Below are 92,296 nucleotides of genomic sequence, written 5' to 3' on the forward strand. Positions count from 1 at the left end.
TTAAAACGCCATCATTGCCAGTCAGGCTTTGTCCTGACTGAAGTGCTTTAATGGCATCGTCTATATTGAAGTCTTTGGTCTTGTATCATTTCCGTTTTGGATATATTAATGAAATGACACAGATTTCTAAACACTACCCGATTTCAAGCTCGCTTGCTTAATTGTTTCGTATGCTTTGAGATAGACCTCTTTATACTTGAGACTCCGCCATAAACGCTCAATAAAAACATTGTCCTGCCAGCGGCCTTTTCCATCCATGCTGATCTTGATATTGTTTTCCAGCAAATGGCTCGTGAACGCCTCACTGGTGAAATGACAACAACCTTGCTCAGAATTGAAAATATCCGGTCTCTCGTAATGTTTAAGTGCTTCGTCCAAAGCATCAAGACAAAACCGAGTATCCAATGTATAAGAAAGCCTCCACCACAGTACCTTGCGACTGTACCAATCCATTATAACAACCACGTAAAGGAGCCTTTAGCCATCGGGATATACGAAATGTCTGTACACTAGGCCAGACCTGCATATTTGACGTCAACGTTAAGCAATAAACTTTATTAAGCAATAAACTTTATGTTGCTTGTTTGCCTGCGTGGTTTTCGGCTTAGGATACAACGCCCAGAGACCCATTAATCGCATCAGGCACTGTACTTTCTTTCTATTCACCGTAAAACCTTTGCCAGCCAATCCCCCACAATACGCCTGCTGCCCATAAATGGATATTGAAAGTGAAGTTCATCAATGGCTCTCATGATATCCAATGTCTCTTGGGATTCGCCCACAGGCGAGTAATAAGCAGATGAACGACTGATAGCCAGCAGTTCGCACTGGCCTTTAAAGGGTAACATCTGTCCCTGGTCGAGTTTTGATTTCCGGTGCTCTCTAGTTAACGAGAGAGCACTTTGGCTAAAAAATCATTCTCCATGGTCGACAGACCAATCTTAGAGTGAAGCTTGTCCACTTCTTCAGAGTTCTCTTTGTCCTTACTGGCTTTACAGGAAAAAAGGGTTGGCAGCATTCTCTATCAATTCAGACTTCCAGACGGAGAGCTGGGTCGGATGGACATTATATTGCGCAACAAGCTCTGACACAGTCTTAGTTAGGATCTGCCAATTATCAGGTGTAAAAATAAAAAGCCCTGATCAGCAATACACTTTCCAAGGCTTCCAAAATATAAACTTGCAGCTCTTACTGCCAGCTTTTTCGTATTACCAGATTTTTACTCGTTTGCTTGCAGGTAGATATAGCTGATCTCCAGACTTTACATTAAACGCGCTATAGAACTCGGGAATATTTCGGACAACACCATTGACTCGATAAATAGCTGGCGAGTGAGTATCAGTTTTGATTTGTTGACGTAAGGCTTCGTCACGAGATTTACTCAACCATGCCTGAGCATAGCCCAGGAACACTCTTTGCACACCGGTGTAACCATCCATCACAGGTGACGCTTTCCCTTCTAAAGACATGTTATATGCTTTTAAGCTAATGCTTAAACCACCCAAGTCGCCGATGTTCTCTCCTAACGTGTATTCGCCATTAACATTAACGTCTGCAAAAGGTTTGAATGCATTGTATTGTCCTACTAACTCACTTGTTCGCCTTTTGAACTCTGCTTTGTCTTCATCAGTCCACCAATTTCTCATGACTCCATTTCCATCAAAGCGACTCCCGAGATCATCAAACCCATGGCCAATTTCGTGGCCGATAATGGCTCCAATCGCGCCATAGTTTACTGCGTCTTCAGCATTAATATCGTAGTAAGGAGGTTGTAATATTCCGGCAGGAAACACTATCTCATTTAATGGAGGGTTGTAGTATGCGTCTACCATTTGTGGAGTTATAGCCCATTCATGTTTTCTTACAGGACCGTTTAGTTTTTCAATTCGCTGACTATACGACATCAAATTTGCACGTCTCATGTTGCCAAACAAATCATCTCGTTCTACTTTAAGTGAAGAATAATCACGCCACTTATCTGGGTAACCAATTTTATAGGTAAACTTAGACAGCTTATCAAGCGCTTCAGCTTTCGTTTTGTCTGACATCCAATCAAGTTCTGTAATGCTCGCTTTATAGGCCTTCAGCAAGTTAGAGACTACGGTTTCCATCCCTTGTTTTGCTTCGGGCGAAAAATGCTTCTTCACAAAAACTTTACCGACCATTTCTCCCAACTTGCTATTGACAGTATTTACGCCCCTGCGCCATGTGGGTAACTGCTCTTCAACGCCATATAGTGTTTTGCTATAAAATTCGAAATTCTTATTGGAAAACTCCTCGCTGAGGAAGTCTGCCATATTTCGTACTACTCCCCACTTCAAGTAATCTTTCCATGTATCTAAAGAAGTATCTTTAATTATCTCATTCAGTGATTTCATATAGTCTAATTGAGTTATCACCACACTATCGATGTTTGGTACCCCTGCTTCTTTTAGATAGCCACTCCAGTCAAAGTCAGACATGATAGTATTGAGCTCAGAAGTAGGAATTTTGTTATACAAGGCAGCAATATTGCGCGTATCCTCTTTTTTCATATGAGCTTGAGCAATTCTTTCTTCCAATAAATAAAGAGCTTCTGCCGTTCTCTGTGGCTCCTCTATCCCCGCCAATGAAAGCATCTCATTCATGAACCTTTTATACTTGGTGCGTATAAGTTCCGGCTGTTCACCTTCAGAAAAATAAAATTCACGCTCCGGTAACCCCAATCCCGATTGCCATGTAAACATCATATAGCTATTAGGATCTTTAAAGTCTACCGATTGCTGCAGATAAAAAGGCAGTCCATATCCTAACTTGTTTACAGCAGCAAAGTGGACGGCTAGCTCATCTCGATTAGAAATAGTGTCTATTTTATCAAACTCCCACTTCAGTGGCTTTATGCCAAGTGAATTGCGTTTTTCCCAGTTAACGTATGAATGGTAAAAGTCTCCAACTTTTTGTTCATCACTTCCTTTGGCGAAATTGCCTGATGCTGAACTTTCAATGATAGCTTTTACTTTTTCGTCAGACTCTTCACGTAATTTGTCGCTGATACCGAATTTTGATTTGTCAGCTGGTATTTCATTACTTTTCAGCCAGGCACCATTAACAAAGGCATGGAAGTCATCTCCAGGCTTTACGCTATGATCCATATTGGCTGTAATTATCCCTGAGTGACGTTCAACCCGCTTGTGTGCTACTTTTTTTTCTTGGTTTGTTGGTGATTTAACAGATGTGATCTGATATTGACTGCAACCGCTTAATGCCAACAATGAGGCATAAGCAATGAAATTCTTTTTCACGAAAATTTTCCTTTAGTTTGTGATTATTATGATTTGGGCATGATGATCCATCATGTTAATGCCTACTACGAGATCAACACTCCAAACTCTTTAATAAAAAATAGGTTTATGACAACGCCAACAGGAGAGTACTGCACAAATGCAACGAGTGAATCCAAGTCAAACACGACAGTGTCTCATATCCAAGACGAACAAATGTCGACGAACGTAGTTACGAACTTAATAGGCTTCATATTCCTGAAGAATTGCAATTTCATCATCGCATATGTGTTTGCAAAATGCCAGATACATAATGGAAACAACTATCCTATAACGTCCTCCCCTATTTTAGGGTCAATAACGTATCTTATGAAAAACGAACTGATGTTAAACAATGAAACTAAACGAGGTTTTAAGAAATACTTAAGCGGTATTTACAATGATGCATAGGTCTCACGCGTGAGACCTATCTAAAGGCTATACTTTATTTAAAAATTCGACTATTTTATTAAACGTTTCTTCAACAGCTTTATGGTCATCCCAATCCAGTTCATCCCAGCAAATCCCTGTCTCTAACTCCGTTACATTCGACGTCAACAGCGTTTTAAGAGCGCTTACTGACTTAATCTTAACTTGAAAATATGATGACTTTTTCTTGGGTGGAGTGTTGTTAGTAGTCTCGCCATTTAGGTGTTTGGTGATACGTTCATTAATATTCTTTTTATCGATAGCATTTAATATGTTCTTATCAAACTCCAGCTTATAGTCCGACTCTATTTTTAGAATGAGCTTTTTCATCTGAATGAATGGAGTAGAACATCCGTCAGCGTATGCTTTTACAACTGCGGGATAACGGGTTAATACATTGTAGTTATCAAATGCCCCCATTGAAATCCCTAAAGTACTTGCTGTTTGCCTAACAGTCAGCGCCTTGTTCCCCATTCTTTTTCGCGTGTTGTTCAACGTTTCAATTTCAAGAAGTGCATCTTCAAACGCTTGTAGTTTTCCATACTGAGGTAAATCTTCTCTGCTCGCATTTTCTTGAAACTGTTTAGTTTTAGGCAGTACCGGGCATTTGTCATAGACCTTAAAATGTGCGGCACTATTTATACCGTTAGCAAAAACAAGCGCAAAGAAACGGCGGTGCCCCGTCAAGATTTGATAATCACCACTTTCTAAAGGATAAATAGTTGGGACTTGAATAATTTCTGACACTGCCACATTAGCAGCTAGCTCGGTGATCGACTCAATTGACTGGTTTGCTTTTTTCCACTCATTAGTACCATATTCAAAGCAATTTACGATACATCCTTTTCCGATAACTACTTTATCTTTGGCGTCATATCGTGTAATAAGCTGCTGCTTTGTCAATTTCCTTTCAAGCATTTGTAAAGCATGAAGATCTGACATCATGACAGCAGGGAAGAAACGAGGGTTAGTAGTATCAGGGTGAACTCTGCTTATAAAAACAGATTTATAATCATAAGGTTGTTCTATTAATAGTCGATCTGCATCTACAGCGTTAAGTGCAGCTGCTAAATTTTGTGCTAAAGAAACAGTATTCAATCGTTTGCCCGCGCATAGGTCTGCTCTGAATGACCTTCATTATAGTCAATTCAGAGTCAGAAACAATACACGGTGCAAATCAGTGAACTTTTTTTCCCGATATTGCGGACCACATTGCCATTTTCAAGTTGTTACAGCTTAGACTTTTAACAAACTGTTTAAATGCACTCTGCGGAGATATATGCATCCCATCAAATCCATCTTGACGACCTTGCTTGTAACCCTCGATAAAAATTTCGTTCATCAAGTCTACGTCGACAACTTCTTTATTATTCATAACATCCACTACTTTTAATCCTGTTTGCTGTTATTTTGTTTTTGTTTGACGCGACAAGCATCCTTATTAGGTTTTAGATTATATACACTGCCCGGCGCTTTTCAATTACAATTTTTTATAAAACATATTATTTTATAATCGTCAGTTAATAACAAAAACATAAATCAAGAAAACATTTTTATAAACAATACGTTAACAGAAAATAAATCAAAAAAGAAAATAATAAGCCGTTTTCAAACATCGATTACTTTATAAATTTTTATAACACCAACAACCGAGAGGAAGCGGTACACCAAAGAACTTAAATTAGATCCCGTGAGGCTGGTATTGGAGCAAGGTCACACCCGCACTGATGTGGCGAAGTTGCTGAAAATCAACTCTCAGATGTCGGACCGCTGGGTAAAGGAATACCAGGAAGACAATGATGGTCAGACGTTCAGATGCAACGGCAGTTTGACGCCTCTTCAGGCGTAGTTCAGAAAGCTGAAAGCGCCGGTTAAGCAGCTTGAGATGGAGAAGCGCATTTAAAGGAGGTGACGACGGTCTTCTTCGCCAACGAAACGAAATATAGATTTCGTTTATCGCCGAAAGGAAAAAGACCATGCCTATCGATCTGATGTGTCGATTGTTAGACATGGAGCGCAATGGTTTTTATCGCTATATGAAGAGTCAAACAAAACCCTAAGTCCGATGATGATTTGTACTGGTTAAATCATTTTGGCCACGGGTTTATAGCTATTCCAGGGCCGCCTTTCCGATTCATTAGATGTTAATCCACCATTATATGAATGCGGCCTCAGCCGACTGTAATAACCAAAAATATAGTCACCGATCCGTTGTTTGGCCTCGGTAAAGTTACGGTAGCCTGTTGTTGGTACTCTTTCTGTTTTTAGGCTCCTAAAGAACCGTTCCATAGGGCTGTTATCCCAACAGTTTGCACGCCGACTCATGCTTTGGGTTATTCTATAGCACCATATAAGTTGCCGGAACTTATGACTGGTATAGTGGCAGCCCTGGTCGCCGTGAAACATAACACGCCTAGGCTGGCCACGATATTCATATGCCATCGTCAGAGCCTGACAGGTTAAATTGCTATCTGGCGAATAACTCATTGCCCAACCAACTGGCTTACTAGCAAACAGATCAATCACAACTGCCAGATAAGCCCAGCGATGCCCCGTCCAGATAAAGCTTACATCACCGCACCATACCTTATTCGGTGCCGTTACAGCGAATAGTCTATCCAGCAGGTTCAGAATAGCGACATGCTCTTGCGTAGCTTTTCTATAAGCATGCTTTGGCAGCTGACAACTAACCAGTTTCAAAGTTTTCATCAACCGCCCTGCTCGATAACGAGACAACGTAATATCATGGGATTCATCGTTCGTAACAATATCCGCCACCGTTCTGGCTCCGACGGAGCCGTTACGCTGGCGATGCGCCTCTCGCACCAGACTGCGAAGCTTTATGACTTCTGGAGATGGGCGCTTGTCTAACTGTTGCCAATATGTAAATTTGCTTCGGTGGACATTCAGTACCTCACACAATCGACTAACAGAATGTTGGTTTTTACTGCTCTGACTCAGCCTCTCGATTAACGCGAGTGTTTCATGGAGTCCCACATCAACAGAGCGGAAGCCTTTTTTAAAATATCCTTTTTTTGCTCAAGTCGTTCGATCTGTTTCTTTAAATCACGTTTTAAGGTTGTTCATCTGTCATTGGAGAAGCATGCGGCGTCTTTCCTGCACGTTCTTCACGTAATTGTTTTACCCACTTTCCAATCGTGGAATAGCCAACGCCCATTGCTTCAGATGCTTCTTTATTACTGTAACCTTGGTCAACAACTAATTGTGCTATCTCAAGTCTGAATTAAGGACTGAAATTAAGGCCTTTCTTCTTTGCCATTTTGTCACCTAATTTTACTATGCTGCCATAATAGCAGCTCCAATGAGGTGGCCAAATTAACTATGCCACTACACACAGGACAGGGATGAAACATTGGATGGATTTAAAGTGTTTAAACATCTATCGGATCATTTAAGTCAACAAGGTATCGCTAACTTTAGGTTCGATGACAGAGGGGTTGGAGATAGTTCGGGGCACTTTCCCACATCGACATTGCAACATCATGTAAGCGATGTGAACGCTATCATTAAATATTTCAAACGATACGTCGGACACCCGTTTTCGGACTTTATTCTATTGGGTCACAGCCAGGGAGGCATCGTTAGCGCTCGGGTTGCCATTGATAATAAAGACATACGAAAAGTAATTTTGATGGGCGCTCCTGCAGTCCCCCTGATTGACCTAGTGCTTTATCAGTTAAGGCGGGACCGCGAAGAATCTTTCATTCCGTTACACATAGTAGAACGAGAGGTATCCGCCCATAATAAGTTGATGTTTAGCATTGCTAAAGCCAAGGATTTAAGCCCTGTTATGGAAGAGTTTGAATTAGCTACTTACGCAAGTTTGGAAGCCGAGAACCAACATCAAGCAGCCTCCAATAAGCAACGATTAAGTAAAGCGGTAGCCAGTAGTGCAAAAGAGTACAAAACAATATATGCACTGCCCTCACTCACTTCATTTTTGTATCACGACACATCAGAGGATTACCAAAAACTAAATGTGCCTGTGCTTAGTCTCTTTGGCGGAAAAGATCGGCAAGTCACCTTTGCCCAAAATAAAGATGTTATGGAAAAAGCATTACTGTTATCTGGTACCGACTATACATTTGTCACGTTCGATAACGCGAACCACTATTTTCAAAAAGCGAAAAACGGCGATAGATCAGAACAAGGAACATTAGAGAACAGGTTTATAGACGGCTTTTTGGAGTCAATTTCACAATGGATTATTGACTAGAAAAAGTTACCTATTTTATTTGTTGCGTTTCACTCAAGTGGTTTTCGAGAAATTCGGTTCTGGCTCTGACGCCTTTTCAGGCGTCAGATAACTAGTAAAATTAAAAGCTGTATCTAACTGTCACAGCGTGATGGTCCCCGGAATCTACCTTAACCAATACTTTCGCCCCATCTTTGATAGCGATAGGCGCTGTCATCTTGTTACCTCCCGCAGGGCTTAGTTCGCTTTCTTCTTTACCGTCAGCGCCCAACACCATGATAGTGCCAGTTAAGCTTTCAGCGTCGAAAGCTTCACCATGATCTTTGATATACAAGCTGACGCTTTTCGCTTCTCTAACCAGTTCAAACGCCAAGTCATGCTCAATTTTTACTACACCGCCATGCTCTGGCTCGGTACTACCGTGGCTAAGTGCAATTGGGGAAACGGCACTTAAACTGAAAGCAAGACCTAACATTATTAATAGTGATTTTTTCATATCAAACTCTCTAAATGTACGGCAGACTTAATAAGGCACTACCGTAAAACCTTTTATACCAATTCTTTTGACTTTCGATGCTGCCACGCCGCTGACGCTTTTTCGCCCCACGCTTTGTAAAGCAGCGGAGTGAGCAAAATATCTAAAATAGTTGAACTGATTAGCCCGGAAAAAATAACCACCGCTACCGGATGCAGAATTTCTTTACCCGGTTCATCTGCTGCCAGCAATATTGGAATAAGCGCAAAGGCCGTTACCATGGAGGTCATCAGTACTGGCGAAAGGCGTTCCTGCGCCCCGCGTACGATGAGCGCAGTATTAAAACTTTCGCCTTCAAAACGAATCAGATTCAAATAATGACTCACTTTAAGAATGCCATTGCGCGATGCTATGCCGGTTAGTGTAATGAAACCAACCACGAATGCGACCGACAAAGGGGTACTCGTTATCCACATTGCGAACACTGCCCCAACCAATGCCATAGGCAGACTACACATGATGATACTGGCAAGCACCCATGACTTATACCGCATGTACAACACCAGGTAAATGAGGGCAAAAGAAGCCAATGATAACCAAACAAGAAGTTGCATCGCTTGTTCCTGGGCCAGAAACTGACCCTCAATGGAAATGAACCCTTCCTGGTTAAGCTCGGTATTACCCGTAACTTCCCTGACCTGCTTCAGTAGCTCAGTAACATCCACATCATCACTGTTGGCGTAAATAACCAGTCGACGCCGCCCGTTCTCCCTTAAAACCTGATTGGGGCCGTCATCAAGGCTGATATCTGCAATAGCTGATACGGGTACAGGGCCTGCCGGAGTGGTAAGCACAGCATCTGCCAGCGAGGCAGGCGTACGTGCCCCATCATCTAACCGTAGTACCAGCGCATATCGCTTTACCCCATCGATGATATCTACCACTTCTTCACCGTCGGTAAGCATAGCTAAGCGGTGCAGGGCCTGACCTGGCGTCAAACCGTACTGAGACAACCTATCGTGCTTTAGTCGCACACTAAGCTGCGGTATCAGAACCTGCTTTTCTACGTTGATATCCACTAACCCAGGGATGGTCTCCAACTGTTTACGAATGTCTTCTGCAGTAATTCGTAGACCATCCAGATTATTGCCGAACACTTTGATAGCCAGTTGTGCTCTAACACCCGACAGCAAATGATCTAATCGGTGGGAAATGGGCTGGCCTACGGCCACCTGCGCGGGTAACACATTAAGCTTTTGCCGAACCTCTTCTATAACGGCTTCGCGCGCTCTTTCTGATGCTTTAAGATCAACGTCAATTTCGGAGGAGTGCACTCCTTGTGCGTGCTCATCCAATCTCGCTCGTCCAGTACGCCGCCCGACGCCTGTCACTTCTGGTACCGAAAGCAACAACGATTCGGCCAAACGCCCCATACGGTCTGACTCTTCCAGTGATGTACCAGGTTCAAATATAACGCCTATTACCAATGAGCCTTCATTAAACGACGGTAGGAATGCACGCGGAAAGTGGGTCGTAATCAGGGCGCTAAGCAGTGCCAGCACACCGGCAAGCGACAATAAAATTCGCCGTTTCGGTAGCGCCCAATGGAGCCAGTTTTCCTGCCACCCTTTCAGCGTAGTTACCAATCTACTGTCGTCTTGTTTTAGTAACTTCATACCGGGTAAAAGGTAGTAACAAAGCACTGGAGTGACCGTCATCGATACAAGTAACGACGACACAATAGCGACAATATAGGCCACCCCTAACGGAGAGAACAGCCGCCCTTCTATCCCCGGAAGGGCGAATAAAGGAACAAATACCAATACAACAATTGTGGTAGCGTAAACAATGCCTGAACGCACCTCCACGCTGGCTTTCCAGACCACATTGAACACGGAATCAGGAGAGGACGCACGGACATTTTGCTTCAGGCGTCGCAATATATTCTCGACATCTACCACTGAGTCATCCACCAGCTCACCGATGGCGATCGCCAGACCGCCCAGAGTCATGACATTAATTGTCTGCCCCAGTAACTGAAACACAACCACGGTGATACTCAAGGAAAGCGGGATCGCAATGAGTGATATCATCGTCGTGCGCGCAGACATCAAGAACATAAACAAAATAATGACGACCAGAATGGCGCCGTCCCGCAATGCTTCGGTAACGTTATCCACCGACGTTTGTATAAAATCGGCCTGCCGAAACAATACCTCCGGCGCAGCCACGCCTTCAGGAAGACCGGAGCGTAATTCATTCAGTGCGTTTTCGATTTCCTTAGTAAGGTGCACAGTGTCCGTGCCCGGTTGCTTTTGTATGTTGATGATAACCGCTGGTTGGCCGTTATATCCGCCATCGCCTCGTTTTACTGCCGCCGCAAACGTTACTGTGGCTACCTGTCCTAATTGCGTAGATACACCATTGTTCCAGTCAATCGCCAGCATGCGTAAATCAGCAAGTTCTAACGTTCTGCCCTGATGCCGAATCAGGTACTCTCGGTTGTTTAAATCAACGAAGCCGCCGCCCTGGTTTGTGGCAAAATCTTCCAGCGCGTTTCTTAGCTGGTTTATGGAAATATTAAGTGCTCGCATTTTATTGAGGTCGGGCGCCACTCTGACCTGTCGAACCTCACCACCAATGGGAATTACCTGCGAGATACCAGAAATCGACAGCAACCGGGGTCTTAATACAAAATCTGCGTATTCTCTGGCGCGCATGGGTCCAGAGCCGGAGGCTTCTTCAAGTGGCAGGGCAATTAGCATTATCTCGCCCATAATCGAAGATACTGGCCCCATCACCGGTGTAATACCCACGGGTAACTGGGCACTGGCCTGATCAAGCCGTTCTGCCACAAGTTGGCGGTTGCGATAAATATCGGTATTCCAATCAAACTCGACATACACTATCGACAAACCAATCCCTGATGTGGAGCGGATACGACTCACCCCAGTTACGCCATTAAGGATATTTTCGAGCGGGAATGTAACAAGTTGCTCAACTTCTTCAGGCGCCATTCCGCCAGCTTCGGTCAATATTGTTACCACAGGTTTGTTCAGATCGGGAAACACGTCTACCGGCAAATATTTACTTTGCCAGAATCCATACGCCATTGTTATTAATGCAATAGCTAAGACTAGCAGGCGATGATGCAAACTGCTTCGTACAAGCAAAGTAAACATAGCTGCTCCTATCGCGCCTGGTTTAGTAGCGATGCGCCGCTGATAACCACCCGGTTATCAGCACCCAATCCGGCGGTCACGACAATTTTACCGTTGCCCAGCATTTGATAACGCACGATTTGTGGCATAAAACGCTCAGCCGACACTTTAATCCAAACTATCGGTAAGTTTGCACTGTTTTTAACCAGCGCCTCGGCGGGCAAAACTAAGCCTTCCACATTTTTTTCAATGGCAGCAATAACGGTGACCGGCTGATCCAGCAATAAAGGGAAAGCAGCAGTTTGGTTACCCCTATATTCAAAATGAACGCTTGCCAGGCCGCCTGCGATACGCGGAGAATAGCCAATGTAGCGTAGTGTGGCGGCGCTGTGTTCAAGCAGTGTCGCCTGTGTTAGTGAGTCCAGCTTTGAGACAGCCGATGTTGTAGCGTCAATAACGCGTAAATGGGGGGCGACAATATCGAAAAGAGTAGTTCCCGCCTCTATCCACTGACCGTGTCTGACACCATTATTGATAATTGTTCCATCCATTGACGCCACCAGGGCTTCTGGCTTTTCAAGCCCTTGTTGCAGGGCTTGTTCCTGCTCGATGAGGTTTTTAAGGGTAGTCTGTAGTTGATCCAACTCTTGTTTAGAGGCCAATTCTGCCAATGATTTTAAACGCTCAACATCTCTTTTCGTTTGCGCAATTTGGTTACGCACCACTTTCAATTCGCTGGTTTGTGAGGCCAGTTCATAGGCGGTATCCTGATACCGCACATAGCCCAAAAGCTGCCCAGCAGAGACTGCTGTGCCTGTAGTAAGGACGCCCGACTCAGGCGCTTCAAAACGTCCATCACTACTGGGCTGGACTACCGCGTGTCCATCCGGATGAGATCTCACCACTCCCGCCATGCTAATGGTGTTTGAAACCTTCGCTTTTTTTACAATTCTGGTCGTGATTGCTAGCATCGACTGATGGGGCATAGACAGCATAACCGATCCGTCTGGCTGGCGTCCTAGCTGACCTGTCGCTTGATTATCGGGGGTAATGTGTTCTCCATCAGGGCCGTGGGCCCCCGGCGCAGCAAGTACTAACTGAATCGTCATAATGAACGGAGCCCCTGAAATCAATCTTCTCATCCTCGTCTCCCCCGCGTTAAATATCCGATACCGATACCTGCAATAAGCAGCGCCCCGCCGATCCCTGCGCTGGTCCAGGAAAATACATGATGATGATGATTGTCGTCGTTCGATTCAGATGAAGGGATTGCTGGCGTAAGTAACGTTGTGGCGAGGAGATCGCCACTCTCTTCGGTGAGAATAGTAACAATTATGTTATGCTCTCCCGGTTGATTTAGCTTGGAAACAAACGTTTTATCATTAAGTTGGTAGTGTTTGAGGGTATTGCTGTACACCGCATTCGCACTGATATCGCCTGATTCAAGCTCAATAGATGCATTCGCTACCGGTCTATTCGTGGCAAACTCATGTAAGTAAAGTTGTACCTTTCCAGGCCACACCTCCCCGAGTAATTCAAAAGACTCAGTAAAGCTTTCAAACTTTGGATTGTCAGTGTGCAGTTCCTCATTTTCCATATCCAAGTGCTCTCCGTTAGGGCCATGGGCACCCGGAGCAGAGAAAACAATACCAGAATGTGTGCATGCGATAGCTGCGACTAAGCAAATAAATAGATGAGAAAGTCCCAAACGGGGGTACTTCAACTTAAACATAGTGTATAAATCCAGATTTTTATTAAACGAAAGCACTTGCCTATCTCAGTAAACACGCGCACATAAAAACTTGAATTTACACTTTTGGGGGAGGGGGTATATCGTATAGGTAAGGCGGATCCCAAGCACTATCCCGAGTGCTGACGACTGAGCCCGGTAACGGTGCGGGAAGATTAATTAGTGCCAGGTCAAAAACAAAAACAGTATTACCGTCTTGATAGGAATTACTGTGCTCAAACGCCTCATCGCTATAACTGATTTCGAACTTTTCAGCGTTATAGTCAGCATGGCTATGGGGTTGGCCTACAACGTGAAATAGCTGATGTGAAGCTTCATCCACCCCATGACGTGCGTGCACCGACTTTACCAAGCCCAGTAACTGCGCACCCATAATCAGGATTAATAAAACAACATTAAGCTTTTTCAAAAGAGCCCTTCCACTATCAAGCTGAGTTGAAGAATATCATCGCCATTCCGGCAAAACAAGAACGCCCCTTTTGTGTAAAAGTTTTTAGCGTACATACGTTGTTGTAAACGGATACGCCAATCTTCTGCTTATAAGCTATAGCTACGCATGACACTTCCAGTAAAATTTACGCGCCCTCATCCCGAGGGAATAATCTTTTTTGCATAATTTCGTTTTGTGGAATAAGTTATTCCCATCATGTTCAAAAAAGCACCGCTATGCGTTTATCTTTTTTAACTACAGACTTTTTTCTTTTTTGTTCTACATCCCTTGCTCGCGCTTCGCGCGTCGATACGTTATCTGCACTTGAGGTAAGCTACCGCCTTGCACGCTTTAGTACCAATAGGCAAATCGGGCATTGATCAGCAAAACAGGTGAGACCCTCTGAAACCTGGGGTATGGGAGAAAATGTAGTGCTAACACACATCTGGTCGCCATTAAATGAAAAAACGGTCAGTTTTCCTCAGGCGTCGCAAGCTGCTTATCCTGCGGCTAGTAATGAATTGGTTTACCGTGGAAGTGGCCGCAAGCAAACTCCGCTAGACACCGCTGTGCAAAAGCTATTTATAGGACGCCCTGTCGCATGATTACGTCCGCATTAGGTTATGTAACCGCCCTAATAGTAATATGTGGAGTGCTCCGCTATTTGGATGAGCAACGAAAAGTCGTGTTGTTCAAATATGTTCCTTCTATAGTCTTAGTCTATTTTCTTATCATGCTTGCCTCTACATTCAACCTTTGGACATCGAACGAAGAAATAGACAGCACTTACAAACAGCTCAGAGGGGCCCTACTCCCTGCCATGATATTTTTGATGTTGCTACAAGCAGACCTGCGGCAAATCAAAAAACTGGGGCTAAAAATGGTAATCGCCTTCTTCTGCGCGTCGCTGACAATCGCCTTTGGCTTTGTGGTAGCGTTTGCCCTGTTTCATACGCAGCTACCGTCAGACGCCTGGAAAACTTTTGCTGCGCTGAGTGGCAGCTGGATGGGTGGCACAGGAAATATGGTGGCCGTGCAGTCGGCGCTGGAAATTCCTAACGAACGCATGGGATATACATTACTTATTGACTCCATTAACTATTCGATTTGGGTGATGCTTTTGCTTGCATTGGTGCCCTTGTCTACACATTTCGCCAAATGGACAAAAGCGGATACCGCGTTACTCAAAACGGTTGGCGAAAACTTACAGCAAGCTAACGCGACACAAACGCCTACTAGTACATCAAGCCTTTTTGTCTTGCTGGGGTGGAGCTTCTTATGCACGTCTATTGCCATTTCACTGGCAACTAAACTGCCTTCTAATGCCTATTTTGGTACATCCGCATGGGTTGTTATGCTGGTCACACTGTTTGGTATTGTAGCTGCCATGACGCCTCTATCCCGCTATGCGGCTGGACCTAAACTAGCTACGCTATTGCTATATCTGGTAGTTGCCCTTATTGCTTCGCGTGCTAACTTTAATCAACTTACCGATGCGCCGCTATACATATTGATTGGCTTTGTCATTTTAGGCGTCCATGGCGTATTAATGATAATTATTGCTAAGTTGCTTAAATTTGACCTTTTCACTTGCGGTATCGCTTCATTGGCAAATATTGGCGGTGTTGCATCCGCGCCCATCTTGGCGGCGGCCTACTCAAGAGCGCTTGTTCCGGTGGGCGTATTGATGGCCATGTTGGGGTATATTGTTGGCACGGCAGGTGGGCTCGCTATAGGGCGAGTATTATCAACGTTTTAATCACCAATGGGGCGTGCTTTTGAACATTTACAAACTAGTGACCATCGTTTTACTTTATTTATTCAGCAACTATGCACAAGCAGAGTGGGAGACGAATGTGCCCGGCATACAAGCTAAGCATCTGAACGCGCAGTACTGGATTAACAAACACGCCGCACCAGATAAACACATTATGGATAAGGCGGCTATCATCTCATTTAATCAGAAAATGCTGCGAGAAAACCCTTACGTGAACGACCCTCTGGCTTATCCTGATTCGCTTTCAGGTGATAAGCTAAAAGCAATGATAAAGCAAACCAGTCCTCGCTCTTCTTACCCTCGATTTTATCCTTCTGGTGAAGCTGTCACGGACGAGGACTGGACAAAGTTCATCGCCACACTGAACAATAAAGCCATTGCTGAATTCAATCCTGTCACTTTTGGGATCGCTATAAAACGTTCAGCCATGCGCACTTTTCCTACCAATCAACGCATTCTTAACGATGGGATGGACATTGATATCGATAGGTTTCAGGAAAGCGCAGTTTTTCCAGGAGAGCCGGTAGCCATATTGCACAGTAGTGCGGACAACAAATGGTGGTTAGTGAGAAACTACAACTACACCGCTTGGGTAGAAAAAACAGCTATAGCGAAGGCAGACAGGGCCAAAATTCGAGCTTTTACAAAAGCGACCAAAAGGCTAATCGTCACGGGCGCCAAAGTGTTCACTACTTTTGTCCCTGATAAACCAGATATCTCAAACCAGCTACTTGATATGGGGGTTTCCCTTCCGCTCTTAAGTCATAAGAATTTTGACAATGAATTATATTCGCAAAATACTGCGTATTCTCACATTGTTGAGTTTCCAACCCGAGATGCAAACGGTGAGCTTGTGCTTAAACCTGCGCTTATTGCGATGGCGCGTGACGTGTCTACTGATTATTTAGCCTTTACCCCCACGAACCTTCTGCAGCAAGCATTTAAATTTCTTGGCGAACGTTATGGGTGGGGGCACGATTACAACAGTCGGGACTGCACTGGTTTTCTTGGTGATGTATTTAAAACTTTTGGTCTAATCATGCCTCGAAACTCCTCACAACAAGGTAAGAGTGACTATGCTCATTTCTTACGTTTTGCAGAGGGTCTTGCTGAGACTGAGGATACCACAGCCCTTCTTTCCTCGTTAACATTAGGCGATATCATTTATTTGCCAGGTCACGTTACCTTAGTTATTGGCAATGAAAATGGAGAGCCCTTTATGATCCATGATGTGAAAGGGTTGGCGTACATGGACGAACAGGACTACGTTGAAAGTACACTCAACGGCGTTTCGGTTACACCACTCACTCCGCTATATTTGAATGCCGACACGCGATACATAGATCGTGTCTATCACATTAAACGCTTTGGTGCTGCGCATGAAAATAACCGGGATTGAGTTCGCGAACTTAGCGATACCATTAGTCACCCCTTTTAAGACCGCACTACGCGAGGTGACACACTGCAAAGACCTTATAGTAATGATTACAACTGAAGGAAATGCAGTGGGTATTGGTGCCGCGCCCTCAACCCCATTGATTACGGGCGATACCCACGCGTCCATTAAAGCGGCCATTGATCAGATTATTGCGCCAATGCTGATCGGTCGTTCACTGGATGAATTCAATGTTTTAATACAGATGGTAGCTAAAAGCCTGATCAACAACACCAGCGCGAAAGCCGCGGTAGATATTGCACTTCACGATCTTTGGGGCCAGTATCTTGGACAGCCCCTTTATAAACTGTTGGGCGGGAATAACCCACGTTTAAAATCGGACATCACTATCAGTCTGAATAGCACAGAGGTAATGCTTAACGACTGTGAAAAAGCACTTTCGCAAGGGTTTACCGAGTTAAAGCTGAAGGTCGGCAACGCCGGCTTAGAGGAGTTTAATCGCATTCTTTGCATCTCGCAGAAAGTCGGCGATCGTGCTTTACTGCGACTAGACGTAAACCAAGCTTGGACGGCTAAACAAACTCTGGACATCTTAGCGAAACTCAAACAGCACCATGTGGTTTTAGAGTTAGTCGAACAACCAGTGCATTACATCGATTTAGCGGGTATGGCGCAAGTTTGCGCAGCTAGCCCCTACCCCATCATGGCCGATGAAAGTGCGTTCAACGCGCGAGCCGTACTGGATCTTCATAGTCGCAATGCAGCGGACATCGCCAATATCAAGTTGATGAAAACGGGCGGAATAGGCCCCGCAATACAAATGTGTCAGGTAGCCAAAACGGTTAATATGCCGTGTATGATAGGCTGCATGCTCGAAGGCCCAATTGGCGTAACAGCTGCTATGCATCTGGCAATTGCGTATTCGGACTGCATTACGTTTATTGATCTTGATGGCGCGTTTTTAGCGCAAAAATTGGATAAAAAAAAGCAGAGTACATTCGGAATTACACTTACTCCTCCTTACATTACCGTCAACGACAAACCTGGCCTAGGGCATATTGAGATGCTTGATTGGATTAAACAATAAGCGCACTGCCCATTGTGGACTCTTCCGAAAGAATATCTTATCTCAAAACAAAGCCATCTTTGGAATAATTTATTTACTTGCTTGTTTTTTATGCTATGTTGATAAAAGAATAAAAAGATAAGCCTTTGCGATGTATTCAAATCCGCTCCGCAGTGTTGAGCAAAAATTGAAGTGAAAATAAATAAGGCAATTAGCAATAAACCAGCGGAGAACACATAATGAACCTATCCAAGATAGCTGTAGCGTTTGCTGCCTTTGGTATGGCACCAGTAGCGTTAGCTCAAAGCACAGAGTCTATTGCAGAAGCGGTAGATGACGTTGATGCCATCGAAAGGGTGGAAGTCACAGGTTCCTTCATCAAAAGAACCAGTCTTGAAGGCGACTTACCCGTCACAGTGATCAGTCGAGTAGAAATTGATGCCCAAGGCATAACGTCGGCTGAACAATTAATGCTAAACCTTAATATCGCCTCTAATTCAAATGATAATTTGGCAAGTAACGCTGGCATTGTAGGCGGTGAAGAGCGTGGCAACAACGGCGCCTCCAGCGCAAATCTACGTCAGCAGGGCGCAAGTTCTACATTGGTACTGTTAAACGGCCGCCGGGTAGCAACTCATGGACTGAAAGGACGTTCGGTCGATTTAAACTCCATCCCCTTTGCGGCGATTGAACGTGTTGAAGTGCTGCGTGATGGCGCCTCAGCTATTTATGGTACCGATGCTATCGGCGGTGTAATTAATTTCATCTTGGTTAAAAACTACCAGGGCGTCAGGGCGGAAGCCTTTACTGATATTACCGAAGAAGGTGGCGGCAATATTCACAAAGTGAATATTTTGGCGGGCACGGGCGACCTTGACAATGACGGATACAACCTAATGGGCTCTCTGTCGTTTAAAAAGGCCGAAATATTGCGCGGCAGTGATCGAGATTTTACCAACACTTTTCAACCTGACCGAGGCCTTTCTCCGGATACACGGGGTGCCCCATTTGCTTCTATTAATAATCGTTTTCTTGATCCGAACGATCCGGCCAGTATTCATTATAATTTGATTGGTAATGGACTTATCAACCCTGAGACTGGTGAAGCGAATAATGTATTGAATGTACTGTCTCTTCCCGGGCAACCAGGCTGTGACGCATTCGAAGGTATGGGTGAAGACACCGGCGCACTATGGAATCGAGCGAATGAAACACGTAGCTGTGCTTGGGACTATCCTCGCGCGTCGGTATTGCAGCAACCCGTAGAAAGTATTGATTTTGTCGGTCGAGCGACATATGAAATAAACGATAACATGGATGGCTTTATTGAATTTCTAGGTTCAGAAGTGACCTCCAACAAAGTGTTTGAACCTAACCAGATTACGCCGTGGGCAATTGGCAGTGGTGACTGGGAAACGCTTGGCGGGGGCTGGTACCCAAGTACAGGTGACAGTTACCAGTATGTGGTCGACGCATTGGCCGATTATTACGGCGCAGACCAGTTAAATATTGGCGCTCCTATTGCGTATCGTTGGCGATGTATTGATTGCGGACCTCGGGAAATAGAAACAGTTACCACCGCCTATAAATTGCAACTAGGACTGGACGGTACCTATGAAGGCTGGGATTACAAGGTAGGTTTAAGCCGTTCATCAAATGAAGCTGAGTCTGAGTTAGGAACGGGTTACCACTATACTGAACGGCTTGCTGAGGCTATCGGAACAGGCGCCCTTAATCCATTTTTATTACCTGGCCAGTCACAATCTGCAGCCGGATTAGCTGCCCTGGAGGCTGCTTCAGCAGAAGGTGTTATCTTATTTGGCGGCGAAACAACAATGACTCAGTTTGATGCGTCGGTTTCGGGGGACTTAGGTTATACGCTGTTCTCTGACAACAGTATTATGATTGCGGCAGGGGTTGATATTCGTCGAGAAGAATATCATTTCAACGGTGACCGTCGGGCGGCGGATAACCGGCCAGATATTTATGGTGCACCGTTTGATGACGCGAATGAATTGGAAGACGTGCATAGAACCATCGAAGCGGTGTTTGTAGAAACCCTTATTCCCGTTGTTGATACCTTCGAATTGAACGTTGCGGTCAGACATGATGAATACAGCGGTTTTGGGGGCACCACTAACCCTAAATATGGCTTCACCTATCGGCCAACCGACGAATTGTTATTCCGAGGAGCCTACAGCACTGGTTTTAGAGTACCTTCGTTCAACCAGTTGTTTAATGGTCTAACCGAAGTACCCTATACCGGTACCGACTTCGCCGATCCAGAAAGCTGTCCGGGCGGTATCGTACAACCCGATAATCCGGCTTGTCAGCCCATTACGCCAGTTACGTTTACGGGCGGTCAACGCGATTTAGGTCCTGAAGAGTCGGAACAAAGCAGTGTAGGGTTGGTTTGGTCTCCTTCTTCAGACTTCAGTATCAGTGTAGATTGGTGGGAAATCATTATTGATGGCACCATACAAGTACCAGCACGAGACGATTTGATCGAAAACTACGCCTTGTTTCAGGACAACTTTATTCGTGACGGCAGCGGTAATTTAGTTGCGGTGGACCAACGCTTCATAAATGCGGGTGAACGAAATACAAGTGGCGTTGAGGTTATGTCTGATATCAAAGGTGACTATGGCGGCGGTAAATGGCACATCTCATTTAATGGCTCCTATTTGATCGAAGATAAGAAGAAGCTATTAGATAACGCAGAATTCGGTCCTAATCTGGTAGGTACCCATTCCCGAGGTAATATACCGTTGCGCTGGAAACACACTATTCAAATGTTCTATACGTTCAACGATTGGACCTATAATTTGACTCAGGTTTTCCGCGACGGTTATCAGGATGAAGTTCCACCAGGTATAGAGTCGGGTGCAATCTACCCTGAAAACTGGGACCCTTATGTAAGCAGTTACACTATTTACAACGCCAGTGTGTTCTATAGCGGGATAGAAAATCTCGAGTTAACCTTTGGAATTAAAAATTTGTTTGACCGGGATCCACCGTTCACTGCTCACCAAAATGACTTCTCGCCGGGCGCTGCGTTCGACCCACGAGTGGCCGACCCGAGGGGGCGTGCATACACACTTCGAGTGGCTTACACGTTTTAATGTAAGCAGCCTTCAGGTATACCGCCTAGATGTGGTATACCTGCCCTATCAGCAACCTTTCTTAAGTATTGCATTTAAGCGGGAAGTAATGGGAAGCAACGACATGTATCGCATAGTTATCGTTGGCGGTGGATCGGCAGGGTGGATGACTGCATCAGCACTTGCAAAAGTTTTGCCCAACCACCTCTACACGATCACCTTAGTTGAATCGAAGCAAATAGGTACCGTTTCAGTTGGTGAAGCTACCATTCCCGCTATTCGCCAATTTAATGCATTACTGGGGCTCGACGAAAATACGTTTTTAAAAGCGACCAAAGGCACCTTTAAATTGGGTATCGAATTTAAAGATTGGGGTACACTCGGCAGCCAGTATATGCACCCGTTTGGCCCTTATGGACTGCCGCTGCAAGGTGTACCTTTTTACCACTACTTACTAAAACACTGGCAACGTAACGGAAAATCCTCGCCTAAAGATTTCTGTTTAGAATGGACCGCGGCAAAGGCGGGCAAATTCTCCCGTCCTGTAGCAAATGCTAAAAATCCGTTGGTAGGGATCAAGTATGCGTTTCACTTCGACGCCGTTGCCTATGCCGCCACACTCAAACAACTCGCGATTTCTTTAGGCGTCACGGCTATTGAAGGTGAGATTATTCATATTGAGCAACATAAACCGAGTGGGGATATTAAACATGTTCAATTAAAAGACGAACGTTGCATAGAAGGTGATCTTTTCATTGATTGCAGCGGATTCAAAGGTCTACTTATTGAGAAAGTATTAGGGGTCGGTATCGAAGATTGGCGACACTATCTTCCGTGTGATAGCGCTATTGCGATACCGACTGAGCGGCTACCCCATACCGCACCCTATACGGTATCGACAGCCCGGGAAGCTGGCTGGCAGTGGCAAATCCCATTACAGCACAGAATCGGTAACGGACATGTGTTTGCAAGTGATTACATGAGCGAGTCTGATGCCATCGACTTACTTCAGCAACGGCTACCATCAGCTCAAATTGGCGAACCTAACCGACTTCGTTGGATCAATGGTTATCGTTCCTCACCATGGCAAAATAACTGCGTTGCTATCGGCCTTAGCGCAGGTTTTCTGGAACCTTTGGAATCTACCGGTCTCCAGCTTATTCAATCAGCCATAATGCGTTTGATAAGCCTGTTTCCCAGTCGGCAAATAAGTGACATTGACAGACAAACCTATAATCGTTATTGCCGTGAGGAAATGGAACAAATTCGGGACTTCATCATTTTACACTACAAAGCTTCAAGTCGAGACGATACTCCGTTTTGGCAATACTGCCAATCCATGCCGATTCCGGATACGATGCAGGAAAAACTCGATTTATATAAAAGCCATGGTCGATTGTTCAGAGAGCAAACTGAATTATTCAACGAGATTAGCTGGTTTTCCGTATTGAACGGACAAGGCATTGTACCGTCCCACTATCATCCGCTGGTAGACGCCATCAGTGAACAAGAAGTTGGCCGCTACTTTTCAGGTGTAAAACACGCTATTCAGGCTGCATTGGCCCAAATGCCCAGCCATGATGATTTTATAAGGGCAAAATGTGAAACCCATTAGACTGTTTGGCCTTATTGGCGCGCTATTGTTTCTTATTAGCTGTACGTACAGCAAAACCGACTATGAACAACTGCCTTCAGTGAATTTTAATGGGCGCGTTAAGCTTTTAGTTATGCATTTCACGGCGCTGGATTTTGCTGATTCTGTACAGGTTTTAGCTCGTCCCGATGGCTTAAGTTCACACTACCTTATCCCAGAAAGCCACGATGACAGTTACTCGCCCCGCGATATTGAAATCATCCAATTAGTCGATGAAACACAGCGAGCGTGGCATGCGGGTACAAGTTTTTGGCAAGGTCGAAGAATGCTGAATGACACCTCAATCGGGATAGAAATAGTTAATATACCTCAATGCTTTAAGTCTGAGGCTCATCAGGCCCCCTTATCTGCTCCTATTGGTGAGCACGATGCCCGGCGTCTTTGTTTATTCCCAGATTATGACCCAAAACAAATTCAACTGTTAATCGAGCTTAGCCGCGATATCCTCGCACGTAATCCTGATATCGGTCCCACCCAAGTGGTAGGTCATTCAGATATTGCTCCAACCCGGAAAAATGATCCAGGTCCACGCTTTCCTTGGTTCGAACTTTATAAAGCTGGCATCGGTGCCTGGTATGAGAATGAAACCGTAGACCGCTACTGGCAACAGTTTTCTACTGTACCGCCACCATTAACTTTGCTGCAAAAAGCGTTTCAAACCTACGGTTATGAGATCACCAATTCTGGCAAAATGGATACCCAAACCATCAGTGTTATTTCTGCATTCCAAATGCACTTTCTTGCCCACAACGTAACGGGAATGGCTGATGCACAAACTGCGGCTGTGTTGTTTGCTTTACTAGAACGCTATTTTCCAAAACAAAGCGAAATATTGAATGAGCAATACCAGCGCTACTTAGCGCAATCTATGCATACTTCGACGGTCACTTCGTTACCAATGAAACAATCTCAATACGCTTGGACACCCACCTCTTTAAACAATCAAGGTACCTTCAAAAGCTATCAGGGGCAGGGCGCGCTCGTCGTGGAAAACCAAAATGCTGAAGCCGTAACAATCGCAATAAATGGCGAAACACTTAATCTGACAAACCCGATGAAGGCTAATACATCATATGAGTATTCACTTCATCGGCGCACGATTGATGGCCTGAATCGAATTAAGATTCTTAATGTAGAACCCTACAAAGGCAACCTGAGTATCCATGTTCCCTACCCGACAGTATCCCCCCAGACAAAAACAAAGCGATCTGAATTTGAAGCGGTTCGGTCCCTACTTCAGGCTGATTATGATGTGACAAATTTCCCCGCCACCATCAGTGTGATACACAGGGGAAAAACTCATTATCAACAAACGTTTGGCGCGACAGAAAATAGCCACAGGTTTAGTGGGAATGGACTAACTGAAGATATATTACTTAATTTTGCCGTCATGAAGCTGGTGTCTGAAGACAAGTTGGATTTGTCGAATGCTGTATTTCAATACATTCGGGCATTTCGAGGACAAGGACGAGAACAAATAACGGTGGCTGATTTGTTAGGTCACACTGCGGGATTTCCACCCGAAGCTCACGCAAACTTTTCTCCTTTAATGCCTTTAAGTAATATACCTATAATCCCTAACTTGACTAAACACCCAGCCTATTCCTCTTATCATTACGCGCTTCTCAAGAACGTTGTAGAAAATATCTCAGGCATGAAATTTGAAACCTATATTTTAGAAGATATCTTCCTTCCGCTAGGGCTTGCGGAGCCTTACGAACATCGCGTTTCAATAAACACCATACAAATTCTAGCGCAAACCCTACTGAATCATGGAGGCTATGGACAGACCGCCCTGTCTAAAGACTATGTTCTTACCGATCTCACTACGTCGCAACGCCATGCTCGTACGTGGGGGTATGGCTGGCGCAAAGCCACGTTCGGGCTTTTCGCGAGTCAGGCGTCGTTTGGCTTAATCAAAAATAATGGTAGCTTTTTATTTATCGACCCAGACCGCAATCTTGCCGTCGCTTATTTCCGCGAAAGTCCGGCTGAAAGTAATGTTGCGCCAGCTTCTATCATCAATGCGATCATTGAGGCAATTTCCGCCAAGCAATAAGGACACCCAGCGTAGCTATGAGACTGCTCTTTTTCATTATCATTATCATTTTAATAGGGTGCACCCGTTCAATTGCGCCTTCTGCGGAAGACTATTCGCTACCTGAAGAGCAGATTCGAGCCATTATGGCGGCTTATCATGTACCTGGCGTTGCCATTGGCGTCATTAGAAATAATGAGATTCTGGCGTTACAAGGATTTGGTGTAGCAGACATTCAGACACAACAACCTGTTACCCCAGATACTATTTTCAAAATAGGCAGTAATACCAAAGCCATGACCACCGCTTTGCTCGCTATGCTGGTAGATGAAGGCAAACTCAGGTGGTCAGATAAAGTTAAAGAACATATTCCTAACTTCGAGCTATATAACGAATACGTTACCAACGAATTCACTATTATCGACTTACTTACTCATCGCAGCGGCCTAGGGCTTGGCGCGGGAGATTTAATGCTGTGGCCCGAACCTTCAGGCTTCAGTCGTGGCGAAATAATCCATAACTTGCGCTATTTACGCCAAGACGGCGAATTTCGAGCCGATTACGCCTATGATAACTTGCTGTACATCGTTGCCGGTGAACTGGTCCCCGCAATTACACAAACATCGTGGGATTCCTTCATTCACACCCGTATATTTGAACGGCTTAGCATGAAAAACTGCTTTGTCGGCCAAGCAGGTAAAAAGCAACTGTCGTTAGTCAGTAAACCTTATACCATTGTTAATGGCGAATTAGTGCATTCAGTACGTCAAATAAATCAAGGGAAGCCTCATGTTTCAGCGGCCGCTGGCGGCGTGAATTGCAGTGCCAGAGACATGCTCAAGTGGCTGGCACTAATGCTCAATAAAGGTAAATTTAACCAATCGGAATCACTGTTCAGCAAAACCCAGTACATGGCTTTGACGAGACCTCACACCATTATGCCCGTCACGAATTACGATAAAACATACAATCGGACACACTTCTCTGCGTATGGGTTAGGTTGGCGTCTTAATGATGTCGACGGCTATTTACGTGTACACCATTCCGGAAGTTTGGCGGGCATGTATTCAGCAACAACGCTTTTTCCTGAGCTTAATCTCGGCATTATAGTGCTGACCAATCAACAATCCAGTGCAGCCAGAAGGACATTGATGTACACCATTATGAAACCCTTTTTAGGCGATACCACCACGGACTGGCTCACCGTTCTTCAGCCGACATCGGAAAAAAACGCGCGTGAACTATCGGTGCCTGCTTCAGATATCTGGCTAGATGCAGATTCGGATATCGCCAAATCTTTATTAGGAGAGTATCGGGACCCGTGGTTTGGCGAGATTCATTTTGAACAGGAAGAAAAACGAATAAAAGTCAGTAGTGTAAAGATGAAAAGGCTTGTAGGATACGTATCCCATCCACCCCGGGTAGAAAATATTTCAGAAAATTTGATAGTGAGATGGAACGATAGGTCAATGGATGCAGATGTCGCTATTTCAATATCGTCGACAAATATTGGACGGCCTGTTATGCGGCTAACGCCTGTATCTGAATTTATTGATTTTAGTTACAACTTTGATGATCTCAGACTTATCAAAACCAAATAGGTGAATAGCATGGCTTCCAAAGACCTACTCGAACAGCTAAACCAACTCGTATCCGAAGGACGCAACCCGAATACGATGGATATCGATATGCTTGACTCAAAAGCTATATTGGAAAAAATAAACGCAGAAGATGCACTGGTTGCAAACGCTATAAAGTTAGAGATCGCAAACATTGCCAAAGCGGTTGATTGCATTGTTACTTCCATATCAAAACAAGGGCGGCTCATTTATATCGGTGCGGGTACCAGCGGCAGGCTTGGTATTCTTGATGCAGTTGAATGTCGGCCTACGTTTAGCGTAGACGATACACTTGTACAGGGCGTTATTGCTGGCGGCGAACGCGCAATTCAGCATGCGGTAGAAGGTGCGGAAGACGATGCCAAACAAGGTGAACAGGACTGTGAGCAAATTGATCTAAGCGAAAAGGACGTACTGGTAGGCATTGCGGCGAGCGGTCGGACACCTTATGTTATAGGTGCGCTGAAATACGCCAAATCAATAGGCGCGAAAACGGTCGGTTTAAGTTGTAACCCCGCCACTCCCGTCGTCACCCTTGCCGATATTGGTATTTGCATCGAAGTGGGTCCTGAGTGTCTGACTGGCTCCACCCGGATGAAATCTGGCACTGCTCAGAAGATGGTTCTGAATATGCTCAGCACCGCGAGTATGATTCGCTTGGGTAAGGCTTACGAAAATTTGATGGTAGACGTCAACGCTACCAATCAAAAGCTACTTGCTAGAGCGACGCGTATTGTAATGCAAGCGACACAGTGCACTCAACAAGACGCTGAAAACGCCCTTTCAGAATCAGCCAATAACGCGAAAGTCGCCATTCTTATGTTATTGACCCAATGCACAGCGAAGGAAGCAAAAAATAAGTTAGAACACGCCAACGGATTTTTGAGAAAAGCGGTAGAAAAACCGTAGCTGGCAATTAACCTTGCCTGAATCTCTTCACTCTTGCATTGGTATTGGCAAGTATTGCGCGCCCCTCTGACGACGCTTGGGTCAAACCTATAAATAAGGTATCTATTACCATTTCTTGCGCGGTTCTGGCGAGAATAGATGAAAGCCTTTCTCCCGCCCTTTCTGCCACCGAATAAAGTTTGATATCGGCATAACCTGACACGGAGGTTTCGCCGTACTTGGTGATGGATATTACCTTAACCTTATTGCCGCTCACTTCTTCTACCAATTTAACAATTTCGGTCGTAGCACCAGACTCACTGATAGCCACAACCACATCCTGGTTAGTTAACGTAGAAGCCAACGCCATTTGTGCATGACCATCCGTTTCAGCAATAGCATTTAATCCCAACTTCTGCATTTTATAAGAAAAATCCTTCGCCACAAGCGCCGACCCTCCTACACCCACAATCAACGTGCGACGGGCTTTGACCAGTATATCGATTGCTGAATCCAAGGTAGGCGCTTCGTTAAGGTGAATAGTTTCACTCAATACGTTAATTTTACTGTTTAACAGTTTTTCAGCCACCGCCACGATACTATCATCAAGTGATATTTGACCAGTCAAACGGGACTGTTCGTTTTCCCGATTTAAATCATCAACTATGGCCAACTTAAGCGCGGGGTAGCCTTTGTACCCCAGCTTCTGGGAAAATTTAACAATACTGGATTGACTCACACCGACATGACGCGCCAATTCTTGTGACGAAAACTGGCGTACGTTTTCTCGGTTGTCCAGTAAAAACGCGGCTATTTTGGTTTCGCTGATCGACAAATTAGGTTGAATGGCACGAAGCTTTATCAGTGCTGACATAAAAGTCCTTTATTCGCTATGCGTTGAAGTGCTATTGCAAACACCCATTGCATTCTACGTCTATTCGTTTTAAACAAGGTTTGTGTCAAGAGTGTAAATGCTGCAAGCGCTGGTTGCACTAGTTTTGGTAACTATTGCAGTCGAATGTGCATTCTGCAAAAAATACATCATCCACGCTAGGCGGGGTGTGGCAGAGAACCGTGCAAAGGTAATTTGTCAACTGAACACTGTTACATTTTGACCATTAGCGGACAATCATGCCCTATTTACGAATCTACCACCTTTAAAGGGATTGGTTTTATTCTTTAAAGATAGAAATGTACTTCCCTATCAAGCAGAGAATGCGTTGATAGTCTGATAACGGGCAGAACCAATACCCAGTGCGCAGTAAATGTCCTTGGTATGAAAGCCCCACTAAAACAATTGACCCTTATATTCATGCTGCAAATCGTTCGCTAATTGATTAGCGGTGACAAAAAGGCGTAGAGTCCTGTATAACTTTTCGTAACAACCGTATTAGCTGCAAGCCAGCAAACCCTTATTCAATTAAAGCCTGCCGACACCTAGAAAACAGAAATACGTAAAACCTTACATAAGAGCGCCAACTAGACCATACAGAATAAGTGTGCCAGCCCCCGCAGTTAACGCGTAGGGTAACTGGGTTTTCACGTGTTCGAGTAAATCACAGCCCGACGCCAGCGCCGATACAGCTGTGGTATCAGATATGGGTGAACAGTGATCACCGAATACCCCGCCCCCTAAAACAGCGGCAACAAGAAACGATGGCGGTAGTCCGGTAGTATGAATTAAAGGAACTGCAATGGGGATTAGAATAGCAAATGTTCCCCATGATGTGCCCGTGGTAAACGAAATAATGGCGCCAGTTAGAAATAACACGGGCGCTATTGCAAATACAGGTAAATGACTTCCCACCATATTGGCAACATACTCACCCGTACCAAGTTCTTTCAAACTGGCCCCCAGGCAAAGAGAAAACAATACGATAGTCACCAGAGGAACCAGTTCACCAATGCCTTTGAATGCTACCCCCACAAATTCTCTGGTAGAGTATTTTCGATGGAGAACTGAAAGTATAAAACACGTGAAAATACTTAACACGGTAGCATACAGAACAGATTTTGAACCACTGCCTTCAGCCAATACCCCGTTGCCAGTCCAGAACATAAAACCAACCATGCCAAACACCAGTGTAGCTAAGGGTATTAACATAAAACGCGCTTTGGTGGGCTTAGGGCCGGTTTCTACATTGGCATCGTTGCTCAATAAGTTTTTTTCCGATTGCTTCATCGGTCCAAAAACTTTGCCTGTTACTACTGTCATTGCGACCAATAGCAGCACCAGAATAGCGTAAAAATTGAAAACCGTTGACCCCCATAAAATAGACGCCCCGCTTTCAGCAAGATCATAATTACTGAGTAACCCCAAAATAAAGGCGCCCCACCCATTCAGCAGGATCAGTATGCAGATAGGGGCCGAGGTACTATCGATGATAAATGCTAATCTAGCCCGACTCATTTTGAAGCGATCGAATAAGCCTCTGGCGAGTATCCCTGACGTTAAAACGCTAAGGTTAGATTCGACGAAAACAGCCACCCCAGTGAACATGGTAAGCCCCCCCGCACGTCTGGGCGTACTGGCCGTACCTGACGAAATAAGCTTTGAAACCGTCGCCGACACGCCACCTGAATCACGGATAAAAGACAATATTGCGCCAATAGCCAAACTGAATAAGAGAATACGAGCGTTGCCTGGTGAGGCCGCCACTTCAACCACACGCTCAATGGTATACACAAAGGTTAACAGCAGAGATGTTTTATCTTGTATGACGAGCAATAATTCAGACGCCATTAACGCAACGAATAAAGCGCTAATAACCTCCTTCTTCCACAACACGACGGCAATAGCAATTAAAGGAGGGAGAACTGAAACCCATGACATTTGTTATTATTAGCTCCATTTATTATAAAGTCTGCTGCCTCGACAACATTGGTGTCTGTACTGACATCACTCACAGTTGCATTTGAAACCGCCATCGATACAAGCACCTTTGTCAGCTTCCCCACCCCCTTTGCAGACGTCACACCAACGGTACGAATGGAGTAGATTAGTGACTTGATTTCGCTTCTAGAGCCAGCATTGCAGCGTATTCTCGTTGACTTAATGCCCCATTGCAACCGCTAAACGGCCCTTTTAATTTCTCATTCACAAACTCGGCCTCGTCTACGTAAACCTTTTCACACCGCCCATTAAAATTTACACAACGCTAACTGTTATACCCTTCTAATATAAACTAAGCCCCTGTATTGCCATATTTTTTCTTTTACAAAAACTAGCTAGTCGTACAGTAGTGAGATAAGTATCTTTTTGCTAAATTTTCTCACGACCAATGAGGTCACTATTTGAAAAAGGAGTTTTATCGTATGCAAGAATTATCTATAAAAGAAACTGAACTTATCTCTGGCGGATACTGGGGTCATGTGGCTGTGGGAATTGCAATAGCAGAGGCAGCCTACGAATTTTATCAAGGCTATGCTGCTCACAGAAGATAAGGAAGTTTTATGGAAACTATAAATGTATCTGAAGTTCAAGAGCTTAACGCAAGTGAGCTAGACGCAATAACGGGCGCGGGATTATTTTACGATTTGGGCAGATTCTTTGCTGAAGTAGCAAACGCTAACGATTCAATCTATCGCCAATATGGAAATACCAATATGAATTATCGGCTTCCATAGGGTAATGTTGAGGCTACATCGATAGCCTCTTTTAAAAGGTAAAAAGTATGCAATTCGTGAATATTAAAACTCTACTTCGAATATCTGCCGCGCTTTTCTTTCTTGATAGCTGTTGGCAGATTTTTTTTCCGGATCATCTCTCTTCGTTTAAAGACAGTCTACAAACTGGCTTACTGTTTTTAATTTTTGCTGAATTGAACGACCAATCCAACGCTACCAAATCCGCAAAAGCCGAAAAAGAGCCACATGAATATTCATAAAGCTGAAAAGCCAGCTTTATTCCTGAAAGCGTATAACAACCTTATATTACTTTGCATTATTAGGAGACTGAGAAGGACAATAATGTTGTAAAAATTCATAATGAGAGGGTAACTGACTTACTTTACGTACATTCTGCTGCTCTATCTGCGATAGAAAATGTTCCATTTCCTTCTCATTCATCAAATCTGCTATAGGATGATGACTTTCTGGTACAAGACCCTGTCCTAACATAACTTGTACCCAGGAGTTTTCGCCGAATAGTTCATTGGGCACTTTAAACACCCTTCCCGTTTGTTTAAAAAGCGCTAACCGATGTTTTAGTGAATCTGGAATGGGCATATTTTTACAATAGCGCCAGAAAGCTGAATCCTCGCGCTGAGTTACATGGTAGTGCAAGATAATGAAGTCACGGATATTTTTAACTTCATGTTCTGTTTGCGCATTAAATTCATTCACGTCGGCCTGCACTATTCCGTTTGCGGGGAACATTTGCATTAATCTAACAATACCACGTTGAATAAGGTGAATACTTGTAGACTCCAGAGGTTCTATAAACCCACTGGATAACCCGATAGCGATACAGTTTTTATTCCAGTGAGAACGCCGCTGCCCCGTTCGGAAGCGGATTACACGAGGGTCGGTAAGTACCTCCCCTTCCACATTGTTCAGCAACAGTTCTTTAGCATCCTCGTCATTTAAATAGCGGCTACAATAAACCAGGCCGTTACCTACTCGGTGCTGCAACGGAATGCGCCATTGCCAGCCTGAGGGGTGGGCAATTGAACGGGTGTAAGGGCGAGGTGTCTCGACGGCTTGAGTTTGTACTGCAATCGCGCGATCACATGGAAGCCAATGCGTCCAGTCGTCGTAACCGGTATGCAATGTTTCTTCTATTAATAATGCGCGAAAACCCGTGCAATCAATGAACAAATCCCCTTCGATAACCTGACCCGACTCAAGCCTTAATGCTTTGATATATCCTGAATGTTTGCACAACTCGACGTGATCGATTTTTCCTTCAGTTCTGTTCGCTCCATGCTTTTGGGCTATTTCCCGCAAAAATTTAGCGTAAAGCGTTGCATCCAGATGAAACGCATAGTTCAACCCCATATTCGGAAGTACGGCAAATTTATTTTGCTGCGCAGCTAAAAATTCTGCGCAATAAACACCGTACTCTTTTGCTAACCCCATTTGTTGCCCTCTCAGCCAGAAGTGCTGAAAGCCCGCGGCCCAATGGTCTTGGCCGGTCGTGCCAAAGGAATGGATGTAACTTTCATCTACATTCTTCCAGTTTTCAAAATCAATTCCGAGTTTGAACGTAGCTTGGGTAGCAGCCATGAATTCTTGTTCATTAATTCCTAGTAACTTATGCAAGGTAAGTAAGGGAGGTATGGTTGCTTCACCCACGCCTACCGTTCCGATCGCATCAGACTCAACTAACTGGATCTCAAGGTTCTTCCCCATTAACTTGGCCAATGAAGCGGCACACATCCAGCCTGCGGTGCCACCTCCAGCAATGACTACACGTTTAATTGGTTGGGGTTGCATGAGTATTTATCTCCAACTTTAGTTATCGGTTGAGTTTGTTAAGTAATTCGGCACGCAGTTGACGAGCCTTAAGTTCATCGATTTGTCCCGTAATCCCACGTTTACTATCAGGAATATGTGAGCAGGTCTGCTCGCGGTCGTTAAACACGTATTGAGAGAACTGATGCCTCCACGCCTGTTTTTGTTCCTCAGGTAACTGTGCGATAGACAAGATGGCATGTTTCAAAGCCAGCGTGGGATTGCCAAGATAAGCAGGACTTGTCCGCCACCAGTAGTTTACTAAGCCGTTGATTTGACTCAGTCCTTCTACGTGGTGCCACCACATGCTCGGAATGACTATACCATCCCCTGGTTCTAGCTCAGCAACGTACGCATGCTTTAATGCTTCCGGAAAACGTGGAAAGCGGGTTAAGTCGGGTGAGTGAAAATCTACCAAACTTATCGCTTGTCCCGCTGGTGTAAAATCCAATGGGCCAATGTAAAGGTTTTTCTGCTGATCAGGGGGAAATAAAGTGAAGCGTCGTTTTCCGGCCACCACTATCGCCAGGTTTTGTGGAAAATCGCAATGGGCTGCAATACGACTTTGATTACCCAACCACAAACTTACTAGCGGGTCTATCCCCTCCAGGTTCATGATGTTCTCCTGGCGAAAATGGGGAAACCAACGGTCTACCATTGTAGAGCCCATATAGAGTAACTTTTTCTGCTTTTCTAGTCTTTTGCAAAAGGAAGGGAAATCGATTTGTACCGGCGTAAAGTTAAAGCCAGACATATCTTCGTTATAGAAAACCCGATTATCCGCCGCATCATTGCCTTCATAAACAACAATCGGTTCCCCGCTGTAATAGGTGTCGAGTTGGGATAAAAAAGCTGCGTTTCCAGCACGTGCAGCCTTCACTAAAGGCCAATCATTTGCGATACCGCGCAATACTACTGGCTGGGTACTTAACAACGTAGTCAGATCAGGTTGATCCCCCTTTTTCCAAACACGTTCATCTACTTTTTTATCCACATTTATCATTCGGCAATATTCAAACGCTTATTTTTGCGGTTAACAAGTGCAGAAAATTGTGATTGTGAGGCCAGCATCATATAGATTGGCGTTAGAAAACCCGACTTTCTTAGTTCCGCCCATTCTTCGTCACTGAGTGCATCTAGCGTGTCTTCGTTAATGGTATAAAACCCTATTAACTGATGTTGTGAACCATTGTTCAATGTCACGTCTAAAGTGAAGGACTCGATCAGTTTAAGGTGTAAAAGACAATCCACAAATGCTTTATTTTCTTCCACCCCATGATGTAATGCTTCGAGCATACCGCTGACTTTTTCTAAATATGGCGCATTACCACCAAACTCTAAGAAAAGCGCTTCGCCTTTATCCGCATTGACCCTTGGACTGTCAGTATCTATGTTAACCACCCGCTGGCCATCCTGTAAGCCAATCGAAAACGGCTGTCGTGAAACATTAATCGGAACATAATCCGCGTCCCAACCCTCATCATTTAAAAACAGATTTTCTTGCTGTTGAAACCCAAACAGTATAACCGGATAAAACTGGCCACTATCTGCATCTTTGTGAAAAACAATTGGGTAGTATGCCTGAGCAGAGCGAAATTCACGTGGAAAAGTCAGTGAGAACATTACGTTGTCGCCTAACTCTGCACTACGAGCAGTGTTAATTTTCAAATCTTTATGGCTAACGTTATTTAATCTTTCTACTGTTGACATATGATACCCTAAATTGTTTGCATTCCATGGGACTGGATTTGATTAAGTAGTTCTCGGTTTGTCGGAAGTCCCGTTTTAAGTTTTTGTTTTCGAACAGCATTTTGTTGAAAATGCTGCATAGCTTGGTGCTGATAGCGCTGACTAATCGATCGCATACCACCGAACGGAAGCTTGTTCATGCCATATAACACGTACTGATAGCTAGCCGCGGGAAAAAGCTCCTCCGCCACCGGCACATCATAACGACTTGGTGTGTGATGTCGCCACATTTCCAGCATCTCTTTAAGCGATTGTGGAATTGAGTTTTCGTTTCGGTTATCACGCCAATATTGAGAATCGTTACGCTCGGACAACACATAGTGTAGCTTGAGAAAGTCTATAATTCGCTGCCAGCGATAAGTAAATGTATCGTTGTATCGCTTAGCTGTAATCGCCATTTGTTGGGTATTAGCGGGAAGTTGTTCGCTGATATATTTAGCCGCGAGTTCGACCATTACTAATGCTGACGCTTCTAGTGGTTCGATAAAGCCCGCCGCCATACCTACTGCCACACAATTGTGCCTCCAAAAAGATTCTCGGTAGCCTGGTCGGATAGGGATTTTGCGCATCTCGACATTAGCCTTGTCGTTGCCGATATATTCACGCAACTCGCGCTCGGCTTCCGCATCGGAAGTATGCGCTGAAGAATAAACATGCCCAATGCCCCTGCGTGTCTGTAGGCCGATATCCCAAATCCAACCATTCGACTGGGCGGTGGAGAGGGTTGCAGAAGCAATTTGTGCGTCACTGTTCTCGTAATTTACTTGCGCAGCTAACGCTGCGTCGTTAAATAAGATATGACCTTGTTCTTGGAATTTAACATTGTAATGCTTGCCAAGTAATAAGGAGGCGAATCCCGTGCAATCGATAAAGAGGTCAGCTTCTATTCTTCTGCTTTTGCTAGTGTGGATGGCTTTAATCGGCTGTTCGACTTCTCCCTCAACTCCTACAACGTCATCGAGAACGTGTTCGACGCCTAATTCAGTTACCGCATGACGCTGTAATAGCGTCACAAAATTACCTGCATCAAGGTGGTAGCCGTAATTGTTTACGAATGCGTATTCAGGAGTTGTAATCTGTTTTGGTGCAAGACCTGCTTCAATCATCGCGGGTTGTGCCGATACGGCATGTGCGAAGGGGACGTTCGCGCTATGAGAAAACCAATGAGGCGCTATATCAAACTCGGAAGCCGCCACAGGCACGGTAAAGGGGTGATGATAGTGATCGGTTTTATTATTTACTCGCCAAGCGTGAAACCAGGAGCCTTGCTTAAAGCTAGCGTTACATTTGCGGATAAAATCAGTTTCTCTTATGCCGATGCGCTCGAGAGTGCTGCGCATCGAAGGCCAAGTCCCTTCGCCTACCCCAATGTGCTTCACATTTGGTGATTCAACTAGGGTAATTTGAACACTTTTGTCAAAACGATAGTCTGCCGCCAGTAGTCCAGCCGTCAACCAACCCGCGGAACCGCCACCAACAATGAGAATCTTTTTCACAGAAGTATTCATTAAACTACTTTACAACGTTGCAGTGATAAAAAGTAGCCATCAGATGATGGCTACTTCGTTATTATCAGAACGGGTAATTAGAAGGTATAACGTGCACCTATGTTGTAACGAGGGCCCGTTTCAGTGTAACTAACTAACTGCAGCTCTGAACGCTCATGAGCACGCACGGCTTCATCAGTTATATTTAACGCTTCAACAAAGAATGTTAAATTTTTATTGAAGTCATAGCTAGCATTGATGTCCCATTGACCGTATTCCTCAACAAAGACCGGATTTAGCAGGCCCAGCCCGTTTACGGTGGAAGCTAAGAACTTGTCACGCCAGTTATAAGCAATTCTCATTTGGATGCCATCTTTATCGTAGAAACCGATTAAGTTAGCGGAATCACTTACACCAAGTAGACCACCCTGACCTTCTAACTGTGTGACGTCATATTCAAGATCAGAATCAACTATAGTTGCATTCGCGATTATACCGAAGCCCGACTCACCGAATAAGTGTTGAACTGCGAGTTCCCACCCATCTGTACTTGCTTCGTCTTGGTTAACAGGGATAGAAATATCAAAAGTAGCTACATTATCTTCACCAGGAACCCCTAGGATGAAGCCATTCGCATCTACAGTGTCTGGGTAATTATCAATTATATATTGTCTGATTTCCCCTGTCGTGGCACCAGAACCTAACGTGGCAACTGCTTCATCATAACGTGCCCCTTGCGCTGGGTGAGGCAATCCAAAAGTTTGCTCTTGAACAATACCAGTATTTACAAAGTTAACCCCTTCTTTTTTGAAGTAACCTACCGAGGCGTAACTTCCTTCCCCGTAATACCACTCTAATGCCAAATCGAAGTTAGTCGATTCAAATGGCTCAAGCCCTGGGTTACCACGGGCGCCTGACCCGCCATTGATTCTCACCAGTGGGTTCAACGTTTGCCCACCTTGTATGTCACCGTATCCTGGACGAGCCATGGTTTTACCCCATGATGCGCGCAGCATCAAATCATCGGTAAGGTCCAAGTTAAAATCTATGGCTGGTAAGAAATTATCATAGCTACCAGTTAATTCGGTAAATTCTTGGGTGCCTGTGCCAATTAGGGTGAACTCGTTGTCACCTGCCCACGCAATATTACTATATGTAGGAACTAACGCTCTAGAAGTAACATCTGTTTCTTCGTAACGAGCGCCAACCGAAAGACGATAAGGCATCTCACCTAAATCACCAGACAAATTCATTTGCACGTATGCGGCATTGATTTCTTCTTTTGTACGACGGTCAGTCGTCATATCGGAAGAAGCACAGAATGATGTGCCACAATCACCTACCGATCCCAGACCGCCGTAGGTTTGGTCTGCAATCGCGCGAATAGTATTAAAGTCCCAGGTGAAAAATTCATGCTGGAGCGCTGGATCGCCGCTAGCACCGGCATCAAACTTATCCCCGATAGTTTCTCTTGTGAAAGCTGAAGGGTCGATATCGCCAGCTTCCCCTATTCCACCCCAGTTATCCTGTTGTACATTTGAAAACGCTGAGCGGTTCTTCATTTCTGAACTACTTACACCAAAATCAACACTTTCAATAACGCCCCTATCGAACGTGTAGCTACCACTTAACTGCGCCTGTTGAATATCACTACGCATCTGGCTGTTTCTGAAGGAGCTCCCCGTCACGCGAACGTCACGAGCGCGAATGCTGTCTTGCCCCGTTGGATAAGTGATATCGAGTACAGGGAAGTCCCCACTAAAGTTAGTAGTGGTAACAGACCGCACCCACGTAGCCGTACCAATGACATTATTGCTGCCGTATGGACTGTTGGGCAGAGAATCTGCTGAAGAGTCATGAATGTCGAACACGAGTTCAAGATTATCATTCACTTCCCACTCAATATTTAAGCCAAGTGATTTATTTTCATTAACCGTTGAAAACTGACCCGCGCCCATCGCCAAGTCACCTGGTTCTCCAAAGGCTTCAGTGTATACAATCGGCGCGACCACCGGTCCATCTGTAAATTCTGCGCGCGAAGGGCCAAAGTTGTACCATGCGGATACATCATTGTAACGATCGTCCACATCATTTTTTGCATACGTATAATCTAACGTAGCGGTTAAACCATCGACCGGACGATACTGAAGCGTCAACTGGCCATTTGTTCTTACACGCTCAATTTCGTGGAAATTGTAGCCCACGCTTTGTGGAACGCTATAGATATCACTTGGATCCGGATAATTTTGGTAAGCAGTGGCTGCATCACCGTCTGGGATTAAACCTCCCCAATCTGCATTACCTCCTGCCCAGTCAAAACCGTTCACCGTTCCAGGGTAGGTTCTCCACCCGCCCGTATTGGCCTGTGCATATCCACTATCACGCTTTTGATACGACCCAGATATAGCCACACCAAAAGTATCATCTGCGAACGTATTACTATACAAAGCAGATAATTCAGGTGTGATAGAATCACCTTTGTCAGAAGATTCATCGATAACGCCTTTAACACCAAAAGTCGCTTTTAAACCAGGAGAGTTTAATGGTTTGGTGGTAAGTATATTAATCGTTGCGCCCATACCACCAGTTGGAACGTGCGCTTTGCCTGTTTTATACAGCTCAACCCCCGCAATCCCTTCAGAAGCAATGTTAGCAAAATCAAACGAACGAGAAGTAGAGGCTGACGTCGCTTCTAATGACGAAGCTGGCATGTGTCTGCCATTCAGCAACACTAGGTTATAATCAGGGCCGAACCCACGAACAGTAACTTTACTCCCTTCACCGTTCTGGCGATCAATCGAAACCCCAGTGATACGTTGCAATGATTCGGCCAAGTTAGTATCTGGAAATTTACCCATTTCCTCTGCAGATATCGCATCGACAATACCTTGAGAAGAGCGTTTAATATCCATCGAACGAATCACCGAGCCCCGAATACCGGATACTTCGATTACTTCAACCATGTTATCGTCGGCGTCCGCGGTCGCTTCTTGCGCTATTGCACTATGCATCGTCGCACCTAGCAACAACGACATACTGGTAGCAATTCTAGTTTTTCTAAATAAGTTTCGTTTCATGTGTGTCCCCTGATGCCGCTGCATCTAGTTGCCAATACTTCTACTATATTAAACATTTACACGTATGCGAAAATCGCAATTTGTATGCGCTTTCATATTTTAAAAAACCTCATCCGCGTATCGTCGATACGCGGATTTGAGAAGTTTTTCGAGCTTCGTTTCCTGGCACTATGTTAAGCATAGCCTAAACATACTTTTTTGATGCAGCCAGACGGTAAGAATACATTTTGTAAACGCTTACATTTTTTAATTTAATATTTTCCCTTTTGTGATGCAAGTGTTTTTTTTTTGTTAAATTTAAAGAGGGCGAAGTAAGTTGTAAAATAACCTACTGAAAATTTGATGTTTTTTGTTCTTACGCTTGTGAAGAACTAGGCGCGTGCTCTTCAAGGAAAATATAAATTTGAACCCTGCAGCTGGATTCATGGTTACACAAATGTTAATAACTTTTAATTTTTACCTAGGCACGAATATCCACGACACCTCATTTACCAATGGAACCTTAGCTAAAATAGGTCTTTGTGATACGTTCTAGATCCTCCAGCAGGATCGGCTTATCAATGAACCCTTTAACACATGCAAACCGAGCCGCGCGCTCTTTATCTGGTTCAAAAACGGAAGAGGAATGCATAAAAATTAACGACTCAAAATGGTGATGAAACGCATTGGCCTCATATTTTTCGAGAAAATCCCATCCGTTCAATCTGGGCATATTTATATCAAGAATGATGATATCGGGGAAAGATTTCACACCCGCTAGATATTCAAGCGCCTCTTCGGCACTTCTCATAAAAGTGAGCTTACCGGTATAGTTGTAATCGTAAAACGCTTCTTGAGTGAGAAAGTTATACTCATCGTCGTCATCAATACACAATACATCTTGAAAACTTCGCATACTATTTATCTGACTCTCTTTAGATATAAGGTAGCTCTATAACTAACCGGGTGCTGACACGGGTTTACGTGTGAAGCCGATATCTCTTCCATACAATTCCACTTGAAACTAAATCATATAATACACCACTCTCACTTCACCTGCTTGCAGAATTACGGACTCCAACGGACCAGGTACGTTTTCTTTTTGGCTTTTATCCATGCCAATACCATTGCCGTCTATAGTTAATAAAAACACTTTGCTAGATATTCTGTTACTGCGTATATTTCTGGTGAGCGTTCAGGTAAGGGTTAACGAATGGCGTGTGTTATCCCATCGTGCAATACGTTGTTAAAAAAGGGTGAGATGTAATAGATAGATGGCGGGTGAGAAAATTTTGCTTTGATTGATACTATTAGAAGCCTTAATCGAAACTTCAACTACATCTAATAGAGGGCCTGAAAAAGAGTAGTATTGTTGCTCTCGTCTTCCGTTACACATATGGTTGCCATTACTTCAATCAGATTATCCGAACTATTTTTAAGCGCCATCAAAATACTTGATACTTCTGAATATACCACCCACGCCGCCTACGCAACTACCCTTTAATATTCTGTTGAAAAGCTTTGTCACAGTATGTTTTCAGATTGATTTAATTTGGAGGTGAGTGGACGCAAAGTGGCCAAGCCAATTAGAAATAGCCTGAATTTGCACTGGATCCGCAGATGGGAAGGTAACAAAAAGCGTCACCTGTGACCTAGTAGCGCTTAAGAGTAGAAATACAAACATACCAAATGTCGCAACATGGTTGATGTTATTGCCAAGAAATAGCGATTTGTCGGTTTTTTTAATACTAACCTGAAGCGCGTCGTTTCTTTCTGTTCATTTTTGTACAAGTTTTTTTCGATTGAAATCTTCCCGTCGGCGGCGTTTACTTATACGCTTAGTCAACCTAAGCCATAAGGGAAAAACCAGGCCCGCACGGTCAGTGTTGAAACGGTAGTTGGGGTGCGGTTACCCACAACCCCAAACGAAGTTCTATTTTTTCTTTCTGCGACTCATACCGAAACCAGTAAGCCCGCTGGCAAACAACAGCCACGTCATCGGCTCTGGTACATCCACAGTCGAAAAAGTATAGTTAACCGTGGTCTCCGAATACCAGTGAGCATACAAGCTTCCTTCAAGATCTGTAATTGTTACGTCCTCTACACCAGAACTCGATGCGCTAATGCCTCCAGAGGTGAATAAAGAGGATTGAAAATCGTAAGTGCCAGTGCCGATAAATTTGGCTAATAACGCCGAGTCTGTAATAGTTCCAGACCAAGTGGATGGCAGATCTAGCCCAAGTCCACCGTCACTCTCCTCCACAGTACAAGTTTCTGTAAACTCACACGACCCACTTAGCGAGCGTGATGCATCGATTGAAAAGAGGTCTTCAGTGGTAGAGCCAAAATCAAGTTGCGCTAAAAAAAGAACGTTGAGTGGCGAACTAGAAAGGTTACAAGTATAGCCACTGCTACTACGATTATTACAAGTAGCCTCAGCGTAAGCCCTAACGGCTACTTCCTGGTAGTTATTTATAACCAGTTCAACTCCCTCTAAAATACGCGTTCCGCCAAGGCTATCAAACTGTTCAATGCTCGATGTTGTCGTTCTAGCACCATTAAAACCGATTGTACTGTCAGCAACCAAGCTGGGACCGCTTTGGGTGTCATAGATACTCACGCTATTGTAGATAGTTGATGTGGTAATAACATCAGCTACGGCAGGCTGAACGCTACCTAAAATAGCTGTAACTCCCGGTAATATACATAACGACTTCAGATTATTTTTATTCGCTCCAGGCATGAGAGGCTCCATTAATTAGAATTTACTTGACGCGTATCATTAGCAAGATCCACACCATATTTTTCAATTACCAAAAATCAGTAACTTGCATGAATTTTGTAAGATCAGGACACTTGCTAGTGTAAAAATAGCTGACACAATGGTGTGCTAGGCGCTAATACATTTATATCAGGATACTTACTAGTGTAAAAATAGCTGACAAACCGACCTGCCAGGCTATGCTACGTTGAATTAGTACAACTCTTCTTCAACAATCACATTAAAGGCCACTGAGATTCGTTCACCGGAGCCGTGAAACGGATGTACCTGATGGGTAAGCCAACTTGGAAATACAACCATCAATCCCGGTATAGGATCTATAACATAACGTGATTCCAGGATTGTATTTTTTAGATAAGCCATGTTCGCGCCCGCTCGAGGATCTAACAATTCTAACTTACCGTTGCGTGAGTCTCCGTTAGCTGTCGGATTCCCCCGTGCAATATAATAAACTCCTGACCATAGACAGTTTGGATGATTATGCGGGGTATTATAACCGCGGTCCCGGTTTACATTCGCCCACGCGTCAAATTTAAATTTAAAACGCCGAGGCTTACCTTCGCTTAGTGAAATGCTCTGGGTTAAGCTAACTGTAATCTGGTTAACACGTTTAAACAGCTTATTTATACAAGGAGCCTTCCATCGAAAAAAATCAGGCTCCGAATGCCAGCCACCAATATTTGATTTTTGTACTCCTTTAGACGAAGCCTCCCGTTTTAGTATTTCCTGGGTTAACTCCCGATTGAGGTTCTCACTGTCGGGCCAATTATAAGCAACGAGAGGAGTAGAAAATATCATCGCCATATGGTCAGACAGCTCGAGTTGCGCTTCGTTATTGTTATTCATTTAATAGTTCCGCTGGGTCAATGTAGTGGCCAAATTAACTATGCCATTACACAATACTAAAAAGATAAAAAGTAAAAAGTAAAAAGGTAAAAAGTAAAAAGTTAAATAGTGGCTAGTTGTAAATTAAAGGTTAGGCTTAGTCAAATTGGTTAGGAGCCTTTGAAGCCTAAAAAATAAGCTAAACTTCTTATTTATTACTTACTTCTTACTTCTTACTTCTTACTTCTTATTATTTACAACTAAAGGGTGGACGGTCTTAAAGCTTTGTTGAAGATGACAAAAGGGCGGTTGACTCAAATCTAGGAAACCTTAACCACTCCTGCTTTATCTTCAAATCAAGCAAACACTAAATGCGTATGATTTTTAGTTTTTGCATCTCCCATCCTCTCGTAGTAATTGTGCTCCCATTGGGGTTTAGCGCAAAAAGTTCAGCAGGCCGCTCTTACTTTACTTTCTCGGGAGCTACCGGAACAAACTATACGAAGAGCAATAGCAGTCCTATATTCCTATTGAGCTTAGATGGATTAGTCGTTACTCGATCTGACAGATTCAGCAACAGGGCTGAATCATATCTGACAGTCTCCTGTGTATCTTGAGTTCAACTGGTGAATGCAACGCTATCCTTATTTAAGGAGGAACGTTGCCATGAAACAAAGAAAACGCATCTATTACTCACCTGAACAAAAAACACTTATTTGGGACAGGTATAAGCGAGGCGATTCGCTGCATGATATCACTAGAATGTTTGACCGCTTTCATTCTTCGATTATGCCAACCATCTATCAAACTGGTGGGTATCGGCCACCAGAACGAAAAAGACATCCACAATCTCTCTCGCTTAATGAAAGAGAAGAGATATCACCATGCTTAGTCAGCAAACAATCCATTCGAGAAATTGCCAGACGTTTATCTAGAGCGCCATCAACAATCAGCCGAGAGATAAAGAGAAATGGTGGATTGAAGCGCTACCGTGCCGTCGAAGCAGAACAACGAGCATGGGACGAAGCATTAAGACCTAAGCCATGTAAGTTAATCGGCTCGCCAGAGTTGTGTAAACTGATAGCTGTTAAGCTTAAAAGAGCATGGTCACCACAACAAATTGCGGGTTGGTTAAAGCGACAATATCCCGATAATCAGGAAATGTACGTGTCCCACGAAACCATCTATAAAACACTGTTCATTTAGACGCGAGGAGCGTTGAAGAAAGAGCTGCAACAGTGCTTGAGAACGAAAAGAGCCGTCCGAAAGTCTCGTTCATCAACGCTAAAAGGCCAAGGCTTAGGCCAAATTCCAGATGCTTTATCTATCAGTGAGCGCCCAGCTTCCGTTGAGGATAGCGCTGTACCTGGGCATTGGGAAGGGGGCCTGATATGCGGTTCAAAGAACAGCTATATCGCAACTCTTGTTGAACGCCACTCTCGTTATGTGTTGCTCGCCAAAGTGGAAGATAGCAAGTCATCTACAGTTATTGCTGCGCTAATTAAACAAGCCCAAAAGTTACCAAGCGAATTATATAAATCACTCACATGGGATAGAGGTAGGGAAATCAAAGACCACAAGCAGTTCACATTGGAGACTGACATCCAAGTATATCTGTGTGATCCTCATTCTCCTTGGCAACGCGGTTCAAATGAAAATACCAATAGGCTATTGAGACAGTATTTCCCCAAAAGCACTGACTTATCAGTACACAGTCAACAAAAGCTTAGTAGCGTCGCAAGACAACTTAACGAAAGGCCTAGAAAGACGCTAGACTATGAAACACCAGCTCAGAGATTTAACCAGTGTGTTGCGTCCATCGATTGAACTCACAATGTATAGCGGCCATTTACTGCTTTGCAAAATATCGAGACCTTAGCACAAAGTTACAATTCGTCATTCGCACTAAAAAATAGGTCAGAATTCGGTGTTGAAGCCGATAGAGAGCTCCTCCAAGTTAAAAGTTGCGTTTATATCATTAGCAGAGGCACATAAAACTTGTTACATATCACAACTTAATTAATTGGCTAGCCCATAATATGCTAATCCCTAAACGTGAGTTATAGAGAAGAAAATAAGTGAGCCTGAAAAATTTAAACACTTCGATTTTTACCCTGTTCATGCTTATGAACTGTTCAACTGTTTTGGCTGAAAAACATTTGAACAGTTCGTCGGACATAAAATCTAGCCAAGATCTCTTAAACAAGCTATCAAATGAGTTGCATCGCTTACATAGAAAAGAAAATTTTGATGGAACAATTATAATATCTTCAGGAGAGGAAGAGCTCTTTCGTCACTCCTATGGTTTTTCAGATAGAGTTACTGGGTTAAAAAATACACCTGAAACCGTCACAGACATTGGCTCAATATCAAAGACATTTACTGCTGCTGCAATATTAACGCTCGTTTCACAGGGTAAGCTAGAACTTGAAACGACAATAGCAGATATTTTTCCAGATTCCCCTATCGATAAAAAAGGGTTAACTATAAGAAGCTTACTTTCTCATAGCTCAGGGCTTGATAATTTTCATAATGAAACTGATTTTGACCTAATGAGCAAAGATGAAGCCATTGAAAAAATCTTTTCCCTTCGATTACTTGGGGAGCAGAATAAAACCATCGCATACTCTAATGCCGCTTATACACTTTTGGCCGCTATCGTGGAAGAAGCATCCAAAACTAGCTTTCAAACCTATATTTACAAAAATCTACTTAAACCGTTAAAACTTAATCATACAGGCTTCTATGGCGATGATTATATTAGTGATGCAATCGTTGCCAAAGGTTATGGAGGAAGGGACAGTGGCAAAACTACATTCGAAAAAGGACTTACATGGGCATTAGTAGGGCAAGGGGGAATGGTTTCTTCAGCGGATGATTTGAGCATATGGTTTAATGCTATTCTAGATGGAAGACTATTCCCAGATAGCCAAGATAATCTAATGCTTCATAAAGCAAACGCGCAATGGTTTCTTGGTAACATTAGGCATTTTTCTTCATGGGGAACTTCAAGCTATTACGCAGGGGGGAGTACAGACTTTGGTTACACAGCTTTAGTACAATATTTGCCAGATTTGCAGGTTTCTATAGTAATATTGCTCAACAGCTATATTGATAAATACGGCAACGCTTCGCATCAAAAACTTAGTAAGGAGCATATCTTTCCAATTCTCCTAGAGTAGATAATCTGCACGTCATCGTCAGATAGTGACTGGTTGAGTTCATTACACCCACGCTGACGAATGTCCGCTGCTTGTCTGTAGCCGACATTGGAGATGAGGCTGAAAAATACGAATTGCAGACGTCAAGCGCTCACTGCATCGACGTCTACTATAGCTAATACAAGAGTAGTTAGAAATTTGTGAACGCAATTTCAAACAGGCGTTTGCTCCCATGTTTAGAAAAACGACCCAAATGCTCGTTTTTGACGTGAAGGTAATCGGGTTCATTCTCCCGATGGCATTATCGATGCTTTTTTTAGAGATGCGGCAGTCAGGGCAAGGTGGACGAAAACGAGCACATACCCGGTAGAAAGACGTATAATTTCGCACTATTAAATTGCAGCTAGGAGTTTTAAGTTAAACGATGAATATTATAATAGCCAGCTGGGTATTAAAAGTTATAGGTGCATCAATAGCTATCATTTCAACAATTATCACTGGCTTAATAATTGCGAGTATGGAAAGGAAAAAAAGTGAGTTAAACAAGTTATTGATGAGTTATGAGGCCAGTTTACGTAAATCAGAGAGTGCACATGCAGACAGTTCTTTCATTGGCAACTTTAGTATAATCCAAAACTTAATCGTTCAAAATAGCAATGCTAGTTCAGATAGTGAGAAAGAGTCTTATAGGGAAGCGTTAATTCATTCTTTATTTGCAGCCTCTATGTCTAGTCTTGGTGAAAATGGAATGTTAGCTGACCGAAATAAACAAGCTGAAATTATCTCTGCTAAAGAAAGTGCGCTTAAAACTGATGATAAAAAAGAATTATTTAGTATTTGGTCAGAACAAACTCGTCTTGGAGGGATTTATCGTGGGGAGTGCATTGTCAAAATTGCTGAAACGAATATTAAAGTTGAAACTGCAGAAAAGAAAATTTTAGAACTAAAGAACTGGGCAATCCTTTTACAAGTAACTGGCTTAGTTGTTCTGTTAATGGCAGATATACCCTCAAAGGAAGTCGCACCTTCATCCGCAACAGTCACCACGGACGTAAGGACTTTAAATGGGTATACTCCTAACGAAAGATTCAATGAGGCGCATAAATTTTGCACTATTCCGTTTAGCTGCAAGGGTTAAAAAAATTATTTAGTCCATCAATTCAGCATTACTGTCCGCTGCTTATCTATACCTGCCTCTCAGATGATGTCTCAACCTGAATATAGAAGTGTCAGATCAGATATGAGCTACTACAACTTAGAAAAGAAACAAGGATAGAAATACCTTTTATCCGTTATAAAGCGGTCAATATATGATATTACTCTACACTTTTGCCTTAAGTGCTTTCCTTTTTTCTGATTCGCCAAGGATAAATTTGTTTCCCTCACTTTCTACATTAGCCATTATTGCTATGGCACTTTCAATCGCTATCCTAAGCGGTGCTAATGCAGCGCCTATTTCACCGATACACCTCACCCAAGCTGTAAGTAATTTAAAGGCACTGTCTGCTGATAATATGGAAGGGCGAATGCCTAATACGCCTGGCCATGAAAGAGCTGCGGCTTTTATTAGTAGTGCGTTTTCATCAATCACGCTTAAATCATTTAATACAGACTATATTCATCATTTTAAATATGGAGTCGGCTGGGGAGAAGGATCGGGTAGCAATATTATCGGCTGGTTGGAAGGCTCACACTTACCGGCCACATATTTTGTAATTAGCGCGCACTATGACCATTTGGGGAAAAGAGGACGACAAATATATAATGGAGCTGACGATAATGCCTCGGGTGTAGCGGCATTACTGGCGCTCGCTCACCATTTTTCAGTTAATACGCCCCGTCACTCTATTATCTTCATAGCAACTGATGCGGAAGAAGCAGGGTTACATGGCGCTGAAGCTTTTCTTTCTTCATCATTGATACCATCCGAGCACATCGCGCTAAATATCAATATTGATATGATAGGAAACGGAGGTAGCCGTAATGAACTATACCTACTGACCCCTCGCAACACACACTACAATAGCGTAGTACATGACTATGTAGCAGTGAATACTTCCTCAAAATTTCGCCTGCGGATAGGGCAACCTCGAAAAGTTGATCGAGAAAGCGTACTCAAAAGGAAGATTGACTGGCGAAAAGCAGGCGATCACGCTGCATTTCTAAAGCATGGTATCAATTACATCTATCTTGGCAACGATGTTCACACACATTATCATAAGCCCAGTGACACATATGAAAATATCGATTTAGCGTTTTTTAAATCTTCTTTGTCCCACATTACCAATTTAGCTACGCAGCTGGACCAAGTGATGTTGAAAGCACAATAACCAAAACTAGAATCGTAAAAATTGGGTAAGCTAAAATTACCCTCCTCCCGTATAGACTGAAAATGTGTAATCCGGCGGTATGCACTTCTTTTTACATCAGACTAAACGGATAACATAATGTCAAAGAGCAAGTGGTTTTCACTTTCAATTGCAGGCTTAGCTATCTCCACCAGCGTCCAGGCAGCACCCATTACAGCCGTTAATTACGATACGTTAAACGTTGGAGCAATGATCGTCGGCCCTGCCGGGCCAGAAGTAGAAACATCATTAATAAATAGTGAGGGCGACAGTATTGGCGACCTCGTAAGCAGCGTAAGTTGCCCTGCAGGTTTTAGCGAATGTATTCCTCCTGACAATTCGCCTGGTACGATATATACCTATGCTCACACAGTAACCCCGGGTGTAGACAACCCAAATGATGCCCCCTTTCCCAATCCTCCCACAGTTAAAGAGTTTAATAACGTGGCGCAGTTTGCTCTGCACTTTACGGCTTATGGCTTTAATGGTGTAGCGGGTTATAGTTTTGGCGATGCAAATAACGCCGGTGTAACGTTTGCAATCAGCACTAACGAAACCGGCCAAATCATCTGGGAAACTACCTCACTAGACTGGAACTCAGGCGAAACGATTACCTTCTTCTGGCAAACTACACAACCGCCAACGGGGCCTGGTGGTGAATACGGTATCAGTAATGACCAAGGCGGGGGTCAAGGAGAAGGGCCTTTGCCCGCCGAGCCAGTAGACGTAACAGAACCCTTTGCTGCAATTATGTTCGTACTAATGGGCTTAGCATTATATAGACGTGAGCCAAACCAATCAGTTTAACATTTTATTCGCGGTACATCGCTCCAACGAGTGGTGTACCGCGGAGAGAGATAAGCTTGTTTCATGTGAAATTTTTGATCCGTGCCGACGGCGGCAAACTGAAGTGTGCTTCGCCCAAATTTAGTATTGATTGCATCCAGACACCCCATTAACTTTGTATTATCCATGGACGACGAAAACAAGTCTTCTTGAATGTGAGTTTCGTCCACAAGATCTAAAAGCCCTACCCCACACTTGTAAAAATTTACTCCTGGTTTATAAATAGTGTGCAATGCGTCATGTGCAGCGGCGATGATAAGGCGTGTGTCTGCTGTAGGGCGGGCGAAGTGTTTGAACAGGGTTTCCTTATAATAACCATTTGCATCGTGGGGCGAGCTTGCCGCGAAAAAGACAGCGCTATTAGCCCGACCTTTTTGATGCCGCAGTTTCTTACATGCGATCTGCGCATGCATGGTTAGCGCATGACGAAGCTGAGCTTTGTCAGCTATACGCTCTCCAAAACTGCGCGAGCTAAATAATTCTTTTTTATCAGGTCTAACATCATCCCAGCCTAACCGTATCTCGCCGTTAAGTTCGCGAACAGTATTTTCTACGACCACGCTAAATTGCTTTCCCATTTTAAACGGACACTGGTTGGCTAAATCTAAAGCTGAATGCAGTCCCAATTTATTGAATCGTACACCCAGACGTTTGCCTACCCCCCATACATCGGTGATGGCAATTTTTGTAAGAATTTGACGTCGATATCGCGCCGAGTCTAATACTGCGACGCCATTAAACCCTTCGACCTTCTTCGAAGCATGATTCGCCGCTTTTGCTAAAGTGGGAGTTGGCCCGAAACCTACGCCTACGGGCAAGCGGACTTCTTTCCACACCTTACGCCGAAGTGCGTCTCCCAATCTCATCCAATTTTCTAATGAATCATTGAAATCAAACTTTAGAAAGCATTCGTCAATAGAATAAATATGAAGATCTGGACAGACTTGCGCGCAAACATCCATCATCCTGCTGCTTAAATCGGCATATAACGCATAGTTACTACTTCGAATAACAGCATTGACAGCCTTTGCCTGCTTCTCGATTTGAAAATACGGGACGAAATTTTTTAACCCCAGACGTTTAGCAATCGGACACGCAGCAATCACACACCCATCGTTATTAGATAAGACTAAAACCGGTTTGTCTCGTATTTTGGGGTCGAATACTTTTTCTGCACTGGCATACATACTGACTGCATCGACGAGCGCATACATCATTGCAATATGCCCAACGCTTTATGCATGCGAATGGAGCGTATAACCACCCCTTCCACGCAAAAATCATCCTCTTCGGTAAGTTGATACGGCGGCATCGTCACATTTGAAGATACCAAAAGCCGTTGCTTTTTTAACAATCGTTTACACACAAATTCGCCATTAAGCGTGGCTACTATAATGCTGTTGTCTGCCGATTTTTCAGCGCGCGACACCACCAACAAATCACCATCGAAAATGCCATCCCCAATCATCGACTCTCCTTTGGCGATACCTATATAGGTCGCATGCGGGTGTTCAATTAAAAGGGAATCAAGACTTAAACTTGATTCAACATACTCCATTGCGGGTGACTCGAACCCAATAATAGAAGCATGGATGTAATTAGGTATTAACCGCATAACTCATCCCACCAAATACTGTATATCAATACAGTATATTTTTGATCGATTTTGCTCCATGATCAATACAAATAATCTTATGTAATACGTATATTTAGCGAGGCGTTCATTGACAATTACCGCTTTACGCTTAAAGTTGAAGAAAATACCAGGCCTGATCTAATCGGCAAAAAATAAAAAGACAAATAAATGAATACAGATGAAGTGAGCTCCCTTTTCGAGAAAACGCTGACGACTGCGCAGGAAATTATTTTCAGTCCTGGTTTTCTGTGGCAATTACTTGCTATCGGGCTTATCTATCTATTCGCTTTTATGATTGCCAAAACATTTCGTCGTCAAATTCCCTTCATGCATCATGCGCCTGAAGTGGGGGCGCATGCATTACGCGGTTTAGGGTATAAGCTGGGGGGTACCGTCTATCCGATTTTAGTGATCAGCTTTCTGAAACTTACCGCCACACTGGGGGAACGATACCAGCTCGATCCCTGGCTGTTAAAGATTGCTTTTATTATTGCTGTACTGATTTTTTTAAATTCTTTCATCCGGGCGTTTGTAGCTAGTCACACTGTGGCCTTATTTTTACGCTGGGTCGGGCTACCCATTGTTTTCTTGCATATGATAGGTGTGCTGCCTATCGTAAGAAGTGCGCTTGAATCAATTTCTATTGAAGTAGGTAATGTCGATATCTCTGCCTACGGCGTCGCGCGCGTGGTTATTTTTGGCGCGCTTTTATTCTGGTTAGGAAGAGCGTCAAACACGCTTGGTCAAGATATGATTCGTAGCCACAAAACCTTAGATATTACAACTAAGGAAGTTATGGCGAAACTGTTTGAAGTAGCATTGTTCTGCATCGCCTTTCTGCTGTTACTGAATATTATGGGTATTAATCTCACCGCGTTAGCGGTGTTTGGTGGCGCCGTCGGTGTAGGGTTAGGATTGGGTTTGCAGTCCATAGCTTCAAACTTTATATCAGGCATCATCATTCTGCTTGATCGTTCTCTGACAGTGGGCGATTTCGTTGAATTAGAAGAAGGGCCTAAGGGGTTTGTGCGCGAATTTAAGATGCGCTATGCCGTGGTAGAAACCTATGACGGTAAAGATATTCTAGTTCCAAATGAAAAGTTTATTAGCGGATTATTAATAAACTGGACGCATAAAGACCCTAAACAGCGTTACCGCATAGATTTTTGTGTTGCTTACAAAACCGATATTCGTGCGATGTGCGAGATTATAAAAGAAGCGGTGGCTGAACATCCCCAGGTAATTAGCGGAGACAATATTCCATTTGAGGAGCGTCCTGACTGCGAAATAGATAGCTTTGGCGACTCGGGCGTAAATATGTTTGTGGAATTCTGGATGGAAGGTATCGACGATGGGAAGAATCGGGTCGGTGGCGACTTATTGTTAATTGTTTTTGAAACACTACGCAAACATGGTATCGAAATCCCTTTTCCTCAACGCGAAGTCCGGGTACTGAACGAAAAACCACTTTCCTTCTCCAATACAACGCCTTAGCTCTGTACTGCTTTAATAGGGGGTTCAGGGCGGTCACCTGGGGCCTGAGGCATTCAATTTTGCTATAACCAGAGATACAAACCTTATAATTAATGCAATTGATATTGATTCTCATTTAATTTTTGGCATAATAGGCGCAGATTAAAGAATCAAGAATTAAACGTTAAAAATTAAGGGAATGGTTATGCCGAATAAAACACTTCTAACATTGTCTATCTCAAGCTTATTTTTGTTGTCTGCCTGTGGAGGCTCGTCTAACGATGACTCGACTACGCCGCCTCCCCCTGAGAATTCCGCACCCACTGATATCAGCTTGTCTGTGTCTGCGGTTGATGAAAATAGCAAGGGTGCGACAATTGGTACGCTTTCAGCTACTGACGCTGACAGTTCCGATACGTTTACCTATTCAACTGAGAGCGACAAATTTTCTATCAATGGTGATGTACTGTTGTTGGCCGAAGGTGTTGCATTAGATTACGAGCAAGACACGTCGGTTGGTGTTGACATAACCGTAACCGATTCCGCTGGGGCAACGTTTTCTAAAACACTGACTATCGAGGTAAATGATTTACTCGATTACTACGGTTTTGAAAGCGCCTTTGTAAATGGTGAATCTGCCGTGTCTTATAGCGGTCAGACTGCACGCCATCTCTTGATAAATGATTTAACTATTTTAATTGATAAAAAATTGGGTGATACCAATACATTCGATGCCGATATGCCATTTGTTAACCGCGATGCGGTGATCAGTTCATTAAATTCCTATTTTGATGTGTCTGACTATGCTGCGCTATCAGAACGTGATTTACTTACAACTACCGACCCAAAAGCAAAACAGCAAACCCTGGCAGAAGTGTCCTCTTCAGACAAGAACCTCACAGGGAAAATTGCTGGTAACGACCCAGTAGGTCAACACAAAGACTGGAGTACGGAATTCGCTGGCTGGGGTGCCGTTGGTAGCACTACCCCAGAAGGACTGGTAAGAACATTTTTCAATGAACTGGCTGATAACGCACAAACGCAACTTGATGGCGCCGTCCGCCAAGACCCGTTTGGTAACGATATCACCAAAATTTACCTTACTAATGATGGTCGCGACCTTAAGCAGTTAATCCAAAAATTCCTACTGATGTCTGTAGCCTATTCGCAAGGAACCGACGACTATCTGGATAACGATGTTGCTGGAAAGGGATTACTTTCGGACCATACAAACGCCGATGGAAACTTTACTGACTTAGAGCATCAATTTGATGAAGGCTTTGGCTACTTTGGTGCTGCTCGCGATTACCTTGCCTACACCGACGAAGAAATTGCTAAGAAGGGCGGACGCGAAGGCTGGCAGGGCTATCACGACACCGACAATGATGGTGTTATAGATTTTAAGTCAGAATTTAACTTTGGCCAGTCAAGTAACGCGGCGAAGCGGGATTTAGGCGCAACGACTGCAGTTGACCTAAGCGCTGAGGCAATGAATGCGTTCTTAGAAGGCAGAAAACTTCTAAATGAAACGGCCGGTACTGAGCTAACCGAAGAACAACGAGCGCAACTTTTAACGCATCGCAATACCGCTGTTGAAGCATGGGAAAAATCCATCGCTGCTACTGTGGTTCACTATATCAATGATACCACCACCGACTTGAAAGCGATTGGTAGCGATGATTTCAGCTATTCGGACCTTGCGAAACACTGGTCTGAAATGAAAGGCTTCGCGTTAGGTTTGCAGTTTAATCCTCGAAGTAAAGTGAGTAACGCAGATTTCATTAAACTGCATGACTTGATGGGCGATGCGCCCGTACTAAGCGGCGCAGCGGAAGTAAATGCCTATATAACGGCGCTTGCTCAGGCTCGTGATATTTTACAAAATGCTTACTCGTTCAGCGATGATGACGTGGCAAACTGGTAAATCCGTTCGAAATAAGAGATTAACATCAGCGAAGTCGTCTGCATAAGATGACTTCGTTTTTTGCGTTTTTGGAGAAGTATATGCGTCAACGATTAACGTTGAATCTAGCCACCATAGGTATCACTCTAGCCTTAACTGCGTGTGGTGAAAGTACAAGCAGTGAAACGGGCGCTCAATACGGCAATCCTTCAACGGCTCCCGTAGACAATAATTTTAACGAATCAGCATTAATCGTCTCAGTTGTCGATAATGTGCTGATACCTACTTATCAGTCTTTTGCTATAAAAGCAGATTCGTTACATCAGTCTGTCGATACTTATTGTAAGACACTCCGATCTTCCACTGACACACAGACCGCTCAAGTAGAGGTACAGGAAAGTTGGAAAGAGGCTATGAATCAATGGCAGTTAGCAGAAGTTATGCAGATTGGTCCTTTGGCTGAAAATGATTTCGCACTTCGCAATCGAATCTATTCGTGGCCTAACGTAAGTACGTGTGCCATTGACCAGGAAGTCGTTAAATCACAGGCTGATAATTATGACATCAGCACGCGCACGGCAAGTCGGCGCGGTTTGTACGCGTTGGAATATACGTTATTTAACCCTGACTTCAATCACACGTGCACCGTGGCCGGAACGGAACCTGATAATTGGGATAAATTGTCGGACCAACAGCGCCGCCAGGCACGGTGTGATTATGCCGAAATCGTTGCTTCTGATTTAGTTAACAATGCCAACACCCTCGTAACCGAATGGACGGGTGAGGCAGGCTACGGCGACGTATTGAAAGCAGCTGGTGAACCCGATAGTCGCTTTACCACTTCGTTAGCTGCGGTAAACGATATTTCAGATGCCATGTTCTATGTTAAAGAAGTCACTAAAGACGCCAAGATTGCCACCCCCGTAGGCATTTTCGCCAATGATTGTGGCACTTCCCCCTGTCCAGAAAACGCAGAATCGGCCTATGCCAATTATTCTTTAGAAAACATCATAGCTAATTTAAAGGCGCTCAAAACGCTTTTTCTAGGAGGCGAAGAATCACACACAGGGTTTGATGATTTTTTAACGGACGTAGGTGATACCGATACGGCCACACGTTTACGTGCCGATATTGATGCTGCTATTGAATACGCCGAAAGCATAAATGGTTCGTTCGCGTCTACGCTTCAAAACAATCCCGAACAGATTGAAAATTTACACGACGACGTTAAAAAAGTTACCGACACGATGAAAACGGATTTCATTGAAAGTCTGGCGTTAGAACTTCCAGCCACTTCTGCCGGCGATAATGATTAAGTAAAAAGTATTATGAATAAACAAACACTCTCACTACTTACGGCTGCTTTAGTCTTTAACATTAACTGTGCAAATGCTGATGACGCCTCTTCAATTGAACACATCAGCATAATTGGTAATCAACAACAGCTTGATACCGCCGCCGGCTCAGTCACGTTGATCGACGAAGCTGAACTGGAAAAGTTAGAATACGACGACATTGGCCGGGTCCTTGCTACTGTTCCCGGCGTGAATATTCGTCAGGAAGATGGCTATGGTCTGCGACCTAATATAGGTTTTCGTGGCGTAACGCCGGAAAGAAGTAAAAAAATTAATATCATGGAAGATGGTGTGCTCATCGGCCCCGCTCCCTACTCTGCGCCTGCTGCCTACTACTTTCCGATGTTAAGCAGAATGACCGCTATAGAAGTAACAAAGGGTCCATCCATGATTAAGTATGGTCCCAATACCGTTGCTGGCGCGTTAAATCTGATTACTCGCCAAGTGCCCACCGAACAAGCATTGGGATTAGATGTCGCGGCAGGTACCGACGGTTACTATAAAGGTCACGTGTATTATGGAAATGCGTCTGACAGATTAGGGTTTCTTGTTGAGGGCCTGACAGTGGCCAGCGATGGCTTTAAGGAGCTTGAGAATGGTGCCGATACTGGTTTTGACAAGCAAGACTATATGGCTAAAGTTCGCTATGACCTTAGTTCCGAGAAGTTTGATCAGTTTTTAGAAGTTAAGGCCGGTTTAGGTGAGGAGCAAAGTGACGAAACCTATGTAGGCTTGACTGACGAAGATTTTAGGTCAAATCCGTATCAGCGATACGCGGGTAGTCAGCTTGATAACATGGACTGGCAACATGACCAGCTTCAACTAACGCATTATATTGCGGGTAGCACCTTTGATCTCACTACACGGGTGTATCGCAATAACTTTGAACGGACATGGTACAAATTAAATGGATTCGCCAGCTCTTTAGGCGGTCAAATTCCTACTTTACTCGAATTGCTTACCCATCCAGAGGACGAACAACATCAGCGATATTACGAGGTATTGCGTGGTACCGCGGACAGTACCGTGCGCGAAAAGTTGGTGTTAGGTAACAATGACCGCGAATTTTTTTCTCAAGGGGTAGCGTTAGACGGCAAAGTGGATGTGGAGCTCTTCGGCTTTAACCATCAGTTGAGTGCCGGAATTCGTTGGCACGAAGATGAAATTCAGCGTAATCACACCGAAAACACTTACCTGATGCAAAGCGGTATGCTCGTCCAGACTGATGAAAACACGGTAGCCACCACGACGAACACGGAACGAACCGAAGCCACGTCTTTGTACATTTCTGATACCATTACTTTTGACAAGTTAACCCTGGGTGCCGGAGTCAGGGGCGAGCTAATTAAAGGCTTTTATCAGAACCGGACCCCTGGTTTTGAACAAGACTTCCAAGATAAAACCACCCGCATCTGGCTGCCAGGTATAAATGCCTACTATGCAGTCGATAATAACAATGGTGTATTCGGTGGTGTGCATCAAGGCTTTGTTCCAACCAGTCCTATTCAAGCCGCATCGGTAGAAGTAGAAAAAAGCGTTAATTACGAATTGGGTTGGCGTTATGTTGAGCGCTGGCAGCGTATGGAGCTGGTTGGCTTTTTTAATGATTATTCTAACCTGATTGAGTCATGTTCACAGTCCGCTGGTTGTGATACAGATTTAACGTTTGTTGCCGGACATGTGGACGTATATGGGCTGGAAGGCAGTTATCAACACAATCTATTTTTAGATAACGGTTGGCAAATTCCACTATCCGTCACCTATACGCATACTCAATCAGAATTCAAAGACTCGTTTTATTCTGGGTTTGAACAATGGGGCTATGTAGAAGCGGGTAACGCCGTTCCCTACTTAGCTGACAATATGCTGTCTGTTTCTGCGGGAGTAAAAGCCAGCCTTTTCGATATTACCTTAATTGTCAGTTACGCAGATAGCATGCCCGAGTCTGCGCAGACCATGCTCACAGGTAATAGTGGCGACAGTGCACTAGCAGGAAAAGAAACTGACGCCTTACTTAACATGGACGTGAGTGCTGGATATAATTTAAGCGACAATAGTCGTATCTACCTAAAGGTAGACAATCTGTTGGATGAGCAGGACATTGTCAGCCGTAGACCTTATGGCGCACGTCCCAGCAAAGCTAGACAGTTCCAGCTAGGCTACAAATATAATTTTTAGGTGTAAAAAAAAATGGACCTGCTATTGAATGAGTTACGACAATTAGCAAATTCGCTTTTTGACGCGAATAGCAGGCTATTTATCGGCTACCTTATCGGGGCTATCGTGTGCGCCGCGCTCGTCTTTATGGCGCAAAGCGACAAAAGGGGTTTAATCGCCCTCTCACAATTTTTGTTTCCGCGTAAACTATGGTGGCATCGTTCGGCCCGGCTCGATTACCAATTATTTGTGGTGAACCGCTTAATACGCGCATTGCTATGGGCCCCCATTGTGTTAACGATGGTCCCCATAGCACTTGGTGCTTCTGATTTACTGGAAGCTACATTCGGGCATATTCAGCCAATAACCACCCATCCCACGTTAGTATTGGCTAGCTTTACCCTGATTTTGTTTGTATTTGATGACTTCACTCGATTTTTACTCCACTACTTAATGCATAAGGTGCCTTTTTTATGGCATTACCATAAAGTGCATCATTCAGCGCAGGTTCTTACACCGATGACAATATATCGCTCGCACCCGTTGGAAAGCTTTTTATATGCATCTCGGATGGCTATCGCTCAAGGGTTGGCAGTGGGATTAAGTTATTTCTTGTTTGGTCCCGCCCTTTCAATGATAGACATTTTCGGTGCGAACTTATTCGTTTTTATTTTTAATGTATTTGGTTCAAACCTTCGCCACTCACACGTAAAGTGGCATTGGGGAAATCGTATTGAGAAATGGTTCATAAGCCCTGTTCAACATCAGATTCACCACAGCGCCCACAAACAGCATTTCGACAAAAATTTCGGCACCACACTCGCAATATGGGACAGATTATTTGGCACATTAGTCGTTTCGAAGAAAGGCCAAAAGCTAACATTTGGGCTGGGCAAAGGACAACAACCACATCGCAACCTTACCGATGCCTATCTACGTCCTATTACCGATCACTGGACCTCTGCAAAAAAATTCTCCCCTCCTAACGCTCCCGGGTCAAAACAGTCAGCATCTTCCGCCCAATAAAAACTAAGAAAAATAGGGGCCTTCCTATGTCTCCCCTCATAAGGTTCGTCAAAACTATGGCCGACCGTTGGTGACAGTTTAGCGTTGGGAAAGGATGTAAAGGCAGCGAATGATCTACGACAAAATTTTAAAAGAGCTGATAATGTACGCAGTACTGCTTGTTTCGAGCGTATATGTGCGGCGCTTAAGGATATTATCGACCCAGACTACTCCTCCATCACCACGCATAATTCCGAACAATACACTAAGCATAATAGCCTATGGCAACATTGCCGAATCTTTCACTTACTGCATTAAGGATACTCTCTGTTTTGGGGTGCTCGTCAGTGATACGTGGCTCCCTTTTAAAAGTGCGCGACGCCTGACCCCGAAATACTTAACGCTTAACGCCATCATATTGATAGGTATATCGGTGCACCTTGAGGCCTCGGTGTGAACATTAGGCACTCCATGGGGTCGTTACATTAATAGGTCGACGACCCCAAAATTGATATATCTGTCAGACGAGAGTGGGAAACTTTTCTGTTGACCAATGACACTAACGGTGCAGGTATTTCATAAAACGCGCCTTCTCGTATTTTTGAACCCTCTCTCACTACGGATAGCGACGGTAAAGTAACTGGACGTGGCATAGCGGGCATATATAACTTTATAACCAGAAAGATAAGGGCCCTCATTCAATTCGTTACTAACCATAAAACAAGGACAACATTACTCGTGTGCTTTTTTGGCATAGAGATTACTTTCTCTCAAGTTAGAAAGTATTTGCAGGGTTACTGTGTAAAGCCTGCAACATTTTTTCTCTGGCAGTTTACTTACCATTCAACAGCAGTTAGCTCCTTCTTCTGAAAATGAATAGTTATCATCCAGAAACATTAAATATAGGAGGTTAAACATTAAAAGCTGATCATGTTTTAGGCACACTACGCCCTCTGGTACGCGTCTTGAAATAGTTTATGTGTCGAAAATTGTAAAATACATAAGTAACAAAAGGAGAGACGTTATGAAGAAGACACTAACTGCAATCGCCGGTCTCGCGGCACTGTCATCTTTTACTACTTTTGCCCAAGTGCACAATGACAACGGCCTTGCTTATAACGAAGGCGTGTATGTTGGCGCTAACTACGGCTGGCTTCGTGTTGAAAGTGATGATGAATTCGATGACGACAAAGATGTCTGGCAAGGTGTTGTGGGTTATCGCTTCAACGAATATGTAGCACTGGAAGGTGGCTATATTAATTTTGGCGATTACGGTAACGGTGTAGCCGAAGCATCAACAGACGGGTTCACTACTGCTATTAAAGGTAGCTACCCGATAACAGATAAGTTTTCAGTTTATGGAAAACTCGGTCAACTGTGGTGGGAAACAGACTATCGTCTTGGTAATTTAAACGGTAAGTACGATGACGAGTCGCTTTTTGTCGGTGGTGGCGTTGCCTATGCAATCAATCCTCAGTTTTCAATTACTGCGGAATACACGGTTTATGATGCCGATTTAGATGCTGAAGATGCAGTGGAAGACATAGATGATACCAATTTTGACACTGACCTGAAGCAAGCCAGCATTGGTGTCGAATACCGATTCTAATGCAGATAATCGCCCCTACCCAGTCACCGTAGGGGCGTTAAACGCCTTTGCGGTATTTCTTCTGATACCTAAGTATCATTTTGCACTAACCTTTCCCCCCACCCTGTTCGTACTGGGCTGAAATACTCAGTCGTAGTCGCCTTAATATGAAACTTTGTACGTCTATACCCCATTTTAACTGCCACATGAATTTATCTTTTTCAAAGGATTAGTAAACATGGAACAAGTTCTCCCTTTTGGGGTGGCCGTTGCCATCGCATCTAATTTGATGGTGTGTTTATATTTTTTGATGCTCAACCGCTACCATCAAGAAAGCAAAGCATATCTTTTTTGGGCCTGCTCCTGTGGGTTATTTTCCCTAGGAGCATGCAGCCTCATAGCCGCTTTTCATTTGCAAGCTACTGCAATCCTGGTGCCTTTGGCCAGTGTGGTGTTACTTACCGCATGTTATTGCTTATTTATTGGTTTGAATAGTTTTGAGCTAACGAGCTCTTCTACGAAACAGGGAAAAAAAATAAATAAGTTTTATGTATTAGGGCTTGCTGCAATCGGCGCTTCATCCTTTTTTCCTCAAACTTTAAATGGCGTGACGTGCCTATTGATGGCGGCAATTCTGCTACTCACTGAAGGATGCTTTTGCAGAAGACGGACTCATGCTTTTGTTGGATACTCAGCGTTACGGGTTATTTTACTGGGGCATGCGGCGGTGATGTTAGTGCAAGGTTTTATACTTCTTAATCAACCTGCGACGATGAATGTCCAGTTATCAAGCCCTTGGATACAAGTTATGTTAACCACTCATTTGTTACTCACTATGGCTACAGCTTTGATTCTCCCCATGCTGGAGTTAACTCGAAAACAAATACATTGGGAACGTCTTGCCAATACCGATGAGCTTACTGGCGTGTTAAACCGAAGAGCTTTTCTCAAGCAGGTGAATTTATCAGTTAACTCAACATTTAAAACGTGTTTGTTGATGATTGATATAGACCACTTTAAGCGGATTAACGATAACTATGGCCATCAAGCAGGCGACGAAGTGTTAAAAAAGGTCGCGCGTAGCTTACATACCCACGTGCGCAATCAAGATGTGGTAGGTCGGTTAGGTGGAGAAGAGTTTGCGATACTTTTACCGGAGATTAACTATGATGAAGCGAAAAGTATAGCCGACAGAATATTAGTTGGGGTGGCCAACCAGATAATAGAGATAGACAGCCACCAACTGAATATTACGGTGAGTATCGGGGTGGCGTTTTCTCACCAGGGAGAAAAAGACTGGGACAGGTTGTACAGCTGTGCTGATAGTGCACTTTTCCAGGCAAAAGAGGGGGGCAGAAATTTGATTGCAGTTTATGACAAACCTTTATTGTTGACCGTGTGATACCTTACCCCCTGCTACGGCGGGGATAGATTGCCTCTACCCCGTCAATTGAGCTTTACTAATGATGCTGCCCTGCCCGCTCGTTGCGTCGGACAATCGCTTCGTCTATGGATACCTCGTGCTCAATCCAATAGCGGGCTTCTTGAAAATTGAATCCTTCTTTATGCCAGTCTTTCGCTTCCGGTAAGGAACTACCAAATTGCTTCCAACGGGTGGCAGTGATGGCATCAAATCCTGCTTCATCCCACTTTTGCGCTTGGTTCAAGGTAAACTTTCCTTGTTGCCACGCTTTTATTTCCCGTTCACTAAATTCTGCCCGCTGCCAATCTTTGTTGGCAGTGGCGTTAACATTGCCTATAACTAATGCCGTAGCGAGTACTGCTGAAGTTGGGAGCCAATATCTTCGCTTCATACCTTTACTCTCCTTAATATGCGGCCTATGCGCCGAATTAATAGAATTTCTCAATATCAAAACGTCTATATAGATACGGAATGTACGAAAATGTGATTTCTATTTTAGGAAAAAGTTTTGACAGTGAGAAAAAAATACAAAACATCACCTCTTACTTTCACTGCGCATAGGAAAACGCCCCCTCCTGCTTTTTCCAATTTTGCTTGAACGGCTTTATTCCCTTGTTGGTTTGTTATGTTTTCAAGCATAGCCCTGAGATGGAACAAATCCTGCACGCAGCAAGTGATTATCAGTTATTTCAGCGTGTGGCTAAAAAGGAGGCCGAATGTCCGCAATTAATTCCATTTTTCGGGAAGGAGAAAACTGTTGGGTGACTAGTCAAGTGGCTCATGCAGCTCCTTTGATAGATGGAGCAGACTACTATCGCGCACTGCATTCCTCAATCGTTAAAGCGAAGCACAGTATCTTTATCGTCGGATGGGACATTGATAGTCGCATCCGCTTACTGCATGGTGAAGACGAAAAACATGCTAAGGCGCCTTCAGTAATCAGTGATTTGCTCAAATGGAAAGCTGAGCAAAACCCTGATATTAAAATTTACTTACTCCGTTGGGATTCGTCATTAGCCTTTTTTTCCAGCCGCGAAATGTGGGCTAAAGAAGTGTGGGAAGAAAAAACCCCTGAGAATGTTGCGACCGAATTGGATGACACCATTCCCATGGGGGGGAGTCAGCATCAAAAAATTGCGTTGATTGATGATGAAATAGTTTTCTCTGGTGGTATGGATGTGTCCACTCACCGGTGGGATACGCGAGACCATCCTGTGGTATCCGAAGATCGCAAGGGGCCGGATGGGCCATATACCCCCCTTCACGATGTTCAAATGGTATCTTGTGGGCCCGTAGTCAAAGAATTTAGCAATCTTGTCCGCTGGCGCTGGGCGCGGGTGTCTGAGCAAAAATCTGTAGATATCAACGAAAATGCTATTACTGATATTGATGCAGACACGCCTGATACATGGCCGGATGGTGTAGAATCCTGGATGCACAAGTGTGATTGCGCGCTCGCCAGGACCATTCCTTTTATGGATGATGCAGAGCCTGTGCAGGAAGTACGCAAAATGCTACTCGATCTTATTTCGCAAGCAGAGCGCGTTATTTATATTGAGAATCAGTTTACTAGCCGCGTAGAAATAGCCGAGGCGTTAAACAAACGCTTGCGCGAGCGTCCTGACTTGAACGTTATTGTGGTGAGTTCCTATGAGCCTAAGGGCAAGTTTGAGTGTGAAGCATTTTGGGCTGGCCGAATAGATTTTAAACAAGCGCTTGAAAAGGACATCGATCCTGAACGCATAATTATGACCTATTCATCCATTGAAGATATCAAAGGAAGAAAGGCTTATAAACGAATTCATTCGAAAGTGATGAGTATTGACGATAAGTATCTGGTCATTGGTTCTTCCAATATAAGTAACCGATCCATGACGTTAGATACCGAACTGGATACTGTTTTATTTGGCAACAGCGAGCATAATCGCAAAGCTATTGCGCGGGTACGAGATGACTTATTAGCTGAACATACCGGTCGCGACGTCGAGAGCACCGCTGAGATAATGCGAGGCGAAAATCCCGCTCAGGGACTAATCCATGGTCAGATAGCTCATGGCTATGTGCTGACAGAAGTTCGAGACGAAGTGTTTACCGACCAGTCTGGTAAAAATTTTTTCAAAGCACTTTCCGACCCGGAAGAACCCCTTATTCCAGCTATTGAAGTCGCCAGCGAGAAGATTCCTCCGTTGCGAAATCCGCGCCGCCGTACAATTATGATTTTACTGGGTGTACTGGCACTCGCCGCTTTTGGTGGAGCGATTTGGTATGCCAGCCATTCCATTCCGTGGCTCAATGCAGAAAATATTAATGGCTTTCTAGAAAAAAGTCGGGGCACCTATTTTGCACTTCCAACTGTACTGATGGTGTACGTTGTAGGAGGTTTTCTTTTCTTCCCTGTAACTGTTTTGTCGCTCGCGGTGGCGGCGATTTTTGGCCCGATATGGGGACCTATATATGGCATGCTCGGCGCGTTACTCAGTTCAGCGTCGATGTTTGGCATTGGTTTGTTGTTGGGAAATGCCGGATTAAAGAAAGTTGGCGGACCAAAAGTTGAAGCTCTGGACAACAAATTAAAATCGACTGGTATTGTTGGGGTAGCAGCGATAAGAATGCTCCCTATTGCTCCTTTTAGCTTAGTTAATTTGGTGGCGGGCATATCGTCGATAACCCTTTGGCAGTTTCTTACCGGAACATTTTTAGGTATGTTCCCCCCGATGATCGCAAAAGGGTTAGTAGGTGATTCTATAACGCAGATATTTAAAAACCCTTCTCCTCAAACCATCGGCTATTTAGTGGGCGGCATTGTTCTATGGGGATTGATGATATGGGGCTCGCAGAAATTTGCTAAATGGTATCAGGCAAAAAAAGAAAAGGATAACAGTGAAGAATGTGTCGCATAGTTACCTATAATATCCACAGTGGAGTGGGCAACGACAAAAAACAGGACTATCGCCGAATCGGTAATTTTCTCGCTGAGAACGGCGCTGACATTGTATTGTTACAGGAAATGGATACCCGCCCAGAGAACAGGGAATTGGAACAAGATATTAAAGATATATGTGCAGATAAAGTATTTGTCCTTGCCCCCTCCCCTGCGCTAAACGAACAGAATGGCTGGTACGGAAATGCAGTACTCAGTCGTTATCCGATTATCAGTAATGAAACACTCGACGTAAGTCAGGATGGTTTTCAACCCCGAAACATACAAACCGTCGTCGTACAAACCCATAAGGGGCCCCTTACGGTTATCAATACGCATAAAGGGCTAAAAAAACGAGAGCGGCGCTCGCAATTTGCCCTTTTACATGAATATATTGAAGAACGCATGAAGTTACTGCCAAGCCCTTTGGTATTAGGCGGCGATTTTAATGAGTGGCAGTTTTTCACCTCGGCATTTAAGGCGTTGAACAACATTTTAAGGCCAACGCACGTCGGCGCTACGTTTCCGAGCAAATTCCCCCTATTTTCGCTAGACAGAATTTGGACCACACGAGATATAGTGGTGCACAAGTGCAAACGTATTAAAAATGGTAAAACGAAACTATTTTCAGATCATCTGCCCATTCAGTTAGATATGCAATTACCAAAACAGTAGTTGGCGACAGCTAATACAGAGGGCGCAAAAGTTGAAAAATTCTAACACTAATAGGACCCCCATAATTGCGCAGTCGGATTATTTTAACCTATTATTTTATGAACGTTTTTTTAGGTATTGTCTACACTTGCTGTAGACACATTTAAATGGCACCCATATGAATTATTTTTCTTCATCTCTTCGCGTTAAAATTATCACTATTCTGCTTATCGGTTTTGCATTACTGATGATAACAGGAGGGTATGGTCTTTCCTCATTGCGAACATCAGCACTTAATTACGAAAATACTATTGATACCGATGTCAGACATTTACAGCAGATAGGCGATATTAATGTGTCGTTTAAAACCCAGGTACAGGAGTGGAAGAACACCCTGCTCCGCGGTCATGATGACGAGAATCGCGAAAAATACTGGGGCCGCTTTAACCAGCGAGCTAAAGAGATAAGCTCGGAAGTGAGACGGTTAACCGCCGACATGCCGCCAAGTGCCGCGAGAGACAAGCTTACTCAATTTGGAAATAGTTATGGATCTATGATTATTGCATATCGACAAGGGTTCGATGCGTTTGTTAACAGTGGATATGACCCAAAAGTAGGCGATAAAGCTGTTTCAGGCATTGATCGTGAGCCAACAAAATTGTTGGTTGATTCGGTTGAACTCATGTATCAGCGGGTAGAAAACATCGCACGGGAGCTTGAAGAGGAAGCAGATCAAACATTTATCACCGCTCTTATTGCTATGTTAGTTATTATAGTGGCTACGGGCGTGGTAACAGTGTGGTTTTTTGACAAGCAGATTGTTTCCCCTATTCGTAAGACTACTCGTGTATCAACGCACCTGGCGAGGGGAGACTTTACCCATCCTGTCAATACCGAGCGTTCAGATCAAATTGGCGATTTGATGCGAAATGTAGAGAGGGTGCGCACTGATTTAGGAGGGCTAGTCAAAGACGTTTTATTTCGCTTAGATACCCTTGAACAATATATAGAACAGTCCGTTACTACATTAAATAGTATTGGCCGAGACATCAATAACAGTCATGAAAAATCAGTCTCTACACAAAATTTTCTTAACCGGCTGACTGATAACTCGAAAGATCTCAATCTACGGCTTAAAGAATCAGAAGAATATATCCAAAATACAGCCGAAAATATGGCCGAACGTATTGATACCTTCGAAAAAGGTACTTCGCTAATAGGTGAAGTGGACCTTGCCATGACAGATAGTCAGCAAAAAATTGCGTCACTGAAAGACGAGTCGCAAAAGATCACGACCATGATGTCTACCATCGAGGGAATTGCTGAGCAAACTAATTTGCTTGCGTTAAACGCAGCAATTGAGGCTGCTCGTGCCGGAGAATCCGGTCGCGGCTTTGCCGTCGTTGCGGATGAAGTAAGAAACTTAGCGCAAAAAACACAAGAATCTGCACGCGAGATCAATTCGACCGTTTCTTCTCTGTTAAGCAACATTGATGCGGCCGTAAGTAGTATTAACTCCAGTCTACAACTTACTTCACAAACAACGGGTCAGGTAAGTGAAATGATTGCGTTTATTCGCTCCACGCGTGAAATGCTGCAAACCCTCATACAGAATCAAACGCAGTTGTCTGACAGCATCGTGCAGCAAATAGATTCTTCTACCTATGTTTCCGACGAGGCATCTGAAGCGGTCATGGCTTCCGAGAAAACTCAAAAATCTAATCAGAACATGACTGAGACCATGGCCAAGCTAAATCTGGTAATTAGTGAAATAAGGGCATCTGCAGATAAGTTTATTGTTCCTAAATAGTCTTTGAATAAATGCAAAAACGCAAATGGAGGACATTTATATTTGGCCATTATGTTGTTTATTGAGTCCACCGAATCGTGAGCAGATGAAACTACATTCTGTTGACAAGCATACACATTTTTCGATTTTTCTGTACAGCTAAACGCGTTGAAAAATAATGGAATATTTTGAGTTTTGCACTAGTTTTAAAGTTCAATACCTTTTAGACGTTTTCAATTATTTCTTAATCCTAATGCAATGTCGTTATTGACATCATGAAAATTATTGAACGAGCGAAAGCAAAATTATGACTAAATTTTTAAATAATTTTTCCATATCTCAAAAACTTTTATTTACCGCAGGTCTGACCGCTTTTGCTTTTTTAATACTAATCCTTCTAATATTTTATGCCGTGTCTAAAAATGAGGAAATTAACTCTTCTCGTTATTTGTTAAGAAGTCTTGATGTTCATATGCTGACAATGCGCAGACATGAAAAAGATTTTCTGATGAGAGGAGATACGAAATACATACCTCGCCATCAAGAAACGTTTTACAGCTTTGAGAACACCCTTCGCGAATTAGAAGATAATTTAGCCGATTTGGATATAGACAAGAAAATAACGCAAACCATACATCAATCAATTTCACGATATCGAAACGCGTTTGAGAGAATGGTCTCTGTTTCGCAAAGAATCGGCTTAGATGAAAACACCGGCTTATTAGGCGAGCTAAGAGAGGCGGTAAAAACGGCTGAAAATCCTTTAAAAGAACTGAATCAAGATGCGTTATTAAAAGATATGTTAATGCTGCGTAGACACGAAAAGGACTTTCTCGCCCGCCTGGATCCAAAGTACATTTCCCGATTTAAAAATGACCATACCATTTTTTTAAATAGCCTGGAAAACAGCCCCATTCCAAACAGCCTCAAAGAGAAAATACGCCCTTTGATGGCTGAATACAAAGCTAAATTTTTAGCACTTGCCCTAGGTATGGAAGAAAAAGGCTATTCTCCTAATGAGGGTATTCGAGGTGAGATGCGCAACGCGGTTAGTACCACGGAGAAACAGATTGATGAAGCGGCACCGCTTCTTAATAGCGCCATTAACGATAAACAAATAGGACACAACTGGTTTGTTATCATAGTGGCGTTTATTCTAGTAGCGATAATTACTGCACTATTAATTGTAATCACCCGCGATATTTTAGCTGGCTTAAAAATCATAAAAGATAAAGTAGACACCATTACCGCTACCGGTGATTTCTCGCTGCGTATTCCAGTTAAGCGAGATGACGAATTAGGTCAAATAGGTAGTCAAATTAATATGTTGCTGGAAAATAACCAAGAAGCAATCCAGGACTCGAACCAGTTGCTAAGTGACGTAAGTCAACACAATTTTGGCAGCCGCATAACGGCAGATTATAAAGGCGATTTAGGGCTGTTAAAGTCTGGTGTGAATAATGCCGCCGATATTCTTGAGGGGGTAAGTAGTGAATTCATTTATTTAATTAACAGCTTATCTCAGGGGGAGTTTTCAATACGCGCTACGGATAAAATAGGTGCAGAGACAAAACAATCTGTTAACGATAGCCTAACCCAAATTCAAGTGGCCTTTAGCGATTTCAATAGAAGTATGGAGCAGCTTAGCCAAGGTAATTTTGATGTCCAGATTGAATCACAACTTCAAGGTGAATTCGAACGTCTGCGTGAGCAAATCAATTCAGCCACAACGGCTCTTTCTTCTTTATTTTCGGAAACAGGCGACGCCATTAACACCATTAAAAATGGTCGACTAACCCGTGCAATATCTACCGATAAACCTGGTCAATTTGGCGTACTGATGTCGGATCTGGAATCGTTACGCGTCAACCTATTAAACGTTCTAACGAATATAAAAAATACCGCTCTCGTAGTGGGAGATAATGCGGAGAAAATAGAACAACAGAGCGAACAGCTTAGTGAACAAATGGAAAAACAAGCTGCTAGCACGGAAGAAGCCAGTGCCAGCACAAACAATATCCGCGATCTAGTTGCTACTAATCGAAAACGAACTGACTTTATGCTACAAAAAAGTGCCGATTCTGCTGAAGTTGCCAAATCTTGTCAGACAATGATGCAGTCTTCAATTGAGGTCATGCATAAAATCAAAAAATCCTCAGAAGCGATTACTAACATAATAAGTGTAATTGATGAGATTTCTTTTCAAACAAACTTACTTGCTTTGAACGCTTCTGTTGAAGCCGCACGCGCGGGCGAACATGGAAGAGGATTTACTGTTGTTGCCAAAGAAGTTCAAAACCTTGCGCAGCGCTCTGCTGAAAGTGCCCAGAAAATCACTAAGTTAATTTCAGAAAGTTCACTTCGGGTGGCCGAAGGTGAAAAGAGTATACATAGTTCATCTCAGAAGATTAGTAGCGTGGTCGATATAGTCAACGGTTTGCAAGTAGAATTTGCAAAAATAAACCAAGACTTTATTGAACAACAAAATAGTCTAGAGGAAATGGTGCAAGTGATGACCACTATTGACCATGCCACCCAAACCAATGCCAGTGTCGTAGCGGAAACTAACCGTGCAGTAGAGTCTTTGGGTAACCAATCACAGGATATGCTTGAAGCTGTGACGTTTTTTCAGCTAGAAAAGAGGTAACCGTTTTATAAAGTCGTTACCTTTTCAAACTAAGCGTGCTGGTAATCCATTAATCGTCTTTTATACGAACAATGTATTGTTTGCCTTGACCGTATCTGGGCCGGAAGTTATAGCGAATGAAACCGCATACGGATAAACGCGGTATACGCCAGCAACGTTACTCATAAATTGTATTAGTGTGATAACCAAGGGAGCGTGTCGGTCTAATTACCAAGCGATTTTGACGTATCCCTTCATGGTGACGAAAGTCTCGACCTCCTCAACGCCCAGTCATCGTGACGAAAGTCGCGCCCGCCCAACGCCCCGTCATCGTGACGAAAGTCACGACCTCCTCAAATATTCACACGTTCTTTAATAACAAGCATTAAACGCTAAGGGTTCTTTCGAGCAAGTTTGCAGGATTTTCTGAGGTGTTTAGGAGATTGTGACGTGCGTCACAATGACGAGTTTTTTAGTTACGTCAGCCACGATCCTACAACCCCGTGATCGTAACAAAAATCGCTACTTCTCCCGAAAATCCGTCATCTTGACGAAAGTCGCGACCTCCCTGAACACCCCGCCCCCGTAACAGGTGGCCTTTACTTTTATCTCTTACACCTACCCTAATTCGAATCACGAAATAATAGTGGCATACAAATCTTCCCAATCGGGATTAAACTCTGTAATTAGCTGGTTCTTCCATGCCCGCCTCCAGTTCTTAAGCCGCTTCTCTCTTAAAATAGCATCCGGCATGGTCATATATTGTTCAAAATAGACCAGCTTCTCTAGATTATATTTTGAAGTAAAACCTTTTACATGTTTGTTTTTGTGCTGGTAAATTCGTTGTGGCAAGTTGCTCGTTACGCCTATGTATAGCGTTGTATTATAATTGTTAGTAATAATATAAAGTGCTGGCGACTTCATCCTCGATGTCCTTCTCGATTTAACAAAGACCTAAATGTACGTGGGTTTGGTGGCTATACAAAGGACAGTTTTTGGTCTCCGCTCAGGAGCTTTCGAGCAAGTTTGCAGGATTTTCTGAGGCGTTTAGGAGATTGTGACGTGCGTCACAATGACGAGTTTTTTAGTTACGTCAGCCACGATCCTACAACCCCGTGATCGTAACAAAAATCGCTACTTACGCGAAAATCCGTCATCGTGACGAATGTCTCGCCCCCCCAACGCCCCGTCATCATGACGAAAGTCACGACCTCCTCAAATATCCGCAAATTTTTTAATAACAAGCATTAATCGTTGGTGATACTTTGGAGCAAGTTTGCAGGATTTTCTGAGGTGTTTAGGAGATTGTGACGTGCGTCACAATGACGAGTTTTTTAGTTACATCAGCCACGATCTTACAACCCCGTGATCGTAACAAAAATCGCTACTTACGCGAAAATCCGTCATCGTGACGAAAGTCGCGCCCCCCCAACGCCCCGTCATCGTGACGAAAGTCACGACCTCCTCAAATATCCGCAAATTTTTTAATAACACGCATTAAACGCTGGTGATACTATGGAGCAAGTTTGCAGGATTTTCTGAGGTGTTTAGGAGATTGTGATGTGCGTCACAATGACGAGTTTTTTAGTTACATCAGCCACGAATCCGTAATGCCGTCATCGCGACGAGTTTTTAAATTGCGCCAGCTGCGATGCTCCCCCTTCATCGTGACGAGTTATCTAACTGTTTATCCAATTATGCCTCTATATTCTATTACCTTTACCTTTATTATTGACTAAGGTGATCATTCGTTGAGCAATATCATTAATTGGTAAGCTTTCACACTGGGCTTCAAGCCGATCAGCTTCTTTTGGCATGCCATACACTACACACGTTGCCTCATTTTGTGTGATGGTATAGCCACCCGCCTGCTTAATACTGTGCATTCCTTGTGCCCCATCCTTACCCATTCCAGTTAATAAACAGGCGATAGTATTTTCCTTTACCTGCTTAGCTAAGCTTTCAAACATCTCATCAACCGAGGGTTTATGTCCTGTCACCTTTTCCCCGTCATCTAATCTGATTCGGTAATCTGCGCCACTTTTTTGAATCATTAAGTGCCGATCACCCGGTGCCAGGTAAGCATGTCCTAGGAGCAATCTCTCACCGTCCTTAGCTTCTGACACTGTCATAGCGCTTAACCCGTCCAGCCGTTTAGCAAACGATGTTGTGAATTGGGGCGGAATATGTTGGGTTATAATAATTGCTGGGAACGAGGCGGGTAAAAGGGTTACAATATTTTTAATCGCCTCCGTACCACCTGTACTTGCGCCTATTCCTACGATTAGTTCGGTGCCTCGATAATTTAACGAAGCGAGCGGTTGGCGTTCTTTACCCGCAGTTAATTTTTTTACTTTCACGCCTGCCGCCATTCGCACCTTTGATACAATTAAAGACGCGAAGCTTTGCAGGCCCTTTGCTACATCCACTTTTGGTTTAGGAACAAAATCGACAGCCCCTAAGCTCAATGCGGTGATTGTGGCGTCTGCTCCAGCCTCAGTTAATGTGGAAATCATCACCACCGGAGTGGGCGCGGCTTTCATTAGCCTATCCAAAAAGGTAATGCCATCTACTTTAGGCATTTCAATATCTAACGTAATTACATCAGGTTTTAGTTTCTTTACGTGCTCGCGGGCTACAAAAGCATCTTGCGCGGTAGCGACGACTTCAATATCGGGTTCACTGTTTAATATTTTTTGCAGCATACTGCGGATAAGGGCTGAGTCATCTACAATCAGTACCTTAATCATAATGAAGCCTTACTCAAAAAGTTCCACTTCGCCTGCCCCATGAAATTGAAGCAATTTAACTTTATATTCACTTTCACGCTCAAAGATGGTGCTGTTATGCATTCGTTTAAGCTTTTTCACTTTCACTTCCCCTGTGTGAGTGAAGAAATACACTTTACGTGGATACTCGCCCAATAGGTCTGAGGCAACAATGGGAATCTGTTCAGTACGCAAGAAGTCGGTGACAAAATCAGCGTTGCGTTCTCCAACATTAGCTACCGTTAACCCCCGCAATACGTTTCCGCCTCCAAAAACTTTTGCTTCAAGCCGAGAACGTGCCGCACCTCTTTTCATCAACTCATTGGTCAATACCTCCATAGCATAGCTGCCATAGCGGGCTGAATCGGAATCCTGTTCTATCCCACCCTCGTCATACGGCAGTAAAAAGTGGTTCATTCCTCCAACTTTTGCGATTGGATCCCGCAAGCACACTGACACGCACGAACCCAATACTGTTACAATCAACAGTTCTGCTGAAGTTGCATAATATTCACCGGGAAGAATTTTTACCGCCTGACATTGAAAATGTCGGTCGAAATATCTGTTAGACTGATTTAATTGGTCGACTTTCAACGTTGCTCCTTAACTTGATAAATCGTACGGCCGATGGATTTGTAGTCATTAGTTAGTTGCGAAAAGCCCTCTGAGTGTCCCGCGATATAAATACCGTTGGGAGCCAGGTAAGTAGAAAATTTCTTTAATAGCTGCGCTTGGGTCGGTTTATCAAAATAAATCATTACATTGCGGCAAAACACTACATCAATCTTCTTTTTTATCTGCCATTTTGGATCGAGCAGATTTTGCCGAAAAAATTTCACTGTCCGCGCGACTGCGGGCTTTACTCTGACATTACCGGCATTGGTTCCTTTCCCTCGATCAAAAAACGCTTTAAGGTACCCATCAGAGACAGTATTTATTGCTGTTAGCGGATACTCCCCCCTCTTCGCTTTTTCTAACATCCTACTATCAATGTCGGAGGCCATTACGGAAATATTGTGATTGATGCTGCCACGGGCATCAATGCAGGTCATTGCAATAGAGTAAGGTTCCTCACCGGAACTTGAAGCAGCACACCAGATGGTTAAGGGTTGAGAATTTTCTTGTAGAAACTCTTTCAGAAAATCAAAGTGATGCGATTCCCGAAAAAAAGATGTCAGGTTTGTCGTCAAAGCATTAACAAACTCTTCAGTTTCATCTTTCTCATTTTTTATAACTTGCAAATATTCATCAAAGGAGTGCAACCCCAATTGACGGATACGGCGAGACAAACGGCTATAGACCATTTTGTCTTTCGACTCTACCAGCTTAATACCCGTTAGTTTATAGAGTAGTGTCCTAACTGCGTCAAAATTTTCCTTGGTATAACCAAACTCTATGCCCATACCCGATTAGAAATTTTCCCACTCATCATCGTCGTCGGCCAACCCTTCAACTGTGGAGGGTGGAGGAGTGTTAATTTTGACCCGCTCCTTTTTAGGCGCCCCTAATTCTGGACGTGCCAAAGTGGTTGCCTTACTTCTTACTGCTCCATCTGACTCATCAACACTAAAATTCGACACCCTTTGGAGTAACTCGGAAGCTTGACTGCTCAAGTTTTCCGCCGCAGCCGCCGACTCTTCTACCAGCGCCGCATTTTGTTGGGTCATTTCATCCATTTGCGTAACCGCGCGATTTATTTCGTCAATTCCGTTTGCCTGCTCCGCAGAAGCTGCCGCAATTTCAGACATGATGTCGTTTACGCGCTTAATCGATACAACAATGTTCCCCATGGTGTCACCGGATTGTGTGACTAAGGTATTACCACTTTCTATTTTGTCGACCGATTCGGAGATCAGTTCTTTGATATCTTTCGCAGCATTGGCAGAGCGTTGAGCTAGGGTACGTACTTCTGTAGCAACTACTGCAAATCCTCTGCCCTGTTCACCCGCTCGCGCGGCTTCTACTGCCGCATTTAAAGCGAGGATATTGGTTTGAAACGCAATACCATCAATAACACTAATAATATCTTCAATTTTTTTGGCAGATTCATTAATGGCAGACATGGTATCCACCACTTTAGAAATAAGTGCACCACCTTCCTCTGCGACTGTAGCTGATTCCAAAGCCAAGTTGTTAGCTTGTTTAGCGTTTTCTGCGTTTAGTTGTACGGTGCTCGTCATTTCTTCCATGCTAGAAGCGGTTTCTTCGAGATTGGCTGCTTGTTGTTCGGTACGGGTGGATAGATCAGAATTTCCCTTCGCAATTTCAGATGACATGTCATTAATCGAATCACAACCATGTTTTATGCTGGCTATAGTCTCATTCAACTCACTAATAAAGTAATTAATTGATTCGACCAACTCTTTAAAGTCGGCATCAGCGCTGTCTTCTAATCTGGCTGTGAGTTCACCTTGCGATAGACTTGTCATTGCGGCTTTAATATCACTAATTGTACGAGCTCGTGGCGTGATATCAGTAGCAAATTCAACCACTTTTACGACGTTGCCTTCAGGGTCCAATATAGGGTTGTATGACGCTTGTAACCAAACAGCTTTTCCTCCTTTGGCTACGCGTTCGAATTCCCCTATTTTAAGTTCGCCCCTGGCAAGCTCTTCCCAAAATGTTGAGTATGTCTGGCTATTTTTAGTTTTCGAGTTGGTAAACATGCTGTGGTGTTTACCTTTAATTTCGTTAATTGAGTAACCCATGGTATTGATAAAGTTTTCATTCGCTTCGACAATGGTTCCGTCAGGCGTAAATTCGATTATCGCTTGCGATCGATCTAACGCATCTAACATTCCGGTTTTGACAAGTAAATCAGTATGATCGACCCACTCCACCATTATTAAGCGTTCGCCGGAAGAAGGATCGTGTAAAGGTGTGAGGGTTAAATTGAAAGTTGACTGACCAATTGCTATTTGTGAATCAATTTCACGATCAAGGTTTTCAAGTCTGGTACCATCAGAAACAACTTTTTGTAAAATAGGCGTGATATTTTGCTTTTCCAGATGATTGCCGTCGAAATTTGTCATCACTTTGTGCATGTCTGCTTCATTGTCTTTGAGTAATGCTTTGACGGCACTGTTGGCATAGGTTACGACCCCCTCTGAAGAGGTTAACATTATCCCGTTGGGTGTCGTATCAAGTGCTAGCTTTCCGGTTTTGGCCTCTCGCGCACTTTGGGCAAAATCACGAAGTTGCTGGGTTAGCTCTTTTAACGCTTGCTCAATTTTTCCAATTTCGTCCCCACGAGTAACATTGATTTCAGTGGAATAGTCGCCCTTGGCAAAGCGTTCCAATACCATAACAGTGTAATTCACCCCCTTGGTGACAGAGGTCGCCACCGCCAGCAAAAGTGTCAATGTTATGGCTGAAAGCACTAAAATAACAATAAACTCCCACATGAGGGTCATGCTATAAGTGCTTTGCAGCTCTTTAAGTTCATCCGATAATAGGGCAATATTACGCTGGTTTACTTCATAGTATTCGCCAATTATGCCGGTAAATTCTGAGAAAAATTGGTCGGAAGGGTAATTCACTGGAGCATTATCAGTAATTATCTCTCTTTCGACCAAAGTAAGCGCATTGTTTACTTGATTATTGAGCTGACTATTTTCGGCAATAGCCTTAGAAACCTCTCTTGATTCAATAATTCGCATTGAATAAGCGCGAAGATAAAACTCTACATTAGAATTCAGCCTCCCCAGCGCATTTTTATCGACGTTACTTGCGCTACTTTTAAGTAATACCTGTGCTCCCATGCCTCGAACTTTTCCTAAAGCGTCCGTTAACTGGGGAAGATCCACGAAACTGGCGAGACTCAAGTTATAAGCTAATTCCGAAGGAACATATACTAGTTCAAAATCTGTAATAAGCCGCTCGTTAAATCGATAGATGGACGAGATAAGTTCAGAGCTCTCATCAAAGGTTTCTGCACTATTTTGGGTAGCCGATAATTTGGTTCTCATGTTCTGCCAAGTACGCTGTATCTCATCGATGCGACGATGCAGTTTGGGAATGTCGCTGAATGAATTTAACGCCACTTTTAGCTGGCTAATTTTATCGCTGACTTCCCTCGCTTTAGCTTGCCTTGGGCCAAGTGCGGCACCTTCACCGCTTAAGTGTCTTGCTGATAACCCTCTATATTCAGCAACGGCTTTAGCCAGCAGTGTAACGTCTTCTGCAATAGGGACCCCTTTGATAGCGTGCTCAATTTTATCCAATGTCTCAGAGGCGACTTTATAAAATGAAATAGCGGGAATTAATATCACGATGGCAGTTATCACAGCCAGCGCTATTAGTTTCATACGGATAGAAATATTATTGAACCAACGAGTGCCAGTCATGATACTTATGCCTCCGTCTCAGGGTTAGATTCGAACAAATCCAGCTCTTTGCTCGTGATTAAGGCTTCGATGTTCATCAAGATAATCATTTGGCCTTCCCATTCGATTAATCCGTGTAAATAGCTGCTATCAAAAGCTACCCCAAATTCTGGGGGAGGTTTGACTTCGTTATTATTGATTTTGATAACATCACTAACTTCGTCGACAACAATACCCACAATCCGATCATTGATATTCAGCATGATAACAATGGTAAATTCGTTATAAACGGCTTCGCCAACATCAAACTTCAGGCGCAGGTCGACGATTGGTACAATATCCCCTCTAAGATTAAGCACACCTTTTATAAAGGGGGGGGCCTTCGCAATTTTAGTAACGGGCTCCCATCCGCGAATTTCTTTAACGCGCATAATGTCTAAGCCATACTGCTCGTCCCCCAGAACAAACGTAAGAAACTCTTTGTACAATGTATCTTCTTCGCTAAGCTCGCTCATGATCCCTCTCAGGTATTAAAGTCATATCCACCGCTGTCGCAATGCTGTCTAAATCAAGAATAAGTGCTACGCTGCCATCCCCTAAAATAGTGGCTCCCGCTACGTGCTCTACCGAACGGTAATGACGTTCCAATGATTTAATGACCACCTGCTGTTGGCCTTCCAAGCGCTCTACCAGCAAACCAAACCTTGCTCTGCTGGATTCCACCAACACCACGATATGGTGAGTCGCTTCAAGCTCTATGTTCAATTCCATCCGTTCTGATAACGATATCAGTGGCCAGTATTCTTCTCTTACCCATAGCATTCGTTGTTTTGATAAGGTTTTGATTTGGGCAATATCCGGTTGGATAGACTCCACTATATGGGTAAGGGGGATAATATAAGTCTGATCTTCCACTGTCACACACATCCCATCTAAAATAGCTAAAGTAAGCGGGAGGCGAATAAAGATAGTCGTGCCTTCACCTTTTTTACTTTGAATTTCAATTGAGCCATTGATGGATTCAATATTGCGTCTAACCACATCCATGCCCACTCCTCGTCCAGATACGTCGGTAACAGCTGCAGCTGTTGAGAAACCTGGCTCAAAAATAAGTTGCCAAATCTCCCCGTCTGTCGCATCGTCGTTTACCTGCAGGCCGTTAGATCGTGCTTTTTCGAGAATACGTTCTCGATCTAAGCCACCACCGTCATCGATAATTTTAATGACAACATTGCCGCCTAACTGTTCGGCACTAAGCGTTATTGTGCCAGTTTCTGATTTTCCGCTTTGACGTCGGCTTTCTTTACTTTCTACACCGTGATCTACACTGTTGCGCACTAAATGTGTTAACGGATCAACCAGCTTTTCAATCATGCCTTTATCAATTTCGGTATCTCCGCCGCGAATATCTAAATCAATAGACTTATCCAGTTTATTAGCGAGATCCCTCACAACCCGCGGAAAACGATTGAATACTGAAGAAATCGGTAGCATTCGCATCGACATGATGGATTCTTGCAACTGACGAATGTTTTGTGACAATTCATCAAGCGCCCCGTCGATTTTTTCTGCTATTGTGCCTTCTACTTCGCTGCCAATCATGCGAAGCATTGATTGCGTTATAACCAGTTCGCCTACCTGATTGACTAGTGAATCTATTTTGGTGGTATCGACTCGTATGGTTGTATTTTCAGACTTTGTTGAAACTGTGCGCTTGGGAGCTGCGGCAGGAACAGGCTTTTTAGGCGGAGGGGTTTTTGGGACTTCTGCTTCACTATCAGGGTGCATGGAAGCCTTAACTTCTTCATCGAAGAAACCAAAGCCTTCGCCTTCCTCATTGTTAGCATCCGCTGTAATTGCTTCAGGCTCTTCGTCGAAAAAGCCAAAGCCGTCGTCTGTGTCGGTATTACTGACAACATCTTCCTCGTCGAAGAAACCAAAAGCATCATTATCGCTCGGTGCAGACTGCTTTTCTTCTCGTTCACCGAAAAAACCAAACGCACCTTCTTCGTCATCCACTTTTGACGAGGCCTCAGGTAATATCGCTTCTAATTTCTTTGTGCCTTCTTCAATTGCATCCCAATCGATATCATTATTATTTTGGTAGGCTGATAAAATATCTTTTAACTGATCATTGGTTTCCAGTAGCACATCTACAATTGCAACGTCTAAATCCATTTGCTGGTTGCGCGCGAGATCTAAAATCGTTTCCATTACATGGGTAAGCTTTCCTAGCGCGTCAAAGCCGAAAATGCCGCTCCCCCCTTTTATAGAGTGGGCTGCCCTGAAAATACTATTTAGTGCTTCCGGATCTGGCTGGTCCAGATCAAGATCCAGTAGCTGCTGCTCCATTTCAGCTAAGTGTTCATGGCTTTCGTCGAAAAAGACTTCGTGAAATTCACTTAGATCTACCGACATGTAGGTACCTTATCCCAATACTTTCGCAGCCACCGCTAACAACTTAGCAGGGTCAAAAGGTTTTACCATCCATCCAGTCGCGCCCGCTGCTTTGCCTTGGGATTTCATACTGTCTCCTGCTTCTGTGGTAAGCACTACGATGGGAACGGTACGATAGGCGCTCATTTCCCGCAGAGATCTTATTAACGTTAAGCCATCCATACGCGGCATGTTCTGATCTGTTAGCACAAAATCGAAACGTTGAGACTGACACTTATCTAATGCCGCCTGTCCGTCTTCTGCAGCTGTTACATCATAGCCTTGCCTTTTCAGCGTTGCTTCCACCATCTGCCTGATAGAGGGAGAATCATCTACAATTAGAATTTTTTTTGACATATTTACTCCTGCTTCCGTACTTGACTAACCTTTTATTTTAATTAATTAATTTTGAACAGCTTTTGGAAATTGGCCATACTCAGCAATTCGTAGGCCGTACCGCGAACGTTTTTCATTTGTACTTCTCGGTTTTTGACTACCGCCTTTTTGCGGAGCAACACCATCATGCCAAGCGCCGCACTGTCGAGGTATTCGACCGCTGAAAAGTCTAGTTGGATGGGCACCTTTGAATCTTCTGCTAACACGTTCTCATACTGCTCGGTAAAGGTTTTATGTTGGCTAAAATCAAACTTACTCGGTAACCTTATTGTGGGCATATACTCCCCCTAGAAAAATTCCACTTCACCTGCATCAATCGAAGCAGAAGAGACTGGATTATGCTTCGCTGGCGTAATATCAGCTAGTTTATTACATACGCTTTCAACCTTCTTAGAATCAAAGGCTTGGGCGCTTTCCATTTCGCTTACAGCGCGTCTAACTCCATCCACCAGTTGAATTACATAGGCAAGATTTTGTGTAGTGATATCACCAAACTGCAAGCTCCGAACTGCTGTCGAAACAGCGTTCTCAAGATTGTTAGATAATTCTGATAGCCCTGCCGCTATTTGTTGATCACTTTTTGCTTTTTTTATCATCCTTTCTAATGCTGTGTTGATTTCTTTTTTTGCATCTAAAACATAGGTTACGTCGTAGGCAGCGAGTTTTGTCACTTTGTCGGTCAAAACATCTATTTTGGCATTCATTTTTTTCAGTTCTTCCTGAATGGATTCACTGAAAGAAGCCGAACGATTGGACAATTTGCGCACTTCGTCTGCCACCACAGCAAAGCCTCGGCCATGTTCACCTGCGCGGGCAGCTTCAATAGCCGCATTGAGTGCAAGCAGGTTGGTTTGCGATGCAATAGCATCTATGTCTTTTAACGCATTCATCACCGCAGGAACTGATTCTCGCAATGCCGTTACGTGGTCTAGCACTTCCATTGAATCTGCGGACATATTGACGGTAGATTGAATAAAGCGATCCAACGTATGGCCAGTGCTTACTGCAAATTCCTGCATTTCTTCGCTGTATTCCCGCCCTTCCATATCTTGCCCATGTATAAGAATTTTTAATGCTCGAGATTGTTCGTCAATTAAGTCACCTAGCGCATTAAAACTATCAGTTAAGGTGATTATGGCCTCGTCTTGTGTCGTTTTTACATTGGATAAGTCGTTGTAGCTATTTTCTGATATGGTATATAAATTCGACAAACCATTAGCAACGACGATAGATTGCGCACCAGAAAGGAAGGTCGTAGCCTGTACCGAACGCTCTGCTTCCTGAGCTACGGGGGCTTCATTCTGATTTGTCGTTTTGCTTCCGTATTCCCAGATTATCCAAGCAGAAGCCAGTAAGAATACGGCTAATACCCCATGTCCCATGGCTGCAATTATAATAGCCACAATAATTCCCGCGGCTTGCAAACCGTAAGTTCTTATTTTATCCAACGTCAGTTCCTTAGCTTACAAATGCTTATTCGATGCCGAATTTAAGTTGGCGTATAGGAATAAGAATAAGCGTAGTAGAAAATTTTTTGCATGCTTACTTAATGAATTAAAAAAGCGTTATTTTTTAACGTTTTTGCGTTAAAAACCTGGCCCTTTCGATTTTTTTTAAGTGCGATGCGACTAAGAATTTGCTTTCTATGCCTACGCTTCAACGTTCGTGTGACGCGAGTCAGAAGATAAGATAAATGAACGCAGCATTAGGGTTACCCGATGAACACCCTCCCCCCGATAGCGGTGAGCTCTAGTATTGTATGTTCCTAGTAATTCTCTTTTAGAACTTACGATAACAATTAAGGAAGTCGTGACCTCCGTCACGATGACGACTCTGCGTAGATGTACCTGTTACGACCGCTTCCTTGTCTAATGCTGCCTGCCAGCTCAAGTCTAAACCTTGAACTAAGAGTGCCAGACTGGATATGAGCCACTACAGTTCAGGTGTGATCCGCGGCGTTTACCGGTGGTGCTCTCACTGACGCCTCCATGTTAGACATGTCGATAACTGATATGACAACGCTATTAACGACAATTAACCTCATTGAAAAAAACAGGCCCTAACCAACCCTCAAGTTATTGTTGAAAGGTTACAGATTTTCCAAACAAGTTTTTCGCCCCCCACCGTGCAGACAATGCTTAGTGGGTCGCATTAAAATCCTCCCTAATAAGATGGGTTCGCAGTGATTAATCGCGGGCTCGCATCCTCTCCACATTTGCCATGTCTGGGAGTATTCCGACACCTCGAATTATCTTTTCTCTGGCAGCGCAATCTTTTAAGTTTCAAACACACTTTTAGATTCACTTCAACGCTCAGCTCGACTACTATACCTGTGGTAACGTAGCGTCGGATAGAGTAGTAGTGTTCACTTTAAAAACAACAACAATAAATATTGAACCAATAATCAATTATCTTGTGGCCAGCCTGTTTTTTCTTATCCTGATTGGTATAGCACCGCCCGCGTTTTCGCAGGTTAACTCTCCCAGTCTATTCAACGAAAATGTTAGTCAGCTTTTACAGTTGACGTTGCAACGTCCTGCCGATGCAATCGATAAAGCGCAGGATGAATTGGCAATAACAACATCTCGCCAACGAAAAAGTGAGCTACATTTCGTGCTAGCACGCGCTTACAGTGAACTCCTACTGCCATTGAGAGCTCAAGAAGAAGCAGAAAAAGCACAAGCGTTGATGGATGATGATTCCAGTATCGAATTTCAACATTTCCTCACACTTTCAATCGCTGAGGCGAACGCCCTGTCCGGTCTTGCTGATGATATTGAAGGCGTAGTAAAGCGCGAGTTAACCTGGGCCAGAAAACAGCATAACTACAATATACAAGCCTACGCCCTTCGGGTTGCCGGGCTGGTACAACTTACGCTTAACTCGTCTGATAAAGCTTTGTCGCGTTTTCAAGAAGGGTATGCGCTAGCACAATCCCACGTTATCAGGCTTAAACCCGCCGATTTTGCTTATTGGATTGCCATGGTCTATGAAAACCGTGGGGAGCCAAAATTAGCGATACCCTATTTCAAAGAAGCGCAGGGATATTATCAAAAGCAGGCTTTATCGGTCGGTAAAGTGCGCACCGAGATTGGTTTAGGGAAAGCACTTATTGCCTTAGGCCAAACGAATGATGGGTTACTGGTATTACGAGATGCAGCTGAACTTGCGCTTGAGATTCAGGACTTACAAGGAGTGGCAAACAGTTATCAGCACATTGCTGAACAATTGATACTGCGAAATGAAGCTGAACAGGCGGAACCTTTTTTACAAGATGCCCTGATCATATTTAACGATGGCCATAATCCATTTATGCAGATCGCGGTGCTATTGGCCCTAGCTGAAGTTAGTTTGCAAACAGATACTTCCACTGACGCTAAAGCCTACTTGCACCGTGCACTAGAACTTGCTGAAGGTGACTCATTTCTGGCGCAGCGCATTGAAATTAACCGTAAAATGGCAAGGGTTTTAGCTAAACAGGCCGACTATCCGGCTGCCTATGATTTGATGGTAAACAACGCGACTGCGCAGGGTAAGTTATTTAAAGAGCGAAACAGTAAACGGTTATTGAGACTAAAAACAGAATTTGAAGTTGAACAGCAACAAATTCAAAACGCATTGCTAACCGAGCAAAACTTACGTCAGCGCGCGGAAATCCGGTCTCGTCAAGAAACCCAAAAATACGGTTTCGTACTGATTTTTCTTTTAATAGTAATTACCTTACTTTTACTATGGCTATACATAAAGAGTAAACGTCACCGTCAACGACTGGAGGCACTCGCAAACGAAGATATGCTAACCACTCTGCTAACGCGCAGAAAGGCGCTGGATTTGATTGATCAACAGTTAAAACTAGCTCAACGTCATAATGAAACTATTTCGTTAGCAATACTGGATTTAGACCACTTCAAACAAATAAACGACGATTGTGGTCATCAAACAGGGGACCATGTACTTCGCGCCTTTGGTATTCTTGCGACCAATACGTTTAGAAGCACCGATATATTGGGCCGTTATGGTGGTGAAGAGTTTTTGTTTGCCTTCCCTCATACTTCGATAGATCAGGTTGAAGAGATGCTGCAAAAGTTCTCGCAAACAGTGAAATCTATCCCCCAGCAGATTGATTGTCCCCAACTCAACACGTCCGTATCAATTGGTGTGATAGAAGCCCGGGAGAAGCTCTCTACCAGTGAGCTTATTGCGTTAGCAGACGAAGCGTTATACCAAGCGAAGGTAGCTGGCCGTGACCGCATTGTACGTTATCAACCTACCCGAGCTGAAAAGTGAATAACGTAATCGCTTTTCCCCTCTAAAGTGCACAAAGGATTCATTCTGACAAAGCGCGTCATTCAATCCCCTCAAGGCGAGCGGATTGAATTATGGGTAGCGTCGCCCGATGGACCACAAAGAATTGTGAGCGAACCCCAACTAAGTGTGTGTTTTGTAGGCGCATCGGCTCAATCCCGTTTAAACAGGGTGTGCAGCTTAGCGGGGATTCCAGTGGGTTTCGAACCTTCATCTTTAACTACGCTCGAACAACACCTGGTGACGGTGGTTCGGTCTCGGTCAGAGCAACAGCTTCGGCAAGTGCGTAAGTTAGCGACTGAAGAAGGCATTATTCTCTATGAGGCCGACCTAAAATTAGCCGACCGTTATTTGATGGAGCGTTTTGCGTATGGCTCCATTGATTACACTTTCACAAGCAAATCGCATAGCAATCTACCTGAGGTAAAGGTCAAAGGGGGGAATTATCGTCCTTCGCTTACCTCGCTCTCACTAGACATCGAATGTGACGAATTTGAATCCCTTTATTCAGTCGCTCTTGTTGGTGAAAATTGGAAAGAAGTCATTATCAACCATACCGATATTGCTAATGCCAGTTCAGAAGACTACACCCTGACTGTGGTTAATTCCGAAAAAGCTTTACTAAAAGCGCTGCGCCACTCCATCCAAGCAGCCGATCCCGATCTGATTTTAGGATGGAACATTAAACAATTCGATTTTGCGGTACTCGCTCGAAGAGCTAAGTTATGTGGTGTGGCGTTAAAGTTAGGCCGCGATAGTAGCGAACTATCGGTTTCGCAATGGGAGTCGGGGCAGACAATAGTCAATATTGCAGGCCGCTCGATAGTGGATGGCATTGAAGCCCTCAAGAGCATGGCATTTTACTTTGAATCATTTTCATTGCAGTTTGTAGCTACAGCCTTATTAGGTAAACAAAAGCTAATTCATGAAGACGATCAGTTAGCCGCTATAAAATCTCTTTATCAATCGGCGCCCACCAAGCTGGCTCGGTATAACTTTGAAGACTGCGTGTTGGTCAATGAAATTGCGACGCGTACCGAATTAATTGACTACCTCACCCTTCGTTCTCGTTTGACGGGACTGGAACTGAGTCGTCCCGGAGGCTCCGTTGCCGCCTTCTTAAATTTATACCTACCGCGCATGCATCGAGCTGGGTACGTGTGTGGTATACGCCCAGAAAATGGCGGGCTGGCCAGTCCAGGCGGTTACGTTATGAGCTCCATTCCGGGGCTCTATAAAAATGTTCTGGTGCTGGATTTTAAGAGCCTGTATCCATCTATTATCCGAACTTTTAAAATAGACCCAGTGGGTTTAGCTGAAGGTTTGGCGCACCCTGATGAAGCAATTGAAGGATTTAAGGGAGCTAAATTTTCGCGTACAACACATTTTTTGCCCGATATTATTACCCAACTCTGGCAAGAGCGTGATGAAGCTAAAAAAGCGCACGATCAGGCACGCTCTCAGGCCATTAAAATCCTAATGAATTCTTTTTACGGTGTATTAGGTAGCGGAGGCTGTCCTTTATATGACCCGCGTTTAGCCAGTTCAATTACATTACGTGGCCACGATATTATGTTAACCACAAAGCAGTGGATAGAAGATGCAGGGTTCAAAGTTATCTATGGGGATACTGACTCAACCTTCGTTCACGTGGGAGATGAACTGACGAGTAGTGAGGGTAAGCATATCGGGAATGAATTGCAGCAATTAATTAATCAGCGATGGGTTGAAGAATTGCAATCGCAGTTACAATTACAATGCGATCTCGAAATAGAGTTTGAAACGTATTTTGAGCAATTTTTTATGCCCACGATTCGAAATTCAGAACAGGGAAGTAAAAAACGTTACGCAGGAATGATTGACGAAGATGGAAAACAAAAGCTGATATTTAAAGGCCTTGAGAATGTACGTTCAGACTGGACGTCAATGGCCAGATCTTTTCAACATCAACTCTATGCGTGTGTATTTAATCAAAGGCCTGTTCAGCAACTTATTCTCACGTTAATTGAACGCCTAAAAGCGGGCGAACTTGATAGTAAACTCACCTACACGAAGCGACTGCGCAAACCTACTCATCAATATGTAAAAAATGTGCCGCCCCACGTAAGGGCGGCAAAACAGGAGGACGAAACTCGTTTAACCCAGGGGTTACCGCTCAAATATAATCGTTCTACTGTAGTCAAATACGTTATGACGATGCAGGGACCTCAAACAGTAACGTCGGTTAATAGCCCGCTCGATTATGACCATTATGTAGAAAAACAAATTAAACCTATCGCCGAAAGTATTCTACCGCTCATCGGCGTCGAGTTTGAAAAATTGATTAACTCTCAAATGGGTTTGTTTTGATTGTTAACTATCGGTTTTCGCCGTAATCATGGTGCCGCCGCCACTTAGCCGTACCTTTTGACCAGGTTGTAACCGCTCGGCGCCTCTCGTTATTACGGGTTGGGTTGCCTCAAACTCTCCAAACACTTCGATTCGCTCACCTACCCCGATGCCAGTTGTGACAGCTATCTGCTGAGCCTCATTGTCTCCATTGATCTGGTAAATGAACGCGCCTGTTTTTCGGAGTACTAACGCGTCCCGCGGCACGGTCATACCATAATGTTTTTCACTATGAGGAAGCGACACGCGAATGGCACTACCTATTGGAAAGTCTGTAGGTTTAAGTGCGACACGTAATTCCATCATACGCGAGTTGGCATTGCCTACGGGTACGACTGCAGTTACTCTTTCTAAGACTTCACGATTATTATTTTTTACCCTTACATGTAAGCCATCAGAGACAAAAGGTATTACGGTAAGTGGCGCTCGAATAGCAGCTTCAACCTGAGTGGGATCAACGATCCGCAGGAGCGCCTGACCAGTACTGATAAATTCTCCCGGCGATTGCAAACGCTCAACTACCAATGTATCAAACGGAGCGCGCACCTCGCTTTGTGCAATTTGGTATTCAGTCATTTTTTTTGATGCTTTTGCCTGCGCTAACTCCTGCCGAGCAATCTCGAGTTCCGCCGCCGTTTCATCAAGTTGGTCTTTAGAAACGTTCTGTTGCTCTGCCATAGACAAAAAACGGTCTAATTTTCGATGCGCCAAAGACACCCTGGCCTCCCATTTCGCAATATTTGCCTTGTCCTGCGCTAAACTTAGCTGTAGGCGCTGATCGTCAAGTTTTATCAAAACCTCACCTATGCTAACCCGTTGTCCCACCTCTGCCATCCAGATGACACGGCCAGCCACTTCAGAGGCTATCTGTGCGTCTTCCCGACTCACCACTGTGCCAGGCACCCATAGCTGCTCTGCTATTTCCTCTTGTAAAATTTGATCCACTTCAACGAGTGTTGCCGGCGGTAAAGGCGGTTCCTGCGCAGCGGCTGGGAAACCAAGACCTATCGACAATATCGAGACTGCGAGAGGCTTAATAAAAATCCTATTCATAATAATACCTTACATTTTGTCTTCAAATTTGTGTTGCTTTGCACTAAGTAGTGGACTGGTGCCTCTCTGTGTCAGTGACGCATTTTTTTTCCATGGAAACCTGAACTCGATCTGCAATAACGTAGGTAATAGAAGCAACGTGAAAACAGTACTCACTGCCATCCCCCCCACGATGACAGCGGCCATACCTCGGTAAATCACACTGCCGGCACCAGGAAGCAATAGTAACGGCAGCATCCCGAATAGCGATGTGAGAGTGCTCATGAAAATAGGACGTAGACGAACCAAAATAGCTTGATGCACAGAATCGCGTCGATTCAACCCATCTCGTTCACCGATACGTGTTTGATGCACTAGAAGAATCGCGTTATTGACGACTAAACCGAGCAGAATGACAAAGCCGATCATTGTTAACAAATCCATAGGCTGGAATTGAACAAGATTCATTATTCGAATAGCGGCAATGCCTCCTACCGTTGCCAGCGGTAGTGCTAACGCTACTAATAAACTGTCTTTAAACGAACGAAACAACCCAGCCATGAGCACTACCAGTAACCCCATTGCTAATAAGAAGTTTTGACTCATTGTTTTAACTGCCGTTTTCAGGCTATCAGCGCTTCCTCCAAAACTAATATTGCCATTAGGGGGCATTACGGCTCTTATTTGCGGTTCAATTTTTTCTTCGATAATTGCCATCGCTTCTTCAAGCGTTATTCCTTCAGGAGGATTGAAATTTAATGATAGGGTACGGCGACGATCAATACGTTGTATGCGCGTGGGTCCTACATTGCGTTCGACCGCTACAAGCTCCCCTAACTGCACCATTTCTCCACTTGGTGTGACGATGGGAGTAGCGGCGAGCTCTTCAGGAGTTGCCCAGTCTTGAGCGCGGAATATTATATTGAGACGTTTTATACCATCAAAGTATTCACCTACATACATTCCATCCCCCATAGCACGAACTAGTTCTGCCATGTGTGAACGACTATACCCTACTTCCATAATTCGGCTGTCCTGCGGAATAAATTGCAATTGGGGTTCTGACTGTTCAAGTGGGGGGTTAGAACGAACTTGGGAACCTGGGAAGGTTTCTTTTATTAATTCCATTCCTCTGTGCGCTGCAACCACCAACCCCTCCTGGTCCGTCCCTTGTAAATGCACGTCAATTGAGCGACCGTTACCAAAACCACCAAAAAGGTTTCCCTGTCTTGCAAAGGTTTGGGTATCTGGAAGATCTTTAAGAATTTCATCTTTGACTAAGGTTTCAAGCTCTTTTACTTTGTCCTGATCTTGCGCCCGTACACCTAACGTCCCGCCGTTTGTCCATGTGATGATGTAATAGTTTTTAAGAGCGGGCGTTTTTTCCCCATCCATATAAGGCTGTAATCTTTCTGCTACTTTGGGCATGATCTCGTGTGCAATGAACTGATTACTTGCCCCAGCCGGAAAGTTAAAGAATGCATCAACGGCATCTCGTTTTACAGGAGGCAAATAGTCAAGCTTTGGAAACATCACAATACTGGCTGAAATAGGTATGGCCATTAAGGCAAGCGCGAGACTAATTCTTTTAACGTTACTATTGGTTAACTTCATTATTCCTGCTGCAATACGCACCCAAAGACTTTGGAGTCTGTCTTCTGGCTGAGGCGAACTTAATATTTTACTGGCGATAACCGGTAACACTGTAACTGCTACAAGCAGCGAAATAGTGACAGCAATAGCAATGGTTAATGCCAAGTCAGCAAACAGTTGCCCTTCGACATCTTTTATAAATATGACAGGAATGAAAATGGCGACCGTCGTTGCTGTCGATGCCATCAATGCGCCGAACACCTCCTTTGTTCCCACATAGCTTGCCTCGGCTTCGTCTGCCATTTTCTTTTGTTTTTGGACTATGTTTTCAAGTACTACGATGGCAGCATCTAAAACCATTCCTACAGCAAAGGCCAATCCTGCTAATGAGATTACATTTAACGATCGACCTGTCACTTTTAATACTACAAAGGTACTCAGTAGCGAAATCGGAATCGCCATAGCGACAATAAGTGTCGCTCGCATTTGCCGTAAGAACAGCCACAAAACACCAATCGCGAGCAGCACACCGATGAACAGATTACTGGTTACCAGATTAATAGCTCTATAGATAAATACTGATGCGTCAAATGATTGCACCATGGTAAGCTTTTCGTCTGCGAGCATATTTTGATTAATGGCGTCAACTTTATCCTTCACTGCCAACAACGTAGCCAAAACGTTCGCATCATTTTCGCGGCTGATTCTGATTGATATTGCGGGATTGCCATTCTGGATACTCACACTGTCATCGTCGGCTCTTTGTATACGAATATCCGCTATGTCTCTTAAGTGAATAGGGCTTCCATTGCGCCACTCAAGTATCATATCGCCCATTTTCTGCGGTTCGTATTTACCTTCAAAGCGCAGTGTATAACGCCTGCGCCCCACTTCGACAAATCCCCCCGACACATCGGTAGAGTTGCCTAAATAACGGGTTATTTGCGTCAGATCTATGCCCAATTCCGCTGCTTTATAAGGATCAAATATAATTTGAAACTCTTGTTCCCCACCAACCCCGCTTTGCATTTGAGCACTGGCAACCCCAGGAATAGCTTCTAATTGGGGCTTTATTTCGTCATCAAAATAAGTGACGTAGTAATTTATTTCATTGGGATTGCCCGGTAGCTTTTGTAGGAAGAAATAGGTGAGTGCCGGTGCGTCACCGCCACCTCCGCCGAGGAATATATTGGGAGAAAGGGCGTCTCGGGGAAGAGGGGGTACACGGTTCATCCTACTGACTACTTCGATAAGTGTTTTTTGCATATCTGTTTCAAGGTCAAAACGCAGATTAATCCATGCGTTTCCCTGATTCGCCCAGGCCGACATACTGTGCAATCCAGCAATCCCCTGCAAAACCTCTTCCTGGGGTTCGATTATTTCTGACTCTATTTCTTCTGGTGAAGCGGCGCGCCAGCTCGTTTGTATAGATATTTGAGGACGTTCAATATCTGGGAAAAGCTGAATAGGAAGTTTGAATAAGCTGTAAAATCCGAGTGCAGCGATTAAAGCAACGACAATTGTTACCCCTGAGGCATTTTTGATTGCAGTACGTGTGATATCCATAAAAATAACTTGATATTGAATCCGATGAATTAACTATAAGTCGCAACGGTCCCGTAAAAAGTTTATTTCCGCCAATCGCAGACTTTTTGAGGTAAATGGTAGGAAAGAATTTGGTCGCAAACTTATTGAGATTAATGGTCGTAAGAATTCTACAAGTCACCGCTTAGCAACCAAAATCAAGCAAAATCTCAAAATGGGTACTGTGAATTTTTTTCTGATCACGTGTTGCAGATAAGTAACGTGGGCGAACTCTGTTTTGTTAGAAACATAATTATATCGCTGTAATATATACTTTTTTCTTATTGGCTTAGCTGATGCATAAAAAGCAGAAGGAAGTAACTTATGCCAGATTTATTATGGAAGCCAAGGAGATTTTTATGAATAAACTACTTATATCCGCTGCAGTTATTGCTACCGTAACTGCTTGCACACCAGCGCACGAGAATCTGAAAATTGATACCAACTTCGCTAATTTAGATAAGGACCAAAATGGCTATCTCACAGAAAAAGAGACAGAAAGCCAAGCAATCGCTAATTACTTTGAAAAGATCGATGTAGATATGAACAGACGCATTAGTGTTAACGAATTCAATGATTACCTGACAACTACGCCGGAAGTTTTTGAAGAAAATGTGCAAGCAGCAGCTGTAGTCGATTTAGAAAGAGATTCATTAAGAGAAAATAACGATCGTTCAGACTATGCCAACGAAGCCAATAACACTGAAAAAGAAATGCAGACCACTAAAAACGAAGAATTTACAACAGAGAATGACGCGCACCTCATGGCAGCAAGTGAGTTTGACATGATTGATACAGACCGCAACGGAGAATTATCAAAGTCCGAAGCTGCTATGAGCGGCCTAGTAGAAGAATTCAGCCGAATCGATGAAAACAACGATCAGTTAATTACTATGGTCGAATTTTCAAATTATCAGAATAGAGGACAACATAAAAATGACGGTGAATAACCGAGGATAAATAGTGCCGTCAATATTAGTGCGCAGACAGAAAGGAATGTATCGAATAAAGACGAATTCATGCAGGCAAGCTATGTAAGAGTGTAAAAGGATATCCGTATGCCAATTTCAGTCAAATTCGTCGAGCAGTTACTTGTAGGTTGAGATATACCAGAAGACATTTTTGGCGACGCTGTTCTGCTCTAGCAGCTTACTATAAAAAGGTTGCTGAACGAGCGCTAAAAGCCGTAAAGGAGTTCCATTTGGGGAGCGCTTCCAACAATATGAATGGTAACGCGCCTCTGTATTACCTTCTGGCACATCGACGTTTAGAAAAACGATCCTTTTAGTCGTGTCGCGAATCGCTACTTTGAAAAGATAGTATGACTTTCTGACGTAACTTACGCCACGAAGGGCGGATAGGAATTTTTTAACAGCGGTTAAAACGAAAAAAGGCCATCCATATGGATAGCCTTTTCTCTTAATGGGAGTTTGGCGGTGTGCTACTCTCACATGGGGAGACCCCACACTACCATCGCCGCTAATGCGTTTCACTTCTGAGTTCGGAATGGGATCAGGTGGTACCGCATCGCTATGGCCGCCAAACAAAAAACGGTGGTTACCAACGTTATCGTCAGTAACTTAACAATTCTGGAAAATCTGATATCAATTCAATCTATTGAGTAACCTAACTTACTCTACTTTTAGCTAGTCTTTCACACACAACACGTAATGAGCTCAATCTTGCCACCACTTTAGCGAGTAGAAAAATGGTCAGTCAATTTTACCGGTGACCGGTACAAATCAACATCGAAGCCATTTTTCACGACTCACGCATAAGCGTGGTGGTAAAAAGCCATTTAGGCGTTGTATGGTTAAGCCTCTCGGGCAATTAGTACAGGTTAGCTTAACGCCTTGCAACGCTTCCACACCCTGCCTATCAACGTCATCGTCTTTAACAACCCTTCCAGGACTTACGTCCAGGGATGACTCAT

The 92,296-nt window shown here is 43.8% G+C and carries 66 protein-coding genes, 2 rRNA genes and 3 pseudogenes; 33 read left to right on the forward strand and 38 right to left on the reverse strand.

The genetic code is table 11. The annotated features are described in order from the left end of the window. Positions 1 to 132 precede the first annotated feature (132 nt). The 4 genes and pseudogenes from OPS28_RS14100 to OPS28_RS14115 form a co-directional block, all read right to left on the reverse strand. Positions 133 to 1,097: pseudogene (locus OPS28_RS14100) on the reverse strand (IS3 family transposase); the annotation flags it as partial. Between the two features lie 111 nt (positions 1,098 to 1,208). Then, positions 1,209 to 3,281, reverse strand: coding sequence for a M13 family metallopeptidase (locus OPS28_RS14105; RefSeq protein ID WP_265610110.1), 2,073 nt, complete (start codon positions 3,279 to 3,281; stop codon positions 1,209 to 1,211). A 456-nt stretch (positions 3,282 to 3,737) separates the two neighbouring features. Beyond that, on the reverse strand, positions 3,738 to 4,826 hold the full coding sequence (locus tag OPS28_RS14110; protein ID WP_265610111.1) for a ParB/Srx family N-terminal domain-containing protein: 1,089 nt from the start codon (positions 4,824 to 4,826) through the stop codon (positions 3,738 to 3,740). A gap of 79 nt (positions 4,827 to 4,905) precedes the next feature. Then, positions 4,906 to 5,103: a hypothetical protein gene (locus OPS28_RS14115; RefSeq protein WP_265610112.1), complete on the reverse strand. Its 198-nt coding sequence runs from the start codon at positions 5,101 to 5,103 to the stop codon at positions 4,906 to 4,908. 261 nt (positions 5,104 to 5,364) lie between these two features. On the opposite strand from OPS28_RS14115, the gene OPS28_RS14120 reads away from it, so the two are divergent. Continuing rightward, on the forward strand, positions 5,365 to 5,577 hold the full coding sequence (locus tag OPS28_RS14120) for a transposase (RefSeq protein ID WP_265610172.1): 213 nt from the start codon (positions 5,365 to 5,367) through the stop codon (positions 5,575 to 5,577). 233 nt (positions 5,578 to 5,810) lie between these two features. On the opposite strand, the pseudogene OPS28_RS14125 reads toward OPS28_RS14120, so the two are convergent. After that, a pseudogene (locus OPS28_RS14125) lies at positions 5,811 to 6,960 on the reverse strand (IS3 family transposase). Between the two features lie 156 nt (positions 6,961 to 7,116). Here OPS28_RS14125 and OPS28_RS14130 point away from each other — a divergent pair. Beyond that, positions 7,117 to 7,965, forward strand: a complete 849-nt coding sequence (locus OPS28_RS14130) for an alpha/beta fold hydrolase (protein WP_265610113.1) — start codon at positions 7,117 to 7,119, stop codon at positions 7,963 to 7,965. A 100-nt stretch (positions 7,966 to 8,065) separates the two neighbouring features. On the opposite strand, the gene OPS28_RS14135 is transcribed toward OPS28_RS14130, so the two are convergent. The 5 genes from OPS28_RS14135 to OPS28_RS14155 form a co-directional block, all read right to left on the reverse strand. Then, the gene (locus OPS28_RS14135) at positions 8,066 to 8,440 is read right to left on the reverse strand and encodes a hypothetical protein (RefSeq protein ID WP_265610114.1); all 375 of its coding nucleotides are present in this window, start codon (positions 8,438 to 8,440) and stop codon (positions 8,066 to 8,068) included. A gap of 53 nt (positions 8,441 to 8,493) precedes the next feature. After that, positions 8,494 to 11,601, reverse strand: a complete 3,108-nt coding sequence (locus tag OPS28_RS14140) for an efflux RND transporter permease subunit (RefSeq protein ID WP_265610115.1) — start codon at positions 11,599 to 11,601, stop codon at positions 8,494 to 8,496. 8 nt (positions 11,602 to 11,609) lie between these two features. Next, on the reverse strand, positions 11,610 to 12,689 hold the full coding sequence (locus OPS28_RS14145; RefSeq protein ID WP_265610116.1) for an efflux RND transporter periplasmic adaptor subunit: 1,080 nt from the start codon (positions 12,687 to 12,689) through the stop codon (positions 11,610 to 11,612). 29 nt (positions 12,690 to 12,718) lie between these two features. Next, positions 12,719 to 13,312, reverse strand: coding sequence for a hypothetical protein (locus OPS28_RS14150; RefSeq protein WP_265610117.1), 594 nt, complete (start codon positions 13,310 to 13,312; stop codon positions 12,719 to 12,721). Between the two features lie 76 nt (positions 13,313 to 13,388). Beyond that, positions 13,389 to 13,739, reverse strand: coding sequence for a hypothetical protein (locus tag OPS28_RS14155; RefSeq protein ID WP_265610118.1), 351 nt, complete (start codon positions 13,737 to 13,739; stop codon positions 13,389 to 13,391). Between the two features lie 413 nt (positions 13,740 to 14,152). On the opposite strand from OPS28_RS14155, the gene OPS28_RS14160 reads away from it, so the two are divergent. The 9 genes from OPS28_RS14160 to murQ all read left to right on the forward strand — a co-directional run bounded on the left by OPS28_RS14160 (position 14,153) and on the right by murQ (position 27,320). Next, a complete protein-coding gene (locus OPS28_RS14160) occupies positions 14,153 to 14,365 on the forward strand; it encodes a hypothetical protein (protein WP_265610119.1) in 213 nt (70 codons plus the stop codon). After that, a complete protein-coding gene (locus OPS28_RS14165) occupies positions 14,362 to 15,519 on the forward strand; it encodes a DUF819 family protein (RefSeq protein ID WP_265610120.1) in 1,158 nt (385 codons plus the stop codon). The genes OPS28_RS14160 and OPS28_RS14165 overlap by 4 nt, the downstream gene beginning before the upstream one ends. Before the next feature lie 19 nt (positions 15,520 to 15,538). Continuing rightward, on the forward strand, positions 15,539 to 16,936 hold the full coding sequence (locus OPS28_RS14170; protein ID WP_265610121.1) for a C40 family peptidase: 1,398 nt from the start codon (positions 15,539 to 15,541) through the stop codon (positions 16,934 to 16,936). Beyond that, positions 16,917 to 18,020 carry a dipeptide epimerase gene (locus tag OPS28_RS14175; protein ID WP_265610122.1) on the forward strand — a complete coding sequence of 368 codons (1,104 nt, stop codon included), beginning with the start codon at positions 16,917 to 16,919 and terminating at the stop codon, positions 18,018 to 18,020. The genes OPS28_RS14170 and OPS28_RS14175 overlap by 20 nt, the downstream gene beginning before the upstream one ends. 218 nt (positions 18,021 to 18,238) lie before the next feature. Next, entirely contained in the window at positions 18,239 to 21,121 is a 2,883-nt protein-coding gene (locus OPS28_RS14180; RefSeq protein ID WP_265610123.1) for a TonB-dependent receptor domain-containing protein, read from the forward strand. After that, positions 21,087 to 22,715 (forward strand): tryptophan halogenase family protein, encoded by a 1,629-nt coding sequence (locus tag OPS28_RS14185; RefSeq protein WP_265610124.1) that lies wholly within the window; start codon positions 21,087 to 21,089, stop codon positions 22,713 to 22,715. Before OPS28_RS14180 ends, OPS28_RS14185 begins: the two co-directional genes overlap by 35 nt. Further along, a complete protein-coding gene (locus tag OPS28_RS14190) occupies positions 22,702 to 24,813 on the forward strand; it encodes an N-acetylmuramoyl-L-alanine amidase (protein WP_265610125.1) in 2,112 nt (703 codons plus the stop codon). Before OPS28_RS14185 ends, OPS28_RS14190 begins: the two co-directional genes overlap by 14 nt. Before the next feature lie 17 nt (positions 24,814 to 24,830). Continuing rightward, entirely contained in the window at positions 24,831 to 26,393 is a 1,563-nt protein-coding gene (locus OPS28_RS14195) for a serine hydrolase domain-containing protein (protein ID WP_265610126.1), read from the forward strand. 9 nt (positions 26,394 to 26,402) lie between these two features. After that, positions 26,403 to 27,320: an N-acetylmuramic acid 6-phosphate etherase gene (gene murQ, locus OPS28_RS14200; RefSeq protein ID WP_265610127.1), complete on the forward strand. Its 918-nt coding sequence runs from the start codon at positions 26,403 to 26,405 to the stop codon at positions 27,318 to 27,320. A gap of 7 nt (positions 27,321 to 27,327) precedes the next feature. On the opposite strand, the gene OPS28_RS14205 is transcribed toward murQ, so the two are convergent. Together OPS28_RS14205 and OPS28_RS14210 are read right to left on the reverse strand one after the other, a co-directional pair. After that, positions 27,328 to 28,173: a MurR/RpiR family transcriptional regulator gene (locus OPS28_RS14205; RefSeq protein WP_265610128.1), complete on the reverse strand. Its 846-nt coding sequence runs from the start codon at positions 28,171 to 28,173 to the stop codon at positions 27,328 to 27,330. A 588-nt stretch (positions 28,174 to 28,761) separates the two neighbouring features. Next, on the reverse strand, positions 28,762 to 30,132 hold the full coding sequence (locus OPS28_RS14210; protein WP_265610129.1) for a Na+/H+ antiporter NhaC family protein: 1,371 nt from the start codon (positions 30,130 to 30,132) through the stop codon (positions 28,762 to 28,764). A 482-nt stretch (positions 30,133 to 30,614) separates the two neighbouring features. Here OPS28_RS14210 and OPS28_RS14215 point away from each other — a divergent pair, with 482 nt between their 5' ends. Genes OPS28_RS14215 through OPS28_RS14225 form a run of 3 tightly spaced genes read left to right on the forward strand, consistent with a single transcriptional unit; the run spans position 30,615 to position 31,186 of the window. Then, on the forward strand, positions 30,615 to 30,743 hold the full coding sequence (locus OPS28_RS14215) for a hypothetical protein (RefSeq protein WP_265610130.1): 129 nt from the start codon (positions 30,615 to 30,617) through the stop codon (positions 30,741 to 30,743). Positions 30,744 to 30,752: 9 nt separating this feature from the next. Then, positions 30,753 to 30,926, forward strand: coding sequence for a hypothetical protein (locus OPS28_RS14220; RefSeq protein ID WP_265610131.1), 174 nt, complete (start codon positions 30,753 to 30,755; stop codon positions 30,924 to 30,926). Positions 30,927 to 30,973: 47 nt separating this feature from the next. After that, positions 30,974 to 31,186 carry a hypothetical protein gene (locus tag OPS28_RS14225; RefSeq protein ID WP_265610132.1) on the forward strand — a complete coding sequence of 71 codons (213 nt, stop codon included), beginning with the start codon at positions 30,974 to 30,976 and terminating at the stop codon, positions 31,184 to 31,186. A 46-nt stretch (positions 31,187 to 31,232) separates the two neighbouring features. Here OPS28_RS14225 and OPS28_RS14230 read toward each other — a convergent pair whose 3' ends face one another. The 9 genes from OPS28_RS14230 to OPS28_RS14270 form a co-directional block, all read right to left on the reverse strand. Then, complete coding sequence (locus OPS28_RS14230; protein WP_265610133.1) at positions 31,233 to 32,735, reverse strand: tryptophan halogenase family protein; 1,503 nt, start codon at positions 32,733 to 32,735, stop codon at positions 31,233 to 31,235. A gap of 22 nt (positions 32,736 to 32,757) precedes the next feature. Continuing rightward, positions 32,758 to 33,747: a cupin-like domain-containing protein gene (locus tag OPS28_RS14235; RefSeq protein WP_265610134.1), complete on the reverse strand. Its 990-nt coding sequence runs from the start codon at positions 33,745 to 33,747 to the stop codon at positions 32,758 to 32,760. A 5-nt stretch (positions 33,748 to 33,752) separates the two neighbouring features. Beyond that, the gene (locus OPS28_RS14240; protein ID WP_265610135.1) at positions 33,753 to 34,463 is read right to left on the reverse strand and encodes a SapC family protein; all 711 of its coding nucleotides are present in this window, start codon (positions 34,461 to 34,463) and stop codon (positions 33,753 to 33,755) included. Between the two features lie 8 nt (positions 34,464 to 34,471). Next, positions 34,472 to 36,010: a tryptophan halogenase family protein gene (locus OPS28_RS14245; RefSeq protein WP_265610136.1), complete on the reverse strand. Its 1,539-nt coding sequence runs from the start codon at positions 36,008 to 36,010 to the stop codon at positions 34,472 to 34,474. A 77-nt stretch (positions 36,011 to 36,087) separates the two neighbouring features. Next, positions 36,088 to 39,066 carry a TonB-dependent receptor gene (locus OPS28_RS14250; protein ID WP_265610137.1) on the reverse strand — a complete coding sequence of 993 codons (2,979 nt, stop codon included), beginning with the start codon at positions 39,064 to 39,066 and terminating at the stop codon, positions 36,088 to 36,090. Positions 39,067 to 39,568: 502 nt separating this feature from the next. Further along, positions 39,569 to 39,961 carry a response regulator gene (locus tag OPS28_RS14255; protein ID WP_265610138.1) on the reverse strand — a complete coding sequence of 131 codons (393 nt, stop codon included), beginning with the start codon at positions 39,959 to 39,961 and terminating at the stop codon, positions 39,569 to 39,571. 108 nt (positions 39,962 to 40,069) lie between these two features. Then, entirely contained in the window at positions 40,070 to 40,198 is a 129-nt protein-coding gene (locus OPS28_RS14260) for a hypothetical protein (RefSeq protein ID WP_265610139.1), read from the reverse strand. 780 nt (positions 40,199 to 40,978) lie between these two features. Next, the gene (locus OPS28_RS14265; RefSeq protein ID WP_265610140.1) at positions 40,979 to 41,788 is read right to left on the reverse strand and encodes a PEP-CTERM sorting domain-containing protein; all 810 of its coding nucleotides are present in this window, start codon (positions 41,786 to 41,788) and stop codon (positions 40,979 to 40,981) included. Positions 41,789 to 42,019: 231 nt separating this feature from the next. Next, positions 42,020 to 42,673: a TIGR02466 family protein gene (locus tag OPS28_RS14270; RefSeq protein WP_265610141.1), complete on the reverse strand. Its 654-nt coding sequence runs from the start codon at positions 42,671 to 42,673 to the stop codon at positions 42,020 to 42,022. 645 nt (positions 42,674 to 43,318) lie between these two features. Here OPS28_RS14270 and OPS28_RS14275 point away from each other — a divergent pair. From OPS28_RS14275 to OPS28_RS14295, 5 genes and pseudogenes are all read left to right on the forward strand, one after another. After that, positions 43,319 to 44,479, forward strand: a pseudogene (locus tag OPS28_RS14275) (IS30 family transposase). Between the two features lie 251 nt (positions 44,480 to 44,730). Next, positions 44,731 to 45,834 carry a serine hydrolase domain-containing protein gene (locus OPS28_RS14280; RefSeq protein ID WP_265610142.1) on the forward strand — a complete coding sequence of 368 codons (1,104 nt, stop codon included), beginning with the start codon at positions 44,731 to 44,733 and terminating at the stop codon, positions 45,832 to 45,834. 403 nt (positions 45,835 to 46,237) lie between these two features. Beyond that, positions 46,238 to 46,951, forward strand: a complete 714-nt coding sequence (locus tag OPS28_RS14285) for a hypothetical protein (RefSeq protein WP_265610143.1) — start codon at positions 46,238 to 46,240, stop codon at positions 46,949 to 46,951. Between the two features lie 235 nt (positions 46,952 to 47,186). After that, the gene (locus OPS28_RS14290; protein ID WP_265610144.1) at positions 47,187 to 48,143 is read left to right on the forward strand and encodes a M20/M25/M40 family metallo-hydrolase; all 957 of its coding nucleotides are present in this window, start codon (positions 47,187 to 47,189) and stop codon (positions 48,141 to 48,143) included. 117 nt (positions 48,144 to 48,260) lie between these two features. After that, positions 48,261 to 48,968 carry an exosortase, PEP-CTERM interaction domain protein gene (locus OPS28_RS14295; protein WP_265610145.1) on the forward strand — a complete coding sequence of 236 codons (708 nt, stop codon included), beginning with the start codon at positions 48,261 to 48,263 and terminating at the stop codon, positions 48,966 to 48,968. Here the strand turns inward: OPS28_RS14295 and OPS28_RS14300 are convergent. Beyond that, positions 48,965 to 50,221 (reverse strand): Y-family DNA polymerase, encoded by a 1,257-nt coding sequence (locus OPS28_RS14300; protein ID WP_265610173.1) that lies wholly within the window; start codon positions 50,219 to 50,221, stop codon positions 48,965 to 48,967. The genes OPS28_RS14295 and OPS28_RS14300 overlap by 4 nt on opposite strands. After that, entirely contained in the window at positions 50,221 to 50,622 is a 402-nt protein-coding gene (locus OPS28_RS14305; RefSeq protein WP_265610146.1) for a LexA family protein, read from the reverse strand. Before OPS28_RS14305 ends, OPS28_RS14300 begins: the two co-directional genes overlap by 1 nt. 189 nt (positions 50,623 to 50,811) lie before the next feature. On the opposite strand from OPS28_RS14305, the gene OPS28_RS14310 reads away from it, so the two are divergent. The 7 genes from OPS28_RS14310 (at position 50,812) to OPS28_RS14340 (ending at position 61,526) form a co-directional block, all read left to right on the forward strand. Further along, positions 50,812 to 52,137, forward strand: a complete 1,326-nt coding sequence (locus OPS28_RS14310; protein ID WP_265610147.1) for a mechanosensitive ion channel family protein — start codon at positions 50,812 to 50,814, stop codon at positions 52,135 to 52,137. A 184-nt stretch (positions 52,138 to 52,321) separates the two neighbouring features. Continuing rightward, the gene (locus OPS28_RS14315) at positions 52,322 to 54,040 is read left to right on the forward strand and encodes a DUF4856 domain-containing protein (RefSeq protein ID WP_265610148.1); all 1,719 of its coding nucleotides are present in this window, start codon (positions 52,322 to 52,324) and stop codon (positions 54,038 to 54,040) included. Between the two features lie 80 nt (positions 54,041 to 54,120). Continuing rightward, on the forward strand, positions 54,121 to 55,335 hold the full coding sequence (locus OPS28_RS14320; RefSeq protein ID WP_265610149.1) for an imelysin family protein: 1,215 nt from the start codon (positions 54,121 to 54,123) through the stop codon (positions 55,333 to 55,335). 12 nt (positions 55,336 to 55,347) lie between these two features. After that, on the forward strand, positions 55,348 to 57,552 hold the full coding sequence (locus OPS28_RS14325) for a TonB-dependent receptor family protein (RefSeq protein ID WP_265610150.1): 2,205 nt from the start codon (positions 55,348 to 55,350) through the stop codon (positions 57,550 to 57,552). Between the two features lie 12 nt (positions 57,553 to 57,564). Further along, positions 57,565 to 58,557: a sterol desaturase family protein gene (locus OPS28_RS14330; RefSeq protein ID WP_265610151.1), complete on the forward strand. Its 993-nt coding sequence runs from the start codon at positions 57,565 to 57,567 to the stop codon at positions 58,555 to 58,557. Positions 58,558 to 59,560: 1,003 nt separating this feature from the next. Next, on the forward strand, positions 59,561 to 60,145 hold the full coding sequence (locus OPS28_RS14335; RefSeq protein ID WP_265610152.1) for a porin family protein: 585 nt from the start codon (positions 59,561 to 59,563) through the stop codon (positions 60,143 to 60,145). Positions 60,146 to 60,362: 217 nt separating this feature from the next. Further along, entirely contained in the window at positions 60,363 to 61,526 is a 1,164-nt protein-coding gene (locus OPS28_RS14340) for a GGDEF domain-containing protein (RefSeq protein ID WP_265610153.1), read from the forward strand. Between the two features lie 58 nt (positions 61,527 to 61,584). Here the strand turns inward: OPS28_RS14340 and OPS28_RS14345 are convergent, their stop codons facing one another. Beyond that, the gene (locus OPS28_RS14345; RefSeq protein WP_265610154.1) at positions 61,585 to 61,938 is read right to left on the reverse strand and encodes a hypothetical protein; all 354 of its coding nucleotides are present in this window, start codon (positions 61,936 to 61,938) and stop codon (positions 61,585 to 61,587) included. A 325-nt stretch (positions 61,939 to 62,263) separates the two neighbouring features. Here OPS28_RS14345 and OPS28_RS14350 point away from each other — a divergent pair, with 325 nt between their 5' ends. From OPS28_RS14350 to OPS28_RS14365, 4 genes are all read left to right on the forward strand, one after another. Beyond that, positions 62,264 to 64,447, forward strand: a complete 2,184-nt coding sequence (locus tag OPS28_RS14350; protein WP_265610155.1) for a VTT domain-containing protein — start codon at positions 62,264 to 62,266, stop codon at positions 64,445 to 64,447. Further along, positions 64,435 to 65,142, forward strand: a complete 708-nt coding sequence (locus OPS28_RS14355; protein ID WP_265610156.1) for an endonuclease/exonuclease/phosphatase family protein — start codon at positions 64,435 to 64,437, stop codon at positions 65,140 to 65,142. The genes OPS28_RS14350 and OPS28_RS14355 overlap by 13 nt, the downstream gene beginning before the upstream one ends. Positions 65,143 to 65,299: 157 nt before the next feature. Continuing rightward, on the forward strand, positions 65,300 to 66,931 hold the full coding sequence (locus OPS28_RS14360) for a methyl-accepting chemotaxis protein (RefSeq protein ID WP_265610157.1): 1,632 nt from the start codon (positions 65,300 to 65,302) through the stop codon (positions 66,929 to 66,931). A 286-nt stretch (positions 66,932 to 67,217) separates the two neighbouring features. Beyond that, entirely contained in the window at positions 67,218 to 69,557 is a 2,340-nt protein-coding gene (locus tag OPS28_RS14365; protein WP_265610158.1) for a methyl-accepting chemotaxis protein, read from the forward strand. Positions 69,558 to 70,169: 612 nt separating this feature from the next. Here the strand turns inward: OPS28_RS14365 and OPS28_RS14370 are convergent. From OPS28_RS14370 to OPS28_RS17015, 10 genes are all read right to left on the reverse strand, one after another. Further along, positions 70,170 to 70,460 (reverse strand): GIY-YIG nuclease family protein, encoded by a 291-nt coding sequence (locus OPS28_RS14370; protein WP_265610159.1) that lies wholly within the window; start codon positions 70,458 to 70,460, stop codon positions 70,170 to 70,172. Between the two features lie 779 nt (positions 70,461 to 71,239). Then, positions 71,240 to 72,289 (reverse strand): protein-glutamate methylesterase/protein-glutamine glutaminase, encoded by a 1,050-nt coding sequence (locus OPS28_RS14375; protein WP_442864004.1) that lies wholly within the window; start codon positions 72,287 to 72,289, stop codon positions 71,240 to 71,242. A 6-nt stretch (positions 72,290 to 72,295) separates the two neighbouring features. Then, on the reverse strand, positions 72,296 to 72,898 hold the full coding sequence (gene cheD, locus OPS28_RS14380) for a chemoreceptor glutamine deamidase CheD (protein WP_265610161.1): 603 nt from the start codon (positions 72,896 to 72,898) through the stop codon (positions 72,296 to 72,298). Next, complete coding sequence (locus OPS28_RS14385; RefSeq protein ID WP_442864003.1) at positions 72,895 to 73,707, reverse strand: CheR family methyltransferase; 813 nt, start codon at positions 73,705 to 73,707, stop codon at positions 72,895 to 72,897. The genes cheD and OPS28_RS14385 overlap by 4 nt, the downstream gene beginning before the upstream one ends. A 6-nt stretch (positions 73,708 to 73,713) precedes the next feature. After that, on the reverse strand, positions 73,714 to 76,650 hold the full coding sequence (locus OPS28_RS14390) for a methyl-accepting chemotaxis protein (protein ID WP_265610162.1): 2,937 nt from the start codon (positions 76,648 to 76,650) through the stop codon (positions 73,714 to 73,716). Positions 76,651 to 76,655: 5 nt separating this feature from the next. Continuing rightward, positions 76,656 to 77,144, reverse strand: a complete 489-nt coding sequence (locus tag OPS28_RS14395; protein WP_265610163.1) for a chemotaxis protein CheW — start codon at positions 77,142 to 77,144, stop codon at positions 76,656 to 76,658. Next, on the reverse strand, positions 77,131 to 79,047 hold the full coding sequence (locus OPS28_RS14400) for a chemotaxis protein CheA (RefSeq protein WP_265610164.1): 1,917 nt from the start codon (positions 79,045 to 79,047) through the stop codon (positions 77,131 to 77,133). The genes OPS28_RS14395 and OPS28_RS14400 overlap by 14 nt, the downstream gene beginning before the upstream one ends. A gap of 9 nt (positions 79,048 to 79,056) precedes the next feature. Further along, entirely contained in the window at positions 79,057 to 79,422 is a 366-nt protein-coding gene (locus OPS28_RS14405; protein ID WP_265610165.1) for a response regulator, read from the reverse strand. Positions 79,423 to 79,463: 41 nt separating this feature from the next. Next, on the reverse strand, positions 79,464 to 79,739 hold the full coding sequence (locus OPS28_RS14410; RefSeq protein ID WP_265610166.1) for an STAS domain-containing protein: 276 nt from the start codon (positions 79,737 to 79,739) through the stop codon (positions 79,464 to 79,466). A gap of 9 nt (positions 79,740 to 79,748) precedes the next feature. Beyond that, positions 79,749 to 80,843, reverse strand: coding sequence for a methyl-accepting chemotaxis protein (locus OPS28_RS17015; protein ID WP_442864005.1), 1,095 nt, complete (start codon positions 80,841 to 80,843; stop codon positions 79,749 to 79,751). Between the two features lie 979 nt (positions 80,844 to 81,822). On the opposite strand from OPS28_RS17015, the gene OPS28_RS17095 reads away from it, so the two are divergent. Further along, positions 81,823 to 83,748 carry a tetratricopeptide repeat-containing diguanylate cyclase gene (locus OPS28_RS17095; protein ID WP_265610167.1) on the forward strand — a complete coding sequence of 642 codons (1,926 nt, stop codon included), beginning with the start codon at positions 81,823 to 81,825 and terminating at the stop codon, positions 83,746 to 83,748. Positions 83,749 to 83,775: 27 nt separating this feature from the next. Further along, positions 83,776 to 86,115, forward strand: a complete 2,340-nt coding sequence (locus tag OPS28_RS14425; protein WP_265610168.1) for a DNA polymerase II — start codon at positions 83,776 to 83,778, stop codon at positions 86,113 to 86,115. Positions 86,116 to 86,118: 3 nt separating this feature from the next. Here the strand turns inward: OPS28_RS14425 and OPS28_RS14430 are convergent, their stop codons facing one another. After that, positions 86,119 to 87,207: an efflux RND transporter periplasmic adaptor subunit gene (locus OPS28_RS14430; RefSeq protein WP_265610169.1), complete on the reverse strand. Its 1,089-nt coding sequence runs from the start codon at positions 87,205 to 87,207 to the stop codon at positions 86,119 to 86,121. Positions 87,208 to 87,216: 9 nt separating this feature from the next. Beyond that, positions 87,217 to 90,345, reverse strand: a complete 3,129-nt coding sequence (locus OPS28_RS14435) for an efflux RND transporter permease subunit (protein WP_265610170.1) — start codon at positions 90,343 to 90,345, stop codon at positions 87,217 to 87,219. Between the two features lie 377 nt (positions 90,346 to 90,722). On the opposite strand from OPS28_RS14435, the gene OPS28_RS14440 reads away from it, so the two are divergent. Then, the gene (locus OPS28_RS14440; RefSeq protein ID WP_265610171.1) at positions 90,723 to 91,313 is read left to right on the forward strand and encodes an EF-hand domain-containing protein; all 591 of its coding nucleotides are present in this window, start codon (positions 90,723 to 90,725) and stop codon (positions 91,311 to 91,313) included. 478 nt (positions 91,314 to 91,791) lie between these two features. Here OPS28_RS14440 and rrf read toward each other — a convergent pair. Together rrf and OPS28_RS14450 are read right to left on the reverse strand one after the other, a co-directional pair. Next, positions 91,792 to 91,907: ribosomal RNA gene (rrf, locus tag OPS28_RS14445) — 5S ribosomal RNA — on the reverse strand. 265 nt (positions 91,908 to 92,172) lie between these two features. Next, positions 92,173 to 92,296 (reverse strand): 23S ribosomal RNA (locus tag OPS28_RS14450); the annotation flags it as partial.

The organism is Alteromonas sp. ASW11-130 (genome assembly GCF_026183735.1).
Lineage (GTDB): Bacteria > Pseudomonadota > Gammaproteobacteria > Enterobacterales > Alteromonadaceae > Alteromonas.

What these genes read in the sequence shown, in the direction of transcription:
- OPS28_RS14440 (WP_265610171.1), top strand. Translation starts at nt 90,723, where the DNA reads ATGAATAAACTACTTATATCCGCTGCAGTTATTGCTACCGTAACTGCT.
- OPS28_RS14230 (WP_265610133.1), bottom strand. Translation starts at nt 32,735, where the DNA reads ATGCAACCCCAACCAATTAAACGTGTAGTCATTGCTGGAGGTGGCACC.
- OPS28_RS14325 (WP_265610150.1), top strand. Translation starts at nt 55,348, where the DNA reads ATGAATAAACAAACACTCTCACTACTTACGGCTGCTTTAGTCTTTAAC.
- OPS28_RS14180 (WP_265610123.1), top strand. Translation starts at nt 18,239, where the DNA reads ATGAACCTATCCAAGATAGCTGTAGCGTTTGCTGCCTTTGGTATGGCA.
- OPS28_RS14145 (WP_265610116.1), bottom strand. Translation starts at nt 12,689, where the DNA reads ATGACGATTCAGTTAGTACTTGCTGCGCCGGGGGCCCACGGCCCTGAT.
- OPS28_RS14205 (WP_265610128.1), bottom strand. Translation starts at nt 28,173, where the DNA reads ATGTCAGCACTGATAAAGCTTCGTGCCATTCAACCTAATTTGTCGATC.
- OPS28_RS14245 (WP_265610136.1), bottom strand. Translation starts at nt 36,010, where the DNA reads ATGAATACTTCTGTGAAAAAGATTCTCATTGTTGGTGGCGGTTCCGCG.
- OPS28_RS14195 (WP_265610126.1), top strand. Translation starts at nt 24,831, where the DNA reads ATGAGACTGCTCTTTTTCATTATCATTATCATTTTAATAGGGTGCACC.
- OPS28_RS14295 (WP_265610145.1), top strand. Translation starts at nt 48,261, where the DNA reads ATGTCAAAGAGCAAGTGGTTTTCACTTTCAATTGCAGGCTTAGCTATC.
- OPS28_RS14270 (WP_265610141.1), bottom strand. Translation starts at nt 42,673, where the DNA reads ATGAATAACAATAACGAAGCGCAACTCGAGCTGTCTGACCATATGGCG.
- OPS28_RS14320 (WP_265610149.1), top strand. Translation starts at nt 54,121, where the DNA reads ATGCGTCAACGATTAACGTTGAATCTAGCCACCATAGGTATCACTCTA.
- OPS28_RS14405 (WP_265610165.1), bottom strand. Translation starts at nt 79,422, where the DNA reads ATGTCAAAAAAAATTCTAATTGTAGATGATTCTCCCTCTATCAGGCAG.
- OPS28_RS14310 (WP_265610147.1), top strand. Translation starts at nt 50,812, where the DNA reads ATGAATACAGATGAAGTGAGCTCCCTTTTCGAGAAAACGCTGACGACT.
- OPS28_RS14140 (WP_265610115.1), bottom strand. Translation starts at nt 11,601, where the DNA reads ATGTTTACTTTGCTTGTACGAAGCAGTTTGCATCATCGCCTGCTAGTC.
- OPS28_RS17015 (WP_442864005.1), bottom strand. Translation starts at nt 80,843, where the DNA reads ATGGGACATGGGGTATTAGCCGTATTCTTACTGGCTTCTGCTTGGATA.
- OPS28_RS14410 (WP_265610166.1), bottom strand. Translation starts at nt 79,739, where the DNA reads ATGCCCACAATAAGGTTACCGAGTAAGTTTGATTTTAGCCAACATAAA.
- OPS28_RS14255 (WP_265610138.1), bottom strand. Translation starts at nt 39,961, where the DNA reads ATGCGAAGTTTTCAAGATGTATTGTGTATTGATGACGACGATGAGTAT.
- OPS28_RS14285 (WP_265610143.1), top strand. Translation starts at nt 46,238, where the DNA reads ATGAATATTATAATAGCCAGCTGGGTATTAAAAGTTATAGGTGCATCA.
- OPS28_RS14135 (WP_265610114.1), bottom strand. Translation starts at nt 8,440, where the DNA reads ATGAAAAAATCACTATTAATAATGTTAGGTCTTGCTTTCAGTTTAAGT.
- OPS28_RS14210 (WP_265610129.1), bottom strand. Translation starts at nt 30,132, where the DNA reads ATGTCATGGGTTTCAGTTCTCCCTCCTTTAATTGCTATTGCCGTCGTG.
- OPS28_RS14165 (WP_265610120.1), top strand. Translation starts at nt 14,362, where the DNA reads ATGATTACGTCCGCATTAGGTTATGTAACCGCCCTAATAGTAATATGT.
- OPS28_RS14365 (WP_265610158.1), top strand. Translation starts at nt 67,218, where the DNA reads ATGACTAAATTTTTAAATAATTTTTCCATATCTCAAAAACTTTTATTT.
- OPS28_RS14400 (WP_265610164.1), bottom strand. Translation starts at nt 79,047, where the DNA reads ATGTCGGTAGATCTAAGTGAATTTCACGAAGTCTTTTTCGACGAAAGC.
- OPS28_RS14240 (WP_265610135.1), bottom strand. Translation starts at nt 34,463, where the DNA reads ATGTCAACAGTAGAAAGATTAAATAACGTTAGCCATAAAGATTTGAAA.
- OPS28_RS14395 (WP_265610163.1), bottom strand. Translation starts at nt 77,144, where the DNA reads ATGAGCGAGCTTAGCGAAGAAGATACATTGTACAAAGAGTTTCTTACG.
- OPS28_RS14430 (WP_265610169.1), bottom strand. Translation starts at nt 87,207, where the DNA reads ATGAATAGGATTTTTATTAAGCCTCTCGCAGTCTCGATATTGTCGATA.
- OPS28_RS14385 (WP_442864003.1), bottom strand. Translation starts at nt 73,707, where the DNA reads ATGGGCATAGAGTTTGGTTATACCAAGGAAAATTTTGACGCAGTTAGG.
- OPS28_RS14300 (WP_265610173.1), bottom strand. Translation starts at nt 50,221, where the DNA reads ATGTATGCGCTCGTCGATGCAGTCAGTATGTATGCCAGTGCAGAAAAA.
- OPS28_RS14220 (WP_265610131.1), top strand. Translation starts at nt 30,753, where the DNA reads ATGGAAACTATAAATGTATCTGAAGTTCAAGAGCTTAACGCAAGTGAG.
- OPS28_RS14250 (WP_265610137.1), bottom strand. Translation starts at nt 39,066, where the DNA reads ATGAAACGAAACTTATTTAGAAAAACTAGAATTGCTACCAGTATGTCG.
- OPS28_RS14215 (WP_265610130.1), top strand. Translation starts at nt 30,615, where the DNA reads ATGCAAGAATTATCTATAAAAGAAACTGAACTTATCTCTGGCGGATAC.
- OPS28_RS14265 (WP_265610140.1), bottom strand. Translation starts at nt 41,788, where the DNA reads ATGCCTGGAGCGAATAAAAATAATCTGAAGTCGTTATGTATATTACCG.
- OPS28_RS14350 (WP_265610155.1), top strand. Translation starts at nt 62,264, where the DNA reads ATGTCCGCAATTAATTCCATTTTTCGGGAAGGAGAAAACTGTTGGGTG.
- OPS28_RS14340 (WP_265610153.1), top strand. Translation starts at nt 60,363, where the DNA reads ATGGAACAAGTTCTCCCTTTTGGGGTGGCCGTTGCCATCGCATCTAAT.
- OPS28_RS14360 (WP_265610157.1), top strand. Translation starts at nt 65,300, where the DNA reads ATGAATTATTTTTCTTCATCTCTTCGCGTTAAAATTATCACTATTCTG.
- OPS28_RS14115 (WP_265610112.1), bottom strand. Translation starts at nt 5,103, where the DNA reads ATGAATAATAAAGAAGTTGTCGACGTAGACTTGATGAACGAAATTTTT.
- OPS28_RS14305 (WP_265610146.1), bottom strand. Translation starts at nt 50,622, where the DNA reads ATGCGGTTAATACCTAATTACATCCATGCTTCTATTATTGGGTTCGAG.
- OPS28_RS14150 (WP_265610117.1), bottom strand. Translation starts at nt 13,312, where the DNA reads ATGTTTAAGTTGAAGTACCCCCGTTTGGGACTTTCTCATCTATTTATT.
- OPS28_RS14355 (WP_265610156.1), top strand. Translation starts at nt 64,435, where the DNA reads ATGTGTCGCATAGTTACCTATAATATCCACAGTGGAGTGGGCAACGAC.
- OPS28_RS14370 (WP_265610159.1), bottom strand. Translation starts at nt 70,460, where the DNA reads ATGAAGTCGCCAGCACTTTATATTATTACTAACAATTATAATACAACG.
- OPS28_RS14175 (WP_265610122.1), top strand. Translation starts at nt 16,917, where the DNA reads ATGAAAATAACCGGGATTGAGTTCGCGAACTTAGCGATACCATTAGTC.
- OPS28_RS14345 (WP_265610154.1), bottom strand. Translation starts at nt 61,938, where the DNA reads ATGAAGCGAAGATATTGGCTCCCAACTTCAGCAGTACTCGCTACGGCA.
- OPS28_RS14435 (WP_265610170.1), bottom strand. Translation starts at nt 90,345, where the DNA reads ATGGATATCACACGTACTGCAATCAAAAATGCCTCAGGGGTAACAATT.
- murQ (WP_265610127.1), top strand. Translation starts at nt 26,403, where the DNA reads ATGGCTTCCAAAGACCTACTCGAACAGCTAAACCAACTCGTATCCGAA.
- OPS28_RS14335 (WP_265610152.1), top strand. Translation starts at nt 59,561, where the DNA reads ATGAAGAAGACACTAACTGCAATCGCCGGTCTCGCGGCACTGTCATCT.
- OPS28_RS14390 (WP_265610162.1), bottom strand. Translation starts at nt 76,650, where the DNA reads ATGACTGGCACTCGTTGGTTCAATAATATTTCTATCCGTATGAAACTA.
- OPS28_RS14225 (WP_265610132.1), top strand. Translation starts at nt 30,974, where the DNA reads ATGCAATTCGTGAATATTAAAACTCTACTTCGAATATCTGCCGCGCTT.
- OPS28_RS14315 (WP_265610148.1), top strand. Translation starts at nt 52,322, where the DNA reads ATGCCGAATAAAACACTTCTAACATTGTCTATCTCAAGCTTATTTTTG.
- OPS28_RS14330 (WP_265610151.1), top strand. Translation starts at nt 57,565, where the DNA reads ATGGACCTGCTATTGAATGAGTTACGACAATTAGCAAATTCGCTTTTT.